Annotated in this window: 101 protein-coding genes, 2 tRNA genes and 1 riboswitch (2 of these 104 running past the window's edge); of the genes, 65 read left to right on the top strand and 38 right to left on the bottom strand. The window is 72.2% G+C overall.

What is annotated here, in order from left to right; genetic code table 11:
- On the top strand, positions 1–247 hold the 3' end of the coding sequence (gene dapE / locus ACIQGV_RS17460; protein WP_402495545.1) for a succinyl-diaminopimelate desuccinylase. 833 nt of this gene lie to the left of the window's left edge; the window shows 247 of its 1080 coding nt (coding positions 834–1080); its start codon lies beyond the left edge, outside the window; its stop codon occupies positions 245–247.
- Between the two features lie 103 nt (positions 248–350).
- On the top strand, positions 351–1124 hold the full coding sequence (locus tag ACIQGV_RS17455) for a TIGR00730 family Rossman fold protein (RefSeq protein ID WP_402495543.1): 774 nt from the start codon (positions 351–353) through the stop codon (positions 1122–1124).
- Positions 1125–1139: 15 nt separating this feature from the next.
- Here the strand turns inward: ACIQGV_RS17455 and folP are convergent, their stop codons facing one another.
- Positions 1140–2000 carry a dihydropteroate synthase gene (gene folP / locus ACIQGV_RS17450; protein ID WP_402495541.1) on the bottom strand — a complete coding sequence of 287 codons (861 nt, stop codon included), beginning with the start codon at positions 1998–2000 and terminating at the stop codon, positions 1140–1142.
- Between the two features lie 122 nt (positions 2001–2122).
- On the opposite strand from folP, the gene ACIQGV_RS17445 reads away from it, so the two are divergent.
- The gene (locus ACIQGV_RS17445) at positions 2123–2473 is read left to right on the top strand and encodes a DivIVA domain-containing protein (RefSeq protein WP_402495863.1); all 351 of its coding nucleotides are present in this window, start codon (positions 2123–2125) and stop codon (positions 2471–2473) included.
- Positions 2470–3114 (top strand): DNA-3-methyladenine glycosylase I, encoded by a 645-nt coding sequence (locus ACIQGV_RS17440; RefSeq protein WP_402495539.1) that lies wholly within the window; start codon positions 2470–2472, stop codon positions 3112–3114. Before ACIQGV_RS17445 ends, ACIQGV_RS17440 begins: the two co-directional genes overlap by 4 nt.
- Positions 3115–3143: 29 nt before the next feature.
- Here ACIQGV_RS17440 and ACIQGV_RS17435 read toward each other — a convergent pair whose 3' ends face one another.
- A complete protein-coding gene (locus ACIQGV_RS17435; protein ID WP_402495537.1) occupies positions 3144–3947 on the bottom strand; it encodes an enoyl-CoA hydratase/isomerase family protein in 804 nt (267 codons plus the stop codon).
- Positions 3948–4335: 388 nt separating this feature from the next.
- Here ACIQGV_RS17435 and ACIQGV_RS17430 point away from each other — a divergent pair, with 388 nt between their 5' ends.
- A complete protein-coding gene (locus ACIQGV_RS17430; protein ID WP_003966491.1) occupies positions 4336–4503 on the top strand; it encodes a DUF3117 domain-containing protein in 168 nt (55 codons plus the stop codon).
- 304 nt (positions 4504–4807) lie between these two features.
- Here the strand turns inward: ACIQGV_RS17430 and ACIQGV_RS17425 are convergent, their stop codons facing one another.
- Positions 4808–5461, bottom strand: coding sequence for an O-methyltransferase (locus tag ACIQGV_RS17425; protein WP_402495535.1), 654 nt, complete (start codon positions 5459–5461; stop codon positions 4808–4810).
- A gap of 207 nt (positions 5462–5668) precedes the next feature.
- Between ACIQGV_RS17425 and sigE the strand changes: the two genes are divergently transcribed.
- From sigE to ACIQGV_RS17400, 5 genes are all read left to right on the top strand, one after another.
- Positions 5669–6442 carry an RNA polymerase sigma factor SigE gene (sigE, locus tag ACIQGV_RS17420; protein ID WP_402495861.1) on the top strand — a complete coding sequence of 258 codons (774 nt, stop codon included), beginning with the start codon at positions 5669–5671 and terminating at the stop codon, positions 6440–6442.
- A complete protein-coding gene (locus ACIQGV_RS17415; protein WP_402495532.1) occupies positions 6439–7419 on the top strand; it encodes an anti-sigma factor family protein in 981 nt (326 codons plus the stop codon). The genes sigE and ACIQGV_RS17415 overlap by 4 nt, the downstream gene beginning before the upstream one ends.
- Before the next feature lie 143 nt (positions 7420–7562).
- Complete coding sequence (locus ACIQGV_RS17410; RefSeq protein WP_402495530.1) at positions 7563–9443, top strand: trypsin-like peptidase domain-containing protein; 1881 nt, start codon at positions 7563–7565, stop codon at positions 9441–9443.
- A gap of 132 nt (positions 9444–9575) precedes the next feature.
- Entirely contained in the window at positions 9576–10010 is a 435-nt protein-coding gene (locus ACIQGV_RS17405) for a sec-independent translocase (RefSeq protein ID WP_402495527.1), read from the top strand.
- A gap of 185 nt (positions 10011–10195) precedes the next feature.
- Complete coding sequence (locus ACIQGV_RS17400; protein WP_402495525.1) at positions 10196–10849, top strand: hypothetical protein; 654 nt, start codon at positions 10196–10198, stop codon at positions 10847–10849.
- Between the two features lie 65 nt (positions 10850–10914).
- Here ACIQGV_RS17400 and ACIQGV_RS17395 read toward each other — a convergent pair whose 3' ends face one another.
- The gene (locus ACIQGV_RS17395; RefSeq protein WP_402495523.1) at positions 10915–12048 is read right to left on the bottom strand and encodes an Mrp/NBP35 family ATP-binding protein; all 1134 of its coding nucleotides are present in this window, start codon (positions 12046–12048) and stop codon (positions 10915–10917) included.
- Positions 12049–12231: 183 nt separating this feature from the next.
- On the opposite strand from ACIQGV_RS17395, the gene ACIQGV_RS17390 reads away from it, so the two are divergent.
- Positions 12232–13005, top strand: a complete 774-nt coding sequence (locus tag ACIQGV_RS17390) for a hypothetical protein (RefSeq protein WP_402495521.1) — start codon at positions 12232–12234, stop codon at positions 13003–13005.
- Positions 13006–13040: 35 nt separating this feature from the next.
- Here the strand turns inward: ACIQGV_RS17390 and ACIQGV_RS17385 are convergent, their stop codons facing one another.
- Together ACIQGV_RS17385 and ACIQGV_RS17380 are read right to left on the bottom strand one after the other, a co-directional pair.
- Positions 13041–13556, bottom strand: coding sequence for a hypothetical protein (locus ACIQGV_RS17385; protein WP_402495518.1), 516 nt, complete (start codon positions 13554–13556; stop codon positions 13041–13043).
- 23 nt (positions 13557–13579) lie between these two features.
- Positions 13580–14695 carry a magnesium and cobalt transport protein CorA gene (locus ACIQGV_RS17380; protein ID WP_402495516.1) on the bottom strand — a complete coding sequence of 372 codons (1116 nt, stop codon included), beginning with the start codon at positions 14693–14695 and terminating at the stop codon, positions 13580–13582.
- Between the two features lie 456 nt (positions 14696–15151).
- Between ACIQGV_RS17380 and ACIQGV_RS17375 the strand changes: the two genes are divergently transcribed.
- From ACIQGV_RS17375 to ACIQGV_RS17360, 4 genes are all read left to right on the top strand, one after another.
- Positions 15152–15736 (top strand): suppressor of fused domain protein, encoded by a 585-nt coding sequence (locus ACIQGV_RS17375; protein ID WP_402495514.1) that lies wholly within the window; start codon positions 15152–15154, stop codon positions 15734–15736.
- Positions 15737–15883: 147 nt separating this feature from the next.
- Positions 15884–16525 carry a DUF6758 family protein gene (locus tag ACIQGV_RS17370; RefSeq protein ID WP_402495512.1) on the top strand — a complete coding sequence of 214 codons (642 nt, stop codon included), beginning with the start codon at positions 15884–15886 and terminating at the stop codon, positions 16523–16525.
- Positions 16526–16699: 174 nt separating this feature from the next.
- Positions 16700–17557, top strand: coding sequence for a PHP domain-containing protein (locus ACIQGV_RS17365; RefSeq protein WP_402495510.1), 858 nt, complete (start codon positions 16700–16702; stop codon positions 17555–17557).
- 58 nt (positions 17558–17615) lie between these two features.
- Positions 17616–18221, top strand: coding sequence for a MarC family protein (locus tag ACIQGV_RS17360; protein ID WP_402495508.1), 606 nt, complete (start codon positions 17616–17618; stop codon positions 18219–18221).
- 79 nt (positions 18222–18300) lie between these two features.
- Here the strand turns inward: ACIQGV_RS17360 and ACIQGV_RS17355 are convergent, their stop codons facing one another.
- Positions 18301–18453, bottom strand: a complete 153-nt coding sequence (locus tag ACIQGV_RS17355; RefSeq protein ID WP_020136747.1) for a hypothetical protein — start codon at positions 18451–18453, stop codon at positions 18301–18303.
- 225 nt (positions 18454–18678) lie between these two features.
- Between ACIQGV_RS17355 and ACIQGV_RS17350 the strand changes: the two genes are divergently transcribed.
- Positions 18679–19578 carry an NYN domain-containing protein gene (locus ACIQGV_RS17350; RefSeq protein WP_402495505.1) on the top strand — a complete coding sequence of 300 codons (900 nt, stop codon included), beginning with the start codon at positions 18679–18681 and terminating at the stop codon, positions 19576–19578.
- Here the strand turns inward: ACIQGV_RS17350 and ACIQGV_RS17345 are convergent.
- Positions 19575–20483 carry an alpha/beta fold hydrolase gene (locus ACIQGV_RS17345; RefSeq protein WP_402495502.1) on the bottom strand — a complete coding sequence of 303 codons (909 nt, stop codon included), beginning with the start codon at positions 20481–20483 and terminating at the stop codon, positions 19575–19577. The genes ACIQGV_RS17350 and ACIQGV_RS17345 overlap by 4 nt on opposite strands.
- Before the next feature lie 95 nt (positions 20484–20578).
- Positions 20579–23209 carry a DEAD/DEAH box helicase gene (locus tag ACIQGV_RS17340; protein ID WP_402495500.1) on the bottom strand — a complete coding sequence of 877 codons (2631 nt, stop codon included), beginning with the start codon at positions 23207–23209 and terminating at the stop codon, positions 20579–20581.
- A gap of 533 nt (positions 23210–23742) precedes the next feature.
- Between ACIQGV_RS17340 and ACIQGV_RS17335 the strand changes: the two genes are divergently transcribed.
- A complete protein-coding gene (locus tag ACIQGV_RS17335; RefSeq protein WP_402495859.1) occupies positions 23743–24498 on the top strand; it encodes a ferritin-like fold-containing protein in 756 nt (251 codons plus the stop codon).
- A gap of 88 nt (positions 24499–24586) precedes the next feature.
- Here the strand turns inward: ACIQGV_RS17335 and ACIQGV_RS17330 are convergent, their stop codons facing one another.
- The 4 genes from ACIQGV_RS17330 to ACIQGV_RS17315 all read right to left on the bottom strand — a co-directional run bounded on the left by ACIQGV_RS17330 (position 24587) and on the right by ACIQGV_RS17315 (position 26520).
- Positions 24587–24859 carry a hypothetical protein gene (locus tag ACIQGV_RS17330; protein WP_402495497.1) on the bottom strand — a complete coding sequence of 91 codons (273 nt, stop codon included), beginning with the start codon at positions 24857–24859 and terminating at the stop codon, positions 24587–24589.
- 186 nt (positions 24860–25045) lie between these two features.
- Positions 25046–25273, bottom strand: coding sequence for a DUF3107 domain-containing protein (locus ACIQGV_RS17325; RefSeq protein WP_402495495.1), 228 nt, complete (start codon positions 25271–25273; stop codon positions 25046–25048).
- 193 nt (positions 25274–25466) lie between these two features.
- Positions 25467–26111, bottom strand: coding sequence for a TetR/AcrR family transcriptional regulator (locus ACIQGV_RS17320; RefSeq protein WP_402495493.1), 645 nt, complete (start codon positions 26109–26111; stop codon positions 25467–25469).
- A gap of 184 nt (positions 26112–26295) precedes the next feature.
- Complete coding sequence (locus tag ACIQGV_RS17315) at positions 26296–26520, bottom strand: hypothetical protein (RefSeq protein WP_402495491.1); 225 nt, start codon at positions 26518–26520, stop codon at positions 26296–26298.
- Positions 26521–26844: 324 nt separating this feature from the next.
- Between ACIQGV_RS17315 and ACIQGV_RS17310 the strand changes: the two genes are divergently transcribed.
- The 8 genes from ACIQGV_RS17310 to ACIQGV_RS17275 all read left to right on the top strand — a co-directional run bounded on the left by ACIQGV_RS17310 (position 26845) and on the right by ACIQGV_RS17275 (position 36713).
- Complete coding sequence (locus ACIQGV_RS17310) at positions 26845–27843, top strand: alpha/beta fold hydrolase (protein WP_402495489.1); 999 nt, start codon at positions 26845–26847, stop codon at positions 27841–27843.
- A 544-nt stretch (positions 27844–28387) separates the two neighbouring features.
- Entirely contained in the window at positions 28388–29434 is a 1047-nt protein-coding gene (locus ACIQGV_RS17305) for a DUF3152 domain-containing protein (RefSeq protein ID WP_402495487.1), read from the top strand.
- A 261-nt stretch (positions 29435–29695) separates the two neighbouring features.
- The gene (locus tag ACIQGV_RS17300) at positions 29696–31399 is read left to right on the top strand and encodes a DUF3492 domain-containing protein (RefSeq protein ID WP_402495484.1); all 1704 of its coding nucleotides are present in this window, start codon (positions 29696–29698) and stop codon (positions 31397–31399) included.
- A 44-nt stretch (positions 31400–31443) separates the two neighbouring features.
- Positions 31444–32817, top strand: a complete 1374-nt coding sequence (locus ACIQGV_RS17295; RefSeq protein WP_402495481.1) for a hypothetical protein — start codon at positions 31444–31446, stop codon at positions 32815–32817.
- 368 nt (positions 32818–33185) lie between these two features.
- Positions 33186–34154 (top strand): NAD-dependent epimerase/dehydratase family protein, encoded by a 969-nt coding sequence (locus ACIQGV_RS17290; RefSeq protein WP_402495479.1) that lies wholly within the window; start codon positions 33186–33188, stop codon positions 34152–34154.
- A complete protein-coding gene (locus ACIQGV_RS17285) occupies positions 34142–34891 on the top strand; it encodes a spherulation-specific family 4 protein (protein ID WP_402495477.1) in 750 nt (249 codons plus the stop codon). The genes ACIQGV_RS17290 and ACIQGV_RS17285 overlap by 13 nt, the downstream gene beginning before the upstream one ends.
- 63 nt (positions 34892–34954) lie before the next feature.
- Positions 34955–36133: an adenylyltransferase/sulfurtransferase MoeZ gene (moeZ, locus tag ACIQGV_RS17280; protein ID WP_402495475.1), complete on the top strand. Its 1179-nt coding sequence runs from the start codon at positions 34955–34957 to the stop codon at positions 36131–36133.
- Between the two features lie 337 nt (positions 36134–36470).
- Entirely contained in the window at positions 36471–36713 is a 243-nt protein-coding gene (locus ACIQGV_RS17275) for a hypothetical protein (protein ID WP_402495473.1), read from the top strand.
- A 79-nt stretch (positions 36714–36792) separates the two neighbouring features.
- Here the strand turns inward: ACIQGV_RS17275 and ACIQGV_RS17270 are convergent, their stop codons facing one another.
- The 3 genes from ACIQGV_RS17270 to ACIQGV_RS17260 form a co-directional block, all read right to left on the bottom strand.
- Entirely contained in the window at positions 36793–38334 is a 1542-nt protein-coding gene (locus ACIQGV_RS17270) for an alpha/beta hydrolase (RefSeq protein ID WP_402495470.1), read from the bottom strand.
- A 135-nt stretch (positions 38335–38469) separates the two neighbouring features.
- A complete protein-coding gene (locus tag ACIQGV_RS17265; RefSeq protein ID WP_402495468.1) occupies positions 38470–40014 on the bottom strand; it encodes an alpha/beta hydrolase in 1545 nt (514 codons plus the stop codon).
- Between the two features lie 199 nt (positions 40015–40213).
- Positions 40214–42994 carry a lysylphosphatidylglycerol synthase domain-containing protein gene (locus ACIQGV_RS17260; RefSeq protein ID WP_402495465.1) on the bottom strand — a complete coding sequence of 927 codons (2781 nt, stop codon included), beginning with the start codon at positions 42992–42994 and terminating at the stop codon, positions 40214–40216.
- Between the two features lie 185 nt (positions 42995–43179).
- Here ACIQGV_RS17260 and ACIQGV_RS17255 point away from each other — a divergent pair, with 185 nt between their 5' ends.
- From ACIQGV_RS17255 to nudC, 5 genes are all read left to right on the top strand, one after another.
- The gene (locus ACIQGV_RS17255; RefSeq protein WP_402495462.1) at positions 43180–43566 is read left to right on the top strand and encodes an MGMT family protein; all 387 of its coding nucleotides are present in this window, start codon (positions 43180–43182) and stop codon (positions 43564–43566) included.
- Between the two features lie 257 nt (positions 43567–43823).
- On the top strand, positions 43824–47441 hold the full coding sequence (locus ACIQGV_RS17250) for an ATP-dependent helicase (RefSeq protein WP_402495459.1): 3618 nt from the start codon (positions 43824–43826) through the stop codon (positions 47439–47441).
- Between the two features lie 488 nt (positions 47442–47929).
- Positions 47930–51574, top strand: coding sequence for an ATP-dependent DNA helicase (locus tag ACIQGV_RS17245; protein WP_402495458.1), 3645 nt, complete (start codon positions 47930–47932; stop codon positions 51572–51574).
- Positions 51575–51621: 47 nt separating this feature from the next.
- Entirely contained in the window at positions 51622–53025 is a 1404-nt protein-coding gene (locus tag ACIQGV_RS17240) for a dipeptidase (RefSeq protein WP_402495456.1), read from the top strand.
- Positions 53026–53179: 154 nt separating this feature from the next.
- Positions 53180–54121 (top strand): NAD(+) diphosphatase, encoded by a 942-nt coding sequence (gene nudC / locus ACIQGV_RS17235; RefSeq protein ID WP_402495454.1) that lies wholly within the window; start codon positions 53180–53182, stop codon positions 54119–54121.
- Positions 54122–54204: 83 nt separating this feature from the next.
- Here nudC and ACIQGV_RS17230 read toward each other — a convergent pair whose 3' ends face one another.
- Both ACIQGV_RS17230 and ACIQGV_RS17225 read right to left on the bottom strand, forming a co-directional pair.
- The gene (locus tag ACIQGV_RS17230) at positions 54205–54399 is read right to left on the bottom strand and encodes a hypothetical protein (RefSeq protein ID WP_402495452.1); all 195 of its coding nucleotides are present in this window, start codon (positions 54397–54399) and stop codon (positions 54205–54207) included.
- A gap of 165 nt (positions 54400–54564) precedes the next feature.
- Positions 54565–54822, bottom strand: a complete 258-nt coding sequence (locus tag ACIQGV_RS17225; RefSeq protein WP_402495450.1) for a mycoredoxin — start codon at positions 54820–54822, stop codon at positions 54565–54567.
- A gap of 226 nt (positions 54823–55048) precedes the next feature.
- On the opposite strand from ACIQGV_RS17225, the gene ACIQGV_RS17220 reads away from it, so the two are divergent.
- The 5 genes from ACIQGV_RS17220 to ACIQGV_RS17200 all read left to right on the top strand — a co-directional run bounded on the left by ACIQGV_RS17220 (position 55049) and on the right by ACIQGV_RS17200 (position 58950).
- Positions 55049–57247 carry an ATP-dependent DNA helicase UvrD2 gene (locus ACIQGV_RS17220; protein ID WP_402495448.1) on the top strand — a complete coding sequence of 733 codons (2199 nt, stop codon included), beginning with the start codon at positions 55049–55051 and terminating at the stop codon, positions 57245–57247.
- A 164-nt stretch (positions 57248–57411) separates the two neighbouring features.
- Complete coding sequence (locus ACIQGV_RS17215; RefSeq protein ID WP_402495446.1) at positions 57412–57738, top strand: hypothetical protein; 327 nt, start codon at positions 57412–57414, stop codon at positions 57736–57738.
- 173 nt (positions 57739–57911) lie between these two features.
- Entirely contained in the window at positions 57912–58280 is a 369-nt protein-coding gene (locus ACIQGV_RS17210) for a WhiB family transcriptional regulator (protein WP_402495444.1), read from the top strand.
- Positions 58277–58600 carry a hypothetical protein gene (locus ACIQGV_RS17205; protein ID WP_402495441.1) on the top strand — a complete coding sequence of 108 codons (324 nt, stop codon included), beginning with the start codon at positions 58277–58279 and terminating at the stop codon, positions 58598–58600. Before ACIQGV_RS17210 ends, ACIQGV_RS17205 begins: the two co-directional genes overlap by 4 nt.
- A 140-nt stretch (positions 58601–58740) precedes the next feature.
- Positions 58741–58950: a hypothetical protein gene (locus ACIQGV_RS17200; protein WP_402495439.1), complete on the top strand. Its 210-nt coding sequence runs from the start codon at positions 58741–58743 to the stop codon at positions 58948–58950.
- A gap of 103 nt (positions 58951–59053) precedes the next feature.
- On the opposite strand, the gene ACIQGV_RS17195 is transcribed toward ACIQGV_RS17200, so the two are convergent.
- Positions 59054–60454, bottom strand: a complete 1401-nt coding sequence (locus ACIQGV_RS17195) for an ABC1 kinase family protein (RefSeq protein WP_402495437.1) — start codon at positions 60452–60454, stop codon at positions 59054–59056.
- Positions 60447–61673, bottom strand: a complete 1227-nt coding sequence (locus tag ACIQGV_RS17190; RefSeq protein WP_402495434.1) for a TOMM precursor leader peptide-binding protein — start codon at positions 61671–61673, stop codon at positions 60447–60449. The genes ACIQGV_RS17195 and ACIQGV_RS17190 overlap by 8 nt, the downstream gene beginning before the upstream one ends.
- Before the next feature lie 258 nt (positions 61674–61931).
- Here ACIQGV_RS17190 and ACIQGV_RS17185 point away from each other — a divergent pair, with 258 nt between their 5' ends.
- The 4 genes from ACIQGV_RS17185 to ACIQGV_RS17170 all read left to right on the top strand — a co-directional run bounded on the left by ACIQGV_RS17185 (position 61932) and on the right by ACIQGV_RS17170 (position 65845).
- Positions 61932–62528 carry a M48 family metallopeptidase gene (locus tag ACIQGV_RS17185; RefSeq protein WP_402495431.1) on the top strand — a complete coding sequence of 199 codons (597 nt, stop codon included), beginning with the start codon at positions 61932–61934 and terminating at the stop codon, positions 62526–62528.
- Between the two features lie 165 nt (positions 62529–62693).
- The gene (locus ACIQGV_RS17180; RefSeq protein WP_402495428.1) at positions 62694–64379 is read left to right on the top strand and encodes a TerD family protein; all 1686 of its coding nucleotides are present in this window, start codon (positions 62694–62696) and stop codon (positions 64377–64379) included.
- Between the two features lie 13 nt (positions 64380–64392).
- Entirely contained in the window at positions 64393–65073 is a 681-nt protein-coding gene (locus tag ACIQGV_RS17175) for an AIM24 family protein (RefSeq protein WP_402495426.1), read from the top strand.
- Between the two features lie 16 nt (positions 65074–65089).
- Positions 65090–65845, top strand: a complete 756-nt coding sequence (locus ACIQGV_RS17170; protein ID WP_402495425.1) for an AIM24 family protein — start codon at positions 65090–65092, stop codon at positions 65843–65845.
- A gap of 92 nt (positions 65846–65937) precedes the next feature.
- Here the strand turns inward: ACIQGV_RS17170 and ACIQGV_RS17165 are convergent, their stop codons facing one another.
- Both ACIQGV_RS17165 and ACIQGV_RS17160 read right to left on the bottom strand, forming a co-directional pair.
- Positions 65938–66459 carry an NUDIX hydrolase gene (locus ACIQGV_RS17165; RefSeq protein WP_402495423.1) on the bottom strand — a complete coding sequence of 174 codons (522 nt, stop codon included), beginning with the start codon at positions 66457–66459 and terminating at the stop codon, positions 65938–65940.
- Complete coding sequence (locus tag ACIQGV_RS17160; RefSeq protein ID WP_402495420.1) at positions 66456–67901, bottom strand: zinc-dependent metalloprotease; 1446 nt, start codon at positions 67899–67901, stop codon at positions 66456–66458. Before ACIQGV_RS17160 ends, ACIQGV_RS17165 begins: the two co-directional genes overlap by 4 nt.
- A 193-nt stretch (positions 67902–68094) precedes the next feature.
- Here ACIQGV_RS17160 and ACIQGV_RS17155 point away from each other — a divergent pair, with 193 nt between their 5' ends.
- From ACIQGV_RS17155 to ACIQGV_RS17145, 3 genes are all read left to right on the top strand, one after another.
- Complete coding sequence (locus ACIQGV_RS17155) at positions 68095–69207, top strand: SDR family oxidoreductase (RefSeq protein WP_402495418.1); 1113 nt, start codon at positions 68095–68097, stop codon at positions 69205–69207.
- Positions 69208–69466: 259 nt separating this feature from the next.
- Entirely contained in the window at positions 69467–69928 is a 462-nt protein-coding gene (locus ACIQGV_RS17150) for a molybdenum cofactor biosynthesis protein MoaE (protein ID WP_402495416.1), read from the top strand.
- Between the two features lie 343 nt (positions 69929–70271).
- Positions 70272–71366: a PDZ domain-containing protein gene (locus ACIQGV_RS17145; protein WP_402495413.1), complete on the top strand. Its 1095-nt coding sequence runs from the start codon at positions 70272–70274 to the stop codon at positions 71364–71366.
- A 183-nt stretch (positions 71367–71549) separates the two neighbouring features.
- Here ACIQGV_RS17145 and ACIQGV_RS17140 read toward each other — a convergent pair whose 3' ends face one another.
- Positions 71550–72092 carry a PPA1309 family protein gene (locus tag ACIQGV_RS17140; RefSeq protein WP_402495411.1) on the bottom strand — a complete coding sequence of 181 codons (543 nt, stop codon included), beginning with the start codon at positions 72090–72092 and terminating at the stop codon, positions 71550–71552.
- Positions 72093–72256: 164 nt separating this feature from the next.
- Here ACIQGV_RS17140 and ACIQGV_RS17135 point away from each other — a divergent pair, with 164 nt between their 5' ends.
- From ACIQGV_RS17135 to ACIQGV_RS17120, 4 genes are all read left to right on the top strand, one after another.
- Entirely contained in the window at positions 72257–75220 is a 2964-nt protein-coding gene (locus ACIQGV_RS17135) for a UPF0182 family protein (RefSeq protein ID WP_402495858.1), read from the top strand.
- 57 nt (positions 75221–75277) lie between these two features.
- A tRNA-Met gene (locus ACIQGV_RS17130) sits at positions 75278–75351 on the top strand.
- A 229-nt stretch (positions 75352–75580) separates the two neighbouring features.
- Entirely contained in the window at positions 75581–77422 is a 1842-nt protein-coding gene (locus tag ACIQGV_RS17125) for a sel1 repeat family protein (protein WP_402495409.1), read from the top strand.
- Between the two features lie 101 nt (positions 77423–77523).
- Positions 77524–77597: transfer RNA gene (locus ACIQGV_RS17120), tRNA-Met, on the top strand.
- A gap of 210 nt (positions 77598–77807) precedes the next feature.
- Here ACIQGV_RS17120 and ACIQGV_RS17115 read toward each other — a convergent pair.
- Positions 77808–78224, bottom strand: coding sequence for a Fur family transcriptional regulator (locus tag ACIQGV_RS17115; RefSeq protein ID WP_402495406.1), 417 nt, complete (start codon positions 78222–78224; stop codon positions 77808–77810).
- A gap of 144 nt (positions 78225–78368) precedes the next feature.
- Between ACIQGV_RS17115 and ACIQGV_RS17110 the strand changes: the two genes are divergently transcribed.
- A complete protein-coding gene (locus tag ACIQGV_RS17110) occupies positions 78369–79820 on the top strand; it encodes a catalase (protein ID WP_402495405.1) in 1452 nt (483 codons plus the stop codon).
- 76 nt (positions 79821–79896) lie between these two features.
- Here ACIQGV_RS17110 and ACIQGV_RS17105 read toward each other — a convergent pair whose 3' ends face one another.
- Positions 79897–80286, bottom strand: coding sequence for a cyclic nucleotide-binding/CBS domain-containing protein (locus tag ACIQGV_RS17105; RefSeq protein WP_402495403.1), 390 nt, complete (start codon positions 80284–80286; stop codon positions 79897–79899).
- A 152-nt stretch (positions 80287–80438) separates the two neighbouring features.
- The gene (hisN, locus tag ACIQGV_RS17100) at positions 80439–81239 is read right to left on the bottom strand and encodes a histidinol-phosphatase (RefSeq protein ID WP_402495400.1); all 801 of its coding nucleotides are present in this window, start codon (positions 81237–81239) and stop codon (positions 80439–80441) included.
- 170 nt (positions 81240–81409) lie between these two features.
- On the opposite strand from hisN, the gene ACIQGV_RS17095 reads away from it, so the two are divergent.
- Positions 81410–82021: a TetR/AcrR family transcriptional regulator gene (locus ACIQGV_RS17095; protein ID WP_402495399.1), complete on the top strand. Its 612-nt coding sequence runs from the start codon at positions 81410–81412 to the stop codon at positions 82019–82021.
- 10 nt (positions 82022–82031) lie between these two features.
- Here ACIQGV_RS17095 and ACIQGV_RS17090 read toward each other — a convergent pair whose 3' ends face one another.
- The 3 genes from ACIQGV_RS17090 to aroA all read right to left on the bottom strand — a co-directional run bounded on the left by ACIQGV_RS17090 (position 82032) and on the right by aroA (position 84864).
- Positions 82032–82355, bottom strand: coding sequence for a DMT family transporter (locus ACIQGV_RS17090; protein WP_402495397.1), 324 nt, complete (start codon positions 82353–82355; stop codon positions 82032–82034).
- Between the two features lie 164 nt (positions 82356–82519).
- Positions 82520–83530 (bottom strand): ribosome small subunit-dependent GTPase A, encoded by a 1011-nt coding sequence (gene rsgA / locus ACIQGV_RS17085; protein WP_402495395.1) that lies wholly within the window; start codon positions 83528–83530, stop codon positions 82520–82522.
- A gap of 17 nt (positions 83531–83547) precedes the next feature.
- Entirely contained in the window at positions 83548–84864 is a 1317-nt protein-coding gene (gene aroA, locus ACIQGV_RS17080) for a 3-phosphoshikimate 1-carboxyvinyltransferase (protein WP_402495393.1), read from the bottom strand.
- Positions 84865–84957: 93 nt separating this feature from the next.
- On the opposite strand from aroA, the gene ACIQGV_RS17075 reads away from it, so the two are divergent.
- On the top strand, positions 84958–85464 hold the full coding sequence (locus tag ACIQGV_RS17075; protein ID WP_402495391.1) for a hypothetical protein: 507 nt from the start codon (positions 84958–84960) through the stop codon (positions 85462–85464).
- Between the two features lie 409 nt (positions 85465–85873).
- Here ACIQGV_RS17075 and ACIQGV_RS17070 read toward each other — a convergent pair whose 3' ends face one another.
- Positions 85874–86587 carry a M50 family metallopeptidase gene (locus tag ACIQGV_RS17070; RefSeq protein ID WP_402495389.1) on the bottom strand — a complete coding sequence of 238 codons (714 nt, stop codon included), beginning with the start codon at positions 86585–86587 and terminating at the stop codon, positions 85874–85876.
- A gap of 48 nt (positions 86588–86635) precedes the next feature.
- Between ACIQGV_RS17070 and ACIQGV_RS17065 the strand changes: the two genes are divergently transcribed.
- The 10 genes from ACIQGV_RS17065 (at position 86636) to ACIQGV_RS17020 (ending at position 96848) form a co-directional block, all read left to right on the top strand.
- A complete protein-coding gene (locus tag ACIQGV_RS17065) occupies positions 86636–87451 on the top strand; it encodes an SOS response-associated peptidase (RefSeq protein ID WP_402495388.1) in 816 nt (271 codons plus the stop codon).
- Position 87452: 1 nt separating this feature from the next.
- Positions 87453–88082: an alpha/beta family hydrolase gene (locus ACIQGV_RS17060; protein ID WP_402495387.1), complete on the top strand. Its 630-nt coding sequence runs from the start codon at positions 87453–87455 to the stop codon at positions 88080–88082.
- 261 nt (positions 88083–88343) lie between these two features.
- Positions 88344–89039 (top strand): sigma-70 family RNA polymerase sigma factor, encoded by a 696-nt coding sequence (locus tag ACIQGV_RS17055; protein ID WP_402495385.1) that lies wholly within the window; start codon positions 88344–88346, stop codon positions 89037–89039.
- Complete coding sequence (gene rsrA, locus ACIQGV_RS17050) at positions 89036–89338, top strand: mycothiol system anti-sigma-R factor (RefSeq protein WP_402495384.1); 303 nt, start codon at positions 89036–89038, stop codon at positions 89336–89338. The genes ACIQGV_RS17055 and rsrA overlap by 4 nt, the downstream gene beginning before the upstream one ends.
- A gap of 129 nt (positions 89339–89467) precedes the next feature.
- A complete protein-coding gene (locus tag ACIQGV_RS17045) occupies positions 89468–90790 on the top strand; it encodes an HD domain-containing phosphohydrolase (protein WP_402495383.1) in 1323 nt (440 codons plus the stop codon).
- 250 nt (positions 90791–91040) lie between these two features.
- On the top strand, positions 91041–92288 hold the full coding sequence (locus ACIQGV_RS17040) for an HD-GYP domain-containing protein (RefSeq protein ID WP_402495380.1): 1248 nt from the start codon (positions 91041–91043) through the stop codon (positions 92286–92288).
- A gap of 107 nt (positions 92289–92395) precedes the next feature.
- Positions 92396–93376 carry a tetratricopeptide repeat protein gene (locus ACIQGV_RS17035; RefSeq protein WP_402495856.1) on the top strand — a complete coding sequence of 327 codons (981 nt, stop codon included), beginning with the start codon at positions 92396–92398 and terminating at the stop codon, positions 93374–93376.
- A 71-nt stretch (positions 93377–93447) separates the two neighbouring features.
- A complete protein-coding gene (gene def, locus ACIQGV_RS17030; RefSeq protein ID WP_402495379.1) occupies positions 93448–94098 on the top strand; it encodes a peptide deformylase in 651 nt (216 codons plus the stop codon).
- A 294-nt stretch (positions 94099–94392) separates the two neighbouring features.
- The gene (gene cyc1, locus ACIQGV_RS17025) at positions 94393–95478 is read left to right on the top strand and encodes an epi-isozizaene synthase (protein WP_402495377.1); all 1086 of its coding nucleotides are present in this window, start codon (positions 94393–94395) and stop codon (positions 95476–95478) included.
- On the top strand, positions 95475–96848 hold the full coding sequence (locus ACIQGV_RS17020; protein ID WP_402495375.1) for a cytochrome P450: 1374 nt from the start codon (positions 95475–95477) through the stop codon (positions 96846–96848). The genes cyc1 and ACIQGV_RS17020 overlap by 4 nt, the downstream gene beginning before the upstream one ends.
- 3 nt (positions 96849–96851) lie before the next feature.
- Here the strand turns inward: ACIQGV_RS17020 and ACIQGV_RS17015 are convergent, their stop codons facing one another.
- The 6 genes from ACIQGV_RS17015 to ACIQGV_RS16990 form a co-directional block, all read right to left on the bottom strand.
- Complete coding sequence (locus tag ACIQGV_RS17015; RefSeq protein ID WP_402495374.1) at positions 96852–97829, bottom strand: GlxA family transcriptional regulator; 978 nt, start codon at positions 97827–97829, stop codon at positions 96852–96854.
- Positions 97830–98061: 232 nt separating this feature from the next.
- Complete coding sequence (locus tag ACIQGV_RS17010) at positions 98062–99084, bottom strand: ribonucleotide-diphosphate reductase subunit beta (protein ID WP_402495371.1); 1023 nt, start codon at positions 99082–99084, stop codon at positions 98062–98064.
- Positions 99075–101432 (bottom strand): ribonucleoside-diphosphate reductase subunit alpha, encoded by a 2358-nt coding sequence (locus ACIQGV_RS17005; RefSeq protein WP_402495369.1) that lies wholly within the window; start codon positions 101430–101432, stop codon positions 99075–99077. Before ACIQGV_RS17005 ends, ACIQGV_RS17010 begins: the two co-directional genes overlap by 10 nt.
- A 120-nt stretch (positions 101433–101552) precedes the next feature.
- A riboswitch (cobalamin riboswitch) is annotated at positions 101553–101722 on the bottom strand.
- Between the two features lie 98 nt (positions 101723–101820).
- Entirely contained in the window at positions 101821–103434 is a 1614-nt protein-coding gene (gene mctP / locus ACIQGV_RS17000) for a monocarboxylate uptake permease MctP (protein WP_402495367.1), read from the bottom strand.
- The gene (locus ACIQGV_RS16995; RefSeq protein WP_402495364.1) at positions 103431–103697 is read right to left on the bottom strand and encodes a DUF3311 domain-containing protein; all 267 of its coding nucleotides are present in this window, start codon (positions 103695–103697) and stop codon (positions 103431–103433) included. Before ACIQGV_RS16995 ends, mctP begins: the two co-directional genes overlap by 4 nt.
- Positions 103698–103822: 125 nt before the next feature.
- Positions 103823–104587: a GntR family transcriptional regulator gene (locus ACIQGV_RS16990; RefSeq protein ID WP_402495362.1), complete on the bottom strand. Its 765-nt coding sequence runs from the start codon at positions 104585–104587 to the stop codon at positions 103823–103825.
- Positions 104588–105009: 422 nt separating this feature from the next.
- On the opposite strand from ACIQGV_RS16990, the gene ACIQGV_RS16985 reads away from it, so the two are divergent.
- From ACIQGV_RS16985 to ACIQGV_RS16970, 4 genes are all read left to right on the top strand, one after another.
- Positions 105010–106296, top strand: coding sequence for an extracellular solute-binding protein (locus tag ACIQGV_RS16985; protein WP_402495360.1), 1287 nt, complete (start codon positions 105010–105012; stop codon positions 106294–106296).
- 86 nt (positions 106297–106382) lie between these two features.
- Positions 106383–107366, top strand: coding sequence for a carbohydrate ABC transporter permease (locus tag ACIQGV_RS16980; protein ID WP_402495359.1), 984 nt, complete (start codon positions 106383–106385; stop codon positions 107364–107366).
- Positions 107363–108223 carry a carbohydrate ABC transporter permease gene (locus tag ACIQGV_RS16975; protein WP_402495358.1) on the top strand — a complete coding sequence of 287 codons (861 nt, stop codon included), beginning with the start codon at positions 107363–107365 and terminating at the stop codon, positions 108221–108223. Before ACIQGV_RS16980 ends, ACIQGV_RS16975 begins: the two co-directional genes overlap by 4 nt.
- 9 nt (positions 108224–108232) lie before the next feature.
- Entirely contained in the window at positions 108233–109729 is a 1497-nt protein-coding gene (locus ACIQGV_RS16970; RefSeq protein WP_402495357.1) for a glycoside hydrolase family 3 protein, read from the top strand.
- A gap of 290 nt (positions 109730–110019) precedes the next feature.
- Here ACIQGV_RS16970 and nagB read toward each other — a convergent pair whose 3' ends face one another.
- Positions 110020–110805: a glucosamine-6-phosphate deaminase gene (nagB, locus tag ACIQGV_RS16965; protein ID WP_402495356.1), complete on the bottom strand. Its 786-nt coding sequence runs from the start codon at positions 110803–110805 to the stop codon at positions 110020–110022.
- A gap of 158 nt (positions 110806–110963) precedes the next feature.
- Positions 110964–111716 (bottom strand): SDR family oxidoreductase, encoded by a 753-nt coding sequence (locus ACIQGV_RS16960; RefSeq protein WP_402495354.1) that lies wholly within the window; start codon positions 111714–111716, stop codon positions 110964–110966.
- Positions 111717–111834: 118 nt separating this feature from the next.
- On the opposite strand from ACIQGV_RS16960, the gene ACIQGV_RS16955 reads away from it, so the two are divergent.
- Together ACIQGV_RS16955 and ACIQGV_RS16950 are read left to right on the top strand one after the other, a co-directional pair.
- Entirely contained in the window at positions 111835–112434 is a 600-nt protein-coding gene (locus ACIQGV_RS16955; RefSeq protein WP_402495352.1) for a TetR/AcrR family transcriptional regulator, read from the top strand.
- Between the two features lie 370 nt (positions 112435–112804).
- A protein-coding gene (locus ACIQGV_RS16950; RefSeq protein ID WP_402495351.1) for a sensor histidine kinase crosses the window boundary here: on the top strand, positions 112805–113545 show its 5' portion. The gene runs 735 nt beyond the window's last position; only the first 741 of its 1476 coding nucleotides appear in the window; its start codon is at positions 112805–112807; the stop codon falls past the right edge of the window.

Here is a 113545-nt window from a genome sequence, read left to right as displayed (position 1 = left end):
CGACCACAGCGGCGCCGCCCTGCCCGGTCTGTCCCACCCGGCCGCCGCGGCCTTCATCGAGGCGGTCGGCGGCACCCCGCAGCCCAAGTACGGCTGGACGGACGTCTCCCGCTTCAGCGCCCTCGGCGTCCCCGCGGTCAACTACGGGCCGGGCAACCCGCATCTGGCGCACAAGCGCGACGAACGCGTCGAGACGGCGAAGATCCTCGCGGGCGAGGAGCGCCTGCGGAACTGGCTGACCGCGTAGGGGTCCGCCGCGGGCCGCTGCACGGCGGACATGCCGACGTCCCCCGCGCGTAACCCGCGTAGATCTACGCTGAGGTGGAAAGACCCGAGCGGAGGGAGCGCACATGGCCACTCGCATTCCTGAGGACGGCACACAGCCGGAGGAGCAGCGCCTCGGACCGGTCCTCCGGCGACGCAGCCAGGTCACCGCCAGCACCACCGACCAGCGCCTGCTGGACGCGGGCGGACCCTCGGACTGGGTGCACACCGACCCCTGGCGGGTCCTGCGCATCCAGTCGGAGTTCATCGAGGGCTTCGGCACGCTCGCCGAGCTCCCGCCCGCGATCAGCGTGTTCGGCTCCGCCCGCACCCCCGTCGACTCCCCGGAGTACGACGCCGGGGTGCGGCTGGGCCGCGGCCTGGTCGAGGCGGGCTGGGCCGTCATCACCGGCGGCGGCCCCGGCGCGATGGAGGCCGCGAACAAGGGCGCCTGCGAGGCCGGCGGCACCTCCGTCGGCCTGGGCATCGAGCTGCCCTTCGAGCAGGGGCTCAACCCCTACGTCGACATCGGCCTGAACTTCCGGTACTTCTTCGTCCGGAAGATGATGTTCGTCAAGTACGCGCAGGGCTTCGTCGTCCTGCCCGGCGGTCTCGGCACCCTCGACGAGCTGTTCGAGGCCCTCACCCTCGTCCAGACCCAGAAGGTCACCCGCTTCCCGATCGTGCTGTTCGGCAGCGCGTACTGGGGCGGCCTGGTCGACTGGCTGCGGAACACGGTGATCGCCGAGGGCAAGGCCGCCGAGAAGGATCTGCTGCTGTTCCATGTCACGGACGACGTGCACGAGGCCGTCGCCCTGGTGTCCAAGGAGGCGGGACGGGACCGGATGCCCCCGGTCTGACGGCCGTACGGCCTCTCAGGCGAGGCCCCTGCGGGCCACCGTCGGCTGCCGGTGGCCCGCGATGGCCGCGACCATGTCCAGCACCTGGCGGGTCTCGGCCACCTCGTGCACCCGGTACACCTGCGCGCCGAGCCACGCGGACACCGCGGTCGTCGCGAGCGTGCCCAGCACCCGCTCCTTGACGGGCCGGTCGAGCGTCTCGCCGACGAAGTCCTTGTTGGACAGCGACACCAGCACCGGCCAGCCCGTCTCCACCATCTCCGGCAGCCGCCGGGTGGCCTCCAGGCTGTGCCGGGTGTTCTTGCCGAAGTCGTGCCCCGGATCGATCAGCACCGACTCCCGCGGCACCCCGAGCGCGACGGCACGCTCGGCGAGACCGACCGTCACCTGCAGGATGTCCGCCATCACGTCGTCGTACGTCACCCGGTGCGGCCGGGTCCGCGGCTCCGCCCCGCCCGCGTGCGTGCACACCAGACCCACCCGGTGGCGCGCGGCGACCTCCGCGAGCCTGGGGTCGACCCCGCCCCACGCGTCGTTCAGCAGGTCCGCGCCCGCCTCGCACACGGCCTCGCCGACCTCGTGCCGCCAGGTGTCGACGCTGATCACCACGTCCGGGAAGCGCCGCCTGACCTCGGCGACGAAACCGACCGTGCGCCGCGCCTCCTCCTCGGCCGTGACCTCCTCGCCGGGTCCGGCCTTGACCCCGCCGATGTCGATGATCGCGGCGCCGTCGGCCACCGCCTGCTCGACGCGTGCGAGCGCCGGCTCGTCGCGGAACGTGGCTCCCCGGTCGTAGAAGGAGTCCGGGGTCCGGTTGACGATCGCCATGATCACCGGCTCGTGCGGGTCGAACTCCCGCTTGCCCAGCCTGAGCATCCCCTGTGACCTCTCCTCTTCCACGCCGGTGTTGGCCGTCTGCGACCCTAACCGCCGACGTCGCATGGCACGATCGGACCCTGACACATTCGGCGCCGATCCTGGGGACCTCAGCGATGGTTATGTTCTTGTTCCTGGTTCTCGCGCTCGCCGTCGTGGTCGGCGCGGTGACACTGGCCGTGGTCGGCGGCGGCGAGGGCGGCGGACCCCTGCCCGAGGCGGTGCCCGAGCGGCTGCGCGACCCCCTGCCGCCGGACCGGCCGGTGAGCCGCGCCGACGTGGACGCCCTGCGTTTCCCGCTCGCCGCCCGCGGCTACCGCATGGCCGACGTGGACGACGCACTGAACCGTCTCGCCGCCGAACTCGCCGAGCGGGACGCCCGGATCAGCGACCTGGAGTCCGCCCTGGCCGGCGCCCGTGCGTCCGCGCCCCGGGTGCCGCTGGACAAGCCCCGTCCGGAGGACGAGCAGTGAGCGAGGGCACGGCGCTCGCGGGCCCCGACGGCGCGCTGCGCTGCCCCTGGGCCCTGTCCACCGAGGACTACGTGGCGTACCACGACGAGGAGTGGGGCCGCCCGGTCCACGGCGACGACGCCCTCTTCGAACGCCTCAGCCTGGAAGCCTTCCAGTCCGGCCTCTCCTGGATCACGATCCTGCGCCGCCGCCCCGGCTTCCGGGCGGGCTTCAGCGGCTTCCTGATCGCCGAGGTGGCGGCCTTCACCGAGACCGACCGCGACCGTCTCCTCGCCGACCCGGGCATCATCCGCAACCGCGCCAAGATCGACGCGACGATGGCCAACGCCAAGGTGCTCGCCGGCTGGGAGCCGGGCGAGCTGGACGCCCTGATCTGGTCCTTCGCCCCGGACGCGGCGACGCGGCCCGTGCCGAAGACGCTGTCGGACGTCCCCGCGGTGACCCCGGAGTCGACGGCCCTGTCGAAGGCCCTGAAGAAGCGGGGCCTGCGCTTCGTGGGTCCGACCACGGCGTACGCCCTGATGCAGGCGTGCGGCCTGGTGGACGATCACCTGGAGGAGTGCGTCAGCCGGGGCGCCCCCCAGGGGCACGGGGAGCCGCGCGAACAGCCGCGGACGCCCCGCACCCCCCGGCGGCGCTGAGGCCCCGGGCTCCCGGGGCCTCCGGCGGCCTACCGGCCCAGATACTTCGGCTTCTCCTTGTTCACGAACGCCTGCACGGCGATGGCGTGGTCCTCGGACGCCCCGGCACGGGCCTGCAGCTCGTCCTCCTTGTCCAGCGTCTCGGAGAAGGAGTGGGTGAGTCCGTAGGCCACGGACTCCTTCAGCGCCGCGTAGGCCACGGTCGGCCCCTCGGCCAGGGAGCGCGCCAGCTTCCCGGCCTCCTCGCGAAGCTCCGCCGCGGGCACGAGCCGGTTGGCGATGCCCAGCTCCAGCGCCTCCTGGGCCTTGATGTTCCGGGGGAAGAGCAGCAGGTCGGTGGCGCGGCCGGGCCCGACGACCCGCGGCAGCGTCCAGGAGATCCCGGAGTCCGCGGTCAGGGCGACGCCCGCGAAGGACGTGTTGAAGGAGGCCGTGTCCGCCACGAGGCGGTAGTCGGCGGCCAGCGCGAAGCCGAAGCCGGCCCCGGCGGCGACGCCGTTCACCGCGGCGACGACCGGCTTGGGCGCCTCCACGAGGGCGCGGGCGATCGGGTTGTAGTGCTCCCGCACCGTGCTCATCGTCTGGCCCCCGCCCGCGGCGCGGTCCGCGGCGAGCAGCCCGATGTGCTCCTTGAGGTCCTGGCCCACGCAGAAGGCCCGGTCGCCCGCCGCGGTCAGCAGGATCGCCCGAACGGCCGAGTCGTCCGCGGCCGCCCGCGCGGCGTCCCGCAGCGCAACCTTCGTCGCGACGTTCAGCGCGTTCATCGCCTCGGGGCGGTTCAGCGTGATCGTCGCCAGCCCGTCGCTCACCTCGTAGAGCACGGTGTCGGCCATGGGGCATCCCCTCAGGAGTCGCGGCACGGCGTACCGGTCGGTACGCCGTGATGTCCGAAGGACAGCATGGCGGACACGGACCGCGGCAGAGGTGTGACCTGCGTCAAAGAAACGAACACCGTTCGGAGGCGGAGGAGGGGTGTGCGGCCGCGCAGTATCGCAGCCACATCCCCGAATTGGGTGGTTTTGCTCGCGCGCGTTGCCCAAGCGATGCCGACTGATGTTGGTCATCGGGTCGTGAGATGCGGGATAATGGCTTGGAAGCAATGTGTTCGATGCCGGTGTCGCGTGTCCTGCGCAAGGACCGCGCCTGCCCTCCCGAGGGGCTGTGCCCCGTCTACGGGCCGTCGGCTTTGACGATGAGCTGGTTTCAGGAAGGGGAACGAGCATGGCGGCCATGAAGCCGCGGACGGGCGACGGCCCGCTCGAGGTGACCAAGGAGGGGCGGGGCATCGTCATGCGCGTTCCGCTCGAAGGCGGCGGTCGGCTTGTCGTCGAGCTGACCCCTGACGAGGCCGACGCGCTCGGCGATGCCCTCAAGAAGGTTGTGGGCTGACGCGCAGGCGACCATACCCTTTCAGTCGCCCCGGCACCGGACCCGGTGCCGGGGCGACTGCGTTCCCGTACGGGGAGGGGCTGGTCCGCCCAGGCCCCCGGCGAGGAGAGGCCCGTCGGTCCCGGTGCGCGCCGGTCCTCCGTCCCCGGTGCGGGCCGGTTCTTCCGGTGCGGGCCGGTTCTTCGGGGCGGAGCGGACTTCCCGGAGCCGGCCGGACGTACAGGCGGATCGTGCTCCGGAGCCGGCCGGACCTCGGAGGCGGGCCGGACTTCTCAGGGGCGGCCGGTCGCCCGGGGGCGGCTCGTCAGCGCCTGACCGCGCACAGCAGTCCGTCGCCCACCGGGAGCAGCGACGTCACCAGTTCCTGGCTCTCCCGCACCGCGCGCAGCAGCTCCCGCAGCCGTACGACCTCCGTGGGCTGGGGCCCGGAGTCCACCGTGCGGCCGCTCGCGAAGACGCCCTCGAAGGCCACCAGACCGCCCGGACGCAGCAGGCGCAACGATTCAGCGAGGTACTCCAGGACCTCCAGCCGGTCGCCGTCGCAGAAGACGAGGTCGTAGCCGGCGTCGGCGAGACGGGGGAGCACGTCCAGTGCGCGGCCCGGGATGAAGCGGGCACGGTTGCTGGCGAAACCGGAGGCGCGGAATGCCTGACGGGCGAACTGCTGGTGCTCCGGCTCGGGGTCGACGGTGGTCAGGACGCCGTCGGGGCGCATGCCGTGCAGCAGGTGGAGGCCGGAGACACCGGTCCCGGTGCCGATCTCCGCGACGGCCTTGGCGTCCACCGAGGCGGCGAGCAGCCGCAGCGCGGCGCCGGTGCCCGGGGTCACCGGACGCAGCCCTGCCTCCCGGGCCCGCTCGCGGGCCCAGTGCAGCGTCTCGTCCTCGGCGACATAGGCGTCGGCGAACGCCCAGCTCGTCGGCCGGTTGCCGGTGATGACCCTCTCCTGTCCCCTCATTGTCTCGGCGTGACTGTATCCGTTGGTGCCGGGAACCCGCAGATGGGACCAGGCGTTTAGAGGGGTGTGGACGAGTACGGGGGGACACAGTTGGATCACGACGACGGGCGGGGCGCCGAGCAACTGCTGACGCAGCCGTATGAGCCGTATCAGCACAGATCAAATTCTCGTAAAACCGCTTATCCGGTCCTAACGGGCGAGGTGGCTATGGTAGGGGCTCCGCTGGACACCACCAGAGCCGACAGGGGAGGTGCGGCTGCGCCTGTGGATCGGGGAGGAGTGCTGCGGCGCTTTCTCGGGTCGGCGGGCAGGCCGAGATCCGTGAACGACACTGCCGCTGACCCCAGCCACGCCGCTGGCCAGACCCAGACCGCGACCTTCTCCACCGACGCGGACGGGCAGGCGTGGACTCCGCCCACCTGGGAGGAGATCGTCAGCATGCACAGCGGCCGGGTCTACCGGCTCGCCTACCGTCTCACGGGCAATCAGCACGACGCCGAGGACCTCACCCAGGAGGTCTTCGTCCGCGTCTTCCGCTCCCTGTCGACCTACTCGCCGGGCACCTTCGAGGGCTGGCTGCACCGCATCACCACGAACCTGTTCCTGGACATGGTCCGGCGCAAGCAGCGCATCCGCTTCGACACCCTGGGCGAGGACGCCGCCGAGCGGCTGCCCAGCCGTGAGCCGAACCCCCAGCAGGTCTTCAACGACGCGCACTTCGACGCCGACGTCCAGCAGGCCCTCGACACCCTCGCGCCCGAGTTCCGCGCGGCCGTCGTCCTGTGCGACATCGAGGGACTGTCCTACGAGGAGATCGCCGCGACCCTCGGCGTCAAGCTCGGCACCGTCCGGTCCCGGATCCACCGCGGCCGCTCCCAGCTGCGCAAGGCCCTCGCCCACCGCTCGCCGCAGGCGCGTGCCGAGCGGCGCTCCTTCGCCTCCCGCATTCCCGCACTGGGAGGAGGGGGCGCGTCCGCGTGAGTGGATCATGGCCGAAACCTGCTGAGGAGCGCCTCGCAGAGCAGCATCTGGGAGATCGACTCGCCGCCCTGGTCGACGGCGAGCTCGGTCATGAGACGCGCGAGCGTGTACTGGCCCATCTGGCGACCTGCCCGAAGTGCAAGGCCGAGGTGGACGCACAGCGCCGTCTGAAGAACGTCTTCGCGGAGGCGGCCCCGCCTCCCCCCTCCGAAAGCCTGCTGGCCCGGCTCCAGGGACTTCCGGCGGGGGGTGACCTGGACGGCGGTGGCTCGCCGTCCGCCGGGGGAGGGTTCGCCGCGGGACTGGGCGGACGGCCCGCCGGAGTGTTCGGCGTGAGGCGCGGCGAGCGCTTCGAGTTCGGCTACGTCCCCGCGGGTGCGCACTCCGCTCCCGTCCTGCAGTCCGGCCCCGTGCCGGGACGCGGCTTCCGCATCCATGACGTGGGCCGTTCCGAGGCCGAGCGTTCCGCCTCGCGCGGGCGCCGGTTCGCGTTCGTCGCCGCCGGAGCGGTGTCCCTCGCCGCGATCGCGCTCGGCGGGGTCACCACGGGCGTTCCCGGTGACACCGGTGAGCCCCGCGGCGGTTCCGGCGGCAGCAATGTGACACCGGCCCGCACGGGCGGCACCGGTTCGGCCGCGGCGCCGGAGAACCAGCGCCGCCGCGCGGGCGGTCCGCTGCTCGCCCAGGGGCAGGGCGGCCGGCAGTCCGCCGGTGACTCCGCGGTCGCGCCCACCCAGATGTCGGCACCGCTGCTGCCCGGGGTGACGGCCGCCCACGAGCAGTCCCCGCCCCACACGATCACCACGCCGGTGGTCGTCGGTGCCGCCGTCATGTCCCCGCTCATACGCCCTTTCCCGACGGCCTCGCCGCTCGGTCTGAGCACCTGGTCCACGACGCCCGGCCTCACCCCGCCGAGCCTGCTCGCCGCCCCCGACCCCGACCCGACCGCAGCCCCTTCCGCCTCCCGGAACCGCTGACCGGGCCCTGCGCGCCGGCGCGCGAACCTGGTTGAATCCGGGGTGGGCCGTGCCCGCGGCAGGCGGCCGGGCGCGGCGGCAAAGTTCGACGAGCCGCGGCCAGCGCCTGCGACTGCCGTGCCGTGGCCAGCTGTGGGGAGAGCATGAACGAGGGCAAGCCCACGCCGGACCCTTCGGGCCGTCCGGCCCCGACCGGCCCGGAAGGCGACTTCGAGCTGGAACGCCCGGCGGCCCCGGGCGCCCCGGCGGACGGAGCGAGAGCCGCCGGCGTCCCGGGTGACACGGCCTCGCCCGCGGCCACCGGGGCCGCGGCGACGGGGACCGGCGCGGACGTGGCCCCCTCCGGCGAGGGGGACTTCGAGCTGCGACGCCCCGAGGAGGACCCCGCGGGAGCCGGGGACGGGGTGCGGGCCGCCGCGGAGTCCGCGCCTGCCGTGGACGCACCTCTCGGGACACCGCCGGACGCCGGGCGGGAGCCGGTGTCCACCGAGGACGCCGTGCCGCCGGTGCCCGCACCCGGCCCCGCCGCCGTGGAGCGGCCCAGGCCCCTGCACGACCCCGACCCCTACAGCACACCGCCCTACGGCGAGCCCGGCCCATGGGCGCCCGCACCGCCGGTGCAGCATCCGGCGGCGACCCCGTCCCACGGGACGCACCTGCCGGTGCCGCAGACGGCCCACGGTGCGGAGACGCAGGTCCCGGCCGTGCCGCACGGCGCGGAGGCGCCCGCCCCCGCGCCTGCGGCGGCCGGGCCCGACAGCGCCGTGTCCCCGCCTCCCGGCACCTCCATACCCGGGACCTCCATACCCGGGACCGCCCCCGTCCCCGCCGATCCCTGGCGGCGCTACGACCCCTGGGCCGCCGGTCCGCTCCAGCAGATGGGCGAGGCCGTTCCCGGGATCGGGCAGCGCAGACGCCGGGGCCGCAGGGCACTGGTCCTGGGGGCCGTGCTGCTGGCGCTGGTGTCCGGTGGCGTCGGCGGGGCCGTGGGGACGTACCTGGAGCGCAACGGCGGCGTCGGCGGCGTGGAGCTTCCGCAGGCCGGGAAGGAGCCCGCCGGGCGGGCTCCGGACAGCGTGGCCGGCATCGCGGCGCGGGCCCTGCCCAGTGTGGTCACACTGCATGTGCGCGGCAGCGAGCAGCAGGGCACCGGCACCGGCTTCGTGCTCGACGACCGAGGGCACATCCTGACCAACAACCACGTCGTGGAGCCCGCGGGCGAGGACGGCGAGATCACCGTGACCTTCCACAGCGGCGACACCGCCGAGGCGGAACTGATCGGCAGGGACAGCGGCTACGACCTGGCCGTCGTCAGGGTCAAGGGAGTGAGCGGCCTGGAGCCCGCCCCGCTGGGCAACTCCGACAACGTGCAGGTCGGCGACCCGGTCGTGGCGATCGGCGCCCCCTTCGATCTCGCGGGCACGGTCACCTCCGGCATCATCAGCGCCAAGCAGCGCCCGATCACGGCCGGCGGCGAGAAGGGCGACGGCAGCGACATCTCCTACGTGGACGCCCTCCAGACGGACGCGCCGATCAACCCCGGCAACTCCGGCGGCCCCCTCCTCGACACGCGGGGCCGTGTCATCGGCATCAACTCGGCGATCCGCTCCGCCGGCGGCGGCACCGGGTCCGAGAGCGGCCAGTCCGGCTCGATCGGCCTCGGCTTCGCCATCCCGGTCAACCAGGGCAAGCGGGTCGCCGAGGAGCTGATCAACACCGGCCGGGCCACCCACCCCGTCATCGGCGTGACCCTCGACATGGACTACTCGGGCGACGGTGCCAGGGTCGGGACCCGGACCAGCGGCGGCCGCGCGCCGGTGACGCCCGGCGGCGCCGGCGACCGGGCCGGCGTCGAGGCGGGCGACGTCATCACGGCGGTCGACGGGCAGCGGATCCACTCGGGCGAGGAACTGATCGTCAAGACCCGCGCCCACCGCCCCGGCGACCGCCTGGAGCTGACCGTCGAACGGAACGGCAGGGAACGGACGATCTCCCTCGTGCTCGGCTCGTCGGACGACGGATGACATTCCGCACAGAACTGCCGTGAATCGCACAGAGTGGGCCCATACGCGTACGCGGAGGTCACGGGACGGTACCGGCCGGACAGGATCGGCGGGTACCGTTGACCCCGGCCGGGACATCGAAAGGAGCTTCAGGTGTTCAACGACGTGGGAGCGCTCGAGCTGCTGACGCTCATCGTCCTTGCCGTGCTCGTCTTCGGTCCGGAGAAACTCCCCAAGGTCATCCAGGACGTCACCCGCACCATCCGGAAGATCCGTGACTTCTCGGAGAGCGCCAAGCAGGACATCCGCGAGGAACTCGGCCCCGATTTCAAGGACTTCGAGTTCGAGGACCTCAACCCCAGGACGTTCATCCGCAAGCAGATGGACAACGACGACCTGGGGCTGAAGGAGATCCGCAACGGCTTCGACTTCAAGAAGGAGATGGCCGAGGTCTCGGACGCGGTCCACAGCCGCGACAGCGAGGCGTCCACCGGTTCCGGCGACAGCGGCGGCGGCCGGGTCGACATGGCCAAGAAGCCCGAGTCGGACCGCGACGAACGCCCGCCCTTCGACTCCGACGCCACCTGATCCGAGCGGCCGCCCTCCGGCGCGCCGGGCGCGGACGGCCTGCTCGGACGCCCCACGCGCCCGGCGCTTTCCCGGCTCCTCCCGGTGGTGTGGATATGCTGCCGAGTTGTTGTGCGGAGCGGACGAGTACGCCCGAAGGGGGGCGGGCCGCCCGGTCCGACGAGAGCGAGGAGGCGTCCGGGCACATGGAGACGACGAGTCAGGCAGCCGCGCAGGCGCCGGCCGCGGAGGGCCGACAGCAGGTTCCCTCCGCCCGGCGCACGGTCGACGGCTACCTGAGCGCGCCCTTCCCGTGGTACGGCCTCGACGAGGCGTTCACGGGGCCGCGCTGGCTGATGCAGGTCGGGACCGGGGCCGACGGGACCGTGGAGCACGGGTCCGTCGGACACGGTGACGAGCCCTCGGTGCGAGGGGACGCCGAGGAGCGGGAGAAGTTCGCGGTGGTGGTGACCGTCGCGGCGCATCCGTCCCGCAGGAGCGCGGACGGTACGGGACTGCTGGAGGCCACGACGGTGTCCTCGGCGGCGTGGCTGGCCGGGGTGGGGCTGCTGACCTTCACCTGGCCCGGGCAGATGGACCACTCGCTGCGCGACGACTGGCTGGACCAGCAGACGGAGACCGCGTGGGCGCTGGCCGACGATCTGGCCGGGCCGGAGTGGTCGACCCTGTCCCTGCCGGTGGACGGGGTGCCCACGCCGTTCCACTACCGGGAGTCCGAGTTCGGCTGGGTGCTGGCGGGTTCGACCCAGGAGGGCGTCCACGTCGGGGCGTACGGCAGGGGCATGAGCGCGTACGGGCTGGGCTTCGCCGTGATCAAGGACATCTCCGCGTACGCGTGACGCGTACGCACGACGAAGGGGCGCCGGCACCCGGCGCCCCTTCGTCGTCTCCGCCGGGGCGGGGATCAGAACTTGTTGCGCGGGGTGATCCCCAGCGACAGGCCCGACAGGCCACGCTGGCGGCCGCCCAGCTTCCCGGCGATGCCGCGCAGGGCCGAGCCCGCCGGGGACTCGGGGTCGGTCAGGACGACCGGCTTGCCCTCGTCGCCGCCCTCGCGCAGACGGACGTCGATGGGGATGGAGCCGAGGACGGGGACGTTCGCGCCCGTCGTACGGGTGAGGCCGTCGGCGACGAGCTGGCCGCCGCCGGTGCCGAAGACGTCGACCATCTCGCCGCAGTGCGGACAGGGCAGGCCGGACATGTTCTCGACCACGCCGACGATCTTCTGGTGGGTCTGGACCGCGATGGAGCCGGCCCGCTCGGCCACCTCGGCCGCCGCCTGCTGGGGCGTCGTCACGACGAGGATCTCGGCGTTCGGGACCAGCTGGGCGACGGAGATCGCGATGTCGCCGGTGCCGGGCGGCAGGTCGAGCAGAAGGACGTCCAGGTCGCCCCAGTAGACGTCCGCGAGGAACTGCTGGAGGGCGCGGTGGAGCATCGGGCCACGCCACACGACCGGGGCGTTGCCCGGGGTGAACATGCCGATCGAGATGACCTTCACACCGTTCGCGGACGGCGGCATGATCATGTTCTCGACCTGGGTGGGGCGTCCGTCGGCACCCAGCATCCGGGGCACGGAGTGGCCGTAGATGTCGGCGTCGACCACGCCGACCTTCAGACCGTCGGCGGCCATCGCCGCCGCCAGGTTCACCGTCACCGAGGACTTGCCGACGCCGCCCTTGCCGGAGGCGACCGCGTAGACACGGGTGAGGCTGCCGGGCTTGGCGAAGGGCACCTCGCGCTCGGTCTGGCCGCCGCGCAGCGCCGCCGCCAGCTCCTTGCGCTGCTCGTCGCTCATGACGTCGAGCGTGACGTCGACGCGCGTGACGCCCTCCACCCGGGAGACCGCCTCGGTCACCCGCTGGGTGATGGTGTCGCGCATGGGGCACCCGGAGACCGTCAGGTAGACGGTGACCGCGACCGTTCCGTCCGCAGCGATCTCCACCGACTTGACCATCCCGAGTTCCGTGATGGGCCGGTTGATCTCGGGGTCGTTGACTGTCGCCAGTGCCTCGCGCACCGCGTCTTCCGTAACCATAAGGACGATGGTACGGCGCGCCGGCCCTGCCCCGGGAAGGGCGTACATCACTCCGTGCGGACGCCGCGGCCGGGAATACGCCGGGGCCGGTGAGCGATCCGCCAGGACTGCCTCCGACCGGAACTTCCGGTCCCGGTACTCTGCGGTAGCCGCTGAAGGACACCCCGGAAAGGCACTGCACCTGTGACTTCGAATCCCCAGGGCCGTATGCGCCGCAGGATCGCACTGGCCGGCGCGGTGTGCGCGCTGGCCGTGACCGGCATGGGGCTCACGGGGTGCAGCGAGGAGGACCCGGACGCCGGTACGAACGGGGTCGGCAAGCTGTCCCCCGCCAAGATCCAGGCGCAGACCCGGGCGGCGGCCGGTACCGCGGACGCGGTGCGGCTGTCGGGGACGGTGGTCGCCGCCGGGCGCACCTACCAGCTGGACATGCGCCTGAAGGCGGACGGCGGCAGCGGGTCCCTGACCGCCGAGGGGGCGTCGTTCGAGCTGCTCAGGATCGGTGACGAACTCTTCCTCAAGGCGGACGCCGACTTCTGGGACCACGAGAAGGACAAGGGCGACGGCGACGGCGGCGAGGGGGAGGGCGGCGACGCGGCCGCCGACAAGCTCGACGGCAAGTATGTGAAGGTGCCGCAGGGCGACCCCGCGTACAAGCGGTTCAGCGGCTTCACCGACAAGGACGTGCTGCTGGACGGCCTGCTCACGCTGCACGGCACCCTGGCCGCCGACGGCCGTCACGAGCAGGCGGGCGTGCGCACCGTCCGCATCACCGGGGACAAGGGTTCCGGCGGCACGCTGGACGTCTCCCTGCAGGGCAAGCCGTATCCGCTGCGCCTGGTGCGCGCCGGCGGCGCCGGCACCCTGAGCTTCTCGGACTGGGGCAAGGACTTCGCGCTGAAGCAGCCGCCGCAGGACGAGACCGTCGACTACGGGCAGCAGCTGCCCACGTCGTAGGGGCGCGCGGGGCCGACGAGGCGCCGGCCGGGCGCTCAGCGCCGCTTGCGGCCCTTGAACAGCAGCCGGGGCAGACCCGCCGGCACCGGCTGCCGGGTCGTCGCCGCGGACGGCAGCGGCGCCTCGGCGAGGGAACCGTCCGGCAGGGACATGGTGGCGCCGGTGGGCTCCAGGCGCACCACCCGGCACTCGCGGGACCAGCGCCCGGTCATCGCCTCGCCGTCGGGCGCGTTGAGCCGCTTGCCCTTCAGCTCGGCGACCGCCGCCTCCCACGCCTCGGAGTCCGGCGCGAGCTCCACCGCCGTCGCGGACCAGGCGACGATCCGGCCGCCCTTGTCCTTGCTGCGGACGGTGACCTCGGCGGCGGACCCGTCGGCCAGTCCCGGCAGCGGCTGCTCCCCGGGGCCGTCGCCGACCACGCAGGCGGCGCCCTCGTGCCACACGTGCCACAGGGCACGGGCGGCCGGGGCACCGGCGCCCCGGACCCAGATGAGCCCGGACTTCTTCGTGGCCTCCTCGACGAGGGCCCGGTCGAGCAGCTCGTTTGTCATGCGCCCAGCCTATCGGGGCCCTGTCACAGCCAGCCGTTGCGCTTGAGGGTGCGGTGGATGCCGAGGCAGATCACGGCGGTGATGCCCAGCACCATGGGGTAGCCGAACTTCCAGCGCAGCTCCGGCATGTGCTCGAAGTTCATGCCGTAGACCCCGCACACCATCGTCGGTACGGCGACGATGGCCGCCCACGAGGTGATCTTGCGCATGTCCTCGTTCTGCGCGACGGACGCCTGCGCCAGGTTGGCCTGGAGGATGGAGTTGAGCAGCTCGTCGAAGCCCATGACCTGCTCCTGCACCCGGGCGAGGTGGTCGGCGACGTCACGGAAGTACTTCTGGATGTCGGGGTCGATCAGCCGCATGGGCCGCTCGCTGAGCAGCAGCATGGGCCGCAGCAGCGGGGACACGGCCCGCTTGAACTCCAGCACCTCGCGCTTGAGCTGGTAGATCCGGCCGGCGTCGGTGCCGCGGGGGCTGCCCTTGCGGCCAGGCGAGAACACCTCCGTCTCGACGTCCTCGATGTCGTCCTGCACCGCGTCGGCGACCGCGATGTAGCCGTCGACGACATGGTCGGCGATGGCGTGCAGCACGGCGGAGGGGCCCTTGACGAGCAGCTCCGGGTCGTCCTGGAGGCGGTGGCGCAGTGCGCGCAGCGAGCCCTGGCCGCCGTGCCGGACGGTGATGAAGAAGTCCCGGCCGGTGAAGCACATCACCTCGCCGGTCTCGACGACCTCGCTGGTGGCGGTGAGCTCGTCGTGGTCGACGTAGTGGATGGTCTTGAAGACGGTGAACAGCGAGTCGTCGTAGCGCTCCAGCTTGGGCCGCTGATGGGCCTGCACGGCGTCCTCGACGGCCAGCGGGTGCAGCCCGAACTCGCTCGCGATACCGGCGAATTCGGCCTCGGTGGGCTCGTGCAGGCCGATCCAGACGAAGCCGCCGTCGCGACGCACGTGACGCATCGCCTCGTGCGGTCCGACGGGCCTGCCGAAGTCCACGCGGGCGCCGTCGCGGTACACCGCGCAGTCGACGACGGCCGAGGGCGTCTGAGGGTCGCGCGTGGTGTCGTAGCCGCCGGTCTCCTTGCGCAGGGACGTACGGGCGGGGCGCACTACGGAACGCAGGTCGCGGATCATCGACATGGCAGGCTCCTTCGCAACGGGCAACGCGAGGCGGCCGGCGAACGGGTGGAACTGCCCGGAATGGGGACGTCCTGACGCTGGGATGTTTGGCACGTCCACAAAGCGGGGAGCACCGCACCGTTGCGGTGGCTGGCTTCGCTGCCGGTTCAGATCAGACAGATCAGGCAGAACGAAACGAAGTGCTCTTCCGTGATGACGCGCGGAGCAGCGACGGAAAGGGTTGAGCCGGAAGAAGATTCAGCTGCTTCAGCGGCCGGAAGAGCGGGTGGTACTGCACGGTCGACTTCGGTCCATCGCAGCCCCACCTCCTCCGGCCGGTCCCTCGTAAGGGAGATCCATCGGCGTCGGGTGAAGACCCGCGACGCTTCTGCGTGCGCCCGACCGGCCAAGAGTATCAGCCGACTGAAGTGTCAAGGCGCCGCTTTGCCTTGTGCTGACGAGTTCTATGCTCGCCGCATGGCTGATGTTCTTCCTCTGGTCGAGGCCCGGTTGCGCACCGCGCTGGGCGAACCGGACGCCCGCGCCGCGGTCACCTTCCTCGGCACCGACCGTATCGAGGTGCTGCGCTTCCAGGGGGACGGCATCGTCCGTTACGCCACCCTCGGCATGTCCGCCCACCCGATGACGGACCCGACGGCGATGCTCGCCGACCCCGTCAAGGGGCCGCGTGCGGAGCTGGTCCTGTCCGTGCGGGCGGGCCGCGCCGACACCGACAAGGTGCTCCGGCCGCTCGCCGTGCTGGCCGCGTCCCCGCAGGTCGAGGGCGTCGTCGTGGCGCCGGGTGCCTCCCTGGACGTCGGTGGGCCGCTGTGGCCCGGGGCGCCCTTCACCTCGGTGCTGGTCGCCGAGCCGGGCGGCCTGGTGGAGGACCTGGAACTGGACGAGCCGCTGGACGCGGTGCGGTTCCTGCCGCTGCTGCCGATGACGCCGAACGAGGCCGCCTGGAAGCGGGTGCACGGCGCGCAGGCCCTCCAGGAGCGCTGGCTGAACCACGGCACCGACCTGCGCGACCCCGCGCGCACCTCCGTCCCCCTGGAGTGAGGGACCCCGCCGGGGTGAGGGAGGTCACCAACCGCCGGAAGGACTGGGCCGGTTGGCGGACCCGTCGGCACTGCCTCCGGGTGAGCTTCCGACCGGACGGGTGATCGTCCTTGACGGGACGGTGCCGGGGTAGGACCGTGGGGCCCTATGAGGGGCGAACCCAGTTGCCCGAAGTGCGGTGGCCGGGTCAGGGCTCCCGGTCTCTTCGCCGATTCCTGGCAGTGCGGCCTCCACGGCACGGTGCATCCTGTGCAGCCCGTGATCCCGCCGAGTGTCGAGGCCCTCGGCGTGGTGGTGCACCGCACCAAGGTGCCCGTGTGGATGCCGTGGCCGCTGCCGGTCGGCTGGCTGTTCACGGGCGTGGCCAGCGCAGGCGACGACCGCAGCGGCGGTCGAGCGACAGCCGTGGCGTGCTCCGGGCCCGGTCCGCTCGGCGGTGTCGGCGAGCTGATCCTGGTCGCGGAGGAGCTCGGCGTCGGTCTCGGCGCCCGCTACGCCGGCATCGACGGACCCGATCCGGGGCCGTATCTGAACGTGGAGAAACCCCCGCAGGCCAAGGTGCTGGCCGCCGGGCGTCCCACACCGCTGTGGCATGTCGCCGGCACACCCGACGACCGGGCCGTCTTCGCCGGTGAGGCGCTCGGGCTGTGGCTGTGGGCCGTGGTGTGGCCCGAGCAGTCGGGGCTGCTGATGTACGAGGACATGGTGCTGGCGGACCTGCGGGAGGCGGGGGCCGAGGTGGAACTGGTCCCGTGCGGGGCGCTGTCGCCGAGGCTGCTCCAGCCCTGAGCACCCGCGCCGAAGCGGTCCGGACCGTCCGGGCCGCTTCGCCCCGGGTGTCCGGACGCTGTCCCGAAAGGTGAGATGTAGGGGTCACCTCCGGGGTGCGGGTGTGACAGGAGGGCCGGACGCCGGGCTATCCTGAGGTGTCCCTTCCGTCCGTCAGCGCCTGGAGTCCGTGTCGTGCGTATCGACCTGCACACCCACTCCACCGCGTCCGACGGCACGGACACCCCCGCCGAGCTGGTGCGCCGTGCGCGCGCCGCCGGGCTGGACGTCGTCGCGCTGACCGATCACGACACCACGCGCGGCCACGCCGAGGCGGTCGCCGCGCTGCCCGCCGGGCTCACGCTCGTCACCGGGGCCGAGCTGTCCTGCCGTACCGACGGTGTCAGCATGCACATGCTGGCCTACCTCTTCGACGCCACCGAGCCCGCGCTGCTCGCCGAGCGGGAGCTGGTGCGCGACGACCGCGTGCCGCGGGCCAAGGGCATGATCGCCAGGCTGAACGGGCTGGGGGTGCCCGTGACCTGGGAGCAGGTCGCGCGCATCGCCGGTGACGGCTCGGTGGGGCGGCCGCACATCGCCACCGCGCTGGTCGAGCTGGGCGTCGTGCCGACGGTGAGCGACGCCTTCACCCCGCAGTGGCTGGCCGACGGCGGACGGGCCTTCGTGGAGAAGCACGAGACCGACCCGTTCGAGTCGATCCGGCTGATCAAGGGAGCCGGCGGGGTCGCGGTGTTCGCGCACCCGGCCGCCGTGAAGCGCGGCCGTACGGTGCCGGAGTCCACGATCGCCGCGATGGCGGAGGCCGGACTCGACGGGATCGAGGTCGACCACATGGACCACGACCCGGACACCCGCGCCCGGCTGCGCGGGCTGGCCGGCGAACTGGGTCTGCTGGTCACCGGCTCCAGTGACTACCACGGCAGCCGCAAGACGGTGGCGCTCGGCGAGTTCACGACGGACCCCGAGGTGTACGGGGAGATCACCCGCCGCGCCACGGGCGCGTTCCCGGTCCCGGGCGCGGGCGGGGTCTGAGGGTCCGCCTCTCCCACGCGTCCCTGCCCCTTTCTCCAGCAAGGCTTGTACCTCACCCATGTTCGACGTCGCTGTCTTCGGCTCTCTCTTTTTGACCCTGTTCGTCATCATGGATCCCCCTGGGATCACCCCGATCTTCCTCGCGCTGACCGCGGGGCGGCCCGCCAAGGTGCAGAAGCGGATGGCCTTCCAGGCCGTCTGTGTGGCGGGCGGGGTGATCGCCGTCTTCGGGCTCCTCGGCCACCAGATCCTGGACTACCTGCATGTGTCCGTCCCCGCGCTGATGATCGCGGGCGGGCTGCTGCTCCTGCTGATCGCCCTCGACCTGCTCACCGGCAAGACCGACGAGCCCAAGGCGACCAAGGACGTCAACGCGGCGCTCGTGCCGCTGGGCATGCCGCTGCTGGCCGGGCCGGGCGCGATCGTGTCCGTGATCCTGGCCGTCCAGAAGGCCGACAGCGTGTCCGCGCAGGTGTCGGTGTGGACGGCGATCGTCGCCATCCATGTCGTGCTGTGGGTGGTGATGCGCTACTCGCTGCTGATCATCCGGGTCATCAAGGACGGCGGTGTGGTCCTGGTGACGCGGCTCGCGGGGATGATGCTCTCCGCGATCGCCGTGCAGCAGATCATCAACGGCGTCACGCAGGTGATCCGGGGCGGCTGAGCCCGCCCTCACGCACGCGGAGCCCCGCACGGCATGACTGCCGTGCGGGGCTCCGAAGCTCTGGTGAGAGGGATCCGCGTTATGAGGCCGTGGTGTCGGCCGGGCGGATCCACAGGCGCTGCCCGATGGCGGCGGCCTGCTGCACGATCCGGTTGACGGAGGCGGCGTCCACGACGGTGCTGTCCACGGGCGTGCCGTCGACGTCGTCGAGTCGCATGATTTCGAAGCGCATGGCTTCTCCCTTCGTCTGGTCATCCTCCTGAGGAGAACTACTTGTGGATGGCCCACGGGACGACTGTGCCCCGGGTTCCATCACCACACAACGCGATGCGTGTTACAAACATTCCCTACGCTAAAGAAATTTTTCGAACAACTAATTACTAGCGAGTAAGGGTCTTGGTGCGGACCGAGCGGGACCGGTTGTGTTCGTAGCGTGACCGCCGGGACAATGGTACCGATGAACGACGACCTCGCAGCCCTCTCCGCTCGTATCGACCGCACCAACGAACTGCTCCAGCGCATGCTCGCCGAGGTGGCCAAGACCCCCTCCACCCATGCGATCTTCGTCGACGCGGGATATCTCTACGCCGCCGCGGGACGGCTGGTCGCCGGGACCGAGGACCGGCGGGCCTTCGACCTGGACGCCGAGGGGCTGATCGAGGCGCTCATCGACCGCGCCCGCCAGGTCTTCGCGGACAGCAGACTGCTCCGTGTCTACTGGTACGACGGCGCCCGCCGCCGTATCCACACCTCCGAGCAGCAGTCCATCGCCGAACTGCCGGACGTCAAGGTCCGCCTCGGCAACCTCAACGCCAACAACCAGCAGAAGGGCGTCGACTCCCTCATCAGGACCGACCTGGAGTCCCTCGCCCGCCACCGGGCCATCAGCGACGCGGCCCTCCTCGGCGGCGACGAGGACCTGGTCTCCGCCGTCGAGGCCGCCCAGGGCTACGGGGCCCGGGTGCACCTGTGGGGCATCGAGGCACCGGAGGGCCGCAACCAGGCCGAGCCGCTGCTGTGGGAGGTCGACAGCCAGCGCACACTCGACCTCGAGTTCTTCAAGCCGTACGTCAGCCGCCGTACCGCCCCCGCCTACGATCCGACCGCCATGACCGGCCGGCCCGCGCGGGAGGACGTCCGCTTCGCCGGCGCGCAGATCGCCGCGAGGTGGCTGGCCGAGCGGGGCCGGGACGCGCTGGCCGAGCTGCTGCCGGGGCACCCCTATCTGCCGGGTTCCGTCGACCAGGACCTGCTGGTGGAGGCGGAGGGCGTCCTCCAGTACTCCCTGCGCGGCCAGGCCGATCTGCGGCGCGCGCTGCGGGACGGCTTCTGGGAGCACCTGCAGACGCAGTACTAGGACCCGCCGTCCCGGCGTCCTCGGGGCCGGACCCCGAGGCCGTCCCAGAAGTCGGCGAGCGCCTCGGCCGTCGGCAGGGGCCGGTCCACGTTCGGGGAGTGCTCGGCGCCCTCGACGACCGTGCGGTGCGCGTCGAGTCGTACCGCCATCTCGTCCAGCAGCGGCAGCGGCCAGGTGTCGTCTGCGGCACCGGACAGGACGTGGAAGGGCAGCGGGAGGGCGGCCAGCTCGGCGACGCGGTCCGGCTCCGCGCACAACTGCCGTCCCGTCACGAGGAGCTGCGTCGGCTGATGGGCGAGCCAGCGGCGGCGCAGATGGTCCTCGCCGCCGGCGTCCTGCGGTGCGCCCATCGCCTGTATCGCCTCCCACACCTCCTCCATCGTCATCACCGCGAGCGCCTCGTGCAGCAGCCGCACGCGTTCCTGCTGCGACGGGGAGATCCGGGCCGGGCCCGAGGCGACGAGGGTGAGCGAGGCGAAGGGGGAGTGGTCGATGAGGACGGCGGCCCGGGCGACCTGGCCTCCCATGGAGTGCCCGAGCAGGTGCAGCGGGCCCGCCGCCGGGCCCTCCCCGTCGTTCTCCGCGGCCAGCGCCTGTATCTGCGCGAGGACGTCCCGCGCCAGTTCCCGCTGGGCGTACACCGACTCGTCGTCCCGCGGGCCCGCGGACTCGAACTGTCCGCGGCCGTCCACCGCGACCGTGCGGTAGCCGCGGGCGGCGAGCGGCTGGTGCAGGAGGTGGAAGTCCTCCTTGCTCCCCGTGAACCCGGGCAGCAGCAGCGCCGTGCCCTTCGGCGCGGCGCCGGGTGCCACGTCGTGATCGACGACCGCGAAGTCGCCGCGCGCGGTGCGCAGCCGGTACGCGCGGGCGCCGGCGGGAGGGTCCAGGGTGGGGGGATTGCTCACGGGGCGAGGGTAACGGGTGGCTTTCGGAGCCGGAACGCCGACGGCCCGGCCTCCCTGCGAGGGGGGACCGGGCCGTCGGACACGGTGTGCGCGGATCAGCCTTCCGCGGGCTCGGCCGCGGCCGTCGCCTTGCGGGTGCGGCGGACCCTCGGCCTGGCCTCGGCGGTGTCCGCGTCGGCGGCCGTGGTGGCGGTGGCTGCCGTGGTCGCCTTGGCGGCCGTCTTGCGGGTGCGGCGCGGCTTGGTCTCCGGCTCCTGCGTGGCCTGCGCCGGGATCTCGGCGGCGGGTGCCTCCGGCTCGGCGGCGACGGCCTTGCGGGTGCGGCGGACCTTCGGCTTCGCCTCGGTGCCCTCGGCCGTGTCCACGGCCTCGGCCGCGGTGGAGGCCGCGGTCTTGCGGGTGCGCCTCGGCCTGGCCTCGGCGGTGTCCGCGTCGGCGGCCGTGGTGGCGGTGGCTGCCGTGGTCGCCTTGGCGGCCGTCTTGCGGGTCCGGCGCGGCTTGGCCTCGGTGCCCTCGGCCGTGTCGACGGCCTCGGCCGCGGTGGAGGCCGCGGTCTTGCGGGTGCGCCTCGGCCTGGCTGCGGCCTCGGTGACGTCGGCGGTCTCGACCGTCTCGGCCTCGGTCGCGGACGCCGCGGTCTTGCGGGTGCGGCGGACCTTCGGCTCGGCCTCGGTGCCCTCGGCCGTGTCGACGGCCTCGGCCACGGCGGGGGCCGCGGTCTTGCGGGTGCGCTTCGGCCTGGCCTCGGCGCCCTCGGCCGTGTCCACGGCGGTGGCGGCGGCCTTGCGGGTGCGGCGCGGCTTGGTCTCCGGCTCCTGCGTGGCCTGCGCCGGGATCTCGGCGGCGGGTGCCTCCGGCTCGGCGGCGACGGCCTTGCGGGTGCGGCGGACCCTCGGCTTCGCCTCGGTCGCCTCGGCGGTGTCCACCGCGGCTTCGGCGGACGCGGCGGCCTTGCGGGTACGGCGCGGCCTGGCGGCGGGCGCCTCGGTCACGGACGCCGGCTCGGCGGCCTCGACCGGGGTCACGGCGGCGGCGGCCTCGGTCCCGACGGCCGTGTCCACCACGGCGGCAGGCGTCGCGGCGGTCTCCGCGACCGGAGCGGCGGTCTTCTCCGCCACCTCGGCCGGACGGCGCGTACGACGACGGCGCGGCTTGGCGGCGCTCTCCGGGGCCTCCTGGGCCACGGAGGCGTCCGGCGTCGCCGGGGTCGCGGGGACGTCCAGCACGGCCGGCCCCTCCGCCGCGGTCACCGCGGACTCGGCGGACACGGCGGCCTCGAAGGGAGCCGGCGCGGCACCGCCACGGGTACGGCGACGGCGGCGCGGGGTGCGCGGCGCTGCCACGCCCTCGGAGGCAGGGGCCTCGGAGGTCTCCGGCGCGGCGGAACCGGCCGCGGCGGCCGCGTTCTCGCCCTCCGGGGCTCCGCCCCGCGTACGGCGGCGACGGCGGGGGGTCCGGGCCGGACGCTCGCGCTCGGCGGAGCGGGACTCGTCCCGGCCGCCCCGGCCACCGCGGCCGCGCGGGCTGCGGCCGCCGGGCTCGCCCAGGTCCTCCAGCTCCTCCGCGTCCAGCCCGGCGCGCGTGCGCTCCGAGCGCGGCAGGACACCCTTGGTGCCGGCCGGGATGCCGAGGTCCTCGAAGAGGTGCGGGGAGGAGGAGTACGTCTCCACCGGGTCGTTGAAGTCCAGCTCCAGCGCCTTGTTGATCAGCTGCCAGCGCGGGATGTCGTCCCAGTCGACGAACGTGATGGCCGTGCCCTTGGCGCCCGCGCGGCCGGTGCGGCCGACACGGTGCAGGTACGTCTTCTCGTCCTCGGGGGACTGGTAGTTGATGACGTGGGTGACGTTCTCGACGTCGATGCCGCGCGCGGCGACGTCGGTGCAGACGAGGACGTCGACCTTGCCGTTGCGGAAGGCGCGCAGCGCCTGCTCGCGGGCACCCTGGCCGAGGTCGCCGTGGACCGCGCCGGAGGCGAAGCCGCGGCGCTGGAGCTGCTCGGCGATGTCGGCGGCGGTGCGCTTGGTCCGGCAGAAGATCATCGCCAGCGCGCGGCCCTCGGCCTGCAGTATGCGGGCGACCATCTCCGGCTTGTCGAGGGAGTGCGCGCGGTACACGAACTGCTTGATGTTCGCGTGGGTGATGCCCTCGTCGCCCGGGTCGGTGGCGCGGATGTGCGTGGGCTGCGACATGTAGCGGCGGGCGAGTCCGATGACCGCGCCCGGCATGGTCGCCGAGAACAGCATGGTCTGGCGCTTGGCCGGGAGCATGGAGATGATCTTCTCGACGTCGGGCAGGAAGCCCAGGTCGAGCATCTCGTCGGCCTCGTCGAGGACGAGGGACTTCACGTGGCTCAGGTCCAGCTTCTTCTGGCCCGCGAGGTCGAGCAGCCGGCCCGGGGTGCCGACGACGACGTCGACGCCCTTCTTCAGGGCCTCGACCTGGGGCTCGTAGGCCCGGCCGCCGTAGATCGCGGTGACGCGCACGTTGCGCACCTTGCCCGCGGTCAGCAGATCGTTCGTGACCTGCTGGCACAGCTCGCGCGTGGGGACGACGACGAGCGCCTGCGGGGCGTCGGTCAGGTCCTCGGGGCGGGCGCGTCCGGCCTCGACGTCGGCGGGGACGGTGACGCGCTCCAGGAGCGGGAGGCCGAAGCCCAGCGTCTTGCCGGTGCCGGTCTTGGCCTGGCCGATGATGTCCGTGCCGGAGAGGGCGACGGGGAGCGTCATCTCCTGGATGGGGAAGGGGTTGACGATGCCGACGGCCTCCAGGGCCTCGGCGGTCTCGGGGAGGATTCCGAGCTCTCGGAACGTCGTAGTCAGGGTGCTGCCTCTTCTGTGTGCGCGGTGCGAGGCGAGCGCGGGGGTCGTGTCCGTCCGTGCCGGGGGACGTCGGCCGCCTCACGGGCTTCGCCGTGGGGCACGGGACCTCTTCCGACGCTCTAGCGCTCGTACCGCTGAGGGTGTCCCCCTCCGTCGTCGTACGCACGGAGACGTACGGTCAGGGAGGGCTGTCGGGTCGGAGCCGATCGGGCCACCGACCGGGCATCCTCATACGTGCGGCCTGTCGAGGCACGACGCGTCCGACGCGTTCGGACATGCCTTCGTACCAGCAGGCGCATTACCACCATACCCCGGATCGGCGCACACGCGATGGCCGATTCGGTCACGTTGTCGTCGTCACACCCGTCGGCGCGGTCCCGCGGGCCGTCGTGGCCGCCATGACTGACCAGGGACTTCCCCCGTGCGGCAAGCGGGCTATTGTGCGCTTCATGACGACCTCTGACAAGCCTGACAACGCCCCCGACGCCGCTGCCGAAACCACCGGGGTCGCCGCCCAGGACTGGGCGCGGGCCTCCGCCGATCCGCAGTACCGCGCCGCGGTCGTGGATCTGCTCGGCGCGCTCGCGTACGGCGAGCTCGCGGCGTTCGAGCGGCTGGCGGAGGACGCCAAGCTGGCGCCGACGCTGGAGGACAAGGCGGAGCTCGCGAAGATGGCGTCGGCCGAGTTCCACCACTTCGAGCGGCTGCGGGACCGGCTGACGGAGATCGGTGAGGAGCCCACGGCGGCGATGGAGCCGTTCGTCGCCGCGCTGGACGGCTTCCACAAGCAGACGGCGCCGTCGGACTGGCTGGAGGGCCTGGTCAAGGCGTATGTCGGCGACTCGATCGCCAGCGACTTCTACCGCGAGGTCGCGGCGCGGCTGGACTCGGACACGCGGTCGCTGGTGCTCGCGGTGCTGGACGACACGGGGCACGCGGGATTCGCCGTGGACCGGGTGCGGGCCGCCATCGAGGCCGACCCGCGGGTGGGCGGACGGCTCGCGCTGTGGGCTCGGCGGCTGATGGGCGAGGCCCTGTCGCAGTCGCAGCGGGTGGTCGCTGACCGGGACGCGCTGTCCACGATGCTGGTGGGCGGGGTGGCCGACGGGTTCGACCTCGCCGAGGTCGGGAAGATGTTCTCGCGGATCACCGAGGCGCACACCAAGCGGATGGCCGCGCTGGGCCTGGCCGCCTGACGTCCGGGGCGCCGGTCCCGGTGCGGTGCGCGGCCGTCCCCCGGGCGGGGCCGGCCGCGCGGTTCCCGGTCCCGGGAGTTCCCGGTGCCTAGGCCGTCGTCACCGATCGCCGTCGAAGCCGCCCCGTCGGACGGATCAGCAGGGACAGCGACGCGACCGAGACGATCAGGGCGCCCAGGAGACTCAGCGGGACCGCGGCCGCGTCCAGGGCGGTGTGGGTGACGAAGTCGCCGAAGAGGGCACCGGCCGCACCGGTGCAGAGGACCAGGGGGCGGGCGGGCAGACGGTGTGCCAGGCGGTGCGTCGCGGCCCACGCCAGGGCGAGGCCGAGCAGAGCGGAGCCGAGCGCTTCCAAGATCATGAAGGGTCCCTCCCACACAGCCGGCACGGTGCTTGCGGTCGTGGTCCGTCTTACCCTTGACCTGCGGAATCCAATCCTCCCGCGAGGGAGGTGTGCTCCGTCCGTGAACGAATGCACGAGGGGCCCGGTGACCGTGGTCACCGGGCCCCTCGTGCGGGCGTACACCCAGAGTCTCTCCGACAGGCCCTAGAGCGCGCCGAAGCCCACCTTGCGCGGGGCGGGCTCGCCCAGCTCGATGTAGGCGAGGCGGTCGGCCGGGACCAGGATCTTGCGGCCGTGCTCGTCCACCAGGCTCAGCAGCTGCGACTTGCCGGACAGCGCGTCGGCCACGATGGCCTCGACCTCGTCGGCAGTCTGACCGCTCTCCAGAACGATCTCGCGCGGCGCGTGCTGCACGCCGATCTTGACCTCCACGGCTATGTCCCTCCGAACGGTCAGTGAAGTGCGCGGACGTCCGCGCCGTACCCAGCACACATTAGCCCGGTGAGGGGACGGACACGGACCGCACGGCCACGCCAACAGCGAACAGCCGCCGGGAACACATCCCGGCGGCTGTTCTTCTTCGTGCTGTGCTCGTGTCGTACGTCGTGCCGCGTTCCGGCTGCCGTCAGTGGGACTGCTCGATGCCGTGCAGCGGGAAGCCCGCGATACCGCGCCAGGCGAGCGAGGCCAGCAGCTGGACCGCCTGGTCGCGCGGGACGCTGCGGTCGCTGTGCAGCCAGGAACGGGCGACCACCTGGGCGAGACCGCCCAGACCGGAGGCGAGCAGCATCGACTCGGCGCGCGAGAGTCCGGTGTCCTCGGCGATGACGTCGCAGATCGCCTCGGCGCAGTCGTTGGTGACCTTGTCGACGCGCTCACGCACGGCGGGCTCGTTCGTCAGGTCCGACTCGAAGACCAGGCGGAAGGCGCCGCCGTCGTCCTCGACGTAGGCGAAGTAGGCGTCCATGGTGGCCCGTACGCGCTGCTTGTTGTCGGTCGTCGACGCCAGCGCGCCGCGTACGGCCTGGATCAGGGACTCGCAGTGCTGGTCCAGCAGTGCGAGATAGAGGTCGAGCTTGCCCGGGAAGTGCTGGTAGAGCACCGGCTTGCTGACGCCGGCGCGCTCGGCGATGTCGTCCATCGCGGCCGCGTGGTAGCCCTGCGCCACGAAGACTTCCTGAGCGGCGCCCAGCAGCTGGTTCCGTCGGGCACGGCGCGGCAGGCGCGTGCCCCGCGGGCGTGCCGCCTCTGTCTGCTCGATGGCTGTCACGCCGCCTCCCAAAATCGTCCACATGCGGTGTGCGCCGCGCGGCCATCGTACTTTTCGGTAACCGTGGTGTGCGCGGTGCGAGCGCAGAATTTCACGTACCGGACGGCGGCGAAAGCCGTTCAGACGGTTTCGAACAGGAACACAAGGGGCATAGCTCCGCCTCTTTCCTGTTCAGGGCCGTCCGTCAGCGGTAGTCGTCCTCGTCCAGCGAGACGACCCGGGCCTGCTCCGCCAGGTCGGCCACGTCGGCCCGGCCGGAGCCGGCGTCCGTCAGCGGGTCGTCGTGCTCGGAAGCCACGTCGGTGTGCTGCTCGGCCGAATCCGCCTCGGGCGCCTCTACGCCGAAGTCCTGGTTCTCCCGTGTCTCCTCGTCCTCGAACGTCGCGGGATCGGTGGGGTCGACGGTCATGGTGGGCTCCCTTCCTGCGCGCGTCCGCGTGCATCCCTGAAATGCGTCCCCGGCATCAGCAGGGGTCACAACGCGGGTGCCCTCTGTACGAGCCTAGGAGACACGTCATCGGGGCGCTATGCCATCCGCGTTCAGCGGGATCACGGGGCGCGTGCGCGTGCGTGTGCCGTGGAACGCGTGGTGAAGCGCGTTGTGGGGCATGCCGCGAAACGTGGTGCGGAACCTGTTGTGAAACCTGCTGTAAAACCTGTTGCGAAACCTGTTGTGACGGCGAACACAGGCGAACACAACAGTGCGCACGTGATCACCTCGTAACATTGCCGCATGTCTTCGACCGAGCTGCCTCCTGTGCCTGCCGCCAGTGTGCTCCCGAAGCCGGCACCCGTCCGGGTCGCGGACGGCGAGAAGCTGCGGTCGGTCGGGTTCCCCGGGATCACGCTCTCAGTCCGGTCGAGGCCGCCCGCGCGGGAAGGACTCCCGCCCGCGCTCTTCGTCCACGGGCTCGGCGGTTCCTCGCAGAACTGGACCGAGCTGATGCGGCAGCTCGACGGGGTCGTCGAGAGCGAGGCGCTCGATCTGCCGGGCTTCGGCGACTCGCCGCCGCCGGACGACGGCGACTACTCGGTGACCGGGCACGCGCGCGCGGTGATCCGCTACCTCGACGCCGCCGGACGCGGGCCGGTGCACCTCTTCGGCAACTCCCTCGGCGGCGCGGTCACCACCCGCGTCGCCGCCGTACGGCCGGACCTCGTGCGCACGCTCACCCTCGTCTCGCCCGCGCTGCCCGAGATCCGCGTCCAGCGCACCGCCGTCCCCACCGCGCTGCTCGCCCTGCCGGGCGTGGCGGCCCTCTTCACGCGGTACACCAAGGGCTGGACGGCGGAACAGAGGGTCCGGGGGGTCCTGGGGCTGTGTTACGGCGACCCCGGACGGGTGACTCCCGAGGGATTCCGCAACGCGGTGGAGGAGATGGAGCGGCGGTTGCAGCTGCCGTACTTCTGGGACGCGATGGCGCGCTCCGCGCGCGGGATCGTCGACGCGTACACCCTCGGTGGCCAGCACGGACTCTGGCGACAGGCGGAGCGGGTGCTCGCGCCGACCCTGCTGGTCTACGGCGGACGCGACCAGTTGGTCGGCTTCCGCATGGCCCGGAAAGCGGCCGGCGCCTTCCGGGACTCGCGCCTTGTGACGCTTCCGGACGCCGGACATGTGGCCATGATGGAGTACCCGGATACCGTGGCCACCGCCTTCCGGGACCTGCTCGCCCACGCGGGCGGGGCCGACGGCGGGGCCGCGAACACGACCGAGAACAAAAGGAGCTGAGGCGCGGGTGGGACGCCACAGCCGCCGCGGCCCCGCACCCAAGGGGACCGCTGCGGACACGGGGGTTCGCCGGAGGTTCCTCGGGGGTTCGGGGGGAACGCCGGGCCCGGCCGGGGGACCGGGAGCCGCGGGAGCGGCGTCCCGGCAGCGGCCGGAGCCGCAGGGGCGGCAGCCGCAGGAACCGCAGGGGTCTCAGCAGGCCCAGTATTCGACGCAGCCTCAGCAACCGCAGCAGCCTCAGCAACCGCAGCAGTCGCCGCGGCCCCAGCAGCCCCAGAGGGCCCAGCAGCCGCGGGCCGGACGGCCCGGGGGCGGTACGCCCGGCTACGGGACCCCCGCGGGCGGGACGCCCGTGCACCGCGACGGAACTCCCGCCCATGGAACGCCGGTTCACGGCGCCCCCGGGCAGGGGGTGCCCCGGTACCCCGACGGGACCCCCGCGCACGGCGTACCGCGGTTCGCCGACGGGACCCCCGCGCACGGCACGCCCCGGGTGCGAGGCGGACATCCCGAGCAGCGGGAAACCGGTGGAGGCTGGGGGGAGTTGGCGGGTACGGCCTCGGGGGCCGGGTCCGCTCTGCCCCGGCAGCGGCCGACCGGGCCGGGTGGGCCGCGGCGGGAGTACCTCGCGGCGTTCGAGGCGCAGGGCGACGCCCCTGGGCTCCGTACGGCCGCGCCGGCGGCCTCCGACCCGTACGCCTCCGCCACCCGGTGGGACGCGTTGCCGCGTACCGCCGTCGGGGGCGAGGGTCTGCCGCCGGCCGGCGATCCGGCGCGCGGCAAGGGCGGCAAGGGGCGTGCGCTGACGGGGATCGCGGCGGCGGCCGTGACCACCGTGCTGGCCGTCGTCGTGACCGGCCAGGTCGCCGACCGGGGCGACGACCCCGCCGTGGGCACCCAGGCGGCCGCCGGCGAGGGCCGGGGCATCGACGACGGGGCCTCGCGCGGGGACGGCCGGCCGACGCCCTCCACGCCGCCCGACGTGGCGCCGCTGACGTACGAGCAGAAGATCGGGAAGAAGTACCCGCTGGCACCCGGTCTCGCCGGCTCGGGGAAGTTCGACGCGATCCCGGGCATCGACAAGGCGCCCGGCAAGGGGCAGAAGTTCACCTACCGGGTGGACGTCGAGCAGGGGCTGGGTCTGGACGGCGAGCTGTTCGCGCAGACCGTGCACAAGACGCTGAACGACAACCGCAGTTGGGCCCACAACGGCGGCCGCACCTTCGAGCGCATCCATTCCGGCCGGCCCGACTTCGTCATCACCCTGGCCAGTCCGGGCACCACCGCCAAGTGGTGCGCCATGTCCGGCCTCGACACGACCGAGGACAACGTCTCCTGCGACTCGGCCTCCACCGAACGCGTGATGATCAACGCGTACCGCTGGGCTCAGGGTTCCGAGACGTACGGCGACGCGATCCACGCCTACCGGCAGATGCTGATCAACCACGAGGTCGGCCACCGGCTCGGTTTCTCCCATGTGACCTGCGACGAGGACGGCGACCTCGCGCCGGTCATGCAGCAGCAGACCAAGTTCCTCGACCACGACGGGATCAGCTGCAGGCCCAACCCGTGGGCGTACCCGAACGACTGACCGGCCGCCCGGCGCACGGTGACTTTGCGTGTGTCATCGATCTCTTGGCGCGACAGAACGCGACCCGCGCAAGAAAGTTACGACCGTTCACCCCTTCCGGTGGGGGGGGGGGGGGGCGCGCCCCCCCCCCCCCCCCCCCGCGGCGCCGCCCCCCCCCCCCCCCCCCCCCCCCCCCCCCACCGCCTTGTCCGCTTACGTTCGTCCCGCTGCGAGCCGTCGGGCCAACGACGGCTCTGGATACGGGAGATCGGGGGTGCGCTCGTGCGCATCGGACTGCTTGCGGAGGGTGGCTATCCGTATGTGAGCGGTGACGCAACGCTCTGGTGCGACCGCCTTGTGCGCGGACTCGGGCAGCACGAGTTCCATGTGTACGCGCTCAGCCGCGACGACCACCAGGAGGACGAGGGCTGGATCCCGCTGCCGCCGCAGGTCAGCCGGGTGCGCACCGCGTCGCCGGGGACCGTGGAGGGCGAGGGCGTCACCTACGGCCGCCGGGCCAGGCGGCGGTTCGACGAGTGCTACGGCGAACTGGCCGGAGCCCTGTGCGAGGCGGTGTCCGCCGGTGCTCCGCCACAGCCTTCCACCACTGAGGCGGACCGTTTCGCCAGCGCGCTGTACGGGCTGGCCGAACTCGCCCGTGACGAGGGCGGCCTCGGAGCGGCACTCCGTTCTGAGACCGCCGTACGCGCCCTCGAACGCGCCTGTCGTGCGCCGGGCGCCCCGCGTGCCGCCCACGAGGCCGGGGTCCCCGACCTGCTCGCGGTCGCCGCGCACCTGGCGCGCGCCCTGACCCCGCTCTCCCTGGACTGGTACGAGGAGGACGGGCTCGGCGCGGTCGACCTGGCCCACGCCGCGTCCGGCGGCACCGCCGCCCTGCCCGGACTGCTCGCCCGCCACTTCTGCGGGGTGCCGCTGCTCGTCACCGAGTACGGGGTGCGGCTGCGCAGCCACTACCTCGCCACCGGCGCGCACGAGCCGCCCGCCGTGCGCGCCCTGCTCGCCGCCTTCCACGGCCGGCTCGCCGCGGAGACCTACCGGCAGGCCGCGTACATCACCCACGGCAACTCCCACGCCCGCCGCTGGCAGGAGCGCTGCGGGGCCGACCGGGCCAAGCTGCGCACCGTCTTCCCGGGCCTGGACGCGGCCCCGTTCGCCGAGATCGGCGAGGCCCCCGAGGCCGCGGACCCCGACACGCTGGTCTGGGTGGGCCGCGTGGAACCGGCCAAGGACCTCGTGTCCCTGCTGCACGCCTTCGCGGAGATCCGCAAGGCGGAGCCGAAGACCCGGCTGCGGCTGATCGGCCCGCCCGCCGGGGCCGACGGCGCCGCCTACCTCACCCACTGCAAGGCGCTCGCCGCCCAGCTCTTCCCCGACGAGGCCGACGGGCCGCACTCCGTCGGCGACAACCCCGTCTCCTTCGAGGAGATCGGCGGCCCCGAGACGCCCGGCCTCGCGCAGGCGTACGCCTCCGGCGCGGTGGCCGTCCTGTCCAGCGTCGTCGAGGGCTTCCCGCTCGGCCTCGCCCAGGCGATGCTCTGCGGCCGGGCGACGGTGTCGACCGACGTCGGCGCGGTCGTGGAGGTCATCGGCGGTACGGGGCTGGTGGTGCCGCCGCGCAATCCACGGGCGCTCGCCGAGGCGTGCGTGTCGCTGCTGCGCGACCCCGAGCGCCGTGCGCGCCTCGGTGCCGCCGCTCGCGCCCGCGCACTCGAACTGTTCGCCGTCGAGCAGAACGTCGCGGCATTTCACGGCATCTACCTGGAGATCGTCGCGCAGTGTCCGGTCCGCCGTGTCCTCCTCGGCGGCAGCGGGGAGCCGCTGCCGTTCGCCGTGCCCGCCGAGGCGCATGTCCCGGGACGCTGGCCTCCGCCCGCGCCCGCTCCGGTTCCCGGCTGGGCGGCGGGCCCGCCCGTACGGGCCACGGTGCGCGCCACCGCCGTTCCGGCCGGGGAGGGTCTGCGATGAGCGGGACCGGGAGACGGCCGGCGGCGGCGCGGAGCGGAGCGGGAGTGCCGCGTGACGCGGTGGCCCCGGGCGAAGCGGGTGACACGGGAGTTCCGGGTGCCGAGGGAGCGCTCGGCGGTGCGGGAACGCCGGGCGGGGCGGAGGAGTCGCACGGCGCGGGGGCGTCGCACGGCGCGGGAGCCTGGGACGAGGGGTCGCAGGTGTGGTCGGCCGAGGAGGAGAACGCGGTCGAGGCCCTGGCCGAAGCCGTGGCGGAGGCGGCCGCGGGCGTGGGCAGGGACACGGCCTCCGGGGGCGACGGCCGGTGGACCGCGGCGACGCCCCGCAGGGGCACCGCGGACCCGGTGAAGACCCTGATGCACCGTCACCGGGAGCTGTGTGAAAGGGCCGTCGATCCGCTGGAGATCGCCGCAGGGCTGGAGGCGCACGGGGTCACCGACCGTACCGCCGTGCGCTTCCGGCACCGGGACGTCTTCTCACTGGCGGAGGAGATGTTCGCGCGCGTGCCGCGGGACGCCGAGGCGCAGTCGCGGCTCGCCGTTCCCCGCGTCACCGCCGGTCCGGGCCCGCGCGGTGCCGGCTGGGTCCTGCGGGCTCTGCTGCCGGGTGCGGCGTGCGCGGCGGCGGTGACCGGGCTGCGGCTGACCGACGGGCACGCCCGGCTGCCGGTGGCCGCGGCGGGCGTGCTCGCCGTGTGCCTGGCGCTGCGGTTCGCGTTCGCCCGCGGTCCGCTGAGCGTGCGGCGCGCGGTGCCGGCCGGGGGTGCCCGGGCCGCCTGGCTGATCGGGTATGCCGCCCTCGGCGACGGACTGCTCCGGGCCGCTGTCACCGGCGGCCCCGACACCCTGCCGACCGGTACCGCCGAGGGCCCCTGGCCGCTGGCCGCCGCGTCCCTGTCGGCGCTCGCCCTCGGCTGCGTGCCCGCCGTGCTCGGTGCCCGCCTCTTCGCCTCCGAGGCCCGGCGCAGACTCACCGGCAGCCGCGGTCTGGAGGAGTTCGCGTCCGCCGTACGTCCGCTGCTGCTCGGCTCGTTCGCCCTCTTCCTGGGCGCGCTGGCCGTGCTGCTCGTCCTGTGCGGACAGGTCCTGGACGAACGAGTCGGGTACGCCCAGGCCCTGAGCCTGGGCGCGCTCCTGCTGCTCGCCCGGATGCTCACCGCGCACCGCTTCACCCACGCGCCCGTGGTCGTCCTCACGGTATGCGCGGTGGCCGAGGGCGTCGCCCTGGCCTCCGTCTTCGCCGGCCGGCTTCCCGGCTGCGGCTTCCTGTCCGTCCCCGTGGAGGAACTCGTCGAGGTCTGGGGGCCCGGGAGTGTCCCGGCCCTGATCTGCGCGGCGGGAGCCCTCACCCTGCTGATCCACGCCGGCCGCACGCTGACCCGCGCCTCGGCGCACGCGGGGCCGGCCCCGTCGCCCTGACCGGAGGCGGACGGCCGTCCGACGGCGCGGCGCCTTCGCGCGCACGACCGGGAAGGCGGCCCCGTCGCCGTCCCCGTACTCGCCCCGCTTCACCTCTCCGCCCCTCCACCTCTGCCTCTTCGGCGCCAACTCTTCGAAGGAGAAGACCAGATGACCACCTCCCCACCAGAAGCCGCCGGGGCCGCCGGCGGGGTGCGAGCCGGGACCGCCGGCACAGTGCGAGCCTGCGGCACAGGCGCATACGCAGGCACAGGCACAGTTCGGGCCGGAGCCCCGGACGCGGTTCGGGCCGGAGTCCCGGACGCGGTTCGGGCCGGAGTCCCGGACGTGGCCGGAGCCGCACGGACACACACCCCGGGAGCGGCGCGATGAGGGTCCTGCTGATCGGAGCCAACGGCTACCTCGGCCGGTTCGTCGCCGACCGCCTGCTCGCCGACCCGGCCGTCCAGCTCACCGCGCTCGGCCGCGGCGACGACGCCGACGTCCGCTTCGACCTCGCCTCCGGCAGCCCGGGAGCGCTCACCCGTTTCCTGGACGCCGTGCACCCTGGTGTCGTCGTCAACTGCGCCGGTGCCACCCGGGGCGGCGCCCGTGAGCTCACCCGGCACAACACCGTCGCCGTGGCCACCGTCTGCGAGGCCCTGCGGCGCAGCGGCTGCGGAGCCCGGCTGGTCCAGATCGGCTGCGCCGCCGAGTACGGCCCCAGCCAGCCCGGATCCTCCACCGCGGAGGACGCCGTCCCCCGCCCCGGCGGGCCGTACGGCGTCAGCAAGCTCGCGGCCACCGAACTCGTCCTCGGCTCCGGCCTCGACGCGGTCGTCCTGCGGGTGTTCTCGCCCGCCGGACCCGGCACCCCGGCGGGCTCGCCGCTCGGCCGGCTCGCCGAGGCCATGCGACGGGCCATGCAGTCCGGCGACGGGGAGCTCAAGCTCGGCGGCCTGGGCGCCCAGCGCGACTTCGTCGACGTCCGCGATGTGGCGCGCGCCGTGCACGCCGCCTCGCTGTCTGCCGCGCAGGGCGTCATCAACATCGGCTCGGGCCGTGCGGTGCGGCTGCGCGACGCCGCGGCCGTCCTCGCACGTGTGGCCGGCTACGGCGGAGCCCTCCACGAACTCGACGGCCCGCCCGGCACCCTGCGGTCCTCCATCGGGCACCCCCGCGGCGACACCGACCACACCGGCCACGCGGCGCCCGTCGCCTATCCGTACCCGGACGGCTGCGGCAGCTGGCAGCAGGCCGATGTGCGCACCGCCCGCGACCGGCTCGGCTGGCGGCCCCGGATCAACCTCGAAGAGTCCCTCGCCGACATCTGGATGGAGGCGGCATGCCGCATCTGACCAGGAGGAAGGAGGGCGGCGCGAGCACCGGCGTCCGTACCGGCCTCGGCGTCCCCGGCCTTGCCCACCCACTGGTCGCACCGGCCGAATGGGGCGAGCTGACCCGGCCCGGCGCACCCGTGCACTGGGCCGTCCTCGACGTCGCCGACGGGCCCGGTGTCCGCCCCGATCCGCACTGCCTCCAGGCCGCCGGCCGGCTGCGCACGGCGGGCGTCCGTGTGCTCGGCCGCCTCGATCTCGTGCACGGCACCCGGGCCTTCGGCGATGTGATCTCCGACGTGCACCGTTATCTGGAGTGGTACCGGGTCGACGGGTTCCTGCTGCACCGCTGCCCGAGCGAGCGCGAGGCCCTGCCCCACGTCCGCCGTACCGTCGCCGCCCTGCGCGGCCTCGCCGAGAGCCCGCACATCGTCCTCGGACACGGCATCCAGCCCTATCCCGGCTATGCGGAGAACGCCGACCAGCTGGTGACGTTCTCCGGCTCGTGGAGCGACTACCGCTGGTCGCAGGCCGCCGAATGGACCGCCGACTACCCGCCCGAGCGCTTCTGCCACCTCGTCCACGGCGTGCCCCGCGGCCATCTCGACGAGGCGCTGCGCATCGCCCGCTGGCTGGGCGCCGCCACGATCTGGTTCACCGACCGCACGGACCACGGGGGCCGGGCGGACCCCTGGGAGGCCATGCCCGGCTACTGGGACGACATCGTCTCGCGGATCGGAACGGGTGTCTCGGAATGAAAAAGGCCGTGGCACTGTTACGGGGAGAACAACCGTAATGATTGACCGACCAACGGAGTCCCCGTGTCGCTGCCACCCCTGGTCGAGCCCGCCTCCGAGCTCACCGTAGACGAGGTCCGCAGGTACTCCCGCCACCTGATCATCCCCGACGTGGGGATGGACGGGCAGAAGCGGCTGAAGAACGCCAAGGTGCTCTGTGTGGGCGCAGGCGGCCTGGGCTCGCCGGCACTGATGTACCTCGCCGCCGCGGGTGTGGGCACTCTCGGCATCGTGGAGTTCGACGAGGTCGACGAGTCGAACCTGCAGCGCCAGATCATCCACAGCCAGGCCGACATCGGCCGCTCCAAGGCCGCTTCGGCGCGGGACAGCGTCCTCGGCATCAACCCGTACGTGAACGTGGTCCTTCACGAGGAGCGGCTTGAAGCCGACAACGTGATGGACATCTTCAGCCAGTACGACCTGATCGTCGACGGCACGGACAACTTCGCGACCCGCTACCTGGTCAACGACGCGTGCGTGCTCCTGAACAAGCCGTACGTGTGGGGCTCGATCTACCGCTTCGACGGCCAGGCATCCGTCTTCTGGTCCGAGCACGGCCCCTGCTACCGCTGCCTCTACCCGGAGCCCCCGCCGCCCGGCATGGTTCCCTCCTGCGCCGAGGGCGGCGTGCTCGGCGTGCTGTGCGCGTCCATCGGCTCCATCCAGGTCAACGAGGCCATCAAGCTTCTCGCGGGCATCGGCGAGCCGCTGGTGGGCCGCCTGATGATCTACGACGCCCTGGAGATGCAGTACCGCCAGGTCAAGGTCCGCAAGGACCCGGGCTGCGCGGTCTGCGGCGAGAACCCGACGGTCACCGAGCTCATCGACTACGAGGCGTTCTGCGGCGTCGTCTCCGAGGAGGCCCAGGCGGCGGCCGCCGACTCCACGATCACTCCCAAGCAGCTCAAGGAGTGGATCGACGACGGCGAGAACATCGAGATCATCGACGTCCGCGAGGTCAACGAGTACGAGATCGTCTCGATCCCCGGTGCCAGGCTGATCCCGAAGAACGAGTTCCTCATGGGCACCGCCCTGGAGACCCTGCCGCAGGACAAGAAGATCGTCCTGCACTGCAAGACGGGTGTCCGCAGTGCGGAAGTCCTCGCCGTCCTGAAGTCCGCGGGCTTCTCCGACGCCGTCCACGTCGGCGGCGGAGTCATCGGCTGGGTCAACCAGATCGAACCGGACAAGCCGGTCTACTGACCAGCCCGCTGACCGACCAGCACGGCTGACGAAGCCCACGGCTCTGACCAGCTCAGACGCCGTGGGCTTCTGTCGTACCCGGTCGACGTCGGGCGACATGCCGAGAAGTGACGCCTCGTCGGCGGCCGCCTGCCCGGGCTCCGGGAGAGAGCCGGCGGTGAGGCCGTACGGCTCCCGGCTCGCCGCGCATCACCTGGTCAGCACGGCGACCCTGCGAAACGTCCTGGCTGCGCACCCGTCGGACGGGCACGCGGCGGGCTTCCGCGGCCGGCTGTTCAACTCGGTTGACCGGAGGAGCCGCGGTTGCTCTACTGCGATGCCGGACCGGGGAGGGCCTGTGGCAGAACTGCCGGAGAGTGTGGATCGCGACATTCGGGAGGGGCGCACCATCCTCGCGGTGCAGGCGATTCGCAAGGCGCGAGGGTGCCCGCTCCGCGAAGCGGTTGATCTTTACCATCAGCGCTACGGAGAGCTTCATCCTGAGCCGGACTCGGCCCGGGAAGCTCCCCGGCCCCGCGTGCTGCGGTTCGAGCGGGACGGCTCGTTGGTCGTGTTCGAGGGACTTCAGGACGGTCGGTAGCCGGTCTGCCGGGACCAGGCTCGGGCCGCTTCTCCGGCGGGGTGCCGCGCACGGTCGGTGTGCGGGACCCCCGCCGGTGTCATGAGCAGACCTTGCCGTCCTTCGGGACCGTGCCCTGGAGCAGGTAGTCGTCGACCGTCGAGTCGACGCAGTCGCTCCCGCTGCCGTAGGCGCCGTGGCCCTCGCCCTTCCAGGTGAGGACGACCCCCACCCCCTCGCCCAGTTCGTCGGCCATGCGGCGGGCGCCCTCGTACGGGGTGGCCGGGTCGCCGGTGTTGCCGATCGTGAGGATCGGGGCGGCGCCGGGGGCACTGGTCTCCGGTGTGTCGTACTGGCCGGGCACAGGCCAGTCGTGGCACCAGCCGGCCGTGTCCCAGCCGAGGAAGGCGCCGAAGACGGGGGAGATCCGCTCGAACTCGGGCAGGGCCCGCTTCGCCTCCGCGGGCGTCGGCCGCTGCCGGTCGTCCAGGCACGATATGACGCGCTGGGCGTGAGTGGTCGTGCCGTAGTGCCCCGAGGTGTCCCGCTCGTTGTAGGCGTCGGCCAGGGTGAGCAGTTCGGAGCCGTCGCCCTTGCGCGCGGCCTCCAGCGCGCTGGTCAGGCTCGGCCAGCCGGCCTCGCTGTACAGCGGCAGCACGATGCCGGTGATCGCCAGGCTCTGCGTCAGTTTCCGTCCGGACGAGGCCGGCAGCGGCTCGGCGTCGATGCGGTCCAGCAGGTCGACGATCTCCGCCGTGCCCCGCTCGGGGTCCTTCCCCGTGGACTTCAGGTAGGCGTCGAGGGCCCGCTGGAAGCCCCTCGTCTGGTTCTCGGCGTGCCCCATGGCGTCGGCGGTGGGGTCGACGACCGCGTCCAGGACCATGCGGCCCACCTGACGCGGGAACAGATGGGCGTACACGCCGCCCAGTTCGGTGCCGTAGGAGATCCCGAAGTAGTGCATCCGCTTGTCGCCGAGCACCTGGCGCATCAGGTCCATGTCCCGCGCGGTGTCGGTCGTCGAGACGTGGGAGAGCAGGTCGCCGGTGGTGCGGGCGCAGTCCTCGCCGAAGTCGGCGGCGTCCGCCAGGTAGGCGCGTTCCTCCTCGGGGGTGTCCGGGGTGGCGTCCAGCGTCTCGGCGGCCTGGATCTCCTTGTCGTCGCGGCAGCGGACGCCCTCGCTCGCGCCGACCCCGCGCGGGTCGAAGCCGACCAGGTCGTACGCCTCGCGCAGGGAGGAGACGGTGAGCGCGTACGACGGCATCATCGACACCCCGGAACCGCCGGGTCCGCCGAAGTTGAACACCAGCGAGCCGATGCGGTCGTCCCCGCTCGCCTCGGTGCGGATCAGCGCCAGGTCGATGGTGTCGCCCTCGGGCTTCGCCCAGTCCAGCGGAACCTTCAGCGTCGCGCAGCTCCATTCGTCCCCGGGCGCGGGGGAGTCCTCGGTCTCCTCGCACGCGCCCCAGTCCGGCTTCTGCGCGGTGAGCGAGGACGGCAGAGCCGAGCGGGGGGCCGGCGCGAGGCCGGTCCGGGTCGCGTCCGGGTTCCTGCCGTCCTCGCCGTCCGGCGAACCGCCGGTGCAGCCCGCCAGCAGCAGGGCTGCGGCGGCGGCCGCGGCGGCCCTGCGTCCGAACTCTCGCATCGCGCATCCCCCTCCTGGCCGTCCGCGCTTCGGCGGGCGAACGGCGGTCAGGCCATGGTAGGACGGGTGCGCGAAGTTCGCCCAAGCCTGTGGATAACGTTCTGACCTGCGGCTTTCAGAGGTGGTCCGGATGCTTCAGGCGCAGACCGTGCCGGACGCGGGCACCTTGCCCTCCAGCAGGTAGCCGTTCACGGCGGCATGGACGCACTTGTTCTTGCTGTCGTAGGCCCCGTGCCCCTGCCCCTTGTACGTCACCTGCACGCCGACGCCCGGGCCCAGCGCCTCCACCATCCGCCGCGCGCCCTCGTACGGGGTCGCCGGGTCCCCCGTGTTGCCCACCACGAGGATCGGCGCCGAGCCGGGCGCGCTCACGTCGGTGTGGTTCGTGGCGCCCGGCACCGCCCAGTCGGTGCAGGTGATCATGCCCCAGGCCAGGGTGTCCCCGAACAGCCGCGAGGCGGAGCGGAACTCGGGCAGACTGGCCCGGACGAAGTCGGTGCTGTAGCGGGCCTTGTCGTCGGAGCAGTTGATGGCGATGTTCGCCGCGGTGATGTTGCTGTACTCGCCGTTCGTGTTGCGCCCGTTCATCGAGTCGGACAGCAGCATCAGCAGCTGGCCGTCCCCGTCGTACGCCTGGTCGAGCGCTTCGGTGAGGAACTCCCACAGGTCCTTGGAGTACAGGGCCTGGAGGATCCCGTTGGTGGCCGCCGACTGCGTGAGCTCGCGGGGGAAGGAGCCCGGGATCGGCTTGGCGTCGAGCTTCTTCAGCAGGGCGGCGATGCGGTCCTGCACGTTCTGGACGCTGTCGCCCACCGGACAGTCCTGGATCTTGGACACACAGTCCTCGGCGTAGTTCTCCAGCGCCAGCTGGAAGCCCGCGGCCTGGCCGAGGGCCCCCTGCTCGGGCGTCTCCGTCGGGTCGACGACCGCGTCGAAGACGGCCCGGCCCACCTTCTCGGGGAACAGATGCGCGTAGACGCCGCCCAGTTCGGTGCCGTAGGAGATGCCGAAGTAGTACAGCTTGTCGTCGCCGAGCACCTGGCGCATCAGGTCCATGTCGCGGGCGGCGTCCGTGGTGCGCACATGGGGCAGGATCCGCGAGGAGTGCTCCTCGCAGGCCGCGTTGAAGTCCTTCGTGCCGTCCAGCAGCGTGGTGCGCTCGGCGGCGTCGTCGGGTGTGGCGTCCTGCTGGAACCAGGCGTCGAGCTGCCGGTTGTCCAGACAGGTCACGGGTGCACTGCGGCCGACCCCGCGCGGGTCGAAGCTGACCAGGTCGTAGCGGGTGCGCAGGGCCGCGTAGTCCGGGCCGAAGGCGGGCAGCGTGTAGACGCCGGAGCCGCCGGGGCCGCCGAAGTTGAAGATCAGCGAGCCGATGCGCTTGTCCTCGTCGCCGCTCGTCCCGGCCCTGATCAGCGCCAGATCGATGGTGTCGCCCTTCGGGTCGTCCCAGTCGAGGGGCGCCTTCATGGTGGCGCACTGCCACTCGGCGCCGCCGGGCAGCGGGGACGGGGCGGTGCCGCCGCCCTCGGCCGCGGACGGGGCGGGACAGTCCTTCCAGTCCAGCTTCTGGGCCGTCAGGTCGTCGTCCTCGCTGTCGTCGCTGCATCCCGTCAGCAGGGAGGAGAACAGCAGGACGGTGGTGGCCAGGGCGCAGACGCGCAGGAGGGAGGGGATCGGCATGATCCCATCGTGCGGCTGGGCGGGACGACCCGCGCGGGGCACGGGCCGTACGAGGGACGCGGGCCGTACGCCCCCGCGCGGCCTCGACGGGTGCTCACGGCTCAGGCGCCGGCCGCCCCCGCTCCACGCCCGGGCCCGGCTGTCCTTGCGCTCACCGCCAGGCGCCGGCCGCCTCCGCCGCAGGCCCCGGCAAGGCGCCCTACAGCGCTCCCTTGCGGGTGAGGTGGTTGAACGCCAGCCAGCCCGGCAGCACCGGAATCCACAGCGTCAGCAGCCGGAACAGCAGGACGGCCGGGGCGGCGACCTCCTTGGGCAGGCCCACGGCGATCAGACCGACCGTCAGCGTCGCCTCGACCGCGCCCACGCCGCCCGGGGTCGGCGCGGCGGAGCCGAGCGCGTTGCCGGCCAGGAAGACGACCGCGACGCTGGCGAGGCTGATGGAGGTCGACTCGTCGCCGAAGGCGCGGATGGAGGCGTCCAGGCACATCACGAAGCAGGCGGTGAGCAGCAGCATGCCGCCGATGCCGGTGACCAGCTTCTGCGGCCGCTGGAGCACGTCGAGCATGCGCGGCACGACACCGGCGAACAGCGACCGCACGCGCGTGGAGACGAATTTCCGCAGGAACGGCACCGACGTCACCACGAGCACCAGCACGGCCACCGTCAGCAGGCCCGCGATGACGGTCCGGGACGGCGACAGGGACGGGGTCTTCTCGGTGCCGGTCAGATAGCCGAAGGACAGCAGCATCAGGATGTGACAGCCGAGCCCGAACAGCTGCGACGCCCCGACACTGGCGACGGCGAGCCCGGGACGCACTCCCGCGCGCTGGAGGAAACGCGTGTTGAGGGCCACCCCGCCGACCGCGGCCGGCGCCACGATCTTCACGAACGAGCCCGCGACCTGCGCCGCCACGGTCCGCACGAACGGTACGCGCTCCGGGACGAACCCCAGCAGGCTCATCGCGGCCGCGACATAGCTGAGCGCGGAGAACAGCACGGCGGCGACGACCCAGCCCCACTCCGCGCTGGCGAAGAGGGTGCCGAACTCGATGTGGGTGAGCTGCGACAGCAGGAAGTACGCGCCGAAGGCACCGGCGATGAAGCTGATCAGCGTCCGCGGACGCACCCGTTCCAGCCGGGCGGGCTCGACCGGGGCCTGCGGCCGGATGAGCAGCACCTCGTGCCGGATCTGCGTCAGCAGATCGTCCTCGCGCGCCTCCTCCAGCGCCTCGTCCATGGCCCGCTTCTCCGCCCGCGCCTCCGCGCGTTCGGCCTTCTTGTCGGCCTTGTCGAGACGTACGGGCCCGGGGTCGCCCTCGGCCGCCTCCAGGCGGGCCTGCTTGGCCAGCCGGGACGCCTCCAGCACGGCCTCGCGTTCGCGTTCGGCCCGCTCCCGGCCCAGCCGGCGCAGCGTCGCGCGTGTGGAACGCGTCAGCGCGATGGGCTGGAGCATCGGCAGACAGTCGGCGACGGTGTCGGGTCCGAGCACCTCGACCGCGCCGGCCACGGCCCGTTCCGCGCCCACCCGCAGCGCGAGGGTGGTCATCAACTGCGCGACGTCCATGCGCAGCAGCAGATCGCCGGCCGCGATCTCGCCGCCGCGCAGGTCGGTGAGGATCACCTTGCCGGAACGATCCACCAGAATCGCGTCCCCCGCGAGCCTGCGGTGCGCGATCCGGCGCGAGTGCAGGGCCTTCACCTGGTGCCAGGTGCTGCGCAGCAGCTCGTCGGTGATCTCCTCGTCCTCCAGCGAGTCCAGCGTGCGTCCGCCGGTGTGCTCGTAGACGAGCATCACGGCGTCGGGGCCGAGCTCGGAGGTGGCGATGAGCTTGGGCGCGTTGGCGCCGGCGGCGATGGCGGCGTACGCGAGCAGCGCCTCCTGCTCCAGCGCCTGGCGCAGCGACTGGAGGCTGCGGCGGGTGGCGAAGCCGCGCAGGGTGAGGTTGCGCCACACCCGGTAGAAGAAGCCGTGGGCCTGCTGTTCGCGGTCGACGACGGTGACGTCGAGCGGTGGGCCGTCCTCCAGGGTGACGAAGTAGCGCCGGCCCCGGTCGGTGCCGTCGGACGCCTCCGTCACCTCCTCGCGGGCCGCGCCCACCGGGCGGAAGCCGACGTGGCGCAGTCCGGCCATGAGCGTCTGGCCGGTGGGGCGGACATTGGGCGAGCCGACGGCGTAGAGGGTCCCGTAGGCCACGCTCCAGCCGATGAGCACCGTGAGGATGATCGAGAACGGCGTCGTGTAGCCGGTCACCAGCATCGAGAAGGCGTCCAGCATCAGCACGATCCACAGCACCGCACGCCAGCGGGGTCTGCGGGACATGCCGACGGCCGTCATGTAGGCGATGACCGGCGCGAGGTAGCCGTGCACCGGGTCGGTCAGGGCGGTGACGTCGCCGGGGGAGGGCTGGGTGAGCGCCTCCTGGATGGAGTCGGGTGCCGCGCGGGCGACCCACAGATCGGTGGCGAGTGTCACACCGTGCGCGAGGACGGCCGCGAGGACGCCGTCGGCGATCCGCAGCCCGTCGCGTTTGATCAGGCGCTCGATCGCGAAGGCGACGGGAACCAGGAGGATCGCGATGCTGGACGCCAGACCCGCGATCTTGATCAGGAGGTCGGGCGCCTGTCCCGTGCCCTTGTTGATGTCCTGTTCCAGGCCCGAGGTGGTGCCGTGGGCGAACGCGGCGATCGCCAGCAGGACGACGACGGCGAGCACGCCCACCAGGAGACGCATGAGGTCGGAGGGGCGGTGCACGCGCGCGGGGAGCAGCGGTTCGTCGCCCTCCACCTCGTCGGTACGGATCTCCTCGCCGTTCTCGGCGCCGCAGGCGTCGTCGGGCGCCTCGTCCCGGTGGGGGGCGCCCTGCGCGGCCGGTTCGTCCGTCCCGCGCGGGGCCTTCCCGGGAGTCTTCGCGGTGTCCGGGCGCGACGCAGCGTCAGAGGTGCCCTCCGCGTCGTCGGGGTGCACACCCTGCTGCTTCATCGTCTCTTCTTGATCTCGTATCAACGGTCACCGCCCGCACGATGGTGGCATGCCGCACCGACACACGGGGGCATCAGGGTGCAAACGCGGGGCGCACAGTCTGCCGGAAGGCCCGCTCCCGGGCGAGGGATACGCACGGTGGCGGGCCGCTCACATTGTCGGTGGGGTGGTGCAGGATGGGGTGAATGAGCGAGGAGAGCCTGCCGCAGGACGCCCGCGCGGAGTACGCGGACGCGCTGCCGGAGTACGCCGAGAAGGTCCTCGACGTCGCGGAACTGATCCCGCCGGGCCGCGTCATGACGTACGGGGACGTCGCCGAGTGGCTCCAGGAGGGGGGACCGCGCCAGGTGGGGCGCGTGATGGCGCTGTACGGGGGTGCCGTGCCGTGGTGGCGGGTCACCCGCGCGGACGGTGTGCTGCTGCCCGGCCACGAGCTGCGGGCGCTCGCCCACTACCGCGCGGAGGGCACTCCGCTGAAGGAGGCGGGCAGGTCGGCCGAGGGCCATCTGCCCCGCCTGGACATGAGGCGGGCGCGGTGGGACGGCGGCGGGCACGCGCAGGGTCACACCTGACAGCTTCCGGCATCGGGCGCGGACGCGGGGGACCCGTGATCCGTCCGGGGGAAACGGGGCACGTCCGCGACATGACGTACGTTCGTGGGGCGAGGGACGTATGTGGCGCGCGGGCCTGGAGGGAAGAACCGGAAGTTCTGCTTCCGATCCCTTCGTCGGCGTAGCGTCGGCTGCGCGCGTCCCCCTCACCTCCCGGCCACCGTCCTTCCCCCTGGGCGGCCCGCCAATCCGTACACCCACCAGGACCGGCGAACCACGTGAGCTCCTCTTCCTTCACCAGGCGCCCGGCGCACCCCTCGGTGCGTCAGGGGAGCCGTGGCGCTTACCGGCTGCTCCGCACCCCTCCGGCACAACCCGCCCCCCCTCGTCCGGACGCCGCGCAGAGCGCCGTGGTTGACCACCGGCAGGGGCCGCTGCTCGTCCTCGCCGGCCCCGGCACCGGCAAGACCACCACCCTCGTGGAGTCCGTCGAGGCCCGCATCGCACGCGGCGCGGACCCCCGGCGCATCCTTGTGCTCACCTTCAGCCGCAAGGCAGCCGTCGAACTGCGCGACCGCATGGCCCTGCGCACAGGGGCCGCCCGCGCGCCCCAGGCGACCACCTTCCACTCGTTCTGCTACGCCCTCGTCCGCGCCCACCAGGACAGCGAGCTGTTCGCCGAACCGCTGCGGCTGCTCTCCGGCCCCGAGCAGGACGTCGCCGTACGGGAACTGCTGTCCGGCCAGGCCGACCTGGAGCGTCTCGGCCTCACCCATGTGCGCTGGCCCGACGAACTGCGCGCCTGTCTGACCACGCGCGGCTTCGCCGACGAGGTCCGCGCGGTGCTCGCCCGCAGCCGCGAGCTGGGGCTGGACCCCGGCGCCCTGGACGCCTTCGCACGCCGCATCGGCCGCCCCGACTGGCGGGCGGCCGCCGCCTTCCTCGCCGAGTACCTCGACGTGCTCGACCTCCAGGGCGTCCTCGACTACGCCGAACTCGTGCACCGGGCGGTGCTCCTCGCCCACCGCCCGGACACCGCGGAGAAGCTCGCCGCGCAGTACGACGCCGTGTACGTCGACGAGTACCAGGACACCGACCCCGCACAGGTACGGCTGCTGCGGGCTCTCGCGGGCGCCGGCCGCACCCTCGTCGCCTTCGGCGACCCCGACCAGTCGATCTACACCTTCCGGGGCGCCGACGTGAACGGCATCCTGGACTTCCCGCGCACCTTCGCGCGCGTGGACGGCGGCCCGGCCCCCGTCGAGGTGCTGCGCACCTCCCGCCGCTCCGGCGCGGCCCTGCTCGGCGCGACCCGTCTGCTCACCCGGCGGATGCCCCTCACCCGTCTCCCGGCGGACCAGGTACGCGCCCACCGTGAGCTCACCGCGGTCCGGGACGGAGGCCGGGTGGAGGTCTTCACCTACCCGACGCCGGGCGCCGAGCTGGACAACATCGCCGACATCCTGCGCCGCGCCCACCTGGAGGACGGCATCCCCTGGGGCGACATGGCCGTCCTGGTGCGCGCCGGCTCCCGCACCATCCCGGCCGTCCGCCGCGCCCTCACCTCCGCGGGCGTCCCCCTCGACATCGACGGCGACGACCTGCCGCTGCGCCACGAACCGGCGGTGGCGCCCCTGCTGGCGGCACTGCGGGCGGTGGCCGAGGCGGAGGCGGGGACCGGGGCGCCCGCACCCGTGCGCACGGGCGCGGAGGCCGGGACCGGGGCCGGAGCCGGCACCGAGCCCGTCGCCGGAGCCGAGGACGGCAACGGTCCGCAGTCCGTCGCCGGGGCGGGGGCCGAAGGTGGTGCGCAGTCCGTCGTCGGGGCCGGGTCGGGGGTCGACGGTGGTGCGCGGTCTGTCGCCGGGGCGGGGGCCGAAGGTGGTGCGCGGTCTGTCGCCGGGGCGGGGGCCGAAGGTGGTGCGCAGTCCGTCGTCGGGGCCGGGTCGGGGGTCGACGGTGGTCCGCAGTCCGTCGCCGGGGCCGGAGGCGACGGTGGTCCGCAGGCCGGGCCGGGAGCCTGCTGGCTCGGCACCGAGACCGCCGTCTCCCTCCTCGCCTCCCCGCTCGCCGGCATGGACGCCGCCGACCTGCGCAGGCTCGGGCGTGCCCTGCGGGAGGAGGAGCGGGCCGCCGGGAACCCCGTACCGCCGCCCTCCGACGAGCTGCTCGCGCGGGCCCTGGCCGAGCCGGAGCGGCTGGCCGTCCACGACCCGGCGTACGCACGCGGGGCACAGCGCCTCGGCGCGCTGCTGCGCAAGGCCCGCGAGCGCCTCGCCGGCGGCGGTACGGCGGAGGAGGCGCTGTGGGACCTGTGGGAGGGCACCCCGTGGCCCGCGCGGCTGGAGCGGACGGCCCGGCGCGGCGGCGCGGCGGGCCGTAACGCCGACCGCGACCTGGACGCCGTGTGCGCGCTGTTCGCGACGGCCGCCCGCGCGGAGGAGCGCACCGGCGGACGGGGCGCGCTGAACTTCCTGGAGCAGATCGACGCCGAGGACATCGCCGCCGACACCCTCACCCGGCGTGCCCTGCGGCCCGACGCCGTCCGGCTGATGACCGCACACCGCTCCAAGGGGCTGGAGTGGCGCCTGGTCGTGGTGGCCGGGGTCCAGGAGGGACTGTGGCCGGACCTGCGCCGCCGCGGCTCCCTGCTGGAGGCCGACCGCATCGGCCGCGACGGACTCGCCGAACCGCTCACCCCCGGAGCCCTCCTCGCCGAGGAGCGGCGCCTGTTCTACGTCGCCGCCACGCGCGCGCGTGAGCGGCTCGTGGTCACCGCGGTGAAGACCCCCGCCGACGACGGCGACCAGCCCTCCCGGTTCCTCACCGAGCTGGGCGTCGAGCCCAGGGACGTCACCGGCCGCCCGCGCCGCCCGCTGTCGGTCGCCGCGCTCGTCGCCGAGCTGCGCGCCACCACCGTCGACCCGCGGGTGTCCGACGCACTCAGGGAGGCCGCCGCCCGCCGCCTGGCCCGGCTCGCCGCCCTCACCGACGACGACGGACGCCCGCTGGTGCCGTCCGCGCACCCCTACCGCTGGTGGGGCATGTTCGACCCCACCGAGTCCAAGGTGCCGCTGCGCGACCGCGACCAGCCCGTCGTGCTCTCCGGCAGTGCTCTCGACCAGCTCGCCAACACCTGCGCCCTGCAGTGGTTCCTCGGCCGGGAGGTGAAGGCCGACGCCCCCGCGACGGCCGCACAGGGCTTCGGCAACGTCGTGCACGTCCTCGCCGACGAGGTCGCGTCCGGCCACACCCCCGCCGACCTCGACGTCCTCATGGAGCGGCTCGACTCGGTGTGGAACGCGCTCGCCTTCGACGCGCCCTGGAAGTCGGCCCAGGAGAAGGAACACGCGCGCGTGGCGCTCGAACGCTTCCTGGAGTGGCACGTCATGGACCGCGCCGGCCGCACCCCGGTCGCCAGCGAGCAGGACTTCGACGTCACCCTGGGAGCGGGCGACTACGAGGTGCGCATCCGCGGCCAGATGGACCGTGTGGAGACCGACGGACAGGGCCGGGCCTACGTCGTCGACTTCAAGACGGGCAAGCAGGCGCCGACCGCGCGCGAGGTCGAGCGTCATCCGCAGCTCGCCGTCTACCAGCTCGCGGTCCGCGAGGGCGCCGTCGACGACGCCTTCGACGGGGTGCGCCCCGAACCGGGCGGAGCCGAGCTCGTCCATCTCCGGCAGGGCGCAGCCAAGCGGGACGGCGGGGAGAGCCTGCCCAAGGTGCAGGGCCAGGAGCCGCTGGAGGGCGAGTGGGTCGGCGGCCTGCTGGCCACGGCCGCCGGGAAGGTCCTCGACGAGCGGTTCACCCCCACGACCGGCCAGCACTGCACGCATTGCTCCTTCCAGGCGTCGTGCAGCGCACGGCCGGAAGGACGGCACGTGGTCGACTAGGGCCCTTCTGGCGGATCTCCGTGGGAGAAGGAGCGGCGTTCGGTGCGTGCGATCGGTGTGCGGCGCGGAGGGTCATGTGGCGGAGCCACCTGGCCCTCCGTGTCGTGCGGCTGGGGGCACCTCCCGCGCCCTTGAGGCAGTGGGGGAGTGCGTGCCGGGCGTCGCGACGCCGCGGAGATCCGCCAGAAGGGCCCCAGGGCCTGTCCGACCGTTCCCGTCTGCCGTGCGACGCCGTGCACGCTCTCTCGCCGCACCGGCCCCGGACCCGGGTACGTCCGGGTACGAGGGCCTGGAGCCGGCACGCCGAGAGCACGCACCTGACGGCGCGTGGCCGCCCTTCGGGCGACGACGCGAATTGGCGGACAGGCCCTGGCGGCCCGCGCCCGGGAGCGCGTGACGCATCGCACCACCCCTGCCGACCTGCGCTTCTTCCGTCCGCGTGGCCGATGTGGCCTCCGGTGTCGGTGCCCGCCGTTAGCCTCTTCGGCATGCCCGCCCCGATCACCGACCCCGAGCAGCTCAAGGAACTCCTCGGCATCCCCTTCACCCCGGAGCAGATGGCCTGCATCGTCGCGCCCCCCGCACCGCAGGTGATCGTGGCCGGCGCCGGGTCCGGCAAGACGACGGTGATGGCGGCGCGCGTGGTGTGGCTGGTCGGCACCGGCCAGGTCGCCCCCGAACAGGTCCTCGGTCTGACCTTCACCAACAAGGCCGCCGGAGAACTCGCCGAGCGCGTCCGCAAGGCGCTGGTCCGCGCGGGCGTGACCGACCCCGACGTCATCGACCCCGACGACCCGCCCGGCGAGCCGGTGATCTCGACGTACCACGCCTTCGCCGGCCGGCTGCTGACCGACCACGGGCTGCGCATCGGCCTGGAGCCCACCTCGCGCCTCCTCGCCGACGCCACCCGCTACCAGCTGGCCGCGCGGGTGCTGCGCGAGGCCCCCGGGCCCTACCCCGCACTCACCCGTTCCTTCGCCGACCTCGTCGCCGACCTCCTCGCGCTCGACGCCGAGCTGTCCGAACACCTCGTACGCCCCGAGAACCTGCGCGCATGGGACGCGGAACTGCTTCTCGCCCTCCAGGGCGCCAAGCTCACCAACGCCGACCTGCGCAAGGTGCCCGAGGCGGCCGCCGCGCGGCGTGACCTGGCCGGGCTGGTACTGCGCTACCGGGCCGCCAAACGCGAGCGGGACCTGCTCGACTTCGGCGACCAGATCGCCCTCGCCGCGCGGCTCGCCCGACTGCCCGAGGTGGGCCGTCTGCTGCGCGACGAGTTCCGGGTGGTGCTCCTCGACGAGTACCAGGACACCTCCGTGGCCCAGCGGGTCCTTCTCGCGGGCCTGTTCGGGGAAGGCACCGGCCACCCGGTGACCGCCGTCGGCGACCCCTGCCAGGCGATCTACGGCTGGCGCGGCGCCTCCGTGGCCAACCTCGACGACTTCCCCGAGCACTTCGCGCACGCCGACGGCCGCCCCGCAGCCCGCCAGGCGCTCAGCGAGAACCGCCGCAGCGGCGGCCGCCTCCTCGACCTCGCCAACGGCCTCGCCGGACCCCTGCGCGCCCTGCACACGGGCGTGGAGGCGCTGCGCCCGGCCCCCGGCGCCGAACGCGACGGCGTGGTCCGCTGCGCGTTGCTGCCCACCCACGCCGACGAGATGGACTGGATCGCCGACTCCGTCGCCCACCTCGTGCGCACCGGCACCCCGGCCGGTGAGATCGCCGTCCTGTGCCGCACGGCGACCGACTTCGCCGAGATCCAGGGCGCGCTCGTCGCCCGTGACGTGCCCGTCGAGGTGGTCGGGCTGTCCGGGCTGCTGCATCTGCCCGAGGTCGCGGACCTGGTCGCCGTCTGCGAGGTCCTCCAGGACCCCGGCGCCAACGCCGCGCTGGTGCGGCTGCTGACCGGCCCGCGCTGGCGCATCGGCCCGCGTGATCTCGCCCTGCTTGGCCGCCGCGCCCGGCTTCTGGTGTCGCCCACGCGCGTGGGCGACGAGGACGACCTGGACCGCAGGCTCGCCGCTGCCGTCGAGGGCGTCGACCCGGCCGAGGTGATATCGCTCGCGGACGCCCTCGACACCTTCCTGGAGTCGCCGCTCGAGGGCGGCGGGCACGGCGACGGGCTGCCGTTCTCGCCCGACGCGCGCGTGCGCTTCGCACGTCTGGCCACCGAACTGCGCGACCTGCGCCGCTGTCTGTCCGACCCGCTCATGGACGTCCTGCACCGCGTTCTGGCCGTCACCGGTCTGGAGGTGGAGCTGTCGGCGTCCCCGCACGCACTGGCCGCCCGCCGCCGTGAGACCCTGTCGAACTTCCTGGACGTCGCGGCCTCCTTCGCCGCGACCGACGGCGAGGCCACGCTGCTGGCCTTCCTGGCCTTCCTGCGCACGGCCGCGCAGTACGAGAAGGGGCTGGACAACGCCCTGCCCGGCGGCGAGAACACCGTCAAGGTGCTCACCGCGCACAAGTCCAAGGGCCTGGAGTGGGACGTCGTCGCCGTGCCCGGCCTCGTCGGCGGCAGCTTCCCCAGCGGCCAGGGCCGCGAGAAGTGGACCGCCCAGGCGAAGGTGCTGCCGCACGAGCTGCGCGGCGACGCCGACACGCTGCCCGACGTCGAGGCGTGGGACGCGCGCGGGATGAAGTCCTTCCACGAGGCGATGAAGGAGCACCAGCACACCGAGGAGCTCCGCCTGGGCTACGTCACCTTCACCCGCCCCCGCTCCCTCCTGCTCGGCTCCGGCCACTGGTGGGGCCCCACCCAGAAGAAGCCGCGCGGGCCCTCCGACTTCCTCGGGGAACTGCACGACCACTGCGCCGCGGGCCACGGCGAGATCGAGGTCTGGGCGGACGAACCGGCCGAGGGCGAGGAGAACCCGGCCCTGCACCGGCAGACCGCCGACCGGGCATGGCCCCTGCCCCTGGACGAGCCGGCGCTGGCCCGCCGCCGCGCCGCCGCCGAGACGGTCCTGGCCCACCTGGAGGCTCTGGCCGCCGACCCGGACGGGCGCCCCTCGGGACCGTACGGCCCGGACGGTCACGAGGACCCGGACTGGCCCCCGCCGCCGGAGGACGAGGAGCCGCCCCACGAGGACGAGCCACCCTACGGCGAGGAACCGCCCTACGGGGAGGAACCGCCCTACGGGGAGGAACCGCCTTACGGGGAGGACGGTGAACCGTACGACGAGGGCGACCCCGGCGACTGGGACTCCTGGACCTCGGAGCACCCCTCGGTGCCGCACATGTCGCACGTGCCGCACCAGGCGACGTCACCGGAACTCATGACGCCACCGGGCCCCCCGGCCCCTGCGGAGCCCGTGACGGCCCCGGGGGTCACGGCGGCACGGGAGCCCGTCGGGGCGGCCCCCGGAGCCAGGACGGCCACGGGACCCACGACGGCGCAGGAGCCCCTCACCCCCGAGGAGGCCCGCACCGTCGACTCCTGGGACCGCGACCTCGACGCCCTCGCCGGAGAACTCCTGCGCGCCCGGCAGGCCGTCACGGAGGTGCCGCTCCCGGCCGCCCTGACCGCCACCCAGCTGCTGCACCTCGCCGCCGACCCGGACGGCTTCGCGCAGGAGCTGGCCCGGCCCATGCCGCGCCCGCCGCAGCCGGCCGCGCGTCGCGGCACCCGCTTCCACGCGTGGGTCGAGTCCCGCTTCGAAGCGCTGACCCTGCCCATGTCGGAACCGGACGAGCTGCCCGGAGCGGACGCCGAGATCGCCGACGAGCGCGACCTGGAGGCCCTCAAGGACGCCTTCGAACGCACCGAGTACGCCCGTCGGACGCCCTACCGCGTCGAGGCGCCCTTCCAGCTCGCCGTCGCCGGCCGGGTGATCCGGGGCCGTATCGACGCCGTCTACCGCGAAGGCGAAGGCGACTCGGCGACGTACGAGATCGTCGACTGGAAGACCGGCCGCGAAGGCACCGCCGACCCCCTCCAGCTCGCCCTGTACCGGCTCGCCTGGGCCCAGCAGCAGGGAGTGCCCCTGGAGTCGGTCACGGCGGCGTTCGTCCACATCCGCAGCGGAGCGGTCGTACGCCCGCCGGGTCTGCCGGACCGGGCCGCCATCGAGCGGCTGCTGCGGGAGGAGGCACCGGGTGACGAAACGCCCGAGACGGATGCCGGTATGTGACGAACCGCCCAACAGGGATGCCGGTGCGTGCCGATAGGCTCGTGACCATGAGCCAGACCCCGGACAGCGCCGTCCGTCAGTACATCCAGCAGCACCGCGCCGCCTTCCTCGACGATCTCGCCGAATGGCTGCGCATCCCGTCGGTGTCGGCCCAGCCCGACCACGCGCCCGACGTCCGGCGCAGCGCCGAGTGGCTCGCCGCCAAGCTCCGCGAGACCGGCTTCCCCACGGTCGAGGTGTGGCAGACCGCGGGCGCCCCGGCCGTCTTCGCCGAGTGGCCCTCCGGCGACTCCGAGGCGCCCACGGTCCTGGTCTACGGCCATCACGACGTGCAGCCCGCCGCCCGCGAGGACGGCTGGAGCAGCGACCCCTTCGAGCCGGTCGTCCGTGACGGCCGCCTCTACGCGCGCGGGGCCGCCGACGACAAGGGCCAGGTGTTCTTCCACACCCTGGGCGTGCGTGCCCACCTCGCCGCGACCGGCCGTACGGCGCCCGCGGTCGGCCTCAAACTGCTGATCGAGGGCGAGGAGGAGTCCGGCTCCCCGCACTTCCGTGCGCTCGTCGAGGAGCACGCCGGCCGGCTCGCCGCCGACGCGGTGATCGTCTCCGACACCGGCATGTGGTCCGAGGACACCCCGACCGTGTGCACCGGGATGCGCGGACTCGCCGAGTGCGAGATCCGGCTGCACGGCCCCGACCAGGACATCCACTCCGGCTCCTTCGGCGGCGCCGTGCCCAACCCGGCGACCGTCGCCGCGCGCCTGGTCGCCGCCCTGCACGACGAGCACGCGCGCGTGGCCGTTCCCGGCTTCTACGACGGCGTCGTCGAGCTCACCGACCGCGAGCGCGAGCTCTTCGCCGAGCTCCCTTTCGACGAGCCGCGCTGGCTGCGCACCGCCAAGTCCTACGCCGCCCACGGCGAGGCCGGGCACACCACCCTGGAGCGCATCTGGGCCCGCCCCACGGCCGAGGTCAACGGCATCGGCGGCGGCTACCAGGGCCCCGGCAGCAAGACGATCATCCCCTCCTCGGCGATGGTGAAGCTCTCCTTCCGGATGGTCGCGGGCCAGGACCCCGCCCACATCGAGAAGGCCGTGCGCGCCTGGGCCGACGCGCAGGTGCCCGCCGGGATCCGCTGCGAGATCGACTTCGGCGCGGCCACGCGACCGTGCCTGACCCCGCTGGACCACCCGGCCCTGCAGTCCGTCGTGCGGGCGATGAGCCGCGCCTTCGAAGGGCCTGTCCGCTTCACCCGCGAGGGCGGTTCCGGACCGGCCGCAGACCTCCAGGAGGTGCTCGGCACGCCCGTGCTCTTCCTGGGCATCTCCGTCCCCTCCGACGGCTGGCACGCACCCGACGAGAAGGTCGAGCTGGACCTCCTCGTCAAGGGCGTGGAGACCGCCGCCTATCTGTGGGGCGACCTGGCCGAGAACTGGCCCCGCACCACCTGACCCGGCCGGTGCCGTCCGGGACGCCTTCGCAGGCGGGGCACACTGTAAGGGCCCCGCACCGCGAAGCCCCGCCGGACCCGGTCACCCCTTGCCGCACGTCCCGCACAACCGCCGCCGAACCCAACCGCTGCACCCGGGGGAGTTGGAAGCACCCGTGACCACCTGGACCGACCGCACCGCCGAACGACCCGTCTCACTCACCCTTCCGAGCGGCATCGACCGCGCCGCGCACCACCGGCTCGACGAGGCATGGCTCGCGGCGGCGTGGAGCCACCCCTCGACCCGCTGCTTCGTGGTCTCCGGCGGCCAGGTCCTCATCGACGAGACGTCCGACGGCAGGACCGAGCTCGTCATGACGCCCTCCTTCGAGGCGCCCCTGACCGAGGCGCACCGCTACTTCCTGGGCACCGACGAGGACGGCGTGAGCTACTTCGCCCTCCAGAAGGACGCGCTCCCCGGCCGTATCGACCAGTCCGCCCGTCCGGCGGGCCTGCGCGAGGCCGGACTGCTGCTGTCCCCGCGCGACGCGGGCCTGATGGTGCACGCGGTGGGCCTGGAGAACTGGCAGCGCACGCACCGCTTCTGCTCCCGCTGCGGCGAGCGCACCGTGATCGCCGCCGCCGGGCACATCCGCCGCTGCCCGGCCTGCGGCGCGGAGCACTACCCGCGCACCGACCCGGCCGTGATAATGGCCGTCACCGACGAGGACGACCGCATCCTGCTGGGCCGCCAGGTCCACTGGCCCGAGGGCCGCTTCTCCACGCTCGCCGGGTTCGTCGAACCCGGCGAGTCCATCGAGCAGGCGGTGCGGCGCGAGGTGTTCGAGGAGGCCGGGGTCACCGTCGGCCGGGTCGAGTACGTCGCCAGCCAGCCCTGGCCGTTCCCCTCCAGCCTCATGCTGGGCTTCATGGCCCGCGCCACGGCGACGGACATCACCGTCGACGGCGACGAGATCCACGAGGCCCGCTGGTTCTCCCGCGACGAGCTGGGTGCCGCGTTCGACTCGGGCGAGGTGCTGCCGCCGTACGGCATCTCCATCGCGGCCCGTCTCATCGAGCTCTGGTACGACAGGCCGCTGCCGACGCGCAGCGTCTGAACCGCGTACGGCAAAGGGCGGTCACCCCGGCCGGGCGGCCGCCCTCCGCCACACCCCGGGGCCGCCGCAGGGGCGGCCACGCCTCAGGGCAGCAGGGGGCGGCCTTCCCTGGCGGCCTCGATGTGCTCGGGCCTGAGCGCGTCCTCGCCGTACTCGTCGGTGAACGCGCGTACGCGGCCGAGGGGCGAGTCCGGCGGCGGGGGCTCCTCGCTGATCGTGACGCCGAGGATCTGCGCCCAGAACGCCGCGCCCACGTCCTGCGGGTTGTTCATGTCCATGCGGCGCACTGTAGACGGAGGGTCCGACAGCCGGGTGAGCGGCGGCGTGCGGGCACGGCAGCCGCTCCCCTTCCCGCAGAGCGGTCCCTGTGCACGGAGCGGGCCCGCACACGGAGCAGCCCCCTCCGGTGACCTCGACCGGAGGGGGCTGAGCGCCGCGGAGCGTCAGACCGCGAGGGCCTGCTTCACCTGGGCGAGGCTCGGGTTCGTCATCACGACCTCGCTGCCGCCCGTGGTGGGGACCACCCGGACGGTGGGAACCGTCTGGTTCCCGCCGTTGGCCTTCTCGACGAACGCGGCGGAAGCCGGGTCCTGCTCGATGTTGATCTCGGTGTACGCGATGCCTTCGCGGTCCAGCTGCTTCTTCAGCCGCTGGCAGTAACCGCACCAGGTGGTGCTGTACATCGTCACAGTGCCCTGCATCTCTCGCGCGCTCCCTTGGTCACTCGGGGATCGGGTCGTCCGATCAGGGAACATACGCGACCGGGTCGCCATTCCCGCCGGGGTGTTCCCGCCACCGTGACGCCTGTCGCATCCGCTGCGGGCGTCTGCCGCATCCGCCGTGACGCCTGTCGTATCAGTACGACTGCGAGCCCGCGCCTGTGGACAACCGGCTCGTCCGTCTCCGGCGACCTGGCAGCATGGCTGTGTGACAGCAGCAACGCACTCCTCTCTCTTCCCGCACGTACCGGACTCGGCCGACGCGGTGCTCGAAGGGCTCGACCCGGAGCAGCGCGAGGTGGCCACCTCGCTGCACGGGCCGGTGTGCGTGCTGGCCGGAGCCGGAACCGGCAAGACCCGGGCGATCACCCACCGCATCGCCTACGGGGTACGGGCCGGCATCCTCCAGCCCTCCAGCGTGCTCGCCGTCACCTTCACCAACCGGGCCGCGGGGGAGATGCGGGGCCGGCTGCGCCAGCTCGGCGCGACCGGTGTCCAGGCCCGCACCTTCCACTCCGCCGCCCTCCGCCAGCTCCAGTACTTCTGGCCGAAAGCGATCGGTGGTGCCATGCCCCGGCTCATCGATCGCAAGATCCAGCTCGTCGCCGACGCGGCCGCGGCGTGCAGCATCCGGCTCGACCGGGGCGAGCTGAGGGACGTCACCGCCGAGATCGAGTGGGGCAAGGTGACCCAGACGACCCCCGCCGACTACCCCCTCGCAGCCGCGAAGGCCGGCCGCGAGGCCCCGCGCGGTCCGGCGGAGATCGCCCAGCTGTACGCCGCCTACGAGGACGTCAAGCGCGGCCGGGGCGTGATCGACTTCGAGGACGTGCTGCTGCTCACCGTCGCCGTCCTCCAGGACCGGCGTGACATCGCCGACCAGGTGCGTGCCCAGTACCAGCACTTCGTCGTGGACGAGTACCAGGACGTCAGCCCCCTTCAGCAGCGACTGCTGGAGCTGTGGCTGGGGGAGCGCGACAGCCTCTGTGTGGTCGGGGACGCGAGCCAGACGATCTACTCGTTCACGGGCGCAACCCCGGACCATCTGCTCGACTTCCGTGTCCGTCACCCGGGTGCCACCGTCGTCAAGCTCGTCCGTGACTACCGCTCCACCCCGCAGGTCGTCCATCTGGCCAACGGACTGCTCGCCCAGGCGAGCGGCCGTGCCGCCGATCATCGGCTGGAACTCGTCTCTCAGCGCACCTCCGGCCCGGACCCGGTCTTCGCCGAACACCCCGACGAGCCCGCCGAGGCCGAGGGAACCGCCCGGCGCATCCGCGACCTGCTCGCCTCCGGGGTGCAGGCCAGCGAGATCGCCGTCCTGTTCCGCACGAACGCGCAGTCCGAGATCTACGAGCAGGCCCTAGCCGACGTCGGCGTGCCCTACCAGCTGCGGGGCGCCGAGCGGTTCTTCGACCGGCCCGAGGTGCGCAAGGCGGGCGTCGCCCTGCGCGGCGCGGCCCGCTTCGGCGGCAACGACTCCCTGCTGGACGACGTCGTCGACCTGCCCTCCCAGGTCCGTGCCGTGCTGTCCGGCGAAGGCTGGACCCCGCATCCGCCCGCCGGGTCCGGCGCCGTGAGGGAGAGCTGGGAGTCGCTCGCCGCGCTGGTCAACCTCGCGCAGGACTTCGCCGCCGCCCACCCCGGCGCCACCCTGGCCGACCTCGTGGCCGAGCTCGACGAGCGGGCGGGCGCCCAGCACGCCCCGACCGTGCAGGGCGTCACCCTCGCCTCTCTCCACTCGGCGAAGGGCCTGGAGTGGGACGTGGTGTTCCTCGTCGGTGTCGCCGAGGGCATGATGCCGATCACCTACGCCCGGACCGACGAGCAGATCGAGGAGGAACGCCGCCTGCTCTACGTCGGTGTCACCCGGGCCCGCGAGCGGCTGCATGTCTCCTGGGCGCTGTCCCGCTCGCCCGGAGGTCGGCCCGGCCGCCGGCCCAGCCGCTTCCTCGACGGTCTGCGCCCCGGCAGCACCACCACGGTCGCCGGCCGCACCGCGGCCGGAGCCGCGGGCGGTGTGGAACGGGGCTTCGCGGGCGGGACGGAGGCGGTCCCGAGACGCAGACAGCGCACCCCGGCCCGGTGCCGGGTGTGCGGGCGCACCCTCACCGAGGCGGGCGAGATGAAGCTGATGCGCTGCGAGGACTGCCCCTCCGACATGGACGAGGCGCTCTACGAGCGGCTGCACCGCTGGCGGGAGATCCAGGCGGGTCTCAGCGGACAGCCGGCGTTCTGCGTCTTCACGGACAAGACGTTGATGGCGATCGCCGAAGCCGCCCCGGCCGACCCCGTGGAACTCGCCCGCATCCCCGGTGTCCTCACCCGCAAGCTCAACCGCTACGGGGCCGATGTCCTGGCCATCTGCGCCGGTCGGGAGGCCGGGGCGACGGCCGACGAGGACTGACACGAACTCGTCGAAAAAATAGTTTGCGCATGCCCCAGCAATCCCCATAGGTTCTTAGGCGTGGGAACGGCGGCCTTCTCCAGGCCCCGCTTCCGTGTTCTACTTGCATATCCGTCGGATCGGTTCGCGCCGGTTCCCCTAGACGCCGAGAGGAGGCGAGTCCAGTGATCAGCATCTACGCCAGCTCCATCAGCACCGCCAAAATGACCGATCGCTCGGTCGTCGCTTCCCTGTGCATGCTCGGCGCCTCGGACCAGGGCACCGGTCTGTCCGGCATCAGTGCCGCCCGTCCGGCGTCCTCCCTGCCTCTCGCGGGCCTCCCTGTCCGTGAGCGCAATGAGCGACCGACCAAGGCACTGGAAGCGGCAGTAACGGCACAGGCACACGCCTATGCCTTTACGGCGACCGGTGCCGGATTCCGGAAGCAGACGACGCAGCACCACCTGATGTGGGCCTTCCGCGGGCCAGAACCCTGGAGTGATCCAGCCTGATCTCGATCAGGCCGGCGCCTTCAGGGCCGCGGAACCCCATCCGGGATCCGCGGCCCTTCTGTTTGCCCCGAACGGGGACAGCAGAGCGAAGGGGCCTCGGGACAAGAAAAGAACCCGGTACCAGCCGCCACCGGCCCAACAGGGCCGGAACGACCAGACGAGGAAGACGAACCGTGCAACTCGAAGCGCACGCCCCGTCCGTACCGCCTTCCGAAACGATCCCCCCGCCCGGCCTCACGAAGGACTCCGCCTTGACCCCCCTCACCGCGCTCACCGCGCTCGACGACGCCATCGAGAACCTCGGTGTACCGGTCCCCTGCCGCTCCTACGACCCTGAGGTCTTCTTCGCGGAGTCGCCCGCGGACGTGGAGTACGCCAAGTCCCTCTGCCGCACCTGCCCGCTGATGGAGGCGTGCCTCGCCGGCGCCAAGGAGCGGCGTGAGCCGTGGGGCGTCTGGGGTGGCGAGCTGTTCGTCCAGGGTGTCGTCGTCGCCCGGAAGCGGCCGCGTGGCCGTCCGCGGAAGAACCCGGTCACGGCATGAACACCCCAGGAACGATCGACCGTCCCCTCACGCACGACCCCAAGAAGCAGGCCCCGATGAAGCCGTCCACCAACGAGCCCATCCGCTCCGCGATCGAAGACGTCACCACCACCGGCGCGACCGACTCGCGTCAGAACAGGACCCGAGAGATGCAACTCATCCCAGAAGCCCTGGCACGTGCGCATATGCACGATCGCCTGCGTGAGGCGCAGCAGGAGCGCCGCGCCCTGAGCGTGGCGACCGCCCGCCGCATGCAGCGCCGGGCCGAGCGCGCCTCGATGCGTGCTCGCCGCGCGCTGGCGATCGCCGTGATGCAGTAGAGCCCGAACCGCCCTGAAGAGGCGGCCTCCCGAGCCGGGAGGAACAAGCTTCCCCGCGGGGGCCGGTCCGTCCGAACGGACCGGCCCCCGCAGTGCGTTGCTGCCCTGTGATCAGCGGCGCGCGGCGTTATCGTCGGTCAATGACGAGTCTTCCCGAAGGCGGGGACGACGGCGGTTCCGCCGAGGAACCCCGGACCCTCGTGTGCGCCCGCTGCGGCATCTCGGCCCAGGGCTCGCAGCCGACCTGGACCTGCTCGGTGGAGAACGGGGTGCGCCGCTACTTCTGCGACGGGTGCGCCCGGGAGAACCTCCGCGCGATCGAGGGCCGACTCGACTCCGCCTGGTGGTGAGCTCGGGCCGGACTCGACTCCGCCCGGAGCGAGGCCGGACCGGACCCGCTCGGGAAGAGCCGGGCCGGACGCCGCCCCGAGAACCCGGGCAGTCCTGCGGCCGTCAGGCTTCGACGGCCGCCACCGCTTCCTCGTCGCCGTCCGCCGCGGCGTCACCGTCCCAGACGGTGAGATCCTCCACGAACCCCGGCAGCCACTCCTCCAGCTCCTCCCGCAGCCGTACCGAGGACCCCAGCTGGCACAGCACACCGATGGTGCTCAGGGTCACCCGGTGTATCAGCAGGTACGCCGGGGGCAGGTTGAGCTGCTTGCCCAGCTGATGGGCGGGGGAGCGGGGGTCGGCGACCCTGGCCGCCTGGCTGCGCATCCAGCCGCGGGTGAAGGTGAACTCCTCCACCTGCGCCGGTTCGATGATCGGCAGGAGGTAGTCCAGGACGGCGTCCGGGTCCAGGTCTATCGACTCCTTGACGAAGCCCTCCGTGCACAGGAGCTCGTAGACCGCTTCCGCCTCGCCGGTGAGGGTCATGCGCAGCGAGTGGCCGATCGGGGCGGGCAGCCCGCCCGGGAGCCGGTCGACGGTGCCGAAGTCGAGCACGCCGAGCCGCCAGTCGTCCGAGCCCTCGGGGCCACCGGGCAGCAGACGGAAGTTGCCCGGGTGGGGGTCGGCGTGCAGCAGGCCGGTGCGGGCCGGGCCGGAGAAGAGGAAACGGGCCAGGAGCTGGCCGGCCCGGTCGCGCTGGGCCTGCGTGCCGTCGGAGATGACCTCCGACAGCGGGACGCCCTCGATCCACTCGGTGACCAGGACCTGGTCGCTCTGGTGGACCACGGCCGGGACGACGACGTCGGGGTCGTCCGTGAACTCCTCGGCGTGCGTCCGCTGGGCCTGCGCCTCCAGGGCGTAGTCGAGTTCCTCGGTGACCCGGTCGCGCAGCTCCGTGATCAGCGGCTTGATGTCCATGCCCGGGATCAGCGGCCCCAGCAGGCGGGCGAACCTGCTCAGCTGGTTCAGGTCGGACACCAGGGCCTCGCCGGCGCCGGGGTACTGCACCTTGACCGCGACCTCGCGGCCGTCATGCCACACCGCCCGGTGCACCTGGCCGATCGAGGCGGCCGCGGCCGGCTTGTCGTCGAACTCCCGGAACAGCTCCCGCCAGTCCTCGCCCAGCCGCTCGGCGAGCACGGTGTGCACGGTGCGCGTCGGCATCGGAGGCGCCGCCTCCTGAAGCCTGGTCAGGGCCGCGCGATAGGGGCCGGCGACCTCCTCGGGCAGCGCCGACTCGAAGACGGACAGCGCCTGCCCGAACTTCATCGCGCCGCCCTTGAGCTCGCCGAGCACCTTGAACAGCTGCTCCGCCGTGCGTTGCTGCAGCTCGCGGCCGACGATCTCCGCGGACTCGCCCACGATCCGCTTGCCCAGGCCCCAGGTCGCGCGACCGGCGAAGCCGAGCGGAAGCGCGGCGAGCTTGGCGGTCCGGGTGACCGCCTTCCGGGGAAGATCAGACATGCGCCCTCCAAGTGCCGGTCGGCAGTGCCGCGCCTGCCGTCCCGACCGACTTCGCCGACGACCGTTGCCTCACCATTGTCGCGTGTGGATCCCCGGTCTCCGAGGTGTGTTCCTGATTACCTTCTCGGCCGTCCCGTGTCGCGGCGCCGCACGGACACCCGGTGTTCCCCCACACGGGGCGGGCGTGCCACTGAAGTGCAGGCAGGGAGACCTCCCAGCGCGCCCCCGCGCTCGACGGGGTCCGGCCGTCCAGGAAGGCCAGCGCATGAGCCGCGGCCAGGCCCGCGACCGTCGTGGCCAGGGTCAGGTCGCAGGCCCGTGCCCGAGGCGGTCTGCCCGAGTGCCACTGCGCGACCAGGCGGGGCCAGACCGGGTCCCGGTCGGTGCGCTGCTGGTGCAGACAGCCGGCGCAGCCGGTCTCGCCCGGCAGCACCAGGGGACCGACGACGCCGGTCGCCTCGACCACACCGGCGTACAGATGGGGTGTGCCGGAGTCCATCAGGGACTCCGCGGCCGAGGGCAGGGGCGCGTGGACGGCGGCGTCGTCGCGCGGTGCGAGGACCACCAGGGACAGCCCCTGCTCGGGCTCCTCCAGAGGAGAGCGGGACGTGCCGCGCGGCGGACGGCCGGGGGCGGCGGAGCGCACGGCCCGGCGGGCGGCCTCCTCCCTGCGCTCGCCGACGGTGTCGGCGGACAGGCCGCCGGGGGCGACATCCCCGGGCTCGACCGGGCCGACATCGCGGACCTCGACCTCGCCGACACCCGCGCCGGACAGGAGGGAGGCCACCTGGGCGCCCACCCGCCCGGCGCCCAGGACCCTCACCCGCAGGGTGGCCCGGGCGGCCAGCAGCCCCATCGCCTCGCCCGGCGCGGACGTGGTCAGCGACAGTGAGGCCAGGTCGGGCCGCATCCGTTCGAGAACCGGCTTCTTCGCGCGCAGCTCCTGGGCGGCAGGTCCGCCGCCCAGGGAGTCGTCGAGCAGTCCCGCCCGGCCCAGCCTCTCCACCAGGGCGTCCACCCGGCCGTCCGACAGATCCATGCGACGGCCCTCCTTCCGCAGCAGCGGCAGGCCGCGGGTGCCGTCGAGCAGGTCCAGGAAACTCCCCGTCGCCGTGTCCATCGGACCCAGCGTCATCGCGTGTGCCGGCGTCATGCCGAACTGCACGGTGTTGAGGTCGCGCCAGCCGCGCCGCAGCGCGGGCTTCACCATCGGATGCATGACAGGCCCCCGTAGCCCCGGAATGTGCGAGTGAGCCGGCGGAGCGGGGGGCGTGACGTCGTCCCCGCTCCGCCGACGAGAGCCAGAATGCCCCCGCAGCCCGGCGTGCGGGGAGAGTTGTCCACAGGTGACAGTGAGTAGTCGTATGAGCGGCCGATCGTACGGATCGGGCGCGGCGGTGGAGCGGGATCGAGGCGCCCGCCACGGAAACGGTCCGCAGCCGGGACTTCCCCCGTGTGCAGCGGGTAACGTCGGGGCGTGTCCGCCGACCCGCTGAACCGCGCCGGAACACCCCAGCGCGGCACGACGAGCCAGCCGCCCACCGGACCGCAGGCCGGTGCGATCGAGGTCCGCAGGAGCGCCCGCAGACGACGGACGGTCTCCGCGTACCGCGAGGGCGATCGCACCGTCGTGCTCATCCCCGCCCGGATGTCCGAGGCCGAGGAACGACGCTGGGTGAACGTCATGCTCGACAAGCTGGCCGCACAGGAGAGCCGCAAGCGCCTCGGCGACGCCGAGCTGGCCGAGCGCGCCGAACGGCTGTCGGCGCAGTATTTCGGCGGGCGGGCCCGGCCCGCCTCGGTGCGCTGGGTGACCAACCAGAACACCCGCTGGGGCTCGTGCACCCCCGCCGAGGGCAGCATCCGTCTGTCGCACCGGCTGCAGGGGATGCCCGAGTACGTCGTCGACTACGTCCTCCTGCACGAGCTGGCGCATCTGCTCGTGCCCGGTCACGGCCCCCGGTTCTGGCGGCTGCTGGAGGCGTACCCCCGCACCGAGCGGGCCCGCGGCTATCTGGAAGGGGTCGTGGCGGCCGGCAGACTGCCGCATCTGCCGGGCGCGGGCGACGAGTGAGGGGGCGCGCCGACGCCGAACGTGTGATTCCGGATCACGGCGGTGCCCGGCGGTACCGGTGAGCCGTGGTTGTGTACCGGGTCTGTACCGACATCGTCCGCTGTCCGAGTTTGCCGTTAGCCTGGCGCGACGCACTCACTTCGGGATGGGGGACGGTCGTAACGCATGGCCAGGGAATTCCAACGCGGCCACAAGGCCAGGATCAGTGATCTCACGGCGGGCACGGATCTGTACGTAGGCGTGCAGATCTCCGGCCCCGGGCTGACCTTCGACATCAGCTGCTTCGGACTGGACGCCGACGAGCGGCTCTCGGACGACCGCTACTTCGTCTTCTTCAACCAGCCGAAGTCCCCCGAGGAGTCGATCCAGCTCCTCGGCGCCCAGGCGGGTGACACGGAGTCCTTCCGGATCACGCTCGACCGGATCCCCGCGCAGATCCAGAAGCTGTCCTTCACGGCGACGATCGACGGCGCCGGGCAGATGTCGCAGATCGCCCCCGGATACCTCCGCATCGTCGCGGGCGGCGAGGAGGTCGCCCGCTACGCCTTCAACGGCTCGGAGTTCTCCACCGAGCGCGCGGTGATGCTGGGCGACTTCTACCTGAAGGACGTGTGGCGGTTCGCCGCCGTCGGACAGGGCTTCGACGGCGGACTGGAGGCGCTGCTGAAGAACTTCGGCGGCGAGGTCGCCGAGGAGGAGACGCCCGCCCCGCAGGCGCCGCAGGGCGCGGCCACGCCGGGCTTCGCGCCGCCCGCCCAGGCCGCCGCGCCGCCCGCGTTCGGCGCCCCGCCCGCTCAGGCTCCGGCACCCGCTCCGGCACCCCAGCCCGCGCAGGGCTTCGCGCCGCCGCCCGGTGCCACGCCGCCGCCCGGTGCCGCGCCGCCCCCGGCCCCCGCCCCGCAGATGCACAGCGCGCCGACGATCGTCGCCCCGCTGACCCCGCCGGGTGGCACCGTCCCGCCTCCGCCACAGGCGCCCTACGGCCAGCCGCCCCAGCCGCAGCAGCCGTACGGCCAGCCGCCGGCGTACGGCCACACGCCGCCCCCCGGCCATCCCCAGCCGCAGGCGCCCACTCCGCCGCCCGGCTACGGCCATCCGACCCCGCCCCCCGGCTACGGCCAGCAGCCTGCCTTCGGCCAGGTCCCCGGCCAGCAGGCCCCCTACGGCGCACCGCAGGGCACCCCGCAGACCCCCGGTGTGGCGGGCGCGCTGCAGCAGTTCAGGGAGACGCCCACCGGGCAGCGCTGGACGCAGCAGAACAAGAAGATGGTCCGCGTCGACCTGGGCATCGGCGGTCAGCCGGTGCTGGCCCGGCAGGGCAGCATGGTCCTCTACCAGGGCAAGGTCGACTTCAGCTACAAGGGCGCCGGTTTCGCCGGCCGCCTCGTCGGCAACGCGACCGGCCAGGAGATGCAGCTGATGCGCTGCACCGGCCAGGGCCAGGTGTTCCTCGCCGACAACTCCACGATGCTGCACCCGATCGAGCTCCAGGGCGACGGCATCTGCGTCTCCGCCGAGAACGTCCTCGCCTTCGACGAGAGCCTCCAGTACGAGGTCCGCCGCGTCGAAGGACACGGCATCCCCGGTGGCGCGCTGTTCACGATGCAGTTCACCGGCACCGGCACGATCGTCGTCAAGACCCACGGCACGCCCGTGGTGCTGCCGGTGACGCCCACGACCTTCGCCGACTGCAACGCCGTCGTCGCCTGGTCGGCGGCTGCCCAGGTGATCGTCTCCAGCCAGGTCCGTATGCGCCGCAACGCCTACCCCGGTGACACCGGGGAGAGCGTCAACCTGCAGTTCCGCGCCGCGCCCGGCAACTTCGTCGTCGTCCAGCCGTACGAGATCTGAGGGAGAGCCCGAGATGAACCAGCCGCTCGCGGGCTTCGCTCCCGCACCGGTGACCGCCCGCATGGAGAACCACGGCAACCACATGCTGAAGGTCGCCATGCAGACCGGCCACGACCTCCTCGCGCGTGTGGGCTCGATGGTCGCCTACGAGGGCTTCGTGCAGTACGAGCCCAACCCGCCCGCCGTCCGCCAGATCGCCCGTGACTGGGCGACCGGCGAAGGCGCACCTCTGATGAAGTGCTCCGGCGACGGGCTGCTGTACCTCGCCGACTACGGCGCCAACGTCGTCGTGATCAACCTCAACGGCGACGGGATCTCCGTCAACGCCACCAACCTGCTCGCCTTCGACGCGCACCTGACCTGGGGCGTGGAGCGGGTCAAGGGCCTGGCGAAGTTCGCCGGCCAGGGCCTGTGGAACACGAAGATCTCCGGCCAGGGGTGGGTCGCCCTCACCTCCCGCGGCAAGCCGATCGTCGTCGACTGCGGCGGCGGTGAGGACGAGACCTACGTCGACCCGGACGCGCTCGTGGCCTGGTCCCCGAACCTCAAGGTGAAGGGCAAGCGCAGCTTCAAGGCGCAGTCGCTGATCGGCCGGGGCAGCGGGGAGGCATTCCAGATGGCCTTCTCGGGCCAGGGCATCGTCGTCGTCCAGCCCAGCGAGGACAGCACCGACCGTCTCCGGGTCCGGGGCTGAGGGGGAGCACCACACCATGCAGAGTCCGCTTTTCGCCTACAACGACCAGCAGACCCAGGAGCGCTGGGCGCTGCAGAACAAGCAGATGCTCCGGGTCGCCCTGGAGGGCCACGACGACATCCTCGCCCGCAAGGGCACGATGGTCGCCTACCAGGGCCTCGTCGAGTTCGACGCCGAGTACCAGAGCAACAGCTCCTCACGCGCGCGTGCGCGCACCGGCGAGGGCCTGGACCTGATGCGTTGCCACGGGCAGGGCACGGTCTACCTCGCCAACCTCAAGCAGCACGTCCACATCATGGAGGTGGACCAGGACGGGCTCACCGTCGACAGCAGCTACGTGCTGGCGATGGACTCCTCCCTGCACCACGAGGTCATCGCCGTCGACAGCGTCTACGGCATCTCCGGCTCGGGGAAGTACCAGCTCAACATCACCGGCCGCGGCAAGGTCGCCCTGATGACGTCCGGAGCGCCGCTGCTGCTCCAGGTCACCCCGGACAAGTACGTCAACTGTGACGCCGACGCGATCGTCGCCTGGTCCACCTCGCTGCGGGTGCAGATGCAGGCCCAGACGCACTCCTCCGGCGTGTGGCGGCGGCGCGGCAGCACGGGTGAGGGCTGGGAGCTCAGCTTCATGGGCTCCGGGCAGGCCCTCGTCCAGCCCAGCGAACTGCTGCCGCCGCAGAACGCCCAGATCGGCTCGGGTCTCGCCGCGCAGTACGGCATGGGCCAGCAGGGCGTACGGAACCAGAACCAGGGCAACGTCTGGAGCTGACCGTCCGGACACGGATGCGGGGGGTGCCCACCGGGTGGGCACCCCCCGCATCCGTGTCGGCGCCGGCCTCCGCGCGGCGGCGCGTCACCCGCTCACAGCCGCGCGCGGGTCGCTTCGAGCAGACGTACGACCGAGTCGTCCGCCACCTCCGCCACCTCGGCGTAGGCGAACCAGCGCAGGTCCAGGGACTCGTCGCTGATCGTCTCGGTGGCTCCGGCGGGCGCCAGCGCCGCGTACTGGACGTCGAGATGCCAGTGGCACGGGGCCGGGATGGGATGCCGGTCCAGACGCACCGGCCCGCCCGGCAGCAGGGACAGCCCCGCGACGCCGGACTCCTCCGTGGCCTCGCGCAGTGCGGCCGCCTCCACCGAGATGTCCTGGGGCTCGCAGTGGCCGCCCATCTGGAGCCACATGCCCAGCTTCTTGTGCAGGGTCAGCAGCACCCGTCCGCGCGAGGGGTCGATCACCAGGGCGCTGGCGGTGAGGTGGCCCGCGTGACATTCCTTCTCCATGCCGTCCGGATGGGCGGCGAGGTGGTCCAGGTAGGTCTGGCGCAGGTCCGGCTGGTCCTCGTAGCCCTTCAGCACGAGGACCGCGTCGTCGTACAGGCTCACTCGGTGCCGTCGCCCTTGCTGTCGTCGCCCTCGGCGCCTTCGTCCTTCTTGTGCAGGTCCGGCTTCTGCGAGGAGCCCTCCGCGGCCGCGCCGAGCATCTTGTCCAGCTCGGAGAAGTCCAGGTGCTCGCGGTGCACGAAGCCGTCCGGGTCGTCGAGGTCGGAGGCGGTGGGCAGCATGTCCGGGTGGGCCCACAGACCGTCACGGCCGTCCACCCCGCGCGCGTCCGTGAGGGACGCCCACAGGCGGGAGGCGTCACGCAGCCGGCGCGGACGCAGCTCCAGGCCGATCAGCGTGGCGAAGGTCTGCTCGGCCGGTCCGCCGGTGGCACGGCGCCGGCGCAGGGTCTCGCGCAGCGCGTCCGCGGACGCCAGACGCGGCTTCGCGGCCGCGTGGACCACCGCGTCCACCCAGCCCTCCACGAGCGCCAGGGCGGTCTCCAGACGGGCCAGGGCGGCCTTCTGCTCCGGGGTGTCCTCCGGCTGGAACATGCCCTGCTGGAGCGCCTGCTGGAGCTCCTCGGGGTTCTGCGGGTCGAACTGGCCGACCACGTCCTCCAGCTTGGCGGTGTCGACCTTGATCCCGCGCGCGTAGCCCTCGACGGCGCCGAACAGGTGCGAGCGCAGCCACGGCACGTGCGCGAACAGGCGCTGGTGGGCGGCCTCGCGCAGGGCGAGGTAGAGCCGCACCTCGTCCTTGGAGACGCCCAGGTCCTTGCCGAACGCCTCGACGTTGAGCGGCAGCAGGGCGGCCTTCCCGGCCGGGCCGAGCGGCAGGCCCACGTCGGTCGAGCCGACGACCTCGCCCGCGAGCACGCCCACGGCCTGCCCGATCTGCGTGCCGAACATGGCGCCGCCCATCGAGCGCATCATGCCGATCAGCGGGCCGGCCATGGCCTGCATCTCCTCCGGCAGGATGTCGCCCATGGCGCCGCCGACGCGCTCGGCGACCGGGTCGACCAGTTCCTTCCAGGCGGGCAGGGTGGCCTCGACCCACTCGGCACGGCTCCACGCCACGGCGGTACCCGCGCCGGACGGCAGGGAGGTGGCGTCGTCCAGCCACAGATCGGCGAGGCGGACGGCCTCCTCGACCGCGGTCCGCTCGGCCGGGCCGACGCTCGCGTCCTTGACGCCGTCCGCGGTGCCCTGCGAGACGGTCTGGCGGGCGATCTGCTTGGCCATGTCCCAGTTCACCGGGCCGCCCTCGTAGGAGAGCATCTGGCCCAGCTGCTGGAACGCGGCTCCCAGATCGGTGGGGTTCAGGGACCCGAACATGGCCGCGAGCGGATTGTCCGCACCGCCGCCCAGTCCTCCGGGCAGCCCGAATCCGAACGGGTTGGCCGGTCCCTGACCACCACCGTTCTGCTGGTCCTTCTTCTTGCCCTCGTCGCCGTCGTCCGGCTCCTCCGGCGGAAGGCCGAATCCGAATGGGGTGTCACTCACGGGATTCCTCGGCTGGTAAGGCCGCCGGTTCTTTCCCGACGGCACGACTGCCCGACAACACCACCCAGCGTAGACACCGAGAGCGGTCGGGGCCTCGGTGCTTCGCCGACAGACGGCCTGCGGCAGGATGGATGCCAGCTGGTACGTACGCGTCACTCGCGCCCGTATGGAAGACAACCGCTGGAGACACCGGGTGAGTTCCCCAGATCCGCAGGTTCGCGCAGCGCGAAACCCGTCAACCTCTCCCGCCGCGCGCGGGCCCGTCGTCGCGGTCACCGGCGCCGCGTCCGGCGTGGGCGCCCTGTTGACCGAGCGGCTCGCCGCGTCGGAGGAGGTCAAGCAGGTCATCGCCATCGACGAGCGGCGCGGGCCGTGCGAGGAGGCCCAGTGGCACATCCTCGACGTGCGTGATCCGGCCATCGCGGACAAGCTGCGCGGCGCCGACGTGGTGGTGCATCTGGCCCTCGACCTGGATCTGGAGACGGACCCGGCCGCCCGGACGGCGTACAACGTGCGCGGCACGCAGACGGTGCTGACCGCGGCCGCCGCGGCCGGGGTGCACCGCGCGGTGCTGTGCACGTCGTCCATGGTCTACGGCGCGCTGCCGGACAACGAGCTGCCGTTGTCCGAGGACGCCGAGCTGCGGGCGACCGCGGAGGCCACCGGTGTCGGGGACCTGCTGGAGATCGAGCGGCTCGCACGGCGGGCACCTCGGGCGCATCCCGGGCTGAACGTCACCGTCGTACGCCCCGCGATTCTGGTGGGCGGCACCGACACCGCGCTGACCAGGTACTTCGAGTCGCCGCGCCTGCTCGTGGTGGCGGGGTCGCGGCCCGCGTGGCAGTTCTGCCACGTCGAGGATCTGTGCAGTGCCCTGGAGCACGCCGTCCTGGAGAAGGTCGACGGGGAGCTGGCCGTCGGGTGCGACGGATGGCTGGAGCAGGAGGAGGTCGAGGAGCTCAGCGGGATCCGCCGGATGGAACTGCCGTCCGCGGTCGCCCTGGGCGCGGCGGCACGGCTGCACCGGATCGGGCTCACTCCGTCGCCCGCCGGCGACCTCGCGTACACGATGTACCCCTGGGTGGTGAGCGTCAGCCGGCTGCACGACGCGGGGTGGCGGCCGCGGTGGACCAACGAGGAGGTCCTCGCGGAACTGCTGGAGGAGGTCTCCGGGCGGCACACCGTCGCCGGACGGCGGCTGGGCCGCAAGGACGCGACGGCCGCCGGTGCGGCGGGCGCGACGGTCGCTCTGCTGGGCGCGGCCGCTGTCGTACGCCGGGCCCGCAAGGCGCGGCGCCGGATCTGAGGCCGTTGGCCGCGGCCCGGCACGATCCGGGCGACGGCTCCGGGCGACGGCTCCGGGCGACGGCTCCGGGCGACGGCCCCGGGCGACGGCCCCGGGCGGCCGCCTCCCGTGCGTCCCGGGGGAAGCCGCGCGACCGGCCGCGTACGGCCCGGACCGCCCGCCGGCGCCGGTCTCCGTACGTACCTCCAAACCGTCCCCCGCGCGGGCCGGTCGATGGCCGTATTCCCGCCGCACGCGCGCGTGGGGCACGATGGTGCGTATGGCAGCCACGAACGATCACCCCGGCGAGCAGGCCGCGCAGGACCCCGTCAAGCTGATCGGCATCAGGGACACCCCGCTCTCCCTGGACGAGGTGTTCGCGGCCGTGGGCGACGACGCGGCCGGCGGGACGGCCCTCTTCGTGGGGACCGTGCGCAACCACGACGCCGGCGCGGACGTCGACGCGCTCGGGTACTCCTGCCACCCCTCAGCGGAGGCGGAGATGCGGCGGATCGCGGAGAAGGTCGCCGCCGAGTACCCGGTCCGGGCGCTCGCGGCCGTCCACCGGGTGGGAGACCTCCGGGTCGGCGATCTCGCCGTGGTCGTCGGAGTGTCGTGCCCGCACCGCGGGGAGGCGTTCGAGGCGTGCCGGAAGCTGATCGACGACCTCAAGCACGAGGTGCCGATCTGGAAGCACCAGAAGTTCTCCGACGGCACCGAGGAATGGGTCGGCGCCTGCTGATCCCCGGGCGTGTCCGTCGCCCGAGGGGACTCCGGTTGCGTAACCCCACCCCTGCCGTGAGCGTTGTCAGTGCGGATGTTTAATCTGCTGATCAGTCCGTCGCGGACGCTCATGGGGTTGGGAGGTCGGCATGGCAGCGCTCACCTGGTTGCTGATTCCGCTGGTGGCTGCGGTGGGAGCCGGTCTGTGGGGAAGCTGGGCCAACCGGACGCGCAGAACGCGCGGTGACGGTCCGGAGCTCGACGGATACGCCCGGTTCCGGGCGGCGATGGAGAAGTCACACACGGGAGGCTGAGACCCGCCCTGACGGTGCTCCGACAGGCTCGTCCCGTACTGTCGAGGCATGCCACGCCGCACCGCGACGATGCTCGCCTCCACCCTGATGCTGATCGCGCTCCTGTGCGCGGGAGTGCTCATCAAAGTGCCGTACTCGGAGATGTCCCCGGGCCCGACGGTGAACACCCTGGGTGACCACGACGGCGAGCCGGTGCTGCAGATCTCCGGGCGCAAGACCTACCCGACGACCGGCAACCTCAACATGACCACCGTGCGGGTCACCAGCGCCGACTACCGGATGAACCTGGTGGAGGCGGTCTACGGCTGGCTCGCGCACGACAACAAGGTCGTGCCGCACGACACCCTCTACCCGGACGGCAAGACCGAGGAGGAGTCGACGCAGGAGAACGCGGAGGAGTTCAGCCAGTCCCAGGAGAGCGCGAAGGTCGCCGCCCTGAAGGAGCTGGACGTCCCCGTGAAGTCCTGGGTGGTCGTCTCGACCGTGGTGAAGGACTCGCCGGCCGAGGGCAGGCTGCACGCCGGTGACGTGATCGAGGCGGTCGACGGCACGGTGGTCAAGGAGCCCGGCGACGTCGCCGAGCTGGTGACGAAGCACAAGCCGGGCGACAAGGTCGTCTTCAGGATCGTGCCCGCCAAGGAGCAGGCGGCCGCGGAGAAGGAGAAGCGCACGCCGACCGGGGCGCGGGACGTCACGATCACCACGACCAGCTCCGACGACACGGGCGAGGAGCGCGCGATCGTCGGGATCTCCGCCGGCACCGACCACACCTTCCCGTTCACCGTCGACATCAAGCTCGCCGACGTCGGCGGCCCCAGCGCCGGCCTGATGTTCGCGCTCGGCATCTACGACAAGCTCACGCCGGGCAGCCTCACCGGGGGCCAGTTCGTCGCCGGTACCGGCACCATCGACGACGAGGGCAGGGTCGGGCCGATCGGCGGCATCGAGATGAAGACGGTCGGCGCCCGCGACAAGGGCGCGAAGTACTTCCTGACGCCCGCCGACAACTGCGCGAACGCCGCCAGGGACACCCCGGACGGACTGCGGCTGATCAAGGTGAACACCATCGGCGACGCCCTCGACGCGCTCGCCGACATCCGCGAGGGCAACACCGCCGACCTGCCGAAGTGCACCACCGGCTGATCCGGACCGGCGGCGAGGACGGCCGGGGGCGCCCCTGTGGCAGGGGCGCCCCCGGTGCCGTTCGTCCGGACGCGCGCTCAGGGCCCTTCCGGCGGATCTCCGCGGCGTCGCGGCGCCCGGCGCGCACTCCCCCACTGCCTCAAGGGCGTGGGAGGTGCCCCCAGCCGCACGGCGCGAAGGGCCCTAGTCCTCGAAGGTGGCCGTCAGCGCCTGGGCCAGGCCCGGCACCAGCTCGGGTCCGGTGAGCACCTCGGTCGGGGTGTCCTTCTCACGCAGCCGCACCGCCGACTCGCGCGTGCCGTCCCGCAGCACGGCGACCGTCATGCGGACCTCCTGACGCTCGGGGTGCTCGGCCACCCACTTCGCCAGCCGGGCGTCGCTCAGATTCTGCGGAACCTGCGCCTCCGCGGACGGCGGCAGCATCAGCCGCTCCACGGTGAGCGCGCAGCCGACCACCGCGTCGGGCCAGGCGATGGTGCCGAGGAACTCGTCGAGCGCCTTGTCCGTTGGAATTTCGTCCTGCTCGATCGGGGTGAGACCGGTGGTCTCGGACTCGTCCGCCAGACCGAGCTGCGCCGCCAGTGCGGGCTCCTGGGTCCGCAGCCGGGCGGTGTCTACGAGGGCGAAGAGGCGGGCGGGCTGGTCCCAGCCGAGGCCGGAGGCGTACTCGTCGATCTCGAGCACGGCCCGGGTGAGCGGGTTCGCCGCCATGGGTGTGTTGGACATGGGGACAATCCTGCCTGGTTCGTGACCTGAATCGGGAACCGAGTAAAGCGTGAGTAAGTTGCATAGGTGTGGGCCTACGATCACGGGGCCCGACCGACGGCCACCCGACCCGGGGGCCTGACGGATCAACAGCGAACTTCGAGGTGCGCACCTTGGCTTTCCAGATGCCGGACCGCGGCGGAGGCCCCACGGGGCCGCGGATCAGAGTGGGCCGCCCGTCCCGGCGTGTCCGGACACTGCTCATGACACTGGGCGTTCTTGCCGTGCTCGGCATGACGTTCACCATGTTCGCGGGCTTCTGGACGGACTGGCTCTGGTACCGGTCGGTGAACTACTCGTCCGTCTTCACCACCACCCTGTCCACCAAGATCGGGCTGTTCTTCGTCTTCGGCCTGCTGATGGCGCTCTCGGTCGGCTTCAACATCTGGCTGGCCCACCGGCTGCGCCCGCCGCTGAGCGCCATGTCGATGGAGCAGCAGAGCCTCGACCGCTACCGCATGGGCATCGCGCCCTACAAGAAGTGGCTGCTGTTCGCGATCACCGCGCTGGTCGGCCTGATCGCCGGCGCGTCCGCCTCCGGCCAGTGGCGGACCTGGCTGATGTGGGTCAACGGCGTCTCCTTCGGCGAGAAGGACCCGCAGTTCCACCTCGACGTCTCCTTCTACGCCTTCGACCTGCCCTGGTACCGCTTCCTGCTGGGCTTCGGCTTCGCCGCCACGATCCTGTCGCTGATCGCCGCGACGCTGACGCACTACCTGTACGGCGGGCTGCGCATCACCAGCCCGGGCGCGCGGGCCACCTCGGCGGCGACCGGCCATCTGTCGGTGCTGCTGGGCGTCTTCGTCGCGCTCAAGGCGGTCGCGTACTGGCTCGACCGGTACGGACTGGCGGTGAAGTCCAGCGACTTCAAGGCGACGGACAACTGGACCGGCCTGAGGTACGTCGACGCCAACGCCTATCTGCCGGCCAAGACGATCCTGTTCTGCATCGCCGTGATCTGCGCCCTGCTGTTCTTCGCGACCCTGTGGCGGCGCACCTGGCAGCTGCCGGTCATCGGCTTCGGCCTGATGGTCCTGTCGGCGATCCTCATCGGCGGCCTGTACCCGGCGATCGTCCAGAAGTTCCAGGTCCAGCCGAACGAGCAGGCCAAGGAAGCGCCGTACGTCGAGAAGAACCTCAAGGCGACGCGTGAGGCGTACGGCATCGACGGCGCCCAGGTCACCGACTACTCGGGCAAGGGCAGCACCGAGGACAAGACGAAGCTGCGCGACGACGTCGACGCCACGGCGAGCATCCGCATCCTGGACCCGAACATCGTCTCGCCGACGTTCCAGCAGCTCCAGCAGATGCGGAAGTACTACGCCTTCCCCACCAACCTGGACGTGGACCGCTACAACGACAAGGGCACGGACCAGGACACCGTCATCGGTCTGCGTGAGCTGAACCTCGCCGGCGTGGACAAGCAGAACTGGATCAACAACCACTTCCGCTACACCCACGGCTACGGTGTGGTCGCCGCCAAGGGCACCACCGCCGACTCCGAGGGCCGCCCGGTCTTCACCGAGTCCGACCTGCCGTCGAAGGGCGACCTGCCGAGGTACCAGCAGCGGGTCTACTACGGCGAGAAGACCACCACCTATTCGATCGTCGGCGGTCCCCAGAAGGAGATCGACTACTCCGACGACAGCGGTGAGAAGACGTACAGCTACAAGGACAAGAGCGGGGTCAACCTCTCCAACCCGCTGAACCGCGCCGCGTACGCGGTGGCGTTCAGCGAGCCGCAGATCCTGTACTCGGGCGCCATCGGCGAGGGTTCGCGCATCCTGTACAACCGCACCCCGAAGGACCGGGTCGAGGCGGTCGCCCCGTGGCTGACCATCGACGGCGACGCCTACCCGGCGGTCGTGGGCGGCAAGATCCAGTGGATCGTCGACGCCTACACCACGACCAACGGCTACCCGTACGCCTCCCGTACGACGCTCGGCGACACCACGGCCGACTCGCTGACCGCGACGAACAACTCGCGCGCGGTGGTGGCCCAGCAGAACCAGGTCAACTACATCCGCAACTCGGTGAAGGCGACCGTCGACGCGTACACCGGTGAGGTCAAGCTCTACCAGTGGGACACCCAGGACCCGGTCCTGAAGACCTGGATGAAGGCGTTCCCCGACACGGTCGAGCCCAAGAGCGCGATCTCGCAGGACCTGATGGCCCACCTGCGCTACCCGCAGGACCTGTTCAAGGTGCAGCGCGAGCTGCTGGCCCGCTACCACGTCGACGACGCCGACACCTTCCTCAGCGGCAGTGAGGTGTGGCAGGTCCCGGACGACCCGACGAACCGGTCGGGCAACGCGGTGCCGCCGTACTACCTCAGCATGAAGATGCCGGACCAGCAGGAGCAGGCGTTCTCGCTGACGACCACGTTCACACCCAACGGGCGTGACAACCTCAGCGCCTTCATGGCCGTCGACGCCGAGGCCGGCACCAGTGGCTACGGCAAGATCAGAATCCTGAAACTGCCGACGAGCACCACGGTCGACGGACCCAAGCAGGTGCAGAGCCAGTTCAACTCCGAACAGGACATCGCCGAGTCGATCAGGCTGCTCAGAGGCGGCGACTCCGAGGTCGAGTACGGCAACCTGCTGACGGTGCCGCTCGACGGCGGACTGCTCTACGTCGAACCCGTCTACGTCCGCGGTGGCGGACTGAAGTACCCGCTGCTGCGCAAGGTGCTGGTGACCTACGGCGGTCAGACCGCGTTCGAGGACACCCTCGACCAGGCCCTGAACAAGGTCTTCGGGGCGGAGAGTTCGACGCCCGAGCCGCCGGACAAGGGCGACGACGGCACGACCACGCCGCCGACCTCCGAGAATCCCACCGTCCAGCAGGCGCTCGACGACGCCCAGAAAGCCTTCGACACGGGCCAGGAAGCCCTGAAGAAGGGCGACTGGGAGGCGTACGGCAAGGCGCAGGCGGACCTGGAGGCGGCTCTCAAGCGCGCCGAGGAGGCACAGTCCAAGGCCGGCGGTGGCGCCACGAGCAGCCCGGCTCCGACCGGCAGCCCCAAGCCCACCGGCAGCCCCGGAGCGGCCGGCAGTCCGAAGCCCACGAGCAGCCCGAGCGGCTGAGCAGGGGTATTGATCGAAGAGCCCGTCCCGCGTCGTGATACGGTTGCACCACAACGACGCGGGGTGGAGCAGCTCGGTAGCTCGCTGGGCTCATAACCCAGAGGTCGCAGGTTCAAATCCTGTCCCCGCTACTGAAGTCGACGGCATGCCGTACGACGGGCGAAGGCCCGGATCCTGATCAGGATCCGGGCCTTCGTGGTGTGCGAACGCATGTGCCCGGACAGGGGGATCGTCGCGCCGCGGTGGCGAGTTCGACGTTCTGTGTTTGACTTGTCTCTCTGTGGGCATGTCGACAAAACGCTGAAGTGACCTCACGGGCTGCGGTACACCGGGTGTACCCAGGTTGCAGGTGGTGCGACGATGGACGTTATGGGGGACAAGGCAACTCTGTTGGAGACAGGGCGTTTTGTGCAGCCCTCCGGTCGGGAGGAACCCAGTCCCGTAAGGGATGAGACGGGCGACGCGGCCGAGGAGGCGCGGTACCGGCTCGCCGCCGAGGCCGGCGACATGGAGGCCGTGAGTGTTCTGGGGGCCCTGCTGCTGCGCCGCGGTGATCTCGACGGAGCCGAGCCCCATCTGCGTGCCGCCACCACCGCCGGCGACCGGGCCGCGGCCAACAATCTGGGAGTCCTCCTCCACCAGCGGGGTTACGCCGACGAGGCCGCCGGATGGTGGCGCATCGCCGCCGTGGCCGGGTCCGCGCCCGCCGCGCACGCCCTGGGCCGCCACCACCGTGAGCGCGGGGACGAGCCCGCCGCCGAGTACTGGCTGCGCCAGGCCGCCGAACAGGGGCACACCCTGGGCGCGTACGCGCTCGCCGATCTGCTGGAGCACCGTGGCGACGCGGGCGCCGAGCGGTGGATGCGGGTCGCCGCGGAGCGCGGTCACCGGGAGGCCGCCTACCGCCTGGCCAGAGCGCTCGACCGCAGGAGCGCGAGCGAGGACGAAGCCGGGTGCGACAACGGTGTCGGGCCGAGTGCCGTGCCGGGCGCTCCGGTGGAGGAGATCGAGCAGTGGTACCGGCAGGCCGCCGCGCGTGGTCACCAGCGCGCCGCGCTCCAGCTCGGCGCGATCCTGGAGCGGCGCGGCGAGCTCAAGGAGGCGGGGCGCTGGTACCTGACGTCCGCCAAGGACGGCGAGCCCCGGGCCGCCTGCGCCCTCGGGTTCCTGCTGCGCGACGCCGGGGACACCGAGAGCGCCGCCGTGTGGTGGCTGAGGGCCGCGCAGGACGGCGACGGCAACGCGGCGAACGCGCTGGGCGCGCTGCACGCCGAGCGCGGCGAGACGCAGACGGCCGAGCGGTGGTACCGGGCCGCGATGGACGCGGGCGATGTGAACGGCGCGTACAACCTCGGACTGCTCTGTGCCGAGCAGGGCCGGACCGGGCAGGCCGAGCAGTGGTACCGGCACGCGGCGTACGCGGGACACCGGGAGGCGGCGAACGCGCTGGCGGTCCTGCTGCTCCAGGGCGGTGACGCGACGGGTGCGGAGCCGTGGTTCTCCAAGGCCGCGGAGGCCGGGAGCGTGGACGCCGCGTTCAATCTCGGCATCCTTCACGCCGGACGTGCCGAGGACGTGACGGCGCTGCGCTACTACGAGCGGGCCGCCGCGGCCGGGCACACCGAGGCGGCGCTCCAGGTCGGTATCGCGCGGCTGCGGGAGGGCGAGGAGCAGGAGGCCGAGCGGCATCTGCGGTGCGCGGCGGGCGGGGGCAGCGCCGAGGGCGCGTACCGGCTGGCCGCGCTGCTGGACGCGCGGCGTCCGCCGGTGTCGCCGCACGAGCTGGGCGAGCCGGTGCGGGAGCGGACCGAGTGCGAGGAGTGGTACGAGCGGGCCGCCACGCTGGGGCACCGGCGTGCGCAGGTGCGGGTCGGGATGCTCGCGGCGGCGCGGGGCGATGTCGTGGAGGCGGCCCGGTGGTACCGGGAGGCGGCGGAGGCCGGGTCCCGCAACGGTGCCTTCAATCTCGGGCTGCTGCTCGCGCGGGAGGGGAGCGAGCCGGAGGCGGCGGTGTGGTGGACCCGGGCGGCCGACGCCGGTCATGGGCGGGCGGCGCTCCGGCTGGCCCTCGTCTACGCGCGTCGTGGCGAGCTGGCGGAGGGGCAGCGGTGGGCCGACCGCGCGGTGACGCTGGGACCGGCGGAGGTGGCGGAGCGGGCGGCGCGGCTCCGTGACGCCCTGCGCGAGGAGCTGTCGGCGTAGCCGGCGCCCGGTGCGACGCGGTGCCGCCCCTTGGGGGAGGCGGCCGGGAAGAAAGGGATTTGCTTCTGTACGCGTCCTTGACGTAGTGTTCCCTTCATCGACGCGGGGTGGAGCAGCTCGGTAGCTCGCTGGGCTCATAACCCAGAGGTCGCAGGTTCAAATCCTGTCCCCGCTACTGAAGGCCGAGGGCCGGAATCCGAAAGGGTTCCGGCCCTCGGTCGTTGCGTCGTCACGAAACGCACGGTGCGAACGGGCGCGGCGCGAACAAGGGCGATGTGAACAAGGGCGAGGCCGGCAAGGGCGACGCCGGCGAACGCGATGCGACGAAGGACGAAGAAGGCCCTGGCCGGGAAGCCAGGGCCTTCTGTGTGTCACGTGCCGAGGGTCACGCCGTCGCGCAGTCCGGGCAGACGCCGCGGTAGGTGACCTCGACGTCCGAGACGGTGAAGCCGAAGCGCTCCGAGTCGGGGAGGTCGGCGAGCGGGTCGCCGGCGGGGTGGACGTCACGGATGGCGCCGCAGTGGGCGCAGACCAGGTGGTGGTGCGGCCGGTGCGCGTTCGGGTCGTAGCGCTTGGCGCGCTTGTCCGTCGACACCTCCAGCACCTCGCCGAGCGTGACCAGTTCGCCCAGGGTGTTGTAGACGGTCGCCCGGGAGATCTCGGGGAGCCTGGCGACCGCACGGGTGTGGACCTCGTCGGCCGTCAGATGGACGTGCTCGCCGTCCAGGACCTCGGCCACGACACGACGCTGCGCGGTCATCCGCCATCCGCGTCCGCGCAGCCGTTCAAGAAGGTCACTCATGGCACCAGCCTAACAGCAAGGGGGACCAGGTCCCGACCCGGTGTGGAATTAGAGCTCTGCTTGATCTGGACTAAGTCCAGTGTAGGATCGGGAACGGCTTTGGCCAAGGGACAGGACAAGCAGGAAATGGCGCAGGAGGCCCACGTGACTCAGGGACCGCTTACGACGGAGGCCGGTGCTCCGGTGGCCGACAACCAGAACAGCGAGACCGCGGGCGCGGGCGGCCCCGTGCTCGTCCAGGACCAGCTCCTGCTGGAGAAGCTGGCCCACTTCAACCGTGAGCGCATCCCGGAGCGGGTCGTGCACGCCCGGGGCGCGGGGGCGTACGGCACCTTCACGGTGACCGCGGACGTCACCCCGTACACGCGTGCCGCGTTCCTCTCCGAGGTCGGCAGGCGGACCGAGGTGTTCCTGCGCTTCTCGACGGTCGCCGGCAACCTCGGCGCGGCGGACGCCGTCCGTGACCCGCGCGGCTTCTCGCTGAAGTTCTACACCGAGGAGGGCAACTACGACCTCGTCGGCAACAACACCCCGGTGTTCTTCATCAAGGACGCGATCAAGTTCCCCGACTTCATCCACACCCAGAAGCGCGACCCGTACACGGGCAGCCAGGAGGCGGACAACGTCTGGGACTTCTGGAGCCTCAGCCCGGAGAGCACCCACCAGGTGACCTGGCTGTTCGGCGACCGCGGCATCCCCGCCTCGTACCGCCACATGGACGGCTTCGGCTCGCACACCTTCCAGTGGAACAACGAGGCCGGCGAGGTCTTCTGGGTCAAGTACCACTTCAAGACCGACCAGGGGATCGAGAACCTCACCGCGGAGGAGGCCGGGATCCTCGCGGGGCAGGACCCCGACTCGCACCAGCGCGACCTGCGCGAGGCCATCGAGCGCGGCGAGTTCCCGAGCTGGACCGTGGGCGTGCAGATCATGCCGGCGGCGGACGCGGCGACGTACCGCTTCAACCCGTTCGACCTCACCAAGGTGTGGCCGCACGCGGACTACCCGGTCGTCGAGATCGGCAGGCTGGAGCTCGACCGCAACCCGCGGAACATCTTCGCCGAGGTCGAGCAGAGCATCTTCTCGCCCGCGCACTTCGTGCCGGGCATCGGCCCCTCGCCCGACAAGATGCTCCAGGGGCGGCTGTTCGCCTACGGCGACGCGCACCGCTACCGCGTCGGCATCAACGCCGACCATCTGCCGGTGAACCGCCCGCACGCCACCGAAGCGCGCACCCACTCCCGTGACGGCCTTCTGTACGACGGCCGGCACGGCGGCGCGAAGAACTACGAGCCGAACAGCTTCGGAGGGCCGCAGCAGACCGGCCGTCCGCTGTGGCAGCCCGTCGCCGTGAGCGGGGCCACGGGCGACCACCCGGCCCCGGTGCACGCCGAGGACGACGACTTCGTGCAGGCGGGCAACCTCTACCGGCTGATGGCGGACGACGAGAAGGAGCGCCTGGTGGCCAACCTGGCCGCGGCGATGGCCGGTGTCTCGCGCGACGACATCGTCGAGCGGGCGATCGGCAACTTCCGCCGGGCGGACGAGGACTTCGGCAAGCGGCTGGACGCCGCGGTCCGGGCCCTGCGCGGCTGACGCCGGCACCTGAACGCCTGCCGGGGAGCGGGCCGGATCCCCGAGGGGGCCCGGCCCGCTGTGGCGTACGGGTCGGTCAGGCGGACACCTGCTGCCTCGCCGGCGCCCAGCAGCGGATGATGTCGCGGACCGAGACGATGCCGGCGGGTCCGCCGGCGTCGAGCACGATCAGATGCCGGAAGCCGCCGTGCGCCATGGCCCGGGCCGCCTCCTCCAGCGTCCAGGACGGCGCGGCGAACACGACGTCGTTGGTGGTGTGGTCGTGGGCCCGTTCGGTGTCGGGGTCCTGGCCCAGGCCCACGGAGTTGAGGATGTCGCGTTCGGTGAGGATGCCGAGTCCGGCATCGGGGTCGAGGACGACGGCCGCGCCCACCCGGCGGGCGGACATGAGAGCTGCGGCCTGGCGAAGGGTGTGGTCGGGGCCGATGGTGAGGACCATCGTGCTCATGGCGTCACGGACGAGCATGGGCTGAAGCCACCTCCTGGAGTGTCCCGCCCCCTTTGTTCATGGATTCACAAGTTCACAAGTGGGGGGAACTTCAGAGTGGCAGGCAAAGAACGGGTCAACAAGAGGGCGTGCGCAGTCCTTTGAGGGCGCGTGAGGCCGTACGTCCCGCCTCAGCGGCGCCCGTCGAGATACCCCAGCAGTTCGTCGTGGAGCAGGCCGTTCGACGCGGCCGCGTTGCCGCTGTGCGGGCCGGGGCGTCCGTCCAGGCCGGTGAACGTGCCGCCGGCCTCCGTCACCACGACGGCGGTGGCCGCCATGTCCCACAGGGACAGCTCCGGCTCGGCGCACAGGTCCACCGAGCCCTCGGCGACCATCATGTACGGCCAGAAGTCGCCGTACGCGCGCGTGCGCCAGACCTCGCGGGTGAGGTCCAGGAAGCCGTCCAGGCGGCCCTGCTCCTCCCAGCCGGAGAGCGAGGAGTAGGCGAACGAGGCGTCCGCGAGGCCGGAGACGCCGGAGACATGGATGCGCGTGGCGTTGGCCAGGCTGCGGCCCGTGAACGCGCCGTGCCCCTCGGCGGCCCACCAGCGGCGGCCCAGGGCCGGGGCGGAGACGACGCCGACGACGGGCCGGTAGCCGCCCTCGCCCGCCTCCATCAGCGCGATGAGGGTCGCCCAGACCGGGACGCCGCGGACGTAGTTCTTCGTGCCGTCGATCGGGTCGATCACCCAGCGGCGGGGGCCGGTGCCCTCCAGGCCGTACTCCTCGCCGAGGATCGCGTCCCTCGGGCGGGCACGCTGGAGCTGGCCGCGGATCAGCTCCTCGGCCGCCTTGTCCGCCTCGCTCACCGGAGTCATGTCCGGCTTGGTCTCGACCTTCAGGTCGAGAGCCTTGAAACGGTCCATGGTCGCCGCGTCGGCGGCGTCCGCGAGCACATGGGCGAGGCGGAGGTCATCGAGGTAGTCCGGCATGGGACGACCGTATCCGCCCGGCGTGCCACGGGGCCACCGGGGCCGGAGTGTGGACACCGCGCGAGCGCCCGGAGCCCGGGCGTGCGCCCCGGGAAGGCGCGGCACCCCTTGACAGTGCCTCCGTGCGCGTCAAATCTGAACCGCAGAGCCGGTCTCCCCGGGAGGCGAGGATGCCTGCAGCGCGGGAATCTCTGCTGGACGCCGCTGACACGGCGCTGGCGCGTCGGCCGTGGCCGGCGGTGCGGATGGTGGACGTGGCGGCGGCGGCCGGGGTGTCGCGGCAGACGCTGTACAACGAGTTCGGCAGCAAGGACGGCCTGGCCAGAGCGCTGGTGCGCCGGGCGGCCGACGACTACCTCGCCGGTGTCGACCGCGCGCTCGGCACGTCCCCCGACGCCCGCGACAGACTGACCGCGGCCGCCGAGTGGACCACGGACCTGGCCCGGGAGAACGCGCTCGTACGGGCCCTGCTGACCGGCTGCTGGAACGAACGGATGCCCGCGCCCGCACGGGCCGCCGTCCCGTCCGTCTCCGCGGTGCCCGCCCAGCGGCGTGCGGACGGCCCGCTGCCCTCGCCCGGCGACCTCGTGACGATCGTGCGCGACCGGGCCCTCGCGGCTCTCGCCGGTCCCGGAGCCCGGCGCACCGGGCCGGACACCGCCGACCTCGCCCGCTCCTGCGAGCTGGCCGTCCGCCTGGCCCTGTCCTGCGTGGCCGCGCCGCCCGGCGACGGCGGGGTCGCCGACCTGGTGCGCGGCGCGCTCCACCACAGTCCCTTATGACAGACCGGCCCTAGTGCGCCGACCCCGACAGCTGGAGGCCGACGACCCCGGCGATGACCAGGCTGATCGACACGATCTTCAGCGTGGACACCACGTCGCCGAGGAAGACCATGCCGTAGATCGCCGTGCCCGCCGCGCCGATGCCCGTCCACACCGCGTACGCGGGGCCCACGTCGAGCTTCTTCAGCGACAGGGTGAGCAGGCCGAAACTGCCCAGCGCGAAGACGCAGAAGGCGACCGTCGGCCAGAGCCTGCTGAAACCGTGCGACAGCTTCAGGCAGACGGCGAAGCCGGTTTCGAGCATCCCGGCCACGATGACCAGCAGCCACGCCATGTGCTGTCCTCCCGTAACTCCACGCTCCGCGACGCACTGTGACCGCTCGTCAGACCGGCGTCCTGTCGGCCGAGTGTCCGCCTGGCGCGCTTTACCCGTTCTTGGGATCCGGCTTTTGCGATTATGCCCTTACCGGACCCACGTGGAGACAAACAACGCGGAGGTCAGTCGCCTTCCCTGCGCTCACGGGTGGCCAGCAGTCTGCGCAGGGAGTACAGCCGGGCCGGGTCGGCGTGGCCCTCGGCCACATAGCCGTCCAGCGCGCAGTCCGGCTCGTCGTGGCTGCACGCGCGCGGGCAGCCCTCCGTGCCCGGCTCCAGGTCCGGGAAGGCGTGGATGACGCGGGACGGGTCGATGTGCGCCAGGCCGAACGACCGTACGCCCGGGGTGTCGATCACCCAGCCGTCCGCCTTGGACAGGGGCAGCGCCAGCGCCGAGGTCGTGGTGTGCCGGCCGCGGCCCGTCACCGCGTTGACATGGCCGGTCAGCCGTCGCCGCTCCTGAGGCACCAGGGCGTTCACCAGGGTCGTCTTGCCGACGCCCGAATGCCCCACGAACGCCGTGACCTTGCCGTCCAGATGCTCGCGCACCCGGTCCGCCGCGTCCCCGTTCTCCAGCTCCTCACGGCTGGTGACGACATGGGGGATGTCGAGGGCGCCGTACAGCTCCAGCAGCTCGTCGGGCGGGGCGAGGTCCGACTTGGTCATCACCAGCAGCGGCGTGAGGCCGCCGTCGAACGCCGCGACCAGGCAGCGGTCGATGAGACGCGGGCGGGGTTCCGGGTCGGCGAGGGCCGTGACGATCGCCAGTTGGTCCGCGTTGGCGACGACCACCCGCTCGTACGGGTCGTCGTCGTCGGCGGTGCGGCGCAGCAGCGAGGCGCGTTCCTCGATGCGCACGATCCGCGCGAGCGTGTCCTTCTTCCCGGACAGATCGCCGACCAGGGCGACCCGGTCGCCCACCACGGCGGCCTTGCGGCCCAGCTCGCGGGCCTTCATGGCGATCACGGGGCGGTCGTCGACCAGACAGGTCAGGCGGCCCCGGTCGACGGTGAGGACCAGGCCCTCGGCGGCGTCCTCGTGCTTGGGCCGGATGTTGGTCCGCGGGCGGTTCCCCTTGCGGTTGGGGCGCTGGCGGATGTCGTCCTCGTCGGTGTGCTTGCCGTAGCGGCGCATGGTGTTTCTCCGCGTCCCTACGCCCCGAGCATCCCGGACCACAGTTCGGGGAAGTCCGGCAGGGTCTTCGCCGTCGTCGCCACGTTCTCGATCCGTACGCCGTCGACCGCCAGGCCGATGATCGCGCCGGCGGTCGCCATGCGGTGGTCCTCGTAGGTGTGGAAGACGCCGCCGTGCAGCGGGCGCGGGCGGATGTGCAGGCCGTCGGCGGTCTCGGTGACGTCGCCGCCGAGCTCGTTGATCTCCTTGGTGAGCGCCGCCAGCCGGTCCGTCTCGTGCAGCCGCAGATGGGCCACGCCCCGCAGGGTGGAGGGTGAGTCGGCCAGGGCCGCGACGGCCGCGATGCCCGGCGTCAGCTCGCCGACCTCGCCGAGGTCCACGTCGATACCGTGAAGGGCACCCGAACCGGTGAACACCAGACCGTAGTCGGTCAGCTCGCAGGCGCCGCCCATCTCGGTGAAGATCTCCCGCAGCCGGTCGCCCGGCTGGGTCGTGCGGACCGGCCAGTCGGGGATCAGCACCCTGCCGCCGGTCACCAGGGCCGCCGCCAGGAACGGCTGGGCGTTCGACAGGTCCGGTTCGATGACCAGGTCGCGGCCGAGCAGCGCGCCGGGGGTCACCCGCCAGACGTCGGGCTCGCCACCGGACTCGGGTGTGTCGACCTGGGCGCCGACCGAGCGCAGCATGTCCACCGTCATCCGGATGTGCGGCATCGACGGCAGCGTGGAGCCGGTGTGCCGGACCTCGACGCCCTGGTTGAAGCGCGGGGCGGACAGCAGCAGGGCGCTGACGAACTGCGACGAGGAGGACGCGTCGATCGAGACCGGGCCGCCGTCCAGGGCGCCGCCGCCGTGCACGGTGAGGGGCAGCGCGCCGCGGCCGTCGTCGTCGATCCGGGCGCCGAGGACGCGCAGGGCGTCGATGACCCCGTGCAGCGGACGCTCGTACGATCTCGGGTCGCCGTCGAAGCGGATGGGACCGGCGGCGAGCGTGGCGACCGGGGGCAGGAACCGCATGACCGTGCCGGCGTTGCCGACGTCCACCGTGGCGGGGCCGCGCAGCCCGGCCGGGATGACGCGCCAGAACTCGCCGGTGCCGTCGGGGCCGACGCCCTCCTCGATGCCCACGCCCATCGCCCGCAGGGCACCGGCCATCAGCAGGGTGTCGCGGGAGCGCAGGGGGCGGCGCAGCCAGCCGGGCTCGCTCGCGAGGGCGGCGAGGACGAGGGCGCGGTTGGTGACCGACTTGGACCCCGGCACGTGGACCGTCGCGTCGACGGCTCCGCTCGCGTGCGGGGCGGGCCAGAGGGCGGTGTCTGCGGGGTTAACGGTCATGCGCCCCACTTTAGTGGGTGAAGCCGGGGGGAGATCTTGATCAAAAACGGCGAAACCCCGTCGAAACCGGTCCTCGGAGTCTGTTCTGCATATATGCGCACCCGGTCCGGCGGCCGCATGAATCGCGGGCGTCCGTCACGTCGATGCGCGACAACGGCTGCCGGCGGCAATGTTTTTGACCGCCTCATGTTTTCCTCTCCGCCTCCTCGGGGGAAAACCGGCGTCAATTCGGAGAGCGGAGCCGGTCGCCCGTGCTTTTCCTCGGGTGCCCTCCGGATTTTCCGTGACAGCGGCCGGCAGGAGCCGCGCACCTGCTTCGTCCCGGACGGCGTCCCTGATTTCGCTTCCCGCACGTTCCCGGCGCCGGGTGCCGGCCGGGGGCCGGGCATCGAGAACAATGCGGCCGACGCGGACGACGGCGCATCCGTCGACGCCGCGATCTACGGCGACGGCGACGGCGTCGGCAAGCGCGACGACGACGCCGTCGACGCGCAGAAGGGGGCGCTCACCGGTTCCTTTCCGGCGGAATCCGGCGTGGAACACCGGTGGCCGGACATCGCGCGGGCGCCGTACGGAAAGGGCCGTGCGGGCGGCCGGTGAAGGAATGCGCGGGAAGATCCGTTCCGGTGGACGGCTGCCGGGGGAAAGCCGTCCTCGGCAGAGAGGTGAAGTGCACACAGCCCGAGGGGGAGGCGAGTTCCGGGACATGCCCGTCGCCGGTGACGAGAAAACGAAAAGGGATAAGCGGGCCATCGAGGCCGCCGGGATGCGGTCGGCCCGTATGAAACGGAAAAACCTCGCGTACGCGTCTCAGGGCGACGCGTCGGCCGTTTTCTCCCTCTCGGAGAAGAAGTCCGCCGAGAAGGGGACCGCCCCGCTCGGCGTCCGGTTCACCGCCGGGCCGGACATCCGGCGGACGGCGATCCGGGCACACCGTGCGCCGCCCGACGGTCTCCGGGCGCGGGCGCACCTCACGGACGACCGCGGCCGGACAGGGCCGGGCGGGTCCTCAGACCTCCAGCAGCCAGCGTCCGCCGCCGACGAGCGAGCACAGCGACACCGCGTGGAAGAGGAACAGCCACACACCCGCCGGCGCGTGCGTGAGCCGCGCCAGCTGGTCCGCGTCGGAGTCGCCGGCCCCGCCACGCGCCCGCTTCGCCTGCAGCTCGAACCCCGGCCGCACCCCGCCCAGCAGCAGGAACCACACCACCGCGTACGCGAAGGCCGCCTGCACCTGGGGCCCGGCCAGCCATGACACCAGGACAAACGTTCCGCCGGTCAGCACCACCGTCAGCGCGCCGTAGGCGTTGCGGATCATCACCAGCAGCGCCAGCAGCAGGGCCGTGGCCAGCCACAGCAGCAGAGTGGTCCGGCCGGCCGCCAGCAGCGCGGCGCCGCCCAGACCCAGCAGCGGGGGAGCGGTGTAGCCGGCGGCGGCGGTGAGGATCATGCCGAGGCCGTACGGCTTGCCGCGGCTGACCGTCAGGCCGCTGGTGTCGGAGTGCAGCCGGATGCCGGTGAGGGTGCGGCCGCTGAGCAGGGCCACCAGACCGTGACCGCCCTCGTGGGCGATGGTGATGGCGTTGCGGGATATGCGCCACAGACCCGGCGGCACCACCACCGCGAGCGCGGCGACCAGGGTCGCGATCACCACCCACACGTCCGGGGCGGCCTGGGTGCCGACGAGCTCGTCCCAGAGCGAGGTCGCTGTGCTGCTGTCCATGTTCCCGGGGTGCTCCCTGTTCTCGCGGAGTCTGGCAGTGTGGCATGTATGTGCGGACGGTATGCAGCGAGTCGTGGGCCCGAGGATCTCGCGGGGATCTTCGGGATCGAGAAGTGGGAGCCCGAGGAGACACTGGCGCCCGATTACAACGTGGCGCCGACCAAGGAGGTCCACGCCGTCCTCGACCGTCCGCTGAAAGACGCCGACGACCCCGGTCCGGTTCGCCAGCTGCGCAAGCTGAAGTGGGGGCTCGTCCCCTCCTGGGCCAAGACCCCCGAGGGCGGTGCCCGGATGATCAACGCACGGGCGGAGACCGTGCACGAGAAGCCGGCCTACCGCCGGGCCTTCACCACCCGCCGCTGCATCCTGCCCGCCGACGGCTACTACGAGTGGGTCACCGGCAGGCAGGAGCGGGACCTGGAGGTCGAGGGCAGGAAGAAGCGGCCGCGCAAGCAGCCCTGGTTCGTGCTCCCCGCCGACGGCACGGTCTTCGCCATGGCCGGGCTGTACGAGTTCTGGCGCGACCGCACCCTGCCCGACGACCATCCGCAGGCATGGTGGGCGACCTGCACCGTGATCACCACCGAGGCCGAGACGAGCCCGCTCGCCGTCGCCCCCGCCGACGGACCCCGCGCGCTCGCCGACATCCATCCCCGGATGCCGCTGATGCTCACCCCCGACCGCTGGGACGCCTGGCTCGACCCCGCCCGCACCGACCCCGACGGTCTGCGCGAGCTGCTCACGCCCCCGGAGCCCGGCCTGATGCGCGCCTACCCCGTGAGCACCGCCGTCAGCAACGTCCGCAACAACGGCCCGGAGCTGCTGACGGAACTGGAGGCGCCCGAGGAGGGCACACTCTTCTGACGTGACGACCGAGATCATCAGCACCGACGCGGGGGACGCCCGCATCACCTGGCACAGGGCGGACGAGGCCCGTCTCGTGCTCGCCGTCGGCCACGGAGCCGGCGGCGGCATCGAGGCACGCGACCTGAGGGCGCTGGCCGCCGTCCTGCCCGGACACGGCGTGAGTGTCGTCCTGGTGGAGCAGCCCTGGAGAGTGGCCGGAAAGAAGGTCGCTCCCGCGCCGAAGACCCTGGACGCCGGCTGGCGGGGCATCTGGCCGGCGGTGACCGGGCCCGGCCTGCCGGTGATCTCCGGTGGGCGGTCCGCCGGGGCCCGCGTCGCCTGCCGCACGGCCGGCGAACTCGGGGCGGCCGCCGTCCTCGCGCTCAGCTTCCCGCTGCACCCGCCCGGCAGGCCGGAGAGGTCCCGCGCCGAGGAGCTGCTCGGCGCCGGTGTGCCCACGCTCGTCGTCCAGGGCGGCAACGACCCGTTCGGCAGACCCGCGGAGTTCCCCGACGGCCCCCACCGGCTGGTCGAGATCCCCCACGGCGACCACGGCCTCGTCGTGCCCAAGCGGGCCGGCATCACCCAGGAAGAGGCCCTGGCCGCCGTCACCGACGCGGTCGTCGAGTGGAGCGGGTCACTCGGCTGAACCCGCGGGAATGCGGAAGGACCTGCCTTGGTTGAGGCGGACAGATGGGCCGGGAGCACCCCGGCGCCCACCGTCGTAGGAGAGGAAGTCCGCCGCATGGGTTCGACCTACTGCCCGAACCGCAGCGCACGCGCTGACCTGGACTGGACGGTGCTGCACGCGGCCAGGACCGCCCCTATTCGGGCGGCGGCGGGTGGGGATCGTCGTCTATTCTCCGATTCCGAGGGGACCGGCGACGGTCCCGCCCGGGATCTTGAGGAGGTGGGTCCGGTCACTGGGACCGACGCAGGGACCGACAACGGCCAGGCGGAGCTGCCCGAGGGCCAGGGCACGAACGCGGACACGAACAGCGAGTCGGCCACGGAGCGCAGCGCGCGCTTCGAGCGCGACGCGCTGGAGTTCCTCGACCAGATGTACTCGGCCGCGCTGCGCATGACGCGCAACCCGGCCGACGCCGAGGACCTGGTGCAGGAGACCTACGCCAAGGCGTACGCGTCCTTCCACCAGTTCCGGGAGGGCACCAACCTCAAGGCGTGGCTGTACCGGATCCTCACCAACACCTTCATCAACTCGTACCGCAAGAAGCAGCGTGAACCGCAGCGCAGCGCGGCCGAGGAGATCGAGGACTGGCAGCTCGCCCGCGCCGAGTCGCACATGTCGACCGGTCTGCGCTCCGCCGAGTCGCAGGCGCTCGACCATCTGCCCGACTCGGACGTGAAGGAAGCGCTGCAGGCGATCCCCGAGGAGTTCCGCATCGCCGTCTACCTCGCAGACGTAGAGGGCTTTGCGTACAAGGAGATCGCGGACATCATGGGGACACCCATCGGTACGGTGATGTCCCGGCTGCACCGGGGCCGCCGCCAACTGCGCGGCATGCTGGAGGACTACGCCCGCGAGCGCGGGCTGGTCCCGGCGGGCGCCGGGGAGTCGGACGAAGCGAAAGGCTCGGGCTCATGAGCTGCGGAGAGCCGCACGAGACGGACTGCAGTGAGGTACTCGACCACCTCTACGAGTTCCTCGACAGTGAGATGCCGGACGTCGATCGCGACAAGTTCAAGCAGCACTTCCGGGAGTGCTCGCCGTGCCTGGAGAAGTACGGGCTCGAAGAGGCCGTGAAGAAGCTGGTCAAGCGGTGCTGCGGTCATGACGACGTACCCACCGACCTGCGTTCCAAGGTCCTGGGCCGGCTCGACCTGATCCGCTCCGGCCAGACCGTGCCCGAGCACGACGTCACGGTGACCCCGCAGGAGTCCTGACCCCCGGGGCCGCCCCCGCCGTCACCCGTTTGTGCTAATCCGTGGGCCTCGGGCCCACGGACGCCTCCCTCCCCGCCCTAGGCTCCCCCCGAGCCTGGAGAGCCACGCTCGTACGCGGGGAGGGGCGTCATGGAGGCGATACCGGGACGGGCACGCACGTACGTCGTGTGTGTCGCCCTCCTCGCCGTCGCCTGTCTGCTGCCGCTCCCGGCCACCCCCACGCCGTGGTGGGCGGTGGCCCTCCTGGCCGGCCTCTGTGCCGCCGGGGAGCGGACCGCCCGCCGGTGGTCCGTCGGCACCTTCCACCCCGTGCTGCTCGCCGGGGCCTTTCTGCTGCCGCCGCCCGCCGCCGCGCTCGTCGCGCTGCCGGGGGCCCTGCTCTCCCGCGTCGACCGGCGCCCCGTCCTGCCGCGCCGGATCTGGCGTGCCGCCCGGCTCTCCCTCGCCGCGGGGGCCGCGGCCCGCGTGCACGGGGAGCTGGGCGGCCCGGACGCCGTCCTCACCGCCGACTTCCCGTACGCGCTGGTGCCGGCCGGGGCCGCGGTCGTCGCGTTCTGCCTGGTGCTGACCGTCCTGGACGGCGGCGTCCGCGCCCTCGTCCCGGCGCTGCCGCCCGTGGACGTGCCGGGGCGGGGCGGCCGGCACGGTCTGTTCCTGCGCTCCCTCGGGCCCCTCGGGGTGCACGGGCTGGCCGGACTGATGATGGCCGTGCTGTGGCGCAGCCCCTACGGGCCGTTCGCCGCACTGCTCGTGCTGCTGCCGATGTGCGTGTCCTGGTGGATGTTCGCCCAGTACCACCGTGAGCGCGCCGCCCATCAGGAGACCATCCGCGCGCTCGTGCAGGCCGTCGACATCAAGGACGGCTACACCCGCGGGCACAGCGAGCGGGTCGGCCAGGCGTCGATGACGATCGCGCGTGAGCTGGGCATGGACGACCGGGGCGTCGAGCTGCTCCGGTTCGCCGGGATCCTGCACGACGTCGGCAAGCTCGGTGTGCCCACCCGGCTGCTGCGCAAGGACGGGCCGCTCACGCCCGAGGAACGGCGGGTCATCGAGCTGCATCCCGAGTACGGCCACGAGATCGTGCGCGGCATCTCCTTCCTCGGCGAGGCCAGGGCCGCCGTGCTGCACCATCACGAGCGCATCGACGGCAGCGGCTACCCCTACGGGCTGGTCGGCCATCAGATACCGGAACCCGCACGGGTCGTGGCCGTCGCGGACGCCTTCGACGCCATGACCTCCACCCGCTCCTACCGGCGGGCCCGTCCCGTCGAGGCGGCCCTCGCCGAGCTGGAGCGCTGCGCAGGTGCCCAGTTCGACCCCCGGATGGTCACGGCCCTGTGCCGCGCCCTGCGCCGCGACGGCTGGCACCCCGCGGTCACGGCCGACGAGCAGCACCCCCCGCCTCCCCGCCCGCGGACCGGGGACCGGACGACGGGAGCACACCGGTGAACCGGGTCCGGGCGGCCTCCCGGCGGACACGGGACGCCTCCCGGCGGGTACCGGGCGCTGCGCGGCGGGTTCCCGCGGCCGTCCGGCGGACACGGACCGCCGTCCGGCAAACGCCCGGGCCTGTACGGCGGACGCCGGGGGCCGTGCGGTGGGTTCCCGGGCCTGTACGGCGGACGCCCGGGCCTGTACAGCAAACGCCCGGGCCTGTACGGCGGACGCCGGGGCCCGTGCGGCCCGGCGGAGCGGAATCGTGAAGGCCCGCCGGGGCCCCGCCCTGCTCACGCTCGTGCACGCCGGTGCCGCCGTGGTCGCCGTGGTCTGTCTGGCCGCCACGCTGCGGACCGGGCTGGTCGAGCGGCCGGCAGCGATCGCCTTCGGGCTGCTGATCACACTCGGCGAGCTGGCGCGGTGGACCGGGGCGACGGTCAGGGAGCCCGCCCCGCTGGGGGCCGCCGGCGCACTGTCGTACGCGCTGCTCGGGGAGCACGCGGGACACCACACCCGGCACGGCGTCGCGCAGGTCGTCAGCGTGGTGGTCGTCGGCGCGCTGCTGGGAGCCGTCCCGCACATCGCGCGCGGACGGGGCCCGACCTCCGACCAGCTCGCCCGGCGCGTGCTCACCGTGGGATTCACCGCCGTGTGCTTCCAGCCCCTGTGGAACCAGGGCGTGTTCGCCCGCTGGAGCGGCCCCGGGTACGTGCTGCTGCTGGTCGGACTGCTCGTCCTGAACGCGCTGTGCGACGCCGTGCTCGCCGCCGCGCTGGCGCGCTCCCGCACCGGATGGCCCTTCGCCCCGCTGCTGCGGGACGAGCTGCGGGCCATGCCGGGCATCGGCTCCGCGGTGGTCGCCACGGGCGTGGTGATGGCCCTCGCGGTCGGCGTCGCGGGCCTGTGGGCCCTGCCCGTGTTCTGTCTGCCGCTGCTGCTCACCCAGCTGTCGCTGCGCCGCCGCGCCGCCGTGCGGACGACGTACCGGCAGACCATCGCCTCCCTGGCCAGGGCCACGGAGATCGCCGGGTACACCCCCGCGGGCCACGCCCGCCGGGTCGCCGTGCTCAGCCTCGCCGTGGGGCGGGACCTGGGGCTGTCCGAGCCGGAGCTGACCGTGCTGGAGCACGCCGCGCTCATGCACGACATCGGACAGCTCAGCCTGCTCGACCCGGTCCCGGCGGGCGCCACGGCGGGGCTGCCCGCCGCCGAGCAACGGCGGATCGCGCTGCTCGGCGGGGCCGTCGTACGGCACACCGGGGTGGCTGCCGCGGTCGCCGTCGTCGTCGAGCGGCAGGCCGATCCCTACCGGGAGCAGCCGCCGGCCGCGCGGATCGTACGGGCGGTGAACGCCTACGAGGAGAAGACACGGGGCGCCGGACCGGGCGGCCCGCTGAAGGCACTGGAGGAACTGAGGCTGGGGACCGCCGGTGCCTATGCGCCGGACGTGGTGGAAGCGCTGGCACGGGTGCTGGCCAGGGACTGTCTGACCCCGTCCGCAGCGGGGTAACCCATGGGTAATGAGCGCCCTTCCGGCCGTACGTGGTTGGATGCGAAGGAGAGAGAGTGTCCGGGGGCACTGGCCAGCCCACTAAACGGAACTGGCAGGCGGGAATCGTGAGGATCTTCGGCAAGGGACGGCACCGGCCCTCCGCCTCCTGGCGGCAGGCCACGGACCGCGCTTTCACGCTGATCGGTGACGGCCGCTACGAGGACGCGGGGGCGCTGCTGACGCGCGCCGCCGACCTGGAGCCGTGGCTGTCGGAGTCCTGGTTCAACCTCGCTCTGCTGCACAAGTTCCGGCACGACTGGGAGCAGGCCCGTACGGCCGGGCTCAGAGCCGTCGCCCTGCTCGACCGGGAGACCGGCGCACCCGACTGGTGGAACGTGGGCATCGCCGCGACCGCCCTGCAGGACTGGCCGCTGGCCCGCCGCGCCTGGCAGGCGTACGGGCTTTCGGTGCCCGGCGGCGCGGCCGTCTCCGGCGAGCCGGTCGGCATGGACCTGGGCAGCGCGGCGGTGCGGCTGTCGCCGGAGGGCGAGGCCGAGGTCGTCTGGGGGCGCAGGCTCGATCCCGCCCGGGTCGAGGTGCTGTCGATCCCGCTGCCGTCGTCCGGGCGGCGCTGGGGCGAGGTCGTGCTGCACGACGGCGTGCCCCACGGCGAGCGGACCACCTCCGCCGGGCACGCCTATCCGGTGTTCGACGAGATCGAGCTGTGGGCGCCCTCCCCGGTGCCGACCTGGGTCGTGCTGCTGGAGGCGGCGACCGAGGCGGACCGGGACGCGCTGGAGCAGCTCGCCGCCGACGCGGGGTTCGCCGCGGAGGACTGGTCGTCGTCGGTGCGGCTGCTGTGCCGGACGTGCTCGGAGTCGCGGATGCCGTCGGACGAGGGCGACGGGGAGCATCTGGACCCCCATGACCACAGCGAGCCGGGTCATCCCGGGCCGCTGGGGCACCGGACCGACGGGCAGCTGTGGGTGCCGGAGCGTGAGTGCGGGGTGGCCGCGCCGGCCTCCCTGGTGCGGGGGCTGCTGGACGGATGGGTGGCCGACAGCCCGGACTCCAGGGACTGGCGTGATCTTGAAGAGGTTTGCTGAGCGAGCCTGACAGCACCTTTAGGCTGTACTCGCATCGTTTTCTCCAGCTTGCAGGAAGGCATACGTCGGTCATGGCGCAGCAGGACACCGATCAGCAGCACGCGGGCGTGCTCCCCGTGGACGACGAGGGCTTCGTCATCGACACCGAGGACACCGAGGCGCGGGAGAAGGCGTGGCGTGAGGCGGGGTCCTCCCGGCCGATCACGGTCGTCGGGAACCCGGTGCTGCACAAGGAGTGCGAGGACGTCACCGACTTCGGCGAGGAGTTCCAGCAGCTGGTCGCGGACATGTTCGCCAGCCAGCGCACCGCCGAGGGAGTGGGGCTCGCCGCCAACCAGATCGGCGTGGACAAGAAGGTCTTCGTGTACGACTGCCCCGACGACGAGGGCGTCCGCCACGTCGGTGTCGTCTGCAACCCCAGGCTGGTGGAGCTGCCCGCGGAGAACCGCCGGCTGGACGACAGCAACGAGGGCTGCCTGTCCGTGCCGACGGCGTACATGCCGCTGGCGCGTCCCGACTACGCCGAGGTGACCGGGCAGGACGAGAAGGGCAACCCGATCAAGGTGCGCGGCACGGGCTACTTCGCCCGCTGCCTCCAGCACGAGACGGACCACCTGTACGGCTACCTCTACATCGACCGGCTCTCCAAGCGCGAGCGCAAGGACGCACTGCGCCAGATGGCCGAGAACGAGCCCCGCTACCCGGTCGTCGCGAACGACTGAGGACGCGGTCCGCAGCGAACAACGAGTGCCCGGCCGGGAGTTGATCCCGGCCGGGCACCGTTCGTCCCGGACTGTTCGCCTGTCCGTCGCACGTTCGACCCCATAGCACTCCCGACTCCTCCACAACAGTCACACAAGGGGTCCTTCTCGGCATGTCGGGGTAGTGAATGGAGCAAATCCGTTCCCATAGCGGTCAGTTGTAGTGCTGAATGGGGAGAGCGGGGATACGCAACGGCGCACGCCCGGCACGGCGGGAGGGGTGTGCGCACTCTGGCGGCTGAGAGGGGTTTGTTCGTGTCTTCATTCCCACACGGCACCACGTCGTCGACGACGGCGTTCGCGGTTCCACCAGCACTCTCTCTGCCGGTGATCGAGGCCGCGTTTCCCCGTCGACTGCACCCGTATTGGCCACGGTTGCAGGAGAAGACCCGCACGTGGCTGCTGGAAAAACGGCTGATGCCCGCCGACAAGGTGGAGGAACATGCCGACGGCCTGTGCTACACCGACCTCATGGCGGGGTACTACATCGGCGCCCCGGACGAGGTCCTCCAGGCGATAGGGGACTACAGCGCGTGGTTCTTCGCCTGGGACGACCGTCACGACCGCGACATCGTCCACGGCAGGACCGTCGCCTGGGAGCGGCTGCGGCGGCGACTGCACCTGGCCCTCGACTCCCCCGCGGCCCATCTGCGTCATCCGGACCCGCTGGTGGCGGGGTTCGCGGACAGCGTGCGAAGGTTGTTCACCTTTTTGCCCGAGACCTGGAACGCGCGCTTCACCCGGCACTTCCACACGGTCATCCAGGCGTACGACCGGGAGTTCCACAACCGCACCCGGGGCAGGATTCCCGCGGTCGAGGAATACCTGGCCCTGCGCCGGCTCACCTTCGCGCACTGGATCTGGACCGACCTGCTGGAACCGAGCGCGGAAATCGAACTGCCCGACCCGGTGCGGAACAATCGCGCCTATCGGCGGGCGGCGCTGCTGAGCCAGGAATTCGCCGCCTGGTACAACGACCTCTGCTCGCTGCCCAAGGAAATAGCGGGCGACGAGGTCCACAATCTCGGAATCAGCCTCATCACCCATCAGGGGCTGACACTCGAAGAAGCGGTCGTGGAAGTAAGGCGTCGCGTGCTGGAATGCATCGACGAATTCCTCGTTGCGGAACGGGAGGCGCTGCGGTTCGCCGACAGCCTTGCCGACGGCACCGTACGGGGAAAGGAACTGAGCACCGCCGTGCGCGCCTGTCTGGGAAACATGCGGAACTGGTTCAGCTCCGTGTACTGGTTCCACCACGAGTCCGGCCGCTACCGGGTCGACAGCTGGGACGACCGCGCCACACCCCCGTACGTCAACAACGAAGCGGCAGGTGAGAAATGACCGTCGAGTCCGTCGAGCCCGCGCCGGCCGGGACGCCCGAACTGCGTGAGCCGCCCGTCGCCGGAGGCGGGATCCCGCTCCTCGGCCACGGCTGGAAGCTCGCCCGCGACCCCCTGAGCTTCATGTCCCGGCTGCGTGACCACGGCGACGTCGTACGCCTGAAGCTGGGCCCGAAGACCGTCTACGCCGTGACCACGCCGGACCTCACCGGAGCCCTCGCCCTCAGCCCCGATTTCAAGATCGACGGCCCGCTGTGGGAGTCCCTGGAGGGCCTGCTCGGCAAGGAGGGCGTGGCCACCGCCAACGGGCCGCGCCACCGCAGGCAGCGGCGCACCATCCAGCCCGCCTTCCGGCTCGACGCGATACCGGCCTACGGCCCGATCATGGAGGAGGAGGCGCACGCCCTCACCGAGCGCTGGCAGCCGGGGCGGACCGTCGACTGCACCTCGGAGTCCTTCCGGGTCGCCGTGCGCATCGCCGCCCGCTGCCTGCTGCGCGGCGAGTACATGGACGAGCGCGCGGAGCGGCTGTGCACCGCCCTCGCCGTCGTCTTCCGGGGCATGTACCGGCGGATGGTCGTGCCGCTCGGCCCGCTGTACCGGCTGCCGCTGCCGGCCAACCGCGCATTCAACCGCGCCCTGGCCGATCTGCATCTCCTCGTCGACGAGATCGTCGCCGAGCGCCGCGCCTCCGGCCAAAGGCCCGACGATCTGCTGACGGCATTGCTGGAGGCGAAGGACGAGAATGGCGATCCCATCGGGGAACAGGAGATCCACGACCAGGTCGTGGCCATACTCACGCCCGGAAGTGAAACCGTGGCGTCCACGATCATGTGGCTCCTGCAGGTGCTCGCCGAACATCCGGAGCACGCCGACAAGGTGCAGCAGGAAGTTGAATCCGTGACCGGTGGCATCCGCCCCGTGGCATTCGGGGACGTCCGCGGGCTCACCCACACCAACAATGTCGTCGTCGAGGCGATGCGTTTGCGACCGGCGGTGTGGATATTGACCCGGCGGGCGGTCGCCGACACCGAACTCGGTGGCTATCGCATTCCGGCCGGGGCCGACATCGTCTACAGCCCGTACGCGATCCAGCGCGACGCGCGTTCGTACGATCGGAACGTGGAGTTCGACCCCGACCGCTGGCTTCCGGAACGCGTCAAGGACGTGCCGAAATACGCCATGAGCCCGTTCAGCGTGGGCAATCGGAAGTGCCCGAGCGACCACTTCTCGATGGCCCAGCTCACGCTGATCACGGCGGCCCTCGCCGCGAAGTACCGCTTCGAGCAGGTGCCCGGGTCCGACGACGTCACCCGGGTGGGCATCACGCTGCGCCCGAACCGTCTGCTGCTGAAGCCCGTGGCGCGGTGAGGGTCAGGCGGCGTCGGCTCCGCGCGCCGGGCCCCGGAAGGTGCGCCGGTAGGTCTGGGGGGTGACACCCACCGCCCGGACGAACTGGTGCCGCAGCGCGGCCGCGTTGCCGAACCCGGTCCGGCCCGCGATCGCGTCCACCGTCTCGTCCGTCGCCTCCAGCAGCCGCTGGGCCAGCAGGACGCGCTGGCGCAGGATCCAGCGGTACGGAGTCGTCCCGGTCTCCTGCTGGAAGCGGCGGGCGAAGGTGCGCGGGGACATGTGCGCGTGCTCGGCGAGCTGCTCGACGGTGACCTCCTGGTGGAGGTTGCGCTCCATCCACCCCAGCACGTCGCCCATCGTGTCGCCCGGGACGGGCGGCAGCGGCCGGTCGACGTACTGCGCCTGCCCGCCGTCGCGGTGCGGGGGCACCACCATCCGGCGGGCGATGGCGTTGGCGACCTCCGGCCCCTCCTCCTTGCGCACCAGATGCAGACAGGCGTCGATACCGGAGGCGGTGCCCGCCGAGGTGATCACCGGGTCGGCGTCCACGTACAGCACGTCCGGTTCGATCACCGCACGCGGGAAGCGCCGGCCCAGCTCCTCCACCTGCCGCCAGTGCGCCGCGCAGCGCCGCCCGTCGAGCAGCCCGGCCGCGCCGAGCACGAAGACGCCGGAGCAGACGCTGAGCACCCGTGCCCCCCGGTCCACCGCCCGGACCAGGGCGTCGAGCAGCTCGGGCGGGTAGTCGCGGGCCACGTAGCCGCTGCCGGCGGGTACGGCGATCAGATCGGCCTCTTCGAGCCGGTCGAGGCCGTACCGCGTGGAGACGGTGAAGCCGGGGACGTGGGTGCTCAGCGTCGGGCCCTCGGCCGAGACGACCGCGAAGTCGTACACCGGAAGTCCCTGGTCGCTCCGGTCGAGGCCGAACACCTCGCAGACGACGCCCAGTTCGAAGGGATGCACGCCGTCCAGCAGCACGGCGGCCACGTTCTTCAGCATGGCTCCAGTGTGCACCCGAAGTGGCAGTAATTCGAGGGTGTGCGTCAGTCCTGCCACTGTCATGAGTGTCGATGGGAAACGACACTTACCGCATGAACGCATTCACGGACTACGTCACGATCGTCGTTCTCTTCCTCGTCCTCGCCGCTCCGGCGCTCGTGGGGGCGGCCCACGAGCGCCGGGTCGACCGTGAGATCAGCGGGGCCCGGCCGGTCCGGCGGACCCGCGGGACTCAGAAGTCCTCGTCCAGGTCGACGGTGCCCTCCACCGCGACCTGGTACGCCGAGGGGCGCCGCTCGAAGAAGTTGGTCAGTTCCTGAACGCCCTGGAGCTCCATGAAGGAGAAGGGGTTCTCCGAGCCGTACACCGGGGCGAAGCCCAGCCGTGTCAGACGCTGGTCGGCGACGCACTCCAGGTACTGCCGCATCGACTCGGTGTTCATGCCGGGCAGGCCGTCGCCGCACAGGTCGCGGGCGAACTGCAGCTCGGCCTCCACCGCCTCCGCGAGCATGTCGGTGACCTGCTGCCGCAGCTCGTCGTCGAACAGGCCGGGCTCCTCCTTGCGGACGGTGTCGACCACGTCGAACGCGAAGGACATGTGCATGGTCTCGTCGCGGAACACCCAGTTGGTGCCCGTGGCGAGGCCGTGCAGCAGGCCCCGGCTGCGGAACCAGTAGACGTACGCGAAGGCGCCGTAGAAGAACAGGCCCTCGATGCACGCGGCGAAGCAGATCAGGTTGAGCAGGAAGCGGCGCCGGTCCGCCCGGGTCTCCAGCCGGTCGAGCTTCTCGACCTCGTTGATCCACTTGAAGCAGAACCCGGCCTTCTCGCGGATGGAGGGGATGTTCTCCACCGCCGCGAACGCGGCCGCCCGGTCGTCGGGGTCGGGCAGATAGGTGTCCAGCAGTGTCAGATAGAACTGGACGTGCACGGCCTCCTCGAACAGCTGGCGCGACAGATACAGCCGTGCCTCGGGGGAGTTGATGTGCTTGTACAGCGTCAGCACCAGGTTGTTCGCCACGATCGAGTCGCCCGTCGCGAAGAACGCGACCAGACGGCCGATCAGGTGCTGCTCGGCCGGCGTCAGCTTCGCGAGGTCGGCGACGTCCGAGTGGAGGTCGACCTCCTCGACGGTCCAGGTGTTCTTGATCGCGTCCCGGTAGCGCTCGTAGAAGTCCGGGTAGCGCATGGGCCGCAGGGTCAGCTCGAAACCCGGGTCGAGGAGGTTGGTGTTGCGTTCGGACGTCACTGGCATGCCTCGCAGGACTCGGGGTTCTCAAGGGAGCAGGCGACGGCCTCGTCGGGGCTCACCTGCTGGACGGGCACGGACGCCTGCGCGGCACGGGCGATCCGGGTCGCCGGGCGCGAGCGCAGGTAGTACGTCGTCTTCAGCCCGGACTTCCAGGCGTACGCGTACATCGAGGAGAGCTTGCCGATGGTCGGCGTCTCCAGGAAGAGGTTCAGGGACTGGGACTGGTCCAGGTACGGCGTACGGGCCGCGGCCATGTCGATCAGGCCGCGCTGCGGGATCTCCCACGCCGTGCGGTACAGCGACCGGACCTCCTCGGGGATCCAGGCGAATCCCTGCACCGACCCGTTGGCCTCGCGCAGCGCCTCCCGCGTCCGGGCGTCCCACACGCCGAGGTCCTTCAGGTCCTGCACCAGGTAGGAGTTGACCTGGAGGAACTCGCCGGACAGCGTCTCGCGCTTGAACAGGTTGGACACCTGCGGCTCGATGCACTCGTAGACGCCCGCGATCGAGGCGATGGTCGCGGTCGGCGCGATGGCCAGGAGCAGGGAGTTGCGCAGACCGACGGCGGCGACACGCGCCCGCAGGGCGTCCCAGCGCTCCGGCCAGGCCGGTTCGACGCCGTAGTGGTCGGGGTGCAGCACGCCCCGGGCCGTACGGGTCTTCTCCCAGGCGGGCAGCGGCCCGTTGCGCTCGGCGAGGTCCGCGGACGCCTCGTACGCGGCGAGCATCACACGCTCGGCGATCCGCGTGGAGAGCGCCTTCGCCTCGGGCGAGTCGAAGGGCAGCCGCAGCTTGAAGAAGACGTCCTGCAGGCCCATCGCGCCGAGGCCCACCGGACGCCACTTGGCGTTGGAGCGGCCCGCCTGCTCGGTCGGGTAGAAGTTGATGTCGACGACCCGGTCGAGGAAGGTGACGGCCGTGCGCACGGTGGCGTCCAGCCGCTCCCAGTCGATGTCCTGGGCGGCCGGGTCGACGAACGCGCCCAGGTTCACCGAACCCAGGTTGCACACGGCCGTCTCGCCGTCGTCGGTGACCTCCAGGATCTCCGTGCAGAGGTTGGAGGAGTGGACGACATGGCCCGGCAGCGCCGTCTGGTTGGCGGTGCGGTTGGCGGCGTCCTTGAAGGTCATCCAGCCGTTGCCGGTCTGTGCGAGGGTGCGCATCATGCGGCCGTACAGATCGCGGGCGGGGATCGTCCTGCGCGCCAGCCCCGCGGCCTCCGCCTTGCGGTACGCCGCGTCGAACTCCTCGCCCCACAGGTCGACCAGCTCGGGCACGTCCGCCGGGGAGAACAGCGACCACTGCCCGTCGGCGTTCACGCGGCGCATGAACTCGTCCGGCACCCAGTGCGCCAGGTTCAGGTTGTGCGTACGGCGGGCGTCCTCGCCGGTGTTGTCGCGCAGCTCCAGGAACTCCTCGATGTCGGAGTGCCAGGTCTCCAGGTAGACCGCGGCGGCGCCCTTGCGGCGGCCGCCCTGGTTCACGGCGGCGACGGAGGCGTCCAGGGTCTTCAGGAACGGCACGATGCCGTTGGAGTGCCCGTTGGTGCCGCGGATCAGCGAACCCCGCGAGCGGATCCGGGAGTACGACAGCCCGATGCCGCCGGCGTGCTTCGACAGCCGGGCGACCTGGTGGTAGCGGTCGTAGATGGAGTCCAGCTCGTCGAGGGGGGAGTCGAGGAGGTAGCAGGACGACATCTGGGGGTGCCGGGTGCCGGAGTTGAACAGCGTGGGGGAGGACGGCAGATAGTCGAGGCGGCTCATGAGCCCGTAGAGCGCGGCGACCTCGTCGACGGACCGGGCGGTGTCGTCCTCGGCGAGGCCGCAGGCGACGCGCAGCAGGAAGTGCTGGGGCGTCTCGACGACCTTGCGGGTGAGCGGGTGCCGCAGCAGGTAGCGGCTGTGCAGGGTGCGCAGGCCGAAGTAGCCGAAGCGGTCGTCGGCGCCGGTGTCGACCAGCGCGTCGAGCCGCTCGGCGTGGAGCCGGACGAACTCCGCGGTCCGGTCGGCGATGAGCCCCTCGCGGTGTCCGACAGCGACGGACCCGGTGAAGGAGGTGACGCCCTGGGAGGCGGCCTCGGCCCGCACGGAGACCGTCAGCAGCCGGGCGGCCAGCCTGCTGTACGCGGGGTCCTCGGCGATGAGACCGGCCGCCGCCTCGGTGGCCAGCTCGCGCAGTTCGGCCTCGTCGGCGCGGGCCGACCGGCCGCGCAGCGCGGCGGCCGCGACCCGGCCGGGGTCGGCGTGGGGCAGGTCGGCGGTCAGCTCGGTGAGGATCCGCAACAGGGCGGTTCCGGGGGCGTCCTCGTCGGTCGGGACGGCTGAGGCCGGGTCCGCTGGCGCGATGGTCACGTGAGGCTCTCCCTCGCTCGGCACGGGGCCTGTGCGAGGGCATGGCGGCTCACGGGCGCACGCGGCGCCGAGCCCGCCGACCCACTCCACGAGGCCCGGACGTCGGGGCACCCGGACCGGTCGGCCGGGGCCGCTGTCGGCAGGTCCTCGGACTGACTTCGAGTGCGGACACGCACAAGCACACCGTTGCGGGACAGTTCCGGATTCGCACCGGATTCCCCTGCGGCGACAGCGAGATGAGCATACATGTGGTGCCGGGCGTGGCGAGCACCCCCATATGTTGTGTCGCAGAGTGTGAGTGCGGGCCGCCGTTGGGTGTACCGACAGCGGCCCGCCGGGGGTTCTCCCGTGCCCCTCGCGCGGTTCTCCGCGCTCCTGGGGACGGCCCCTAGTGGGTCACGGGAAGCTCCTGCTTCACGCCCGGGTCGCCCGCGTCCGCCGTGTAGTCCTCCGGCTTCGTCTCGTCGACGCCCTCGGGGGCCTTGGCGGCCTTCAGGACGAAGGTGAGGACGACCGTCACGGCCACGTTGAGGACGAACGCCGTCAGACCGATGTAGCCGATCTCGCCGATGCCGGGGATCTCCTTCGACGAACCGCCGAAGTGCTTCTGGGTCGGGGAGGCGACCCCGTAGGCGGCGACGGTGCCGTAGAGCATGCCCACGGCCCAGCCGGCGAGCAGGGCCCAGCGGTGGAACCAGCGGGTGAACAGGCCGCCGACGAGGGCCGGGAAGGTCTGCAGGATCCAGATGCCGCCCAGCAGCTGGAAGTTGATGGCGACCGTCTTGTCCATCGTCAGGACGAAGACCAGGGCGCCCACCTTCACCAGCAGGGACACGATCTTGGAGACCTTGGTCTCCTGCGCGGGCGTGGCGTCCGGCTTGATGAAGTCCTTGTAGATGTTGCGGGTGAAGAGGTTCGCCGCCGCGATGGACATGATGGCCGCCGGGACCAGTGCCCCGATGCCGATCGCGGCGAAGGCGACGCCCGCGAACCAGGCCGGGAACATGTTCTCGAACAGCTGCGGGATGGCCAGCTGGCCGTTCTGCACCTTGACCCCGGCCGCGATGGCCATGAAGCCCAGCAGGGCGAGCAGGCCGAGCATCAGGGAGTACAGGGGCAGGATCGTGGTGTTGCGGCGGATCACCTCACGGCTCCTGGAGGAGAGCGTCGCGGTGATCGAGTGCGGGTACATGAACAGCGCCAGCGCCGAGCCGAGCGCCAGCGTGGCGTACGTCCACTGGCCCGCCTCGGCCGGCACCAGCGCCCCGCGCGGTTTGCCCGTCGCCGGGTTGGTCTGGCCGAACGCCTCCGACGCCTTGGCGAAGATGTCGTCGAAGCCGCCCAGCTTGATGGGGATGTAGATGATCGCCACCGCGATGACGATGTAGATCAGCGTGTCCTTCACGAACGCGATCAGCGCCGGCGCGCGCAGCCCCGACGAGTAGGTGTACGCCGCGAGCACGCCGAACGCGATCAGCAGGGGCAGGTCCTTGACGAACCAGTTGGTGTCCTCGCCGCCGCCCACGCCCATCACGTCCAGCACCGCCTGGATGCCGACGAGCTGGAGCGCGATGTACGGCATGGTCGCGAGGATGCCGGTCACGGCCACCGCCAGCGACAGGCCCTTCGAGCCGAAGCGGCCGCGTACGAAGTCGGAGGTCGTCACATAGCCGTGCTTGTGGGAGACCGACCACAGCCGGGGCAGGAAGGTGAAGATCAGCGGGTAGACGAGGATGGTGTAGGGCACCGCGAAGAAGCCCGCCGCGCCCGCCGCGTAGATCGCCGCCGGGACGGCCACGAACGTGTAGGCCGTGTACAGGTCGCCGCCGAGCAGGAACCAGGTGACCCAGGTGCCGAAGGACCGTCCGCCCAGGCCCCATTCGTCGAGGCTGTGCTCGTTCTCGGCCTTGCGCCAGCGCGCGGCCAGGAAGCCCATGGCCGTGACGGCCACGAAGAAGAAGACGAACACGGCGAGAGCGACGCCGTTCACTCCGTCCTTCATCGCTGCTCACCCCCCTTGCGGGCGGCACGCCCGCGCTGGTCGCGCTGCCACAGCTTGTACGCGGTCATGGTCAGCGCCGTCGAGATGGCGACCCAGGCCATCTGGTACCAGTAGAAGAACGGGATTCCGCCGAGAGACGGGTCGGTCCTGGCGTACGAACCGACCCACAGCATGGCGACGAACGGTGCGACGAGACAGAAGCCGATGGCGACGCGCATGGGCGTCACCACCGGCTCTCTGCTCACTTCCGGGGCTTGCGACATCTTGGCGACTCCGTCCCCTCACTGATCACCTGCGTAACGGGCTGGCAATCTAGGTCACGGGACACGGCAGAGGAACCCCTCGCCCGTATATCGGCACCGGCTTTACAAAGTCGCTACTCCGCGGGCTAGTCCATGGGCCGCTTCAGGCGCGCGACGAACTTGTACCGGTCGCCGCGGTAGACCGAGCGCACCCACTCCACCGGCTGGCCCTCGCGGTCGAGGGAGTGCCGGGAGAGCATCAGCATCGGCAGGCCCACGTCGGTGCCGAGCAGGCCGGCCTCGCGCGGGGTGGCCAGCGAGGTCTCGATGGTCTCCTCGGCCTCGGCGAGATGGACGTCGTAGACCTCGGCGAGCGCGGTGTAGAGGGACGTGTACTTCACCAGCGAGCGGCGCAGCGCGGGGAAGCGCTTGGCGGACAGATGGGTGGTCTCGATGGCCATCGGTTCGCCGTTGGCCATGCGCAGCCGCTCGATGCGCAGGACGCGGCCGCCCGCGGCGATGTCGAGGAGCACGGCGAGGCGGTCGTCGGCGGTGATGTAGCCGATGTCGAGCAGCTGTGAGGTCGGCTCCAGGCCCTGGGCGCGCATGTCCTCGGTGTAGGAGGTCAGCTGGAGCGCCTGGGAGACCTTGGGCTTGGCCACGAAGGTGCCCTTGCCCTGGATGCGTTCGAGCCGGCCCTCGACGACGAGTTCCTGGAGTGCCTGGCGCACGGTGGTGCGGGAGGTGTCGAACTCGGCGGCCAGGGTGCGCTCGGGCGGGACGGGGGTGCCGGGCGGCAGCGTCTCCGTCATGTCGAGCAGATGCTTCTTCAGGCGGTAGTACTTGGGCACGCGCGCGGTACGGACGGTCGCCCCACCCTCGTTCTCCGCACTGCTGACGTCGGTGCTCATGCTCTGCCTTCCCGGCTCCGGGTGCCGAAGCGACCGACATGCTCATCGGCCGCGGCTCACATCGTGGCACGGCTTCGCGGGCGGGTCTCCAGTCCGGCGCCTCCGCACGCTCCGTGATCTCCTCTGTATACCCCTGGGGCCCTCGTTGGTCTAGTCCAACACCTTGTCAAGACGGGGTGGTCCAGTCGCAGTGGTCCGTCCGTTTGGTCGCTTGCGGAATGAAAGGTCCCTGCATATCTCGGTCCCATCACGGACGCCCGGAGCCCGCTTGAACACCCTTGACAGCCCTATTGGTCTGGGCCAAGCTCCGGGTACTGGTCTACACCATTGGTCCAGGTCCCGGCCCCACGGAACGATACGCACGGCGTTGACGCCTCACCGCGGGGACGAGGGGGGTTTGTGGCATCCCTGAGGAGGGTGGCGTGAAGCGCAAGCTGGTAGCCGCGATCGGTATCGCGGGCATGATCTTCTCCATCGCGGCGTGCGGGGGCAGTGACGACAACGGAAGCGGCGGCGACAAGGGCGGCGACGCCAAGGAGCTGACCGTCTGGCTGACCGTCGACGCGCAGAACAACTGGCCCGAGCTGGTGAAGGCCGCCGACGACGCGGTCGCCAAGAAGCACCCCGGCATCAAGATCAAGCACGAGTACTACGGCTGGCCGGACAAGAACGCCAAGCTCGACGCCGTTCTCGCCACGGACAAGGCCCCCGACGTCGTCGAGATGGGCAACACCGAGATGCTCCCGTACGTCGTCAAGGGCGCGTTCGCCCCGGTCGACCCGGCGAAGTTCGACCAGTCCGACGCCTGGCTCGACGGCCTCAAGGACTCGGTGACGTACGAGGGCAAGACCTACGGCGTGCCGTACTACGCCGGTACCCGCGTGGGCAACTTCCGCAAGGACGTCTTCGGCCAGGTCGGCGTCAAGGCCGCCCCGAAGACCTACGCCGAGCTCACCGCCGCCCTGGACAAGGTCCAGAAGAAGCAGGGCGACAAGTTCAACGCCTGGTACCAGCCCTCCCGCGACTGGTACGCCGCCATGTCCTTCGTCTACGACGCCGGCGGCTCCATCGCCAAGGAGGAGGGCGGCCAGTGGAAGGCCAGCCTCTCCTCGCCCGAGTCCCTCAAGGGCCTCAGCGAGTTCAAGAAGGTCCTGGACACCTACATGCACGGTGACAAGACCAAGGACGAGGCCGACCGCTACATCGTCTACGGCCAGGGCAAGTCCGGCATGATCTTCGCCCCGGCCTGGGAGGGCGGCAGCGCCGCCGACCCGAAGAACGACAAGACCGGCAAGCTCAAGGACAACGTCGAGAACTTCGTGATGCCCGGCCCGTCCGGCAAGAACCTCCCGGTCTTCCTCGGCGGTTCCGACCTCGCCGTCCCGGTGAAGTCCGACGCGCAGGACGTCGCCGCCGAGTGGATCAACGCCCTCACCGGCGCCGCCGGCCAGAAGGGTCTGATGGGCAAGGGCAACCTGCCCAACAACAAGACCGACCTCGCCACCCTGAAGAACGACCCGGCGACGGTCGTCCCGGCCACCGCCGCCGAGTCCAACTGGTTCGTCCCGATGGCGCCCGGCTGGGGCCAGGTCGAGAAGGCCCAGGTCCTGCAGAACATGCTGCAGAGCATCGGCACCGGCAAGAAGTCGGTCGAGGACGCCGCGAAGGAAGCGGACGCCGCGATCGACAAGGTCATCAACACCAAGTGACCTGAGGCGGGGCTCCGTTGCAGGCGGAGCCCCGCCCTTCTTTCCGTAGGACCTGTACGACCTGAGGTACCGCCAAGGAGCGCGCGATGAGTGCCGACACGACCACCCCTGCCAAGGTGCCGCCTCAGCGGCAGGCGCCACCGCCGGCCGCCCAGGACCACCCCCGCGCGAAACGGACGTACGGCCCGGCCGTCACCGCCTGGCTGCTGCTCGCGCCCTGTCTGCTGATCCTCGCCCTGGTCATGGGCTATCCGCTCGTCCGCCTGGTCACCCTGTCCTTCCAGAAGTTCGGCCAGCCCCAGCTGTGGGGCTTCCAGCCGGCCGAGTCGGTCGGCTTCGAGAACTTCTCCAAGGTGCTCGGCGACAGCGAGTTCTGGACCGTCGTCCTGCGCACGGTGCTCTTCGCCCTCGGCGCGGTGATCTTCACGATGGTCATCGGCATGCTGATCGCCCTGCTGCTCCAGCGGGTCTCCGGCTGGGTGAAGATCCTGATCAACATCGCCCTGGTGGCCAGCTGGGGCATGCCCGTCATCGTCGCGACCACCGTCTTCAAGTGGCTCTTCGACGCCGACTACGGCATCCTCAACGCGCTCGTCAGCAAGCTGCCCGGCGTCGACATGATCGGCCACAACTGGTTCGCCAGCGGCGCCCAGGGCCTCACCGTGATCATGATCCTGGTGGTCTGGGGAGCCGTCCCCTTCGTCGTGATCACCCTCAGCGCCGGTCTCACCCAGGTCCCCAAGGAGATGGAGGAGGCCGCCCGGCTCGACGGCGCGGGCTCCTGGGGCGTCTTCCGGTACGTCACCCTGCCCATCCTCAAGCCGATCATCGTGATGCTCACGACCCTGTCGGTCATCTGGGACATGGGTGTCTTCCCTCAGGTCTTCGTGATGCGCAACGGCCACCCCGAGCCCGAGTTCCAGATCCTCAACACCTACTCCTACGACCGCGCCTTCGTGATCAACGACTACGCCCAGGGCTCGGCGATCGCTGTGATCACCGTGCTGCTGCTGCTCGGCGTGGTCGCCGTGTACATGCGTCAGATGCTGAAGATCGGAGAGGTCGAATGAGCGCACTCGCCACCAAGGCGGTCGACTCCGGGACTTCCGGGCGGCGCTCCAGGCTCGGCTGGAACATCATCGGCCTGTTCGTCTTCGCCGTCGTCGGCTTCCCCGTCTACTGGATGCTCAACACCGCGTTCAAGCCGGCCAAGGACGCCATCGACCCCGACCCCAGCATCTTCCCGACGGGGCTGACCCTGTCCAACTTCAGCCGCGCGCTGGACATCGCCGACTTCTGGGGCCCGGTCGGCCGCAGCCTCCTGGTCTCCGTGGTCGTGGTCCTGATCGGCATCGTCATCGGCCTGCTCGCCGCCCTCGCCATCTCCCGGTTCGCCTTCCGCGGCCGCAAGATCGTGATCGTCGGCATCCTCGCGGTCCAGATGGTCCCGCTGGTCGCCATGATCATCCCGGTCTTCCTGCTGCTCAACGACCTGGGCCAGTACGACAGGCTCACCGGCCTGATCATCACGTACCTGACCTTCGTCCTGCCGTTCACGGTGTGGACCCTGCGCGGCTTCATCGTCAACATCCCCAAGGAGCTGGAGGAGGCCGCGATGGTCGACGGCTGCTCCCGCACCGGCGCCTTCGTCCGTGTCGTCTTCCCGCTCCTGGCCCCCGGCCTGGTCGCCACCTCCGTCTACGGCTTCATCCAGGCATGGAACGAGTACCTCTACGCCCTGATGCTGCTCAGCCAGCAGAACCAGACCGCGACCGTCTGGCTCGGCAACTTCACCACCAAGCACGGCACCGAGTACGCCCCGATGATGGCCGGCGCCACCATGATGGCCGTGCCGATCGTCGTCCTCTTCCTCCTCGTCCAGCGCAAGATGGCCGCGGGTCTGACCGCCGGCGCCGTGAAGGGATAACGCCCTCCGATGACGACATTCGCCAGCGGCACCACCGCGTCCAGGGACGGCCTGACCCGTGACGCGCTGACGGTCCTCCAGCCCGGCTTCCCCGGCACCACGGCCCCCGACTGGCTGCTGCGCCGCCTCGGCGAGGGCCTGGCGTCGGTCGGCCTGTTCGGCCGCAACATCGCCTCCTCCGAGCAGCTGGCCGCACTCACCGCACAGCTGCGCGCCGAGTGCGAGGACGTCCTCGTCGCCATCGACGAGGAGGGCGGTGACGTGACCCGGCTGGAGGTGCGCACCGGCTCCTCCTTCCCCGGCAACAACGCCCTCGGCGCGGTCGACGACACGGAGCTGACCCGGCAGGTCGCCCACGAGCTGGGCCGCCGCCTCGCCGAGTGCGGGGTCACCTTCAACTGGGCGCCGTCCGCCGACGTCAACTCCAACGCCGACAACCCGGTGATCGGCGTGCGCTCCTTCGGCGCCGACCCCGCCCTCGTCGCCCGGCACACCGCCGCCTACGTCGAGGGCCTCCAGTCGGCCGGCGTCGCCGCCTGCACCAAGCACTTCCCCGGGCACGGCGACACCAGCGTCGACTCCCATCACGCGCTGCCCCGGATCGACGCGGACCCGGCGGTGCTCGCCGAGCGTGAACTCGCCCCGTTCCGCGCGGCGATCGCCGCCGGCTCCCGCGCCGTGATGAGCGCCCACATCCTGGTCCCGGCGCTGGACCCGGAGCACCCGGCAACGTTGTCCCGCCGCATCCTGACCGACCTGCTGCGCGGCGAACTCGGCTACGACGGCCTCATCGTCACCGACGGCATGGAGATGCAGGCCATCTCCTCCGCCTACGGCATCGAACGCGGCAGTGTCCTCGCTCTCGCCGCCGGTGCCGACGCCATCTGCGTGGGCGGCGGCCTCGCCGACGACGACACCGTCCGCCGGCTGCGCGACGCCCTGGTCTCCGCGGTCCGCGCCGGAGAGCTCCCCGAGGAGCGCCTCGCGGACGCCGCCGAACGCGTACGGAAGCTGGCCCGCTGGACGGCATCGGCCGCGGGCGGCTCCACCGGCGCCGCCGACACCGAGGTCGGCCTGCGCGCCGCCCGCCGCGCCCTGCGCGTCACCGGTGCCGACGGGTTCACGCCCCTCACCGAGGCGCCCTACGTCGCCACCCTCACCCCGGTCGCCAACATCGCGGTCGGCGACGAGACGCCGTGGGGCGTGGCGGCGGAGCTGGGCACCCTGCTCCCCGGCACCGGGTCCGGCACGTACTCGGGCGACGACGCCGGCCACGCCGCACTGAAGGCGGCGGGGGAGCGCAGGATCGTCGCGGTCGTCCGCGACGAGCACCGCCACGGGTGGATGGGGAGCGCGCTGGACACCCTCCTGGCGGTCCGCCCGGACACGATCGTGGTGGAGATGGGCCTGCCCCAGGCGCCCGCCCGCGGAGCCCTGCACATCGCCACGCACGGGGCGGCCAGGGTGTGCGGCCGGGCGGCTGCGGAGGTCGTCGCCGGGGCCTGACCCCCCGGACCACCCGAGCAGAAGGCGCCGGTTCCCCAGGGGAGGGAACCGGCGCCTTTTCACTTTCCTGACGCCGCGTGACGTCGCCCTCCGGGTGCGGGGCGCGCGTGCTCGCTCGCGCGGCTCCCCGCGCCCCCGGGGCGTCGGAGTGCCGTCGGCTTCGAGGCGCGGTCGGCTCCGGCGGGATCCCCGGCAGGGCCGCGCGTACGCGCCCCCGGGGCGCGGGCAACCGCGCGCTCAGCCCCGCAGGCCCCGCACCCCGAAGCCGGCGGCACCCGGCAGGGACCCGCTCAGATGCCCTGCCAGGCCGGCTTGTTCGCGTAGGTGTGCCGGAAGTAGTCCGCCAGCTTCAGCTTGGACGCCGCGCCCTCGTCGACGACGACCGTGGCGTGCGGGTGGAGCTGGAGCGCCGAGGCGGGGCACACCGCGGCGACGGGCCCCTCCACGGTCGCCGCGACCGCGTCCGCCTTGCCCTCGCCCGTGGCCAGCAGCACCAGATGCCGGGCCTCCAGGATGGTGCCGATGCCCTGGGTGATCACGTGGTGCGGCACCTGCTCGATGTCGCCGTCGAAGAAACGGGCGTTGTCGACCCGGGTCTGCTCGGTGAGCGTCTTGATGCGGGTGCGCGAGGCCAGCGACGAGCACGGCTCGTTGAACCCGATGTGCCCGTCCGTGCCGATGCCGAGCAGCTGGAGGTCCACGCCGCCGACCCCCGCGAGGGCCCGGTCGTACGCCTCGCACGCGGCCTGCACGTCCTGCGCCGTGCCGTCCGGGCCCATGAACGCGTCCATGGGGACGCCGAGCGGCTCCAGCACCTCGCGCCGCAGCACCGAGCGGTAGGACTCGGGGTGGTCGGCGGGCAGCCCCACGTACTCGTCGAGCTGGGCGATCCTCGCCCGGGAGGCGTCCACCGCGCCGGAGCGGACCTTCGCCGTCAGCGCCTGGTAGATGGGCAGCGGGGTCGAGCCGGTCGCCACGCCGAGCAGCGCGTCGGGCTTGCGGCGCAGCAGCTGAGCCATGGCCTCGGCTATCAGCTCGCCGCCGGCCTCGGCATCCGGAACGATGACAACTTCCACGCTGGGCCTGCCGTTCTGGAGAGGGGTCTCGAGGGCACCCGAAAGGGATATGTGGTTTAGACCAATCTAACAGAGCGGACCCGCCGCGGCAGCCCGATCCGGGCCGCTTCCCCCTTCATGAAAAACCCTGCGGCGGCGACCCGCCCGCCGGCGCGGGATCACGGCATCGAGCCCCCCGTGGCGTCCAGCCAGTGCCCCGTCACCCAGCGGCCGTCGTCCGAGACGAGGAAGGCGACCGCGTCGGCGATGTCCGCCGGAGTGCCGACCCCGCCCAGCGCCGAGAACGCGGCGGCGCCCTGCCGGGCCTCGTCGCTCGCCCGCAGCCATCCCGCGTTGACGTCGGTGTCGACGATGCCGGGCGCGACGGAGTTCACGGTGATCCCGCGCGGTCCGAGCAGCTTCGCGAGGTCCCGGGTCAGGACGTCGAGCGCCGCCTTGGTCATGGAGTACGCCATCACCTGCGGCATCAGGGCCGTGCGGGAGAGGCCGGAGGAGACGTTCACGATCCGTCCGCCGTCCCTCAGTCTTGTCAGGCCCTGCTGGACGAGGAAGTGCGGTGCCTTCACATTGACCGCGAAGAGCCGGTCGAACTCCTCCTCGTCGATCTCCCCGAAGGGCCGGGCCGTCCCGATCCCGGCGTTGTTCACCAGGATGTCGAGTCCGTCCGCGTGCCGGTCGAACTCCTCCCACAGGGCCGCCGCGTCCCGGGGCCGGCCCAGCTCGGCGCCGATCGCGAACGCCGAGCCGCCGGCCGCCTCGATCGCCGTGACCGTCTCCTTCGCGGCTGTCTCGTTGCTGCCGTAGTGCACGGCGACCCGTGCTCCGTCGCGCGCCAGGCGCTCGGCCACACCCCGTCCGATCCCCCTGCTCGCCCCCGTGACGAGCGCCGTCCTGCCCGCGAGCACGCCCATGAGCGCGCCCCCCTTCCGCATGCCGGGATGACCGCCGCTTTTTTGCTAGCGATCGATACAGAAAAACCGTACAACAGGCCGCCCGCATTTCTCTAGCCAGCGCTATAAAATGCGCCCCATGGAGAACAAGAGGCCCCGCGGCCGCCCCCGCTCCTTCGACCGGGAGACCGCGCTGGAGAAGGCGATCCTGGCGTTCTGGGAGCACGGCTACGAGGCCACGTCCGTCTCCGACCTCACCCGCAGCATGGGCATCGGCGCCCCCAGCCTCTACGCGGCCTTCGGCGACAAACAGGCCCTGTTCGCCGAGGTGGTGCAGGAGTACGGCGCCCGCTACGGGGCGTTCCCCGCGCGCGCCCTCGCCGAGGAGCCCACCGCCCGGGCCGGCGTCGAGCGGGTTCTGCGGGAGGCCGCCGTCGAGTTCACGGCCCCCGGCCGCCCCCACGGCTGCCTCGTCATCCACGCGGCGATCAACTGCACCACCCCCGAGGTGGAACGGTCCCTGCGGGACCGGCGCAACGCCAACATCGCGGCCATCGACAGCCGTATCGCCGCCGGCGTCGCCGAGGGGGAGCTGCCCGGCGGCACGGACACCGCCGCGCTGGCCCGGTACACCGGCGCGGTGTTCCAGGGCATGTCCCAACAGGCGCGCGACGGCGCAAGCCGGGAGGAACTGGAGGCGCTCGCGGAAATTGCCATGTCCATCTGGCCCCGCACCTGACGCGGGCGGGTTAGGCTTCCTGTCGCCGAAAACAAACACGCTCCCACGCATGGACACACCTAATGGTCTAGTCCACAATGCGTAGGGGAATCGTGCAAGAAACAGACAAGCCTCCGTCTTCCCCGCACAGGAAGACGGAACGAGGAACCGGCGCTCTCTGCCCTGACTGCCCCGGATCCTCACCTTCGGCCGACGGGACCGCACACCCCCCGGCCGTTGCTGCTCCGGGCTGCGGTGCCGGGAGGGTTGAGGGTCCCTCCCAGGCGCCGCGGCCCGCGGGTGTTTCCGGGGCCGCGCAGGGCGGCCGTACGGAGGAGCGGCGGCACCGCGCATTTCAACGCCGTACAAACCGCCAGGTACGCTCGCAGACGTGCCCTCCATGAACGAACTGGTCCGCCAGCACACCGCCCTCGACGACTCCGACCTGGAGTGGCTCCATCTGCTGGTCTCGGAGTGGCAGCTGCTCTCCGACCTCTCCTTCGCCGACCTCGTCCTGTGGGTCCCCACCAGCGACGGCACCCGCTATGTCTCCGTCGCCCAGATGCGGCCCAACACCGGCCCCACCTCCTACCAGGACGACATGGTCGGCCACCTCGTCCCGCGCGGCCGCCGCCCGCTCCTGGACGCAGCCCTCGACGAGGGCCGGATCGTGCGCGAGGGCGACCCCGAGTGGCGCGAGGAGGTCCCCGTGCGGGTGGAGTCGATCCCCGTACGACGCGAGGGGCGCGTGCTCGGCGTCATCGCCCGCAACACCAACCTGCTCACCGTGCGCACCCCGAGCCGGCTGGAGCTGACCTACCTCCAGTCCGCCTCCGACCTCGCGCAGATGATCGCGGCCGGTTCGTTCCCGTTCCCCGACCAGCAGGTCGACATGGACGCCTCGCCCCGTGTGGGCGACGGTCTGATCCGGCTGGACGCCGACGGCGTCGTCCAGTACGCCTCCCCGAACGCGCTGTCCGCCTACCACCGGCTCGGCCTCGCCTCCGACCTGGTCGGCCAGCACCTGGGGCAGACCACCGCCGAACTCGCCCCGTCCCGGGGCCCGGTGGACGAGGCCCTCGCCAAGGTCGCCAGCGGCTGGGCGCCGCGCGAGTTCGAGATCGAGACCGGC

The sequence above is a fragment of the Streptomyces sp. NPDC093094 genome (assembly GCF_044754345.1).
In the GTDB taxonomy this organism is placed as follows: Bacteria; Actinomycetota; Actinomycetes; order Streptomycetales; family Streptomycetaceae; genus Streptomyces.
This window is presented reverse-complemented; position numbering and strand designations above follow the sequence as displayed.

What these genes read in the sequence shown, in the direction of transcription:
- ACIQGV_RS17455 (WP_402495543.1), top strand. Translation starts at nt 351, where the DNA reads ATGGCCACTCGCATTCCTGAGGACGGCACACAGCCGGAGGAGCAGCGC.
- folP (WP_402495541.1), bottom strand. Translation starts at nt 2,000, where the DNA reads ATGCTCAGGCTGGGCAAGCGGGAGTTCGACCCGCACGAGCCGGTGATC.
- ACIQGV_RS17445 (WP_402495863.1), top strand. Translation starts at nt 2,123, where the DNA reads ATGTTCTTGTTCCTGGTTCTCGCGCTCGCCGTCGTGGTCGGCGCGGTG.
- ACIQGV_RS17435 (WP_402495537.1), bottom strand. Translation starts at nt 3,947, where the DNA reads ATGGCCGACACCGTGCTCTACGAGGTGAGCGACGGGCTGGCGACGATC.
- ACIQGV_RS17430 (WP_003966491.1), top strand. Translation starts at nt 4,336, where the DNA reads ATGGCGGCCATGAAGCCGCGGACGGGCGACGGCCCGCTCGAGGTGACC.
- ACIQGV_RS17425 (WP_402495535.1), bottom strand. Translation starts at nt 5,461, where the DNA reads ATGAGGGGACAGGAGAGGGTCATCACCGGCAACCGGCCGACGAGCTGG.
- sigE (WP_402495861.1), top strand. Translation starts at nt 5,669, where the DNA reads ATGGTAGGGGCTCCGCTGGACACCACCAGAGCCGACAGGGGAGGTGCG.
- ACIQGV_RS17410 (WP_402495530.1), top strand. Translation starts at nt 7,563, where the DNA reads ATGAACGAGGGCAAGCCCACGCCGGACCCTTCGGGCCGTCCGGCCCCG.
- ACIQGV_RS17400 (WP_402495525.1), top strand. Translation starts at nt 10,196, where the DNA reads ATGGAGACGACGAGTCAGGCAGCCGCGCAGGCGCCGGCCGCGGAGGGC.
- ACIQGV_RS17395 (WP_402495523.1), bottom strand. Translation starts at nt 12,048, where the DNA reads ATGGTTACGGAAGACGCGGTGCGCGAGGCACTGGCGACAGTCAACGAC.
- ACIQGV_RS17385 (WP_402495518.1), bottom strand. Translation starts at nt 13,556, where the DNA reads ATGACAAACGAGCTGCTCGACCGGGCCCTCGTCGAGGAGGCCACGAAG.
- ACIQGV_RS17380 (WP_402495516.1), bottom strand. Translation starts at nt 14,695, where the DNA reads ATGTCGATGATCCGCGACCTGCGTTCCGTAGTGCGCCCCGCCCGTACG.
- ACIQGV_RS17375 (WP_402495514.1), top strand. Translation starts at nt 15,152, where the DNA reads ATGGCTGATGTTCTTCCTCTGGTCGAGGCCCGGTTGCGCACCGCGCTG.
- ACIQGV_RS17370 (WP_402495512.1), top strand. Translation starts at nt 15,884, where the DNA reads ATGAGGGGCGAACCCAGTTGCCCGAAGTGCGGTGGCCGGGTCAGGGCT.
- ACIQGV_RS17360 (WP_402495508.1), top strand. Translation starts at nt 17,616, where the DNA reads ATGTTCGACGTCGCTGTCTTCGGCTCTCTCTTTTTGACCCTGTTCGTC.
- ACIQGV_RS17355 (WP_020136747.1), bottom strand. Translation starts at nt 18,453, where the DNA reads ATGCGCTTCGAAATCATGCGACTCGACGACGTCGACGGCACGCCCGTG.
- ACIQGV_RS17350 (WP_402495505.1), top strand. Translation starts at nt 18,679, where the DNA reads ATGAACGACGACCTCGCAGCCCTCTCCGCTCGTATCGACCGCACCAAC.
- ACIQGV_RS17340 (WP_402495500.1), bottom strand. Translation starts at nt 23,209, where the DNA reads ATGACGCTCCCCGTCGCCCTCTCCGGCACGGACATCATCGGCCAGGCC.
- ACIQGV_RS17330 (WP_402495497.1), bottom strand. Translation starts at nt 24,859, where the DNA reads ATGATCTTGGAAGCGCTCGGCTCCGCTCTGCTCGGCCTCGCCCTGGCG.
- ACIQGV_RS17315 (WP_402495491.1), bottom strand. Translation starts at nt 26,520, where the DNA reads ATGACCGTCGACCCCACCGATCCCGCGACGTTCGAGGACGAGGAGACA.
- ACIQGV_RS17310 (WP_402495489.1), top strand. Translation starts at nt 26,845, where the DNA reads ATGTCTTCGACCGAGCTGCCTCCTGTGCCTGCCGCCAGTGTGCTCCCG.
- ACIQGV_RS17290 (WP_402495479.1), top strand. Translation starts at nt 33,186, where the DNA reads ATGAGGGTCCTGCTGATCGGAGCCAACGGCTACCTCGGCCGGTTCGTC.
- ACIQGV_RS17285 (WP_402495477.1), top strand. Translation starts at nt 34,142, where the DNA reads ATGCCGCATCTGACCAGGAGGAAGGAGGGCGGCGCGAGCACCGGCGTC.
- ACIQGV_RS17270 (WP_402495470.1), bottom strand. Translation starts at nt 38,334, where the DNA reads ATGCGAGAGTTCGGACGCAGGGCCGCCGCGGCCGCCGCCGCAGCCCTG.
- ACIQGV_RS17265 (WP_402495468.1), bottom strand. Translation starts at nt 40,014, where the DNA reads ATGCCGATCCCCTCCCTCCTGCGCGTCTGCGCCCTGGCCACCACCGTC.
- ACIQGV_RS17260 (WP_402495465.1), bottom strand. Translation starts at nt 42,994, where the DNA reads ATGAAGCAGCAGGGTGTGCACCCCGACGACGCGGAGGGCACCTCTGAC.
- ACIQGV_RS17255 (WP_402495462.1), top strand. Translation starts at nt 43,180, where the DNA reads ATGAGCGAGGAGAGCCTGCCGCAGGACGCCCGCGCGGAGTACGCGGAC.
- ACIQGV_RS17245 (WP_402495458.1), top strand. Translation starts at nt 47,930, where the DNA reads ATGCCCGCCCCGATCACCGACCCCGAGCAGCTCAAGGAACTCCTCGGC.
- ACIQGV_RS17240 (WP_402495456.1), top strand. Translation starts at nt 51,622, where the DNA reads ATGAGCCAGACCCCGGACAGCGCCGTCCGTCAGTACATCCAGCAGCAC.
- ACIQGV_RS17230 (WP_402495452.1), bottom strand. Translation starts at nt 54,399, where the DNA reads ATGGACATGAACAACCCGCAGGACGTGGGCGCGGCGTTCTGGGCGCAG.
- ACIQGV_RS17225 (WP_402495450.1), bottom strand. Translation starts at nt 54,822, where the DNA reads ATGCAGGGCACTGTGACGATGTACAGCACCACCTGGTGCGGTTACTGC.
- ACIQGV_RS17205 (WP_402495441.1), top strand. Translation starts at nt 58,277, where the DNA reads ATGAACACCCCAGGAACGATCGACCGTCCCCTCACGCACGACCCCAAG.
- ACIQGV_RS17200 (WP_402495439.1), top strand. Translation starts at nt 58,741, where the DNA reads ATGACGAGTCTTCCCGAAGGCGGGGACGACGGCGGTTCCGCCGAGGAA.
- ACIQGV_RS17195 (WP_402495437.1), bottom strand. Translation starts at nt 60,454, where the DNA reads ATGTCTGATCTTCCCCGGAAGGCGGTCACCCGGACCGCCAAGCTCGCC.
- ACIQGV_RS17190 (WP_402495434.1), bottom strand. Translation starts at nt 61,673, where the DNA reads ATGCATCCGATGGTGAAGCCCGCGCTGCGGCGCGGCTGGCGCGACCTC.
- ACIQGV_RS17180 (WP_402495428.1), top strand. Translation starts at nt 62,694, where the DNA reads ATGGCCAGGGAATTCCAACGCGGCCACAAGGCCAGGATCAGTGATCTC.
- ACIQGV_RS17175 (WP_402495426.1), top strand. Translation starts at nt 64,393, where the DNA reads ATGAACCAGCCGCTCGCGGGCTTCGCTCCCGCACCGGTGACCGCCCGC.
- ACIQGV_RS17170 (WP_402495425.1), top strand. Translation starts at nt 65,090, where the DNA reads ATGCAGAGTCCGCTTTTCGCCTACAACGACCAGCAGACCCAGGAGCGC.
- ACIQGV_RS17150 (WP_402495416.1), top strand. Translation starts at nt 69,467, where the DNA reads ATGGCAGCCACGAACGATCACCCCGGCGAGCAGGCCGCGCAGGACCCC.
- ACIQGV_RS17145 (WP_402495413.1), top strand. Translation starts at nt 70,272, where the DNA reads ATGCCACGCCGCACCGCGACGATGCTCGCCTCCACCCTGATGCTGATC.
- ACIQGV_RS17140 (WP_402495411.1), bottom strand. Translation starts at nt 72,092, where the DNA reads ATGTCCAACACACCCATGGCGGCGAACCCGCTCACCCGGGCCGTGCTC.
- ACIQGV_RS17135 (WP_402495858.1), top strand. Translation starts at nt 72,257, where the DNA reads ATGCCGGACCGCGGCGGAGGCCCCACGGGGCCGCGGATCAGAGTGGGC.
- ACIQGV_RS17125 (WP_402495409.1), top strand. Translation starts at nt 75,581, where the DNA reads ATGGACGTTATGGGGGACAAGGCAACTCTGTTGGAGACAGGGCGTTTT.
- ACIQGV_RS17115 (WP_402495406.1), bottom strand. Translation starts at nt 78,224, where the DNA reads ATGAGTGACCTTCTTGAACGGCTGCGCGGACGCGGATGGCGGATGACC.
- ACIQGV_RS17105 (WP_402495403.1), bottom strand. Translation starts at nt 80,286, where the DNA reads ATGCTCGTCCGTGACGCCATGAGCACGATGGTCCTCACCATCGGCCCC.
- hisN (WP_402495400.1), bottom strand. Translation starts at nt 81,239, where the DNA reads ATGCCGGACTACCTCGATGACCTCCGCCTCGCCCATGTGCTCGCGGAC.
- ACIQGV_RS17095 (WP_402495399.1), top strand. Translation starts at nt 81,410, where the DNA reads ATGCCTGCAGCGCGGGAATCTCTGCTGGACGCCGCTGACACGGCGCTG.
- ACIQGV_RS17090 (WP_402495397.1), bottom strand. Translation starts at nt 82,355, where the DNA reads ATGGCGTGGCTGCTGGTCATCGTGGCCGGGATGCTCGAAACCGGCTTC.
- rsgA (WP_402495395.1), bottom strand. Translation starts at nt 83,530, where the DNA reads ATGCGCCGCTACGGCAAGCACACCGACGAGGACGACATCCGCCAGCGC.
- aroA (WP_402495393.1), bottom strand. Translation starts at nt 84,864, where the DNA reads ATGACCGTTAACCCCGCAGACACCGCCCTCTGGCCCGCCCCGCACGCG.
- ACIQGV_RS17075 (WP_402495391.1), top strand. Translation starts at nt 84,958, where the DNA reads ATGCGCACCCGGTCCGGCGGCCGCATGAATCGCGGGCGTCCGTCACGT.
- ACIQGV_RS17070 (WP_402495389.1), bottom strand. Translation starts at nt 86,587, where the DNA reads ATGGACAGCAGCACAGCGACCTCGCTCTGGGACGAGCTCGTCGGCACC.
- ACIQGV_RS17065 (WP_402495388.1), top strand. Translation starts at nt 86,636, where the DNA reads ATGTGCGGACGGTATGCAGCGAGTCGTGGGCCCGAGGATCTCGCGGGG.
- rsrA (WP_402495384.1), top strand. Translation starts at nt 89,036, where the DNA reads ATGAGCTGCGGAGAGCCGCACGAGACGGACTGCAGTGAGGTACTCGAC.
- ACIQGV_RS17045 (WP_402495383.1), top strand. Translation starts at nt 89,468, where the DNA reads ATGGAGGCGATACCGGGACGGGCACGCACGTACGTCGTGTGTGTCGCC.
- def (WP_402495379.1), top strand. Translation starts at nt 93,448, where the DNA reads ATGGCGCAGCAGGACACCGATCAGCAGCACGCGGGCGTGCTCCCCGTG.
- ACIQGV_RS17020 (WP_402495375.1), top strand. Translation starts at nt 95,475, where the DNA reads ATGACCGTCGAGTCCGTCGAGCCCGCGCCGGCCGGGACGCCCGAACTG.
- ACIQGV_RS17015 (WP_402495374.1), bottom strand. Translation starts at nt 97,829, where the DNA reads ATGCTGAAGAACGTGGCCGCCGTGCTGCTGGACGGCGTGCATCCCTTC.
- ACIQGV_RS17010 (WP_402495371.1), bottom strand. Translation starts at nt 99,084, where the DNA reads ATGCCAGTGACGTCCGAACGCAACACCAACCTCCTCGACCCGGGTTTC.
- mctP (WP_402495367.1), bottom strand. Translation starts at nt 103,434, where the DNA reads ATGAAGGACGGAGTGAACGGCGTCGCTCTCGCCGTGTTCGTCTTCTTC.
- ACIQGV_RS16995 (WP_402495364.1), bottom strand. Translation starts at nt 103,697, where the DNA reads ATGTCGCAAGCCCCGGAAGTGAGCAGAGAGCCGGTGGTGACGCCCATG.
- ACIQGV_RS16990 (WP_402495362.1), bottom strand. Translation starts at nt 104,587, where the DNA reads ATGAGCACCGACGTCAGCAGTGCGGAGAACGAGGGTGGGGCGACCGTC.
- ACIQGV_RS16980 (WP_402495359.1), top strand. Translation starts at nt 106,383, where the DNA reads ATGAGTGCCGACACGACCACCCCTGCCAAGGTGCCGCCTCAGCGGCAG.
- ACIQGV_RS16975 (WP_402495358.1), top strand. Translation starts at nt 107,363, where the DNA reads ATGAGCGCACTCGCCACCAAGGCGGTCGACTCCGGGACTTCCGGGCGG.
- ACIQGV_RS16970 (WP_402495357.1), top strand. Translation starts at nt 108,233, where the DNA reads ATGACGACATTCGCCAGCGGCACCACCGCGTCCAGGGACGGCCTGACC.
- ACIQGV_RS16960 (WP_402495354.1), bottom strand. Translation starts at nt 111,716, where the DNA reads ATGGGCGTGCTCGCGGGCAGGACGGCGCTCGTCACGGGGGCGAGCAGG.
- ACIQGV_RS16955 (WP_402495352.1), top strand. Translation starts at nt 111,835, where the DNA reads ATGGAGAACAAGAGGCCCCGCGGCCGCCCCCGCTCCTTCGACCGGGAG.